At 60.9% G+C, this 115,343-nt stretch carries 89 protein-coding genes (2 of these 89 cut by a window edge); 32 read left to right on the top strand and 57 right to left on the bottom strand.

Annotated features, from left to right (window positions below; translation table 11 throughout):
- The 5 genes from LVD12_RS02040 to LVD12_RS02020 form a co-directional block, all read right to left on the bottom strand.
- Positions 1 to 1,137, bottom strand: the 5' portion of a protein-coding gene (locus tag LVD12_RS02040) for a BCCT family transporter (protein ID WP_237065269.1). 561 nt of this gene lie to the left of the window's left edge; the window shows 1,137 of its 1,698 coding nt (coding positions 1–1,137); the start codon lies at positions 1,135 to 1,137; the stop codon falls past the left edge of the window.
- 371 nt (positions 1,138 to 1,508) lie between these two features.
- A complete protein-coding gene (locus LVD12_RS02035; protein WP_237065267.1) occupies positions 1,509 to 3,014 on the bottom strand; it encodes a flavin-containing monooxygenase in 1,506 nt (501 codons plus the stop codon).
- A gap of 114 nt (positions 3,015 to 3,128) precedes the next feature.
- The gene (locus LVD12_RS02030; RefSeq protein ID WP_237065265.1) at positions 3,129 to 4,139 is read right to left on the bottom strand and encodes an AraC family transcriptional regulator; all 1,011 of its coding nucleotides are present in this window, start codon (positions 4,137 to 4,139) and stop codon (positions 3,129 to 3,131) included.
- A 148-nt stretch (positions 4,140 to 4,287) separates the two neighbouring features.
- Positions 4,288 to 5,292, bottom strand: coding sequence for an AraC family transcriptional regulator (locus tag LVD12_RS02025; RefSeq protein ID WP_237065263.1), 1,005 nt, complete (start codon positions 5,290 to 5,292; stop codon positions 4,288 to 4,290).
- A gap of 203 nt (positions 5,293 to 5,495) precedes the next feature.
- On the bottom strand, positions 5,496 to 7,883 hold the full coding sequence (locus LVD12_RS02020; protein WP_237065262.1) for a tetratricopeptide repeat protein: 2,388 nt from the start codon (positions 7,881 to 7,883) through the stop codon (positions 5,496 to 5,498).
- 258 nt (positions 7,884 to 8,141) lie between these two features.
- Here LVD12_RS02020 and LVD12_RS02015 point away from each other — a divergent pair, with 258 nt between their 5' ends.
- Both LVD12_RS02015 and LVD12_RS02010 read left to right on the top strand, forming a co-directional pair.
- Positions 8,142 to 9,146, top strand: coding sequence for an HAD family hydrolase (locus LVD12_RS02015; RefSeq protein WP_237065260.1), 1,005 nt, complete (start codon positions 8,142 to 8,144; stop codon positions 9,144 to 9,146).
- Between the two features lie 98 nt (positions 9,147 to 9,244).
- Positions 9,245 to 10,801 carry an arylsulfatase gene (locus LVD12_RS02010; RefSeq protein ID WP_439651318.1) on the top strand — a complete coding sequence of 519 codons (1,557 nt, stop codon included), beginning with the start codon at positions 9,245 to 9,247 and terminating at the stop codon, positions 10,799 to 10,801.
- Between the two features lie 111 nt (positions 10,802 to 10,912).
- Here LVD12_RS02010 and LVD12_RS02005 read toward each other — a convergent pair whose 3' ends face one another.
- On the bottom strand, positions 10,913 to 12,646 hold the full coding sequence (locus tag LVD12_RS02005; RefSeq protein WP_237065257.1) for an arylsulfatase: 1,734 nt from the start codon (positions 12,644 to 12,646) through the stop codon (positions 10,913 to 10,915).
- A gap of 144 nt (positions 12,647 to 12,790) precedes the next feature.
- Here LVD12_RS02005 and LVD12_RS02000 point away from each other — a divergent pair, with 144 nt between their 5' ends.
- A complete protein-coding gene (locus LVD12_RS02000) occupies positions 12,791 to 13,972 on the top strand; it encodes a cation diffusion facilitator family transporter (RefSeq protein ID WP_237065255.1) in 1,182 nt (393 codons plus the stop codon).
- A gap of 192 nt (positions 13,973 to 14,164) precedes the next feature.
- Positions 14,165 to 15,844, top strand: coding sequence for an NAD-dependent malic enzyme (locus tag LVD12_RS01995; protein WP_237065253.1), 1,680 nt, complete (start codon positions 14,165 to 14,167; stop codon positions 15,842 to 15,844).
- An 88-nt stretch (positions 15,845 to 15,932) separates the two neighbouring features.
- Here LVD12_RS01995 and LVD12_RS01990 read toward each other — a convergent pair whose 3' ends face one another.
- Entirely contained in the window at positions 15,933 to 18,140 is a 2,208-nt protein-coding gene (locus LVD12_RS01990; protein WP_237065251.1) for a M3 family metallopeptidase, read from the bottom strand.
- Between the two features lie 330 nt (positions 18,141 to 18,470).
- Between LVD12_RS01990 and LVD12_RS01985 the strand changes: the two genes are divergently transcribed.
- Positions 18,471 to 18,653: a hypothetical protein gene (locus LVD12_RS01985; RefSeq protein WP_237065249.1), complete on the top strand. Its 183-nt coding sequence runs from the start codon at positions 18,471 to 18,473 to the stop codon at positions 18,651 to 18,653.
- Positions 18,654 to 18,663: 10 nt separating this feature from the next.
- On the opposite strand, the gene LVD12_RS01980 is transcribed toward LVD12_RS01985, so the two are convergent.
- The 7 genes from LVD12_RS01980 to LVD12_RS01950 form a co-directional block, all read right to left on the bottom strand.
- Positions 18,664 to 19,515 (bottom strand): SDR family NAD(P)-dependent oxidoreductase, encoded by an 852-nt coding sequence (locus LVD12_RS01980; RefSeq protein WP_237065247.1) that lies wholly within the window; start codon positions 19,513 to 19,515, stop codon positions 18,664 to 18,666.
- 172 nt (positions 19,516 to 19,687) lie between these two features.
- Positions 19,688 to 20,896, bottom strand: a complete 1,209-nt coding sequence (locus LVD12_RS01975) for an efflux RND transporter periplasmic adaptor subunit (protein ID WP_237065245.1) — start codon at positions 20,894 to 20,896, stop codon at positions 19,688 to 19,690.
- Position 20,897: 1 nt separating this feature from the next.
- Positions 20,898 to 23,288, bottom strand: coding sequence for an ABC transporter permease (locus LVD12_RS01970; protein WP_237065243.1), 2,391 nt, complete (start codon positions 23,286 to 23,288; stop codon positions 20,898 to 20,900).
- Positions 23,289 to 23,365: 77 nt separating this feature from the next.
- The gene (locus LVD12_RS01965; protein ID WP_237065241.1) at positions 23,366 to 24,082 is read right to left on the bottom strand and encodes an ABC transporter ATP-binding protein; all 717 of its coding nucleotides are present in this window, start codon (positions 24,080 to 24,082) and stop codon (positions 23,366 to 23,368) included.
- Between the two features lie 69 nt (positions 24,083 to 24,151).
- A complete protein-coding gene (locus LVD12_RS01960) occupies positions 24,152 to 25,456 on the bottom strand; it encodes an MgtC/SapB family protein (protein ID WP_237065240.1) in 1,305 nt (434 codons plus the stop codon).
- A gap of 108 nt (positions 25,457 to 25,564) precedes the next feature.
- Positions 25,565 to 26,065 (bottom strand): transcription elongation factor GreB, encoded by a 501-nt coding sequence (gene greB, locus LVD12_RS01955; protein WP_237065239.1) that lies wholly within the window; start codon positions 26,063 to 26,065, stop codon positions 25,565 to 25,567.
- A 15-nt stretch (positions 26,066 to 26,080) separates the two neighbouring features.
- Positions 26,081 to 28,030 carry a S9 family peptidase gene (locus LVD12_RS01950; RefSeq protein WP_237065238.1) on the bottom strand — a complete coding sequence of 650 codons (1,950 nt, stop codon included), beginning with the start codon at positions 28,028 to 28,030 and terminating at the stop codon, positions 26,081 to 26,083.
- Positions 28,031 to 28,290: 260 nt separating this feature from the next.
- Between LVD12_RS01950 and LVD12_RS01945 the strand changes: the two genes are divergently transcribed.
- On the top strand, positions 28,291 to 29,145 hold the full coding sequence (locus LVD12_RS01945) for a beta-keto acid cleavage family enzyme (protein WP_237065237.1): 855 nt from the start codon (positions 28,291 to 28,293) through the stop codon (positions 29,143 to 29,145).
- Between the two features lie 126 nt (positions 29,146 to 29,271).
- On the top strand, positions 29,272 to 30,747 hold the full coding sequence (locus LVD12_RS01940; protein WP_237065236.1) for an alanine/glycine:cation symporter family protein: 1,476 nt from the start codon (positions 29,272 to 29,274) through the stop codon (positions 30,745 to 30,747).
- Positions 30,748 to 30,752: 5 nt separating this feature from the next.
- Here the strand turns inward: LVD12_RS01940 and LVD12_RS01935 are convergent, their stop codons facing one another.
- The 6 genes from LVD12_RS01935 to LVD12_RS01910 form a co-directional block, all read right to left on the bottom strand.
- A complete protein-coding gene (locus LVD12_RS01935) occupies positions 30,753 to 31,916 on the bottom strand; it encodes an acyl-CoA dehydrogenase family protein (RefSeq protein WP_237065235.1) in 1,164 nt (387 codons plus the stop codon).
- A gap of 8 nt (positions 31,917 to 31,924) precedes the next feature.
- Positions 31,925 to 34,000: an acetyl/propionyl/methylcrotonyl-CoA carboxylase subunit alpha gene (locus tag LVD12_RS01930; RefSeq protein ID WP_305080501.1), complete on the bottom strand. Its 2,076-nt coding sequence runs from the start codon at positions 33,998 to 34,000 to the stop codon at positions 31,925 to 31,927.
- Positions 33,997 to 34,800: an enoyl-CoA hydratase/isomerase family protein gene (locus LVD12_RS01925; protein WP_237065234.1), complete on the bottom strand. Its 804-nt coding sequence runs from the start codon at positions 34,798 to 34,800 to the stop codon at positions 33,997 to 33,999. Before LVD12_RS01925 ends, LVD12_RS01930 begins: the two co-directional genes overlap by 4 nt.
- Positions 34,801 to 34,866: 66 nt before the next feature.
- Positions 34,867 to 36,057 carry an acyl-CoA dehydrogenase family protein gene (locus LVD12_RS01920; protein WP_237065233.1) on the bottom strand — a complete coding sequence of 397 codons (1,191 nt, stop codon included), beginning with the start codon at positions 36,055 to 36,057 and terminating at the stop codon, positions 34,867 to 34,869.
- Positions 36,058 to 36,114: 57 nt separating this feature from the next.
- Positions 36,115 to 37,722: an acyl-CoA carboxylase subunit beta gene (locus tag LVD12_RS01915; protein ID WP_237065232.1), complete on the bottom strand. Its 1,608-nt coding sequence runs from the start codon at positions 37,720 to 37,722 to the stop codon at positions 36,115 to 36,117.
- Positions 37,722 to 38,615 carry an SDR family oxidoreductase gene (locus tag LVD12_RS01910; RefSeq protein ID WP_237065229.1) on the bottom strand — a complete coding sequence of 298 codons (894 nt, stop codon included), beginning with the start codon at positions 38,613 to 38,615 and terminating at the stop codon, positions 37,722 to 37,724. The genes LVD12_RS01915 and LVD12_RS01910 overlap by 1 nt, the downstream gene beginning before the upstream one ends.
- A gap of 204 nt (positions 38,616 to 38,819) precedes the next feature.
- On the opposite strand from LVD12_RS01910, the gene LVD12_RS01905 reads away from it, so the two are divergent.
- Positions 38,820 to 39,458, top strand: a complete 639-nt coding sequence (locus tag LVD12_RS01905) for a TetR/AcrR family transcriptional regulator (protein WP_237065228.1) — start codon at positions 38,820 to 38,822, stop codon at positions 39,456 to 39,458.
- Between the two features lie 246 nt (positions 39,459 to 39,704).
- Complete coding sequence (locus LVD12_RS01900; protein WP_237065227.1) at positions 39,705 to 42,221, top strand: M48 family metalloprotease; 2,517 nt, start codon at positions 39,705 to 39,707, stop codon at positions 42,219 to 42,221.
- 28 nt (positions 42,222 to 42,249) lie between these two features.
- Here LVD12_RS01900 and yciH read toward each other — a convergent pair whose 3' ends face one another.
- Positions 42,250 to 42,579, bottom strand: coding sequence for a stress response translation initiation inhibitor YciH (gene yciH / locus LVD12_RS01895; RefSeq protein WP_237065226.1), 330 nt, complete (start codon positions 42,577 to 42,579; stop codon positions 42,250 to 42,252).
- Positions 42,580 to 42,757: 178 nt separating this feature from the next.
- Here yciH and LVD12_RS01890 point away from each other — a divergent pair, with 178 nt between their 5' ends.
- Entirely contained in the window at positions 42,758 to 43,609 is an 852-nt protein-coding gene (locus LVD12_RS01890) for an ion transporter (RefSeq protein WP_237065225.1), read from the top strand.
- A 16-nt stretch (positions 43,610 to 43,625) separates the two neighbouring features.
- On the opposite strand, the gene LVD12_RS01885 is transcribed toward LVD12_RS01890, so the two are convergent.
- On the bottom strand, positions 43,626 to 44,090 hold the full coding sequence (locus tag LVD12_RS01885) for a PaaI family thioesterase (protein ID WP_237065224.1): 465 nt from the start codon (positions 44,088 to 44,090) through the stop codon (positions 43,626 to 43,628).
- Between the two features lie 97 nt (positions 44,091 to 44,187).
- Between LVD12_RS01885 and LVD12_RS01880 the strand changes: the two genes are divergently transcribed.
- The 7 genes from LVD12_RS01880 to LVD12_RS01850 all read left to right on the top strand — a co-directional run bounded on the left by LVD12_RS01880 (position 44,188) and on the right by LVD12_RS01850 (position 49,511).
- Entirely contained in the window at positions 44,188 to 45,333 is a 1,146-nt protein-coding gene (locus LVD12_RS01880) for a serine hydrolase domain-containing protein (RefSeq protein WP_237065223.1), read from the top strand.
- Positions 45,334 to 45,561 (top strand): SlyX family protein, encoded by a 228-nt coding sequence (locus LVD12_RS01875; RefSeq protein WP_237065222.1) that lies wholly within the window; start codon positions 45,334 to 45,336, stop codon positions 45,559 to 45,561.
- A 608-nt stretch (positions 45,562 to 46,169) separates the two neighbouring features.
- Positions 46,170 to 46,820, top strand: a complete 651-nt coding sequence (locus LVD12_RS01870; RefSeq protein ID WP_237065221.1) for a YiaD family glycine zipper/OmpA-like lipoprotein — start codon at positions 46,170 to 46,172, stop codon at positions 46,818 to 46,820.
- Positions 46,821 to 46,976: 156 nt separating this feature from the next.
- Positions 46,977 to 47,441 (top strand): hypothetical protein, encoded by a 465-nt coding sequence (locus LVD12_RS01865; RefSeq protein WP_237065220.1) that lies wholly within the window; start codon positions 46,977 to 46,979, stop codon positions 47,439 to 47,441.
- A 307-nt stretch (positions 47,442 to 47,748) separates the two neighbouring features.
- Positions 47,749 to 48,216 carry a hypothetical protein gene (locus LVD12_RS01860; protein WP_237065218.1) on the top strand — a complete coding sequence of 156 codons (468 nt, stop codon included), beginning with the start codon at positions 47,749 to 47,751 and terminating at the stop codon, positions 48,214 to 48,216.
- A gap of 45 nt (positions 48,217 to 48,261) precedes the next feature.
- Positions 48,262 to 48,669 carry a SpoIIAA family protein gene (locus LVD12_RS01855; RefSeq protein WP_237065216.1) on the top strand — a complete coding sequence of 136 codons (408 nt, stop codon included), beginning with the start codon at positions 48,262 to 48,264 and terminating at the stop codon, positions 48,667 to 48,669.
- 38 nt (positions 48,670 to 48,707) lie between these two features.
- The gene (locus tag LVD12_RS01850) at positions 48,708 to 49,511 is read left to right on the top strand and encodes a class I SAM-dependent methyltransferase (protein ID WP_237065215.1); all 804 of its coding nucleotides are present in this window, start codon (positions 48,708 to 48,710) and stop codon (positions 49,509 to 49,511) included.
- A gap of 38 nt (positions 49,512 to 49,549) precedes the next feature.
- On the opposite strand, the gene LVD12_RS01845 is transcribed toward LVD12_RS01850, so the two are convergent.
- The 4 genes from LVD12_RS01845 to LVD12_RS01830 form a co-directional block, all read right to left on the bottom strand.
- On the bottom strand, positions 49,550 to 50,935 hold the full coding sequence (locus LVD12_RS01845; protein ID WP_237065214.1) for an L-serine ammonia-lyase: 1,386 nt from the start codon (positions 50,933 to 50,935) through the stop codon (positions 49,550 to 49,552).
- 165 nt (positions 50,936 to 51,100) lie between these two features.
- A complete protein-coding gene (cmoB, locus tag LVD12_RS01840; protein WP_237065213.1) occupies positions 51,101 to 52,078 on the bottom strand; it encodes a tRNA 5-methoxyuridine(34)/uridine 5-oxyacetic acid(34) synthase CmoB in 978 nt (325 codons plus the stop codon).
- A gap of 35 nt (positions 52,079 to 52,113) precedes the next feature.
- Positions 52,114 to 52,857 carry a carboxy-S-adenosyl-L-methionine synthase CmoA gene (gene cmoA, locus LVD12_RS01835; protein WP_237065212.1) on the bottom strand — a complete coding sequence of 248 codons (744 nt, stop codon included), beginning with the start codon at positions 52,855 to 52,857 and terminating at the stop codon, positions 52,114 to 52,116.
- Positions 52,858 to 52,876: 19 nt separating this feature from the next.
- Positions 52,877 to 55,792 carry an insulinase family protein gene (locus LVD12_RS01830; protein ID WP_237065211.1) on the bottom strand — a complete coding sequence of 972 codons (2,916 nt, stop codon included), beginning with the start codon at positions 55,790 to 55,792 and terminating at the stop codon, positions 52,877 to 52,879.
- A 226-nt stretch (positions 55,793 to 56,018) separates the two neighbouring features.
- Here LVD12_RS01830 and LVD12_RS01825 point away from each other — a divergent pair, with 226 nt between their 5' ends.
- From LVD12_RS01825 to LVD12_RS01815, 3 genes are read left to right on the top strand one after another with little or no spacing between them, the layout of a single operon-like run.
- A complete protein-coding gene (locus tag LVD12_RS01825; RefSeq protein WP_237065210.1) occupies positions 56,019 to 56,732 on the top strand; it encodes a DUF599 domain-containing protein in 714 nt (237 codons plus the stop codon).
- Between the two features lies 1 nt (position 56,733).
- A complete protein-coding gene (locus LVD12_RS01820; RefSeq protein ID WP_237065209.1) occupies positions 56,734 to 57,072 on the top strand; it encodes a nucleotide pyrophosphohydrolase in 339 nt (112 codons plus the stop codon).
- Positions 57,050 to 57,850 (top strand): methyltransferase domain-containing protein, encoded by an 801-nt coding sequence (locus LVD12_RS01815; protein ID WP_237065207.1) that lies wholly within the window; start codon positions 57,050 to 57,052, stop codon positions 57,848 to 57,850. Before LVD12_RS01820 ends, LVD12_RS01815 begins: the two co-directional genes overlap by 23 nt.
- Positions 57,851 to 57,854: 4 nt before the next feature.
- On the opposite strand, the gene LVD12_RS01810 is transcribed toward LVD12_RS01815, so the two are convergent.
- Positions 57,855 to 58,373 (bottom strand): J domain-containing protein, encoded by a 519-nt coding sequence (locus LVD12_RS01810; protein ID WP_237065205.1) that lies wholly within the window; start codon positions 58,371 to 58,373, stop codon positions 57,855 to 57,857.
- Positions 58,374 to 58,414: 41 nt separating this feature from the next.
- Positions 58,415 to 59,701 (bottom strand): porin, encoded by a 1,287-nt coding sequence (locus LVD12_RS01805; protein WP_237065203.1) that lies wholly within the window; start codon positions 59,699 to 59,701, stop codon positions 58,415 to 58,417.
- Between the two features lie 169 nt (positions 59,702 to 59,870).
- On the opposite strand from LVD12_RS01805, the gene LVD12_RS01800 reads away from it, so the two are divergent.
- The gene (locus tag LVD12_RS01800) at positions 59,871 to 60,494 is read left to right on the top strand and encodes a class I SAM-dependent methyltransferase (protein WP_237065201.1); all 624 of its coding nucleotides are present in this window, start codon (positions 59,871 to 59,873) and stop codon (positions 60,492 to 60,494) included.
- A gap of 9 nt (positions 60,495 to 60,503) precedes the next feature.
- Entirely contained in the window at positions 60,504 to 61,133 is a 630-nt protein-coding gene (gene msrA, locus LVD12_RS01795) for a peptide-methionine (S)-S-oxide reductase MsrA (RefSeq protein WP_237065199.1), read from the top strand.
- A gap of 122 nt (positions 61,134 to 61,255) precedes the next feature.
- Here the strand turns inward: msrA and LVD12_RS01790 are convergent, their stop codons facing one another.
- The 6 genes from LVD12_RS01790 to LVD12_RS01765 form a co-directional block, all read right to left on the bottom strand.
- Entirely contained in the window at positions 61,256 to 62,155 is a 900-nt protein-coding gene (locus tag LVD12_RS01790; protein ID WP_237065197.1) for a sulfurtransferase, read from the bottom strand.
- 153 nt (positions 62,156 to 62,308) lie between these two features.
- On the bottom strand, positions 62,309 to 63,367 hold the full coding sequence (gene glsA, locus LVD12_RS01785) for a glutaminase A (protein ID WP_237065195.1): 1,059 nt from the start codon (positions 63,365 to 63,367) through the stop codon (positions 62,309 to 62,311).
- On the bottom strand, positions 63,360 to 64,646 hold the full coding sequence (locus LVD12_RS01780) for a DcaP family trimeric outer membrane transporter (protein WP_237065192.1): 1,287 nt from the start codon (positions 64,644 to 64,646) through the stop codon (positions 63,360 to 63,362). The genes glsA and LVD12_RS01780 overlap by 8 nt, the downstream gene beginning before the upstream one ends.
- 322 nt (positions 64,647 to 64,968) lie before the next feature.
- Positions 64,969 to 66,663, bottom strand: coding sequence for an alpha/beta fold hydrolase (locus tag LVD12_RS01775; RefSeq protein WP_237065191.1), 1,695 nt, complete (start codon positions 66,661 to 66,663; stop codon positions 64,969 to 64,971).
- 31 nt (positions 66,664 to 66,694) lie between these two features.
- Positions 66,695 to 67,318: a trimeric intracellular cation channel family protein gene (locus LVD12_RS01770; RefSeq protein ID WP_237065190.1), complete on the bottom strand. Its 624-nt coding sequence runs from the start codon at positions 67,316 to 67,318 to the stop codon at positions 66,695 to 66,697.
- A 139-nt stretch (positions 67,319 to 67,457) separates the two neighbouring features.
- Positions 67,458 to 68,642, bottom strand: coding sequence for an acyl-CoA dehydrogenase (locus LVD12_RS01765; protein ID WP_237065189.1), 1,185 nt, complete (start codon positions 68,640 to 68,642; stop codon positions 67,458 to 67,460).
- 358 nt (positions 68,643 to 69,000) lie between these two features.
- Here LVD12_RS01765 and LVD12_RS01760 point away from each other — a divergent pair, with 358 nt between their 5' ends.
- From LVD12_RS01760 to LVD12_RS01750, 3 genes are read left to right on the top strand one after another with little or no spacing between them, the layout of a single operon-like run.
- Complete coding sequence (locus LVD12_RS01760) at positions 69,001 to 70,446, top strand: efflux transporter outer membrane subunit (RefSeq protein WP_237065188.1); 1,446 nt, start codon at positions 69,001 to 69,003, stop codon at positions 70,444 to 70,446.
- On the top strand, positions 70,443 to 71,753 hold the full coding sequence (locus LVD12_RS01755) for an efflux RND transporter periplasmic adaptor subunit (RefSeq protein ID WP_237065187.1): 1,311 nt from the start codon (positions 70,443 to 70,445) through the stop codon (positions 71,751 to 71,753). Before LVD12_RS01760 ends, LVD12_RS01755 begins: the two co-directional genes overlap by 4 nt.
- Before the next feature lie 38 nt (positions 71,754 to 71,791).
- Complete coding sequence (locus LVD12_RS01750; protein WP_237065186.1) at positions 71,792 to 74,893, top strand: efflux RND transporter permease subunit; 3,102 nt, start codon at positions 71,792 to 71,794, stop codon at positions 74,891 to 74,893.
- A gap of 15 nt (positions 74,894 to 74,908) precedes the next feature.
- On the opposite strand, the gene LVD12_RS01745 is transcribed toward LVD12_RS01750, so the two are convergent.
- From LVD12_RS01745 to phhA, 4 genes are all read right to left on the bottom strand, one after another.
- The gene (locus LVD12_RS01745; protein ID WP_237065185.1) at positions 74,909 to 76,078 is read right to left on the bottom strand and encodes a cation:proton antiporter domain-containing protein; all 1,170 of its coding nucleotides are present in this window, start codon (positions 76,076 to 76,078) and stop codon (positions 74,909 to 74,911) included.
- Positions 76,079 to 76,184: 106 nt separating this feature from the next.
- The gene (locus tag LVD12_RS01740; protein WP_237065184.1) at positions 76,185 to 77,813 is read right to left on the bottom strand and encodes an aminotransferase class V-fold PLP-dependent enzyme; all 1,629 of its coding nucleotides are present in this window, start codon (positions 77,811 to 77,813) and stop codon (positions 76,185 to 76,187) included.
- A gap of 95 nt (positions 77,814 to 77,908) precedes the next feature.
- Positions 77,909 to 78,391, bottom strand: a complete 483-nt coding sequence (locus tag LVD12_RS01735; protein ID WP_237065182.1) for an Lrp/AsnC family transcriptional regulator — start codon at positions 78,389 to 78,391, stop codon at positions 77,909 to 77,911.
- Between the two features lie 247 nt (positions 78,392 to 78,638).
- Positions 78,639 to 79,454, bottom strand: a complete 816-nt coding sequence (gene phhA, locus LVD12_RS01730; RefSeq protein ID WP_237065180.1) for a phenylalanine 4-monooxygenase — start codon at positions 79,452 to 79,454, stop codon at positions 78,639 to 78,641.
- Positions 79,455 to 79,676: 222 nt separating this feature from the next.
- On the opposite strand from phhA, the gene LVD12_RS01725 reads away from it, so the two are divergent.
- Entirely contained in the window at positions 79,677 to 81,053 is a 1,377-nt protein-coding gene (locus LVD12_RS01725; protein ID WP_237065178.1) for a TyrR/PhhR family helix-turn-helix DNA-binding protein, read from the top strand.
- A 15-nt stretch (positions 81,054 to 81,068) separates the two neighbouring features.
- Here LVD12_RS01725 and LVD12_RS01720 read toward each other — a convergent pair whose 3' ends face one another.
- Positions 81,069 to 81,395, bottom strand: a complete 327-nt coding sequence (locus LVD12_RS01720) for an Mpo1-like protein (protein WP_237065176.1) — start codon at positions 81,393 to 81,395, stop codon at positions 81,069 to 81,071.
- Between the two features lie 169 nt (positions 81,396 to 81,564).
- On the opposite strand from LVD12_RS01720, the gene LVD12_RS01715 reads away from it, so the two are divergent.
- Positions 81,565 to 82,788 carry a CaiB/BaiF CoA transferase family protein gene (locus LVD12_RS01715; protein WP_237065174.1) on the top strand — a complete coding sequence of 408 codons (1,224 nt, stop codon included), beginning with the start codon at positions 81,565 to 81,567 and terminating at the stop codon, positions 82,786 to 82,788.
- A gap of 71 nt (positions 82,789 to 82,859) precedes the next feature.
- On the top strand, positions 82,860 to 83,450 hold the full coding sequence (locus tag LVD12_RS01710; protein WP_237065173.1) for a rod shape-determining protein: 591 nt from the start codon (positions 82,860 to 82,862) through the stop codon (positions 83,448 to 83,450).
- A gap of 40 nt (positions 83,451 to 83,490) precedes the next feature.
- On the opposite strand, the gene LVD12_RS01705 is transcribed toward LVD12_RS01710, so the two are convergent.
- From LVD12_RS01705 to metH, 8 genes are all read right to left on the bottom strand, one after another.
- Positions 83,491 to 85,506 carry a CocE/NonD family hydrolase gene (locus tag LVD12_RS01705; RefSeq protein ID WP_237065171.1) on the bottom strand — a complete coding sequence of 672 codons (2,016 nt, stop codon included), beginning with the start codon at positions 85,504 to 85,506 and terminating at the stop codon, positions 83,491 to 83,493.
- Positions 85,507 to 85,521: 15 nt separating this feature from the next.
- Positions 85,522 to 86,841 (bottom strand): ATP-grasp domain-containing protein, encoded by a 1,320-nt coding sequence (locus LVD12_RS01700; RefSeq protein ID WP_237065169.1) that lies wholly within the window; start codon positions 86,839 to 86,841, stop codon positions 85,522 to 85,524.
- Between the two features lie 150 nt (positions 86,842 to 86,991).
- A complete protein-coding gene (locus tag LVD12_RS01695) occupies positions 86,992 to 88,125 on the bottom strand; it encodes a mechanosensitive ion channel family protein (RefSeq protein WP_237065168.1) in 1,134 nt (377 codons plus the stop codon).
- An 85-nt stretch (positions 88,126 to 88,210) separates the two neighbouring features.
- Positions 88,211 to 89,611 (bottom strand): asparagine--tRNA ligase, encoded by a 1,401-nt coding sequence (gene asnS / locus LVD12_RS01690; protein ID WP_237065167.1) that lies wholly within the window; start codon positions 89,609 to 89,611, stop codon positions 88,211 to 88,213.
- A 193-nt stretch (positions 89,612 to 89,804) separates the two neighbouring features.
- Entirely contained in the window at positions 89,805 to 90,362 is a 558-nt protein-coding gene (locus LVD12_RS01685) for a DUF934 domain-containing protein (RefSeq protein WP_237065166.1), read from the bottom strand.
- The gene (locus LVD12_RS01680) at positions 90,346 to 92,007 is read right to left on the bottom strand and encodes a nitrite/sulfite reductase (protein ID WP_237065165.1); all 1,662 of its coding nucleotides are present in this window, start codon (positions 92,005 to 92,007) and stop codon (positions 90,346 to 90,348) included. Before LVD12_RS01680 ends, LVD12_RS01685 begins: the two co-directional genes overlap by 17 nt.
- A gap of 440 nt (positions 92,008 to 92,447) precedes the next feature.
- Positions 92,448 to 92,684 carry a DUF2970 domain-containing protein gene (locus tag LVD12_RS01675; protein ID WP_237065164.1) on the bottom strand — a complete coding sequence of 79 codons (237 nt, stop codon included), beginning with the start codon at positions 92,682 to 92,684 and terminating at the stop codon, positions 92,448 to 92,450.
- Positions 92,685 to 92,737: 53 nt separating this feature from the next.
- Entirely contained in the window at positions 92,738 to 96,433 is a 3,696-nt protein-coding gene (gene metH / locus LVD12_RS01670) for a methionine synthase (protein WP_237065163.1), read from the bottom strand.
- Between the two features lie 304 nt (positions 96,434 to 96,737).
- Here metH and nfuA point away from each other — a divergent pair, with 304 nt between their 5' ends.
- Positions 96,738 to 97,340: a Fe-S biogenesis protein NfuA gene (nfuA, locus tag LVD12_RS01665; protein ID WP_237065162.1), complete on the top strand. Its 603-nt coding sequence runs from the start codon at positions 96,738 to 96,740 to the stop codon at positions 97,338 to 97,340.
- 87 nt (positions 97,341 to 97,427) lie between these two features.
- Here nfuA and LVD12_RS01660 read toward each other — a convergent pair whose 3' ends face one another.
- The 10 genes from LVD12_RS01660 to murI form a co-directional block, all read right to left on the bottom strand.
- Positions 97,428 to 98,153, bottom strand: a complete 726-nt coding sequence (locus LVD12_RS01660) for a hypothetical protein (RefSeq protein ID WP_237065161.1) — start codon at positions 98,151 to 98,153, stop codon at positions 97,428 to 97,430.
- 140 nt (positions 98,154 to 98,293) lie between these two features.
- The gene (locus LVD12_RS01655) at positions 98,294 to 99,292 is read right to left on the bottom strand and encodes an endo alpha-1,4 polygalactosaminidase (protein WP_237065159.1); all 999 of its coding nucleotides are present in this window, start codon (positions 99,290 to 99,292) and stop codon (positions 98,294 to 98,296) included.
- Positions 99,293 to 99,384: 92 nt separating this feature from the next.
- Positions 99,385 to 101,940 carry an ATP-dependent helicase HrpB gene (gene hrpB, locus LVD12_RS01650; protein ID WP_237065158.1) on the bottom strand — a complete coding sequence of 852 codons (2,556 nt, stop codon included), beginning with the start codon at positions 101,938 to 101,940 and terminating at the stop codon, positions 99,385 to 99,387.
- A gap of 73 nt (positions 101,941 to 102,013) precedes the next feature.
- Positions 102,014 to 102,472 carry a thioredoxin TrxC gene (gene trxC, locus LVD12_RS01645; RefSeq protein ID WP_237065156.1) on the bottom strand — a complete coding sequence of 153 codons (459 nt, stop codon included), beginning with the start codon at positions 102,470 to 102,472 and terminating at the stop codon, positions 102,014 to 102,016.
- 69 nt (positions 102,473 to 102,541) lie between these two features.
- Positions 102,542 to 103,192: a thiopurine S-methyltransferase gene (gene tmpT, locus LVD12_RS01640; RefSeq protein WP_237065153.1), complete on the bottom strand. Its 651-nt coding sequence runs from the start codon at positions 103,190 to 103,192 to the stop codon at positions 102,542 to 102,544.
- 93 nt (positions 103,193 to 103,285) lie between these two features.
- Positions 103,286 to 103,984: a DUF805 domain-containing protein gene (locus LVD12_RS01635; protein WP_237065151.1), complete on the bottom strand. Its 699-nt coding sequence runs from the start codon at positions 103,982 to 103,984 to the stop codon at positions 103,286 to 103,288.
- A 402-nt stretch (positions 103,985 to 104,386) separates the two neighbouring features.
- Complete coding sequence (locus tag LVD12_RS01630; protein WP_237065149.1) at positions 104,387 to 105,460, bottom strand: 3-deoxy-7-phosphoheptulonate synthase; 1,074 nt, start codon at positions 105,458 to 105,460, stop codon at positions 104,387 to 104,389.
- A gap of 235 nt (positions 105,461 to 105,695) precedes the next feature.
- On the bottom strand, positions 105,696 to 109,154 hold the full coding sequence (locus LVD12_RS01625) for a UvrD-helicase domain-containing protein (RefSeq protein ID WP_237065147.1): 3,459 nt from the start codon (positions 109,152 to 109,154) through the stop codon (positions 105,696 to 105,698).
- Positions 109,151 to 111,886 carry a PD-(D/E)XK nuclease family protein gene (locus LVD12_RS01620; protein ID WP_237065145.1) on the bottom strand — a complete coding sequence of 912 codons (2,736 nt, stop codon included), beginning with the start codon at positions 111,884 to 111,886 and terminating at the stop codon, positions 109,151 to 109,153. Before LVD12_RS01620 ends, LVD12_RS01625 begins: the two co-directional genes overlap by 4 nt.
- Positions 111,887 to 111,917: 31 nt before the next feature.
- On the bottom strand, positions 111,918 to 112,715 hold the full coding sequence (murI, locus tag LVD12_RS01615) for a glutamate racemase (RefSeq protein ID WP_237065143.1): 798 nt from the start codon (positions 112,713 to 112,715) through the stop codon (positions 111,918 to 111,920).
- Positions 112,716 to 112,863: 148 nt separating this feature from the next.
- Between murI and LVD12_RS01610 the strand changes: the two genes are divergently transcribed.
- The 3 genes in view from LVD12_RS01610 to LVD12_RS01600 are tightly spaced (at most 12 nt apart) and all read left to right on the top strand, a layout consistent with a single transcriptional unit that may run on beyond the window.
- Positions 112,864 to 114,240 carry a DNA recombination protein RmuC gene (locus tag LVD12_RS01610; protein ID WP_237065141.1) on the top strand — a complete coding sequence of 459 codons (1,377 nt, stop codon included), beginning with the start codon at positions 112,864 to 112,866 and terminating at the stop codon, positions 114,238 to 114,240.
- Between the two features lie 6 nt (positions 114,241 to 114,246).
- The gene (locus tag LVD12_RS01605) at positions 114,247 to 115,176 is read left to right on the top strand and encodes an AEC family transporter (RefSeq protein ID WP_237065140.1); all 930 of its coding nucleotides are present in this window, start codon (positions 114,247 to 114,249) and stop codon (positions 115,174 to 115,176) included.
- Positions 115,177 to 115,188: 12 nt separating this feature from the next.
- Positions 115,189 to 115,343, top strand: the 5' portion of a protein-coding gene (locus LVD12_RS01600) for a DUF2489 domain-containing protein (protein ID WP_237065137.1). 310 nt of this gene lie beyond the right edge of the window; 155 of the gene's 465 nt are visible here — the first part of the coding sequence; the start codon lies at positions 115,189 to 115,191; the stop codon falls past the right edge of the window.

Below are 115,343 nucleotides of genomic sequence, written 5' to 3'. Positions count from 1 at the left end.
GATGCCATAATTGCCGAGGATCATGAAAAACAGGAAGCAACCCATACTACCGAAGAATATGGCCCCGCCCACCATTGCGCGGATAGTGCGACCACGGGAGATTCGGGCGATAAATAGGCCTACGCTCGGTGCAAATACCAGCCACCATGCCCAGTAGAAAATCGTCCAGTCCTGTGGGAATTGAGTGTCTGGAAACTGTTCAAACTGTGCGAAAGGCTCTGTCCAGGTCGCCATATGGAAGATGTTATCCATTACCCGCCCCATGGCGTCGAGACCGGTGTTGAGCAGGAATAGTGTCGGGCCGACAAGAAGGACGAAAGTCAGCAGGATGATCGCTAGCCACATATTGATGTTGGATAGCAGGCGGATGCCATTCTTCAAGCCCACATAGGCACTATATCCAAATAATGCCGTACAGATTGCCAGCACGATGATGCGCGTGGTGAGGTTGGTTGGTACACCGAGCAGCTCATGGGCGCCCTGGTTGATCAGCGGTGCTGCGAGCCCGAGTGTCGTGGCTCCGCCACCGAGCATGCCGAAGACGAAAAAAATATCGACCAGCTTGCCGATAGGACCGCGAGCCCGTTCTTCCCCGAGCACTGGCATCAGTGCCTCACTGATCTTGAGAACGCTGTGATTGCGCACATAGTAGAAGTAGGCAATCGGAAGGGCCGGAATCAGGTAGATTGCCCAAGCCATCGGTCCCCAGTGGAAGATGCCGTAGGCGGCGGCCCAGCGAACCGCCTCGGGAGTCCCCCCCTCTACCTGAAAAGGGGGCGTCTGATAGTAATATGCCCACTCAATCATTGACCAGTACAGGATCGAAGCTCCGATACCCGAGCAGAACAGCATCGCCGCCCAGGACATGGTAGAGAATTCCGGTGATTCCTCCGCTGTGCCGAGCTTGATATTTCCTATATCGCTGAAGACAATAAAAACTACAAAGAGCGTAGCGCCCACGCCGAGTGCGAGATACAGGACCCCGAGCTTGTCGGTGACGAAGTTTTTTGCACTGGCGACCCACGCTGCCCCAGCCTCAGGGAAAAACACCAGGGGGAGGGTGACTGCCAGCAGTAGAAATAGCGAGCCCAGAAAGGTCGGTTTGTCGATGATCTCGTCCCACTGGCCCTTGAGCATGGCGATACCTCCTGGCTGATCTCCTGTGTACAGGCCGATCGGATTTTGAAGCGCCTGAACTGGCCTGGGCTTCTATGGTCCTCTTGACAGCATAGCCAAGGAGAATGATTTTGCGCCATAGGGCGCAATGGAGGGCCAGCAGGCTCCGGGGACACTAGTCAGATGGCAAAGGCAGGGAGACTGGTCAGTTTTATTTCCGGTGGAACAGGTTCTGTTCGCCAACTCGGCGAGGGAACCGGACTGCTTCTTTATCGATCAGTCCGGGCAATTGATCGGGATGATGCGGCCAGTGTTTTGGAATAAAGAGCCCGGCATGAAAGTGCCGGGCCCTCAAGATGGTATCGGTGAAGTCGTCAGCGGTTCTGCATTTGTTAGCTACTGCAGGCCTGCGGGGTTTTTGAGTCAACAGCGGGAGATGGTGCGACGACGCTCTGGTAAAAATTGAGGACTCCGTCTTCGATTGGGGATTCCAGCAGTATTTTGGCGTCCTGCTCGTAATCATCCAGTACACGCCAGGGGTATTTGGATCCTTGGCGCGGCAGGAGGTGGTCAGCCCGCGCGATATAGCCTGACTTAAGGGCAGCCATCACTGATTCCTTCTCTGCACACCCCTCACGATCAATGGGCATAAAGATTCCTTTTCCGGAGGATTGCATATGGTTGAGCAGGCGGCAGATGTAGTCCGCTGAAAGGTCGGCCTTGAGGGTCCAGGCTGCATTACTGTAACCGAAGATCCAGGCCATATTGGGCACGCCCTCCATCAGGACCCCTTTGTAAACGAGACGCCGGTTGAGTGGAACGTCCTGGTTGTCGACCTTGAGCGCCATGCCACCAAGGACCTGGACCTTGAGTCCGGTAGCAGTGATGATGATATCGGCCTCCAGTTCCCGGCCTCCTTTGAGACGGACACCGTGCTCGGTGAACGTCTCGATCTCGTCGGTGACCACCGACGCTTTTCCCGCGTTGATGGCCTGGAACAGGTCACCATCCGGGACTGCGCAGAGACGCTGATCCCAGGGTTTGTAGTCTGGTGAGAAGTGGCGCAGGTCGAAGTTCTTGCCCAGCCCCTTGCGCACACCGCGGAGCATCATCCGTCGTGTAAACGCAGGCCAGCGTTTTGCCGCCTTGAAGATCCAGCGGTGTATTTTGATGTTGCGTTTGCGGGCCATCCGGTAGACCCATTTTTCCGGCAGCCACCGCTTCAGAAAGGCAGAGACTTTGTCCTCAGCAGGCACCGACAGGACGTAAGTGGGGGAGCGCTGCAACATGGTAACGTGGGCGGCGTCTTCTGCCATAGCCGGCACCAGTGTCACAGCCGTGGCACCACTGCCGATTACCACAATCTTCTTGTCTGCATAGTCCAGATCTTCCGGCCACTGTTGTGGGTGTATGGTTCGCCCCTGAAAGCGATCGATCCCAGCAAACTCGGGCAGATAACCCTGTCGATAATCGTAATAGCCGGTACATGAAATCAGGACATCACAGGTATAAATGACCGGCTTGCCGTCTTGCTTTCCACGCAGCGTCCAGTGGCCCCGGGAGCTATCCCAGTTTGCCTCCTGTAGATCCACTCCAAAGCGGATATGTTCAGTAACATCGAATTCTTTGGCGGTCTCGGCGATGTAATTTCGGATCGACTCGCCATCAGCCAGAACTTTCAATCCGTTCCAGGGGCGGAAGTTGAAGCCGAAACTGAACATGTCGGAGTCGGAACGGATACCGGGGTAGCGGAACAGATCCCAGGTACCCCCTATACGGTCCCGTCGTTCAAGGATTGCCAACTCCCTGTCCGGGCTCTTCTTGCGCAGGTGGCATGCAGTACCGATGCCTGACAGGCCGGCGCCGATAATCAGGACGTCGAAATGCTGTTCATTCATGGGTCATGGGGCTCCGCTTTATCTTGTTGTTATATGACGCGAATACCTTAATCGATCTTTGCAGTAGGGAATAGCGATCAGCGCAGAATGGATAAGCCTTCGCTGACTAATTAGTCACTCAGCAAGCTGCTTTCTCCGTTGTAGTGGTGTGCAGCCAAACCATCGTTTACAGGCGCGGCTGAACGTGCTCTGCTCGCTGTAGCCGAGTAGAGAAGCGATATCAACAAGAGGCATCTCCACCTCCTTCAGGTAGGTGTCTGCAAGCCGACGGCGAGTACTGTCCAGGATACTCTCAAATGAAAGTCCCTCCGCACACAGCTCCCGTTGTAGTGTCCGGGGGAGGTAACCCAGCTGGCCCGAGATCGTTTCCAGGTTGCAGTTGCCCGTAAGCAACAGGTTTTCTATGAGCAGTTCGACTTGCCTGCCGAGATGTAGCGGGTTGTCGGCGAGAATCTCCTTGGCATAGCGTCTCAATAGTAGGTGCAGTCTCTGGCTGGGTGGGTTGAGTGGCTGTTCCAGAATCTTGCTGTCCACCAGTAAGGCGTTCTGCTCCTGCCTGAAGAACACTGGCGCCTGAAAGAAGTCCACATAATGTTGTGCAGGTAACGGTGACTCAAAGCTGAAGTAGACAGCCTGCGGGCGGAAACGGGACCCCGCAAGACTCCGCATGATATTTCGCAGTACGCCAATCGAATGTTCCAGTGTCGTCCGGTAGCGGGGCAATGACGGATCTGGGTAGTAGAGGAGGAGAGACTGTCCGGGCTTGACCTCCCTTCGCATGCGCAGGTTCGCGGTCGGTGAAAACCAGTGCAGCCGATCAATAATCCTGTCGATGGCATCCCCCACGCTGGAAGCGGTCAGTGCCACAGCGGCAACCGGGCCAAGAATATACAGATCCTGCCCCTCTGCGAGCTTGAGGCCAAAGTCAGGGCAGCGTAGAGCCTGGGCAGCTTTTTCTACCGCATTGATCTCTGCCTTGTGAGAGATGACTCCATCGAGGTTGTGAACCGCCTGCGGGTTGAGGTGGCACTGACGCAGTATGGAGTCGGGGGAACCGCCAAGGCTCTGTACGAGCTGCCAATAGCCTGATAGCGAGCTTGTCTTGATAAGAGCATTGGTGGGCACAGTCAGGAGATCTCCGGCGAAACGTCAGTCAAGCCACAACTTATCAAGTTTAGCTGCCCTGGCAGCGTCTGGACCTCTGAGCGGGAGAGGGGGCATCAACGTTCACAGTCACATGCCTGCTATCCAGCGAGATGAAGTACCGGGTAGCTCAGTGCAACAGGGCCTTTCGACGTTGAAGTGGCGTACAGCCGTACCAGCGCCTGCAGGCACGGGTGAAGGTGCTTTGTTCGGAATAGCCCAGCAGTGCGGAGACCTGCACCAGGGGCATCTCATACTCTGCCAGATAGTCATCGGCCAGGGATCGGCGGGCCCTGTCCAGCATTTGTTCAAAGGACAGGCCCATGCTGGCCAGCTGTCGTTGCAGGGTGCGTGGGCTGAATCCAAGCTGTTGGGCGATGGTGCTCAGGCTGCAATTGTGCGTCGGCAGCAGGTTCTCGATCAGCTGCTCCACCTGGTAGCCGAGGTTGAAGGAATGATCGGTCAAGACCTCTTCAGTGAACTGATCCAGTAACTGATGAAGATCAGCACGGTCTGTGTCGATGGGGATGTAAAGGTCGCGGGTCTTCAGAAGCAGGCCGTCCACGGCCCTACTGAATTTCACCGGGCAGTGAAAAACCTCCCGATAGCGGCTCTGAGGCAGGGGGGATTGAAAACTGAAATGGGCCTCGACAGCGCGAAAATCCTCGCCGGCCAGATGGCACAAGATACGGTTGAGCACTGCAAGTGCCTGCTCATAATAGTGACGGTAGCGGGGAATGTTTGAGGTTACTTCAAAGCTGAGTAGCGATTGCTGGGGGGCGGTACAGCGCTGCAGTCGCATTGCTGTGCCGGGGGAAAACCAGTGCAGGTAGTCGATGATCTTTTCCATGGCTTCCCCGACCGAAGTGGTGGTGAGGGCAACGGCAGCCAGCGGGCCGAGAAGACTGGCATCCTGGGTTTCTGCCAGGCGCAGGCCAAAATCTTCGCACTGAAGGGCCTGCGCAGCTCTCTCGATTGCACAGACCTCTGAGCGATGAGAGATCACACCCTCGAGGGTCTCCACCTTCTTTGGTTCCAGGTGGCACTGGCGCAGTATCACAGCCGGATCCCCCCCCAGATCTGTCACCAGCTGGTAGTACCCCGCGAGTGCTGACGTTTTGATCAGTGTGCCCATGCTACATCCACTGCTCACCTCGCTCTCTGGTAAACCCCGAGCGATCAACATCTCAAGTGTATACCCGATATGACGGTATTGGTCACAAGGGGGCGCAAGGGAATGTTTCCGGCCTGAAGGTTGGCTTTTGATAACGGATGACGGCGCCGGGGCCAAGGGGGTTACCTAACCGTGGTTTACCGAAACAAGGCAAGCTCACGGCTTCACTGCACGGAGGCACTGGAATGCAATCGCTGCTGGTATTGCCTTGCTTTATCCGGATTCCCTGCCTCGCGGTACAGCGCGACCAGCGCAGACAGTATCTGCGGGTCATGGGGGTACTGCTGCAAACCCCGCTCAAGGGTCGCGAGTGCTGCGTTCACCTCCCCCGCAGAGTGCTGGCCGATGGCATACACATAAATAAAGTGGGCGGTGGTGTTCTCGCTTTCTGCAGCTCTGCGCAGGTACTCCAGCGCTTCGTCGTTACGCTGCTGCCGAACCAGTGAGAGCCCCAGCGAGTACAGCACCGGCGCCTTTTCATTGACCCGTTCCAGGGCACTCTGCAGCAGTTTTTCAGCGTCTTTCTCCCGGTTGGTCGAACGGTACAGCTCGGCTAGGTTGACGTAGGCGGGTGTGAAGTAAGGCGCGATCGACAGCGCGCGTCGATAAAAGCGCTCCGCCTGCTGCAGGTTACCCCTGTGGACATGCACCGCTGCCAGATTTGACAGGGACTCAGGCCGGTCGCTATTGAATTTTTCTGAAGTGAGGTATGCACTCACGGCGTCATTGAACTGGCCCCGCACCTGCTGGGGGAGACGGTCCATCGGGGTGTCCACCATGGCATTCGCTGCCAGTGCCTCTGTGACACGTTTCCCCTCATAAATGAGGGGGATGGCCAGGGCGAGCTGTATTTGTTCCGGGGCAAAATCCAGTGATTTCGCCAGCCCGAGATTCAGTAGCTGCTCGTCACCCTGGGCAATGACCTGAAGCAATTGTGCCGATTGCTGCGAAAGGTAACGCGGCAGCAGACTGACCGCAGTGGCACGAGCTATGGCTGGCTGGGAGTCGTCGGCGACCAGAGCCATCAACTGCGATTCGGCCCCGGGCAATCCGTGCCTCCCGGCATAGATAGCCTCACCAAAGTGAGGTTCGAGGGGTTCTCCAAACTTCTGCTGCAGCACCTGCGTCGCCCACTGATTGGGCTTGTCCGTATGGCAACCCGTACAGGCGTTCGGTGTCTGCAGGCGGTCTGAGAGGTCGGGGCGGGGAACGCGAAAGCTGTGGTCACGACGGGCGTCCACCTGCATATAGGTCTTCGCGGGCATATGACAGCTCACACACTGGGAACCGGCTGAGTCCTTCGGGTGGAAGTGGTGTTCCGCGGTATCGAACCTGGCGGGCATATGGCACTGGGCACATACGCCGTTGCCTTCTGCCCGCAATTCCAGCCTGTGGGGCTCATGGCAGTTGCTGCAGGTCACTCCGGCTGCATGCATCTTGCTCTGCAGAAAAGAACCGTAAACGAAAACCTCGTCATCAATCTGGCCGTCGGCATGGTAGAGGCCGGCGTCCAGCAGTGACAGGTTGAAGTGATCCAGTAATGCATCCCCGGCCCTGGCGCCGGGAAAGGCGGTCGAGCGCCTGGAATGACACTGGGCACAGGTTTCCAGCTCTGCCTGGGTTTCCGTTGCAAAAGCCAGTCGGGCAATACCTGTCTCATGGTCCATGACCCAGCTTGCCTTCTTGCGTCCGGAGTAGGACGCGGCGAACCCGCGGTTGCCGGTGTTTTCAGCGGTTTGGCTCAAGTCCGACTGTGCCCATTCCAGATGGTCTGAACCCGGTCCATGGCAGGCCTCACAGCCCACATCTATTTCCGACCAGCGTGTGTCATAGGTCTGGCTGCTGAGATCAAAACCTTTTTGCAGGTTGGTGGAGTGGCAGTCTGCACACATGAAGTTCCAGTTGTAATTCAATCCGGTCCAATGCAGCTCATCGCCGGCTTTGATGTGCTCGTCCGGGTTCAGGTGGAACCAGCGTTGTCCGCCTTCACTCTTGTCGCGGCTATCCCAGGCGATGCTCAACGCCTGCAGCCTTCCTCCCGGCAATTCCACCAGGTACTGCTGCAGCGGGTGGATGCCAAACGTATAGGCGATGGGAAAGTCTGCCAGTTGACCATCGGCGCCGTCAGTACGCACATAATGGCGGTCGCCCTTGGTGTAAAAGCGGGTGGTCGTACCGAAATAGTTGAACTCAGCATTGCCGAAATCACCCAGGATGGTTTTTTTGCTGGCCTCCTGCATGGCGAGGTCGTGGTGGGAGTCTTGCCAATGCTCAAACTCGGCCTGATGGCAGGTGGCACAGGTCTCAGAACCCACGAATCGCGGCTCGGCAGTCGCTTTCCCCCGGACTTCATCGTGACCGGTGGGCTCGACCTGGAGCGATGCCTTGGCTCCGGGTTGGGCTGTCGGATCTGTGGAGGATTGGCTGCTGCTGTCAGGCGGGGTGTCGTCGCAGCCGGCGATCAGGGCCATAGCGATCAGCAGGGGGAAAGTTCGCAGAGAGCTGGTCATGGGCTGGGACGCGTAGTTGACAGGCCCGGCAATCTCGGGCATCGATCCTGCCCCGGCCCGTTGATGATGGTTATTTTTTGCGAACCCTGAGTATAGATCCTGGCTCAGGCTTATTCCGGCTTGAATGGTGGGGGAGGCGGGAGAAGAGGGGAAATGCGCGCCAAATAGTGATTGTCTAAGCCTGTATAGGCTGTTGCTGGCCACCACGAAGTGGAGTAAACACGGAGTGCTAAAGTGAAAAGAGGGGCAACTTCGCGGCACCCCTGCGACCTTGCTGTACACCCTGACAGGGAACTTTCCATGAAGCCCAGGCACGTCCTCAAGTCTCTGTTTGTACTAATGCTATTCGTCGGTCTGGCCGGTAGTGGACTGGTGTTGGCCGCTGATCCGTTGCCTTCCTGGAATGACGGCGAGACGCGGCGTGCGCTGATCCAGTTTGTCGAGAAGTCGACAGAAGAAAATGGGGCCGGGTATATCCCTCCTGAGCAGCGCATTGCCACTTTCGATAACGATGGCAACCTGTGGGCGGAGAAGCCCATCTACTTCCAGTTGCTATACGCAATCGACAAGGTCAGAGATCAGGCACAAAAGCATCCCGAATGGAAAACCGAGGAGCCCTTTGCCTCTATCCTGAAAGGCGATAACAAGACAGCACTGGAAGGCGGCAAGTCTGCCCTGATGAAGCTTATTGCTGCGACCCATACCGGCATGACCGGCGAAGAGTTTCAGGCGAGTGTGCAGCAGTGGTTGGCGTCTGCACGCCACCCCGAGACCAATCGACTCTATACCGAAATGGTTTACCAGCCCATGCTGGAGCTGTTGACCTACCTCCGCGATAACGGCTTCAAGACATTTATCGTCTCAGGGGGTGGTATCGATTTTATTCGCGCCTACGCAGAGGCCGCATACGGTATCCCGCCCGAACAGGTTGTGGGTAGTTCACTCAAGGCCAGATATGAGATGCGGGACGGAAAGCCGGCCATTGTGAAATTGCCGGAAGTCAACCTGATCGATGACAAGGCCGGCAAACCGGTGGGCATCTATCAGCATATCGGCCGTCGACCGGTCTTCGCGTCCGGAAATTCCGATGGGGATTTTGAAATGCTGCAGTGGACCACTGCCGGTGATGGTCCCCGATTTGGCCTGCTGCTGCACCACACGGATGAAAAGCGGGAATGGGCCTATGACCGCGATTCTCCGGTGGGGCACTTGGACAAAGCCCTCGCCGCTGCCTCAAAACAGGGCTGGATCGTAGTTAATATGAAGGAAGACTGGAAACAGGTCTTTCCGTGGGGTAACCGCTAGCGTTGTTCTATTACCCTCAGAGTTCGATGATGCAGCGGAGAATGCCTGCACTCCCGTTGCAAACCTAACCAAAGCGGGCGGATATAACGGAGGAAATGATGTATCCATCCTCACTGCGCGGGCGACTGATGTTGCCACTGTTGCTATTGCTGCTTTTTTCCCAGAGCTCCGTCCAGGCACAGTCGAAGCCCAATATTCTTGTGATCTGGGGCGATGATATCGGGATCACCAATATTAGCTTCAACAGCCGCGGGCTGATGGGCTATAAGACGCCCAACATTGACCGGATCGCCAGGGAAGGGCTGTCATTTACGGACTATTACGGCCAGCAGTCCTGTACGGCCGGGCGAGCAGCCTTTCTCGGTGGCAATGTGCCGGTGAGAACCGGGATGACCAAGGTCGGGTTGCCCGGCGCCAAAGAGGGCTGGCAGGAATCGGACGTGACGATTGCCACGGTGATGAAGAGTCAGGGCTATGTCACCGGCCAGTTTGGCAAAAACCACCAGGGTGACCGGGATGAGCATCTGCCGACCAACCATGGCTTTGATGAGTTTTTCGGCAACCTTTACCACCTGAACGCCGAAGAGGAACCGGAGAACCGGGATTATCCGAAGAACCCCGAGTTTCGCAAGAAGTTTGGCCCCCGAGGTGTGATTCATTCGGTTGCCGGCGGAAAAATCGAGGATACCGGGCCGCTGACCAAAAAGCGGATGGAAACCATTGATGATGAGACAGTAGCGGCCGCGATCAACTTTATTGAGCGTGCCCACAAGGCCGGCAAGCCGTTCTTCGTCTGGTGGAACGCCACCCGTATGCACTTCCGCACACATGTGAAGGAGGAGCATAAAAATCTGGCCGGTCCATTCAGTGATGAATATCAGGATGGTATGGTCGAGCATGACCAGCATGTCGGGCAGCTACTGGAGCTGCTGGACAAGCTGAAGATCGCTGACAATACCATCGTCTTCTATTCCACTGACAACGGGCCGCACTTCAATACCTGGCCGGATGCCGGTAATACACCATTCCGCAGTGAAAAGAATTCAAACTGGGAGGGTGCCTATCGCGTGCCGGCGTTTGTCCGCTGGCCCGGAAAGTTCCCGGCGGGCAAGACCCTCAATGGTATTGTCTCTCATGAGGACTGGCTGCCCACCCTCGCTGCAGCCGCCGGTAACCCGGAAATCAAGCAACAGTTGCTGGATGGCGTAAGGCTCAACGGGCGCAAGTACCGGAATTACATCGACGGCTTCAACATGCTGCCATACTTTTCCGGCCAGACAGAGGAGTCCCCCCGCCGGGAATTTATCTACGTCAACGATGACGGCCAGATTGTGGCCATGCGTTACGATGCGTGGAAGGCTGTCTTCCTGGAGAACCGTGGGAAGGCTTTCGGGGTCTGGATGGAGCCCTTCACCGAGCTTCGGGTTCCACTGATCTTCAATTTGCGCCGCGATCCCTTCGAGCGCGCCCAACACAACGCCAACAGCTACTATGACTGGCTGCTCGAAAGGGCCTTCGTATTGGTGCCGTTGCAAAAATTGGCGGCCGATTTCCTGAAGACGATGCAAGACTATCCGCCGAGCCAGACTCCAGGTTCCTTTAACCTGAAGAAAATTGAGGAGCAATTGAGGGAAGGTGCCGGCGGTAGTAATTGATAGAAGCTATTGAATGGAAAGCCCTGCTGAGCAGGGCTTTTTTATATCATGCGGGGCTGATGTGCGTGACTATACGGATGACTAGATCTGCCATCATTCAAGCTGCCCTGCTTATTGTGGTGCTTTCTGGATGAACTCCTCAACGACATTGGACATGTCGAAGCTCTTGCCGCCCTGCACCGGGGGATACTCCTTCAGTGATTGCAGGTGCTGCTGCATCAATACGCCCATGGGCTGGATCAGCCAGGACACTTTCTGTAGCAGATGCCCGTAGGCATCAGTTGAGTCGTAGCTCTCATAGGGATCCATACGCAGGTTAAATACCAGTGGAACTGTGCGCGGTACCAGGTTTGCGTAGTAGTCTTCCTTGGTGGAGAAATGGAATTTCCATGGGCCCATGCGGATGGCGGTGAGCTTGCTCTCGTAGTAGTAGAAGATATGGTTGCGGGCAGACTGCTCCACTTCAGCCGTCCAGTAGGGGAGGTTGTTCACCCCGTCGATATACTGCTTCTTCTCTTTGAGCATCTGTTCCCGAACATCGTCGACACCGGCTGCGGTGGCGAGGGTGGTAAACAGATCCTGGTGACCCTGAATACCATTGAGCTCCCTCCCTGCTGGGATTTTACCGGGCCAGCGGGCCATCATCGGTACACGCACACCACCTTCATAGGTGCTCATTTTTTCACCCCGGAAGGGGGTCGTAGCCCCGTGGGGCCAGCTGGAGTGCTCTGGTCCGTTGTCGGTGCTGTAAACAACAATCGTACTGTCAGCCAACCCTTTCTTGTCGAGCCAGTCCAGGACAATGCCGATATCGTGGTCGTGCTGCAGCATGCCAGCGCCGTGGTAATCGGCTTCACTGGTGTACTTCTCGACCTCGCGCAGCCACTTGTCATCGATGCGGGTGTAAAGGTGCATGCGGCTGGTGTTGAGCCAGACGAAGAAGGGATCACCGGCCTCATTGGCCTGTTCCATGAACTTGAGAGCGAGGGGGATGACCTCTTCGCTGTCAAAGTTTTTCATCCGCTCACGGGTGAGGGGACCGGTATCCTCGATTTTCTGCTTGCCAACAACGCCAAAGCGGGGATCTTCGGTGGAGTCCATCTTGTCGGTGGCGAAAGAGTGGATGACGCCGCGGGTGCCAAATTTACCCTCATAGGTCTCAAGGTCCCCTGAGAAGGCCTTGCCGAAATTCTGGTAGTCCCGCTGCTCCGCTTCCTCCTGGGTGTTGAGGTGGTACAGGTTGCCGAAGAACTCATCGAAGCCATGCACGGTGGGCAGATGTTCGTTGCGATCACCCAGGTGGTTCTTGCCAAAATGCCCCGTACGATACCCCACTTTTTTCAGCACTCTTGCCAGGCTTGGCGATTCTTTTTGCAGACCCAGGCTGTCACCTGGCTGGCCGACCGTAGTCATGCCCGAGCGGATCGGGTACTGCCCGGTGATGAATGCCGCGCGACCCGCGGTGCAAGAGGGCTGGGCGTAGTGGTCGGTGAAAATTGCTCCCTCGTTGGCGATGCGATCGATATTGGGTGTACGGTAACCCATCACCCCCTGCTCATACGCCGAGAGATTGGTCCAGCCGATATCGTCGCCCCAGATCACCAGGATATTGGGCTTGCCGCCCTTTACCGGGTTTGCAGGCTTGGTCGGGCTGTCCTGTTGCCTTGCTCCTTCACGAGCCTGGCTGGCGTCTGCCAGCTGCGTAGCACTGCCTTCATTGGCCTGGTTTGATTGCGTGGCTGGTGCAGCTGTCGCATCGTTATTTACCTGTTGTTCTGCGTCGCCCTTTTCTGCGCAGCCGATCATGAACAGGCAGAAGATCAGGGTGAATCGTAAAACTCTCATCTGCTTGTCTCCCGGTAGCTGGAAGTCCATGGCAAGTTTGCCGTTATGGAATCATAGGTGGGGTAAAGGCAAGTGCTGGGGATCCTCGTGCTGCGCGGCAGTGTAATCGTCCCGTAAGTTGTTTTTTGCTCGACGACCGCGTGTATGTCCCTCGGTAGTGTGGATATTGCCTATGCTGCTAGTCGCGAACGGAGCAACTCAACAGTGGAAGTCATGGCTCAGGGTTCAAAGAAAGCGGTTCTCTACGCCATCTGCGTCAATGCAGCGGTCACCGTACTGAAGGGGCTGGCGGCACTTGCCACCCACTCGGCTGCGATGATGAATGAGGCGGTCCACAGCCTGATGGATACACTAAACCAGGTATTCCTCCTCGTCGGGCTGATCCGTGGTGGGCGCCCGGCAGATCAGACTTACGCCTTTGGCCACGGGCAGAAGAAATATCTATGGAACCTGTGGAGTGCCATCGGCCTTTTCTCCATCGGTTGTGGCCTGGGCCTCGCCCATGCCTGGCACGCCTGGCATCAGTTGGGTGTGGTGGAGAGACCAACGTCGGTATCGTTGCTGGGCTTCGAGGTCGCGCCGATCTGGATCTCTGCGGTAGTACTGTTCATCGCCCTGGTACTGGAAGCCTACGTACTCTACGTTGCCGCGCAGGAATTCCTCAGCCGCATGCGCGCAGCCGGGATGCGCAATCCCTTCCGCTATCTGCGTCAGGCGGATGATCCGACCCTCATTGCAGTGCTGCTGGAGGACAGCATCGCAGTCACCGGTGTGCTGCTTGCCGCCACCGGTATCACCATGACCCAGCTGACCGGTGACAAGAGTTGGGACATCGGCTTCTCCGTGATTATCGCGCTGATGCTCGGGGTTACCGCCATCTTCCTGGGCATGATCAACATGCGCTTCCTGACCAGTATCCGGGATGTGGCTGCCGAGCAGGCCTTTCAGGACATCTGCAAGGGTCACCCGGAGATTGAGCGCTTCCACGATGTGCGCTCCATCATCGTCGACGAGACCCATACCGTCGTCGTAGCCGAAGTGGAATTGAGGGAAGAGCGCCTGATCGGCGACATGCGCCAGCGCATTGAAGCCCACGAGGAGGCCCTCCTGTCCCGTGTGCCTGAAGAGCGACTCAACCACAAAGTGCGCGAGTACGTGGAAACCCGGGCGGTGATCCAGGCGACCCTGGAGCGCACCGAGCGGGTCATCGACGAGCTGGAGAAGGAGCTCAGGGAGCGCTGCCCACAGGTATTCCACCTGACAGTTGAAGTCGAGGGCATCGCGCAGTCTCCCGAGCTGGATGCCCCGGAAGAGTTGTTATCTTGAGCCGGCCCGTGTAGGCTGCGCTCGTGCGCAGACGAAGGGATTTCGCGCAACTTCGCGAGAGATAGCAACAGTTCGTGACTGCCTTGCGCCCTCTGTTCTCCGGGCCGCAAGAACCCCCGCACAGACTCCATCAAAAAGAATTTTATCCCGCCAGAATCCGGGTTCTGGCGCATTTTCTGTATATGTGAAGCGATGACCAACGAAGATAAACGCCCCCTCTATATTCCCCACGCCGGTCCCTCCCTGCTGGAGATGCCACTTCTGAACAAAGGCAGTGCCTTTACCCGCAAGGAGCGGCTCGAATTCAACCTGGTGGGGTTGCTGCCCAACAATGTCGAGACCATCGAGGAACAGGCGCGCCGGGCTTACCTTCAGTACCAGCAGTGCAAGACAGATCTGGACCGCCACATCTACCTGCGGGCCATTCAGGACGACAACGAGACACTGTTCTTCCGCCTGATCGAGGAGCATATCGAGGAGATGCTGCCGATCATCTATACCCCCACCGTGGGCAAGGCGTGTGAGGAATTCTCCAACATCTACCGCAACCACCGCGGTCTGTTCGTGTCCTACCCGGATCGCGAGCACATGGACGATATCCTGCGCAGCGCTACCAAGGACAACGTGAAGGTCATCGTGGTGACCGATGGTGAACGCATTCTGGGCCTGGGTGACCAGGGCATCGGCGGCATGGGGATCCCCATCGGCAAGCTGTCCCTGTATACCGCCTGCGGCGGCATCAGTCCCGCCTACACGCTGCCGGTGACCCTCGATGTGGGTACCAATAACCGCACCCTGCTGAATGACCCCATGTACATGGGCTGGCGTCACGAGCGCGTGTCCCAGGAAGAGTATGACGAGTTCGTGGCTGAGTTCCTCGCCGCAGTCAAGCGGCGCTGGCCCAGGGTGCTGGTGCAGTTCGAGGACTTTGCCCAGACCAATGCCATGCCCCTGCTGGAGAAGTACCGCGACGAACTCTGCTGCTTCAACGATGACATCCAGGGTACGGCGGCGGTTTGCCTGGGCACTGTGCTGGCGGCCTGCAAGGCCAAGGATGAGAAGCTCAGCGACCAGCGCGTGATGGTGGTCGGAGCCGGCTCCGCGGGCTGCGGTATTGCCGAACAGATCGTCATGGCCATGGTGGAAGAGGGGCTTTCAGATAAAGAAGCCCGCGAGCGCCTGCTGATGTTCGACCGCTACGGTCTGGTTACCAGTGACATGAAGGGCCTGCATAACTTCCAGGCCCGGCTGGCGCAGGATCCGGAGATGTATTCCGGTGTGAGCGAATGGGACCTGCTGCAGCTGGTGCAGAACACCAAGCCCACGATCATGATCGGCGTGTCGGGGCAGGGCGGTCTGTTCACCCAGGAAGTAATCGAGGCCCTGCATGCCGGATGCCCGCGCCCTCTGGTACTGCCGCTTTCCAACCCCACCTCACGCGCCGAGGCGACGCCCCAGGAGATTCTCACCTGGACCAACGGCGAAGCGCTGGTGGCCACCGGTAGTCCCTTTGCTCCGGTAGAGCTTGAGGGCAAGGTGTACCCGATTGCGCAATGTAACAACGTCTATATCTTCCCGGGCGTGGGGCTCGGTGTGATTGCCGCCGGAGCCAACCGGGTGACCGACAACATGTTGATGGCCGCCTCTAATGCCCTGGCCGAGCACGCGCCGGTGGTGAAGAAAGGGGAGGGCGCCATGCTGCCTGACCTCAGCAACATCCGCGAAATCACCAAGTACATCGCCCTCAGGGTTGGCCTGCAGGCGCAGGAGGACGGCGTGGCGCCCGGTGTGACCGAGGAGAAACTCAGCGCTTCCATCGAGCGCAACTTCTGGTACCCGGGCTACCGCAAGTACCGCCGCCGCTCCTTCTAAAAGGCTGGCGCAGCGCTCCCGCCGGCAGGATGGGGGAGCGCCGCGGCCCCCGGGGCACCGCCCATGGCCGCGCCCGGGAGCCAGCAGTTTACTTCTGCAGCAAACCCCTCCGAGCCAGCAGCGCATCAACTGTGGGCTCCTGTTCGCGGAACTCTACATACGCTTTCATCAGGTCCGTGCTGTGGCCCACCGACAGGATGGCATTGCGATAGCGGTCGCCGTTCTCTCGCTTCAGGCCGCCTTCTTCCTGCAGATAGGCAAAGGCATCAGCGGCGAAAACCTCGGTCCAGAGGTATGAGTAGTATCCCGCGTAGTAGCTGTTGGAGAAGATATGGCTGAAATAGGCGGACTTGTAGCGCGGCGGCACCACAGCCAGATCAATGCCGTGCTTGGCCAGGGCCTCCTTCTCAAACGCCTGGTAGTCCTCGATTTCCTTTCCCGGCGCAATACTGTGCCACTCCATGTCCAGCAGCGCTGCCGCCAGGTACTCCGTGGTATCGAACCCCTGGTTGAACTTGCGTGCCTTCAGCGCCTTCTCCAGTAATGCCTGGGGGATGGGCTCACCGGTCTCGTAGTGGCGGGCATAGTTGGCGATGACCTCTGGCTCGAAACTCCAGTCCTCATGGAACTGCGACGGGAACTCGACGAAGTCCCGTGGCGTGCTGGTCCCGGCCAGGCTCGGGTACTTCACGTCTGAGAAGAGCCCGTGGGCTGCGTGGCCCCACTCGTGGAACAGAGTGTTGACCTCCTTGAAGGTCAACAGGGTGGGCTGACCCTCGGCAGGCTTGGGGATATTGAGCACGTTGTAGACCACTGGCTTGCGATCCAGCAGGTGGCTCTGGGTGACCAGCTCGTTCATCCAGGCACCGCCATTTTTGCCTTCGCGTGCATAGGGATCCAGGTAAAAGAGTCCCACCGGCGTTTTGTCAGCATTGAAAACTTCATAGGCGGTGACATCCGGGTTCCACACCGGGAGGTCAGGGCGCGCTTTGAAGGTAATGCCGTAGAGTTTCTCCATGGCGAAGAAGAGGCCATCCTCGAGAACCCGCTCGAGCTCGAAGTAGGGCTTGATTTCGCTTTCGTCCAGATCGTATTTGGCGGCGCGGACTTTTTCCGCATAGTAGGCCCAGTCCCAGGGCTGCAAGGTGATGTCCTTGCCTTCCTGCTCGATCATCGCCTCGAGGGCAGTCGCTTCGGCCTTTACTTTCGCCACGGCTTTCGGGGCCAGGTCTCCCAGGATCTGGAAGACGGCGTCCGGAGTCTTCGCCATGCGTTCTGCAAGCACATAGGAGGCCCAGTTGGGGTAGCCAAGCAACTTGGCCTTGTCGGCGCGGAGCTCCGCCATCTGTGTGATCAGCTCACCGTTGGCGTCGCCGGCCCGGTTAGCCGAGGCCTCCCAGATTTTCTGGCGGAGAGCACGATTTTCCAGACTGCCGAGAAGTGGCTGGCGAGTGGTGTTGACCAGAGAGATCAGGTATCCCTCTTTACCGGCATCCGCAGCGGCCTTGGCCAGCGAGGCAATTTTCTCTTCCGAGAGGCCGCTGAGCTCTGACTTGTCCTCGACCAGGATCGACTCACCCTTCATCGCATTGAGGACATTGTTGGAAAACTTGGTGGAGAGCTCGGCCAGTTCGCTGTTCAGGGCGCGGACCTGCGACTGCTTCTCGTCCGACAGCCGGGCGCCGGCACGTACGAAGGCATCGTAGTACTGGTCCACGAGCTGCTGTTCCTCGGCGCCCAGCTCGCTCTTTTGCGCGTGCACTTTTTCCACCCGCGCGAACAGTTTCGGGTCGAGGTAGATATTGTCATTGTGCTCCGAGAGACGCGGTGCGATTTCAGCCCGGATTTCCTGCACCTTGTCGCTGGCCCGGAAACTGGTGTAATCGAAGAAGATACCGGAAACCCGGTCCAGCAGGTCTCCGCTTTTTTCCAGGGCAATAATGGTGTTTTCGAAAGTGGCCGGCGCCGGGTTGTCGGCAATCGCCTGAATCTCGGCGGTATGGGCTGCCAGACCGGCGTCGAATCCGGGCATAAAGTGCTCATCCCTGATCTTGTCGAACTGCGGGGTCTGGTAGGGGAGCGGGCTGGGTTCGAGCAACGGGTTGCCTGCCCCCGCAGCAATTGCCTCGACCGGACTGGCTTCCCCTGTCGCGGCATTACCGGCAGCGACTGCTGCCTCCATGGCAGCGGAGTCGGTATTTGCATCGGCAGAGGATTGGTTTTCATTATTGTTTTTCGAGCAGGCACCCAATGCCAGGCTGACGCCGATGGCTGTGGCGATCAGGGATTTACGCATGTTGGCTCCGTTATTATTGGTTGGTTGGGAGAATGTTGGTAGGGCAGTCACACATTGCGGATCAGGCCTGTTCTACCGTTATCCGCTGGCGCTGGGTCCGGGCCGGCGCATTTCTGCTGGCGGTACCGGTGATCGCGAAATGAGAACAATGATGCATCGTTATCGTGCGGCGGATTTTGCAAAAGTTTTGCACAGGGCCATCGCACTGGCAACCAGCAGCCATCCTTTGCGATGTGACCTGCCGATAAGTTGACATCCTGCAGGCCGTAAAAACTGTGATTGTCACGATTACCGGCCATTTTCAGGTGGTTTGGAAGGCAGAGGGGCATATTGCGCAGCTTCACCGACTTCTGCGGGGTCCTCAGGTACATGGCCCGCAGGGTGAGCCTGCAGGCCCCGGCAGAAGGCGGAGCGCCCGGGATGACCGGGGAGAAACCCAGCCCTTCCATCGAGCGCAGTTTCCGCTATCCCGGTGACCGCAAGCACCGCCGCTGCTCCTTCCGGAAACTGTAATGTATCCGAATCAACGCCCGCTTTCTGCGGGCGTTTTCTTTATAACTTCCGCAGAGGAGTCAAGGTGTTTGAGGGAGCGCTGCAACAACAGTGAGCAGATCCGGAAGAAAGTACCGGGCAAAAGGCGGTTGAACAGAGCCACCAGCCGCGCCCGCCGGCTGGGGATGATCAGCCACTTGCCGGCATCCAGTCCGTTCAGTATCCGCTCACAGGCGGTATCAGGATCCAGTGAACCGGCTACCTTGCGCAGTTCCAGCGAAATCGGATGGGCGTCCAGCTTTTCCTTCTCCACCATCGGGGTCCGGACCTCTGCCGGGCAGATACAGCTGACATTGATTTCCAGTGGTAGAAGTTCGAACCTCAACGTGGTCGCCAGCCCGACGACACCAAACTTGGAGGCCCCGTAGGCGGCGTAACCGTAATTACTGGTGAGCCCGGCGAGAGAGGCGACCAGAGCGAGGCGTGCACCCGGTTGCAGATGTGGCAAGACAGCGTGGGCGAAATGGAAGCTGCCGTTGAGATTGACATCGATTACCCGCCGGAAGTCGTCCGGAACCAGTTCGACAAAAGCCCTGTTGACCAGAATACCGGCGCAATTCAGGGCCAGGCCCGGCGAGCCAAAATGCTCCACCGCAGCCGAGACAGAGTTCTCAACCTGCTCGGGCCGGGTGACATCCGCCTCGAAATACTGCCAGCGGGTCTGCCCGGCTTTAGCCGCGCTGTCCAGTTGCCTGCGGCGTTCCGGGGCCAGCTCAAGGTCCAGAATTGAGACCCTGGTGCCCCGTTGCAGCAATCGCAGCGCAATACCAAGACCGAGGCCGCTGCCCGCCCCGGTAATCAGCGCGTGTTGCCAGTTGTTCATTTGGCCTCCGTGGCTAGCTGCCAACCTGGTAAAAGCTGGAATGTCCTGTTTCTTTTACCTGATGGTATCGAAATAGGGACGCCGGGCCAGCGAAATCTGTTCCAGAATGGGCGAGTTTTGGCGGGGCAGGGCGTGAGCGTGGGGCAGGGTTTCGCTAGGGTGACAGCGGGAGTTATTGCCGGCGTTCTTCGATCAGCACGCCTTCCGAAATGCGCTCACTGGGGTGCAGAACCAATGTCTCACCCTCCTGCAGACCTTCCAGAACCTCTGCCTGCAGGCCATTGTTCTGGCCCAGTTTGACGACGACCCGTTCGGCCCGATCACCGCGGAGCCGGAAAACGGCCCATTCCCCCCGGTGTCGAAACAGTGCGCCGGTAGGCACCTGCAGGACATCCTCGCCCCGCCAGATACGGATAGCGGCATCCACCCGATAACCGTGGCCGAGGCGGGACCAGCGCTGGCGCGGCTCGGTGAAGTCGATGATGACGTTGACCCGCTGCTCTTCGATGCCGAGGGCAGATATCTTGGTAAACCCGAAGGGCTCCACCAGCCGTACCCTTCCGGTCAGTGGCTTGTCGCCGCCCCAGCTGGTGAATTCCGCCGGCGCGCCGGGTTCCACCTGCACTGCATCCCGGGAGAGCAGGTCGACTACCACTTCCAGTTCGGCGGCATTACCGATTTCCACCAGTGGTGTGCCGGCAATCACGACGCGCTCGCTTTCCTGTTGCAGTCGCAGCACCCGCCCACTGACCGGCGCCGTGACGGGCACGATATCCTCCGGGTCGGCGCTGCCGTCCGGCTCTGGTGCAATCAGTTGGGCCCGGGCACTGTCGACCTCACCGGCGCGGGCGCGCTCGGCGGCCTTGGCGGTATCGACCGATGCTTCGGCGCTGTCCAGGGCCAGCTCGGTCCGTTCCAGTTCCGATTGGGAGACGTAATTCTTTTTGGCCAGTGTGCGGATGCGGCGAGCGTCTGCGAGAGCAAAAGCCAGGCGGGCTTCGGCATCGCGGCGTTCGGCCCGAGCCAGATTGAGGGCTGCCTCGGCACTCTGGATGGCGGCCAGGGCCTGGGTCCGTCCGCGCTTGTCGAGAAAGCCCGGACTGGTGGGCAGGAGCTGTGCGATCAGCGTCTTGTTGGCCTCCACGGTGTCACCGACATCGCGGTCAATGCGCAGCAGGTAGCCGGTGACGGGTGCGGATACCACGTAAACATCGTGCACACGGGTGTAGCCTTCATCGCGGACATAGACCTCCAGCGGGCCGCGGGAGACCTTGGCCAGATCCACCGGTACCGGTTTTGGCAGGTAGGCGTAGACGAAGAAAGCCATCAGCACCCCGAGCAGGGCGCCGGCTACGATCCTTCGCAACAGCTTTCTATGCATATCACTCCCGTGTTTTCAGTACCGCTATCAGATCGAGATGATCGATTCGCCGACGAACCAGGAGACCGGAGCCGATCGCCGACAGCACCACCACCAGGGCGGCATAGCCGTAGGTAGAATCGCTGATCACCAGCGGGATCCGGAACAGCTCGGTGTCGAACGAATGGACCAGCAGGGCGGCCAGCAAATACCCTAGCAAGGCCCCAAGGGGCAGGGCGATCAGGGTGAGCAGTGCCAGCTCTCCCAGCAGAATATAGGAAACCTCGCCGCGGGTAAGTCCCAGCACGCGCAGGCTGGCCAGTTCCCGTCCACGCTCCGACAGGGAAATCCGTGCATTGTTGTACACCACGCCAACTGCAATCAGGCCGGCGAAAAGTGTGTTGAAGAAAACGAAGGTGCCGAGACTGTCCTGCAGCGTCTCGTAAAACGCATTCTGGGCCTGCTCCTGCAGGCTGACGCCTGCGACGACCGGGGTGTTTTTCAGGGATTCGTAGAGCGCATCGGTCTTATCAGGGTCGACGAGTAGATAAGCTCCAGAGATGGCACTGTCTTCCTTCAGTAACCGGTTCAGTGCATCCAGGTGCATATAAGCGGTGGTACCCATGTAGGTTTTGACGATGCCGCTCACCATCAGGTCCACTTCAGGCCGTCGCCCGGTGCGCACCTCTACCCGCAACAGGTCACCGGTGCCGATCTCCAGCAGTTCGGCCAGCTTGTCCGAAAGGATCAGCCCCTGCTCCGGCAGCGGCACCGGACGGAATTCTGTATCGACAATGCGGCCCAGGTCGGGTTCTGCTTCCAGGCCAAGAATTGCCTCGCGTCTCACATTCGGGCCGTTGCGGAGGACAACGGGGATGGCGCGGAAAGGTTCTGCGGTCATCACACCGGGGGCATGCAGGACATCCTGGATCGCGCGCTTGTTGCGGGGTTCGACAAAATTGACCGTCACATCCTGGCGATCGATGACGTTGAAGCTGATATCCACCATGAACATCATTGCGTCCATGGAAAAACTGGCGCCAATCAGTAGTCCCATGGACATGCCGATACCGAGAACGGTCATGGCGGCGCGCTTTGGCCAGCGGTAGATATGCCGCAGGATCATACGGCTGGGCTGGTCGACCCAGGGGGCTATGCGCTCCAGCCAGCGGGCTGCGCGGCTGTAATCCGGTGGTGGCGGTGGCACCATGGCGATAGCTGGTTCCAGCTGCATGACGCGGCGTACCGAGGAAGCGGTCCCCACTCCGGCCACCAGCAGACTGAAACCGATAGAGACGAGGTACACATCGGGCGGGGGGCGGAACAGCAGGAAGGGGAATTTGAAGAAGTCCTGATACATGTTGGCCAAGCCCCGGCCCAGCCACAATCCGAGCAGGATGCCGATGACTACCCCGACGAGGGTGATGACCCCGATCATCTTCAGGTAATGCGTGGCCACGGCAGCATTGCTGTACCCGAAGGCCTTGAGGAGCCCGATCTGCTCGCGCTCGGTGTCGATCAGCCGCCCCACCACCACATTGAGCAAAAACGCGGCCACCAGCAGGAAAATGGGAGGCAGGATCCGTCCGATGGTCTCCAGCTGATTGATTTCATTGGTCAGGAACTGGTCCGAGATCTGCTGGTCGCGACCGTAGGCACCCGTGGCACCGTAACGTTTCAGTAGATTGTCCAACCGCTGTATCAGCGCATCCTCGTCAGTGCCGGCGGAGGTGAGGATGACCGCCTCATTGAAAGCGCCATCCAGGTCGAAGGCGTGTGCCAGGCCATCCCGGTTCATCCACAACACACCAAAGCGTTTTTTGTCCGGTACGATCTCCCCGGGAGAAATCGCGTACACATATTCCGGTGACAGTACGATGCCGGTGATGGTCAGTCGCTTCTTGGTGCCATTGAGGATGGCGTAGAGATGGTCGCCTGGCTCCAGCTGGTGGGCTTCGGCAAAGGCATCCAGGACCAGCACCTCCTCCTCATGCTGGGGGTCGAAGTAGCGACCGCTGTGCAGCACGATGTCGTTGATATGGGGCTGGGGAAACGGTGGCAGGGACTGGATCTCCCCGGTAATGGGGGCGGCGGCACCGGCCACATCGAGTATCACCCCCGCGCGGATGCGGGTCTCCGCCCGGCGTACCCCGGGGAGTGCGGTAATTTCATCAAGCAGGGCGTTGGGAGCCCGTTTGACCGGTGCGACGATATTGGCAAAGCGGTAGCGCTCGTAATAGGCATTGCGGGTCTCTGCCAGCGACACCAGCATGCCCTTGGACATCACATACATGCCGATACCGCAGCCGATGACCACCGCGATCGCCAGCGCCTGGCCCTTGATCGACCACAGGTCCCGCACCAGCTTGCGGTCGAGAGGCCGCAACCAGTCAATCCACATGGCGCGACTCATCTGCCCCTGGTGGCGGACCGGTGACTGTGGGCAGGCGGGATCTTACCGGACTTGTGCTGATCATCATTCAATGCCACCTACCAGCTCAGCGCTGAGGGCTCGCAGGGCGTTTCGTTCACCCGGCTTTCCTGGATCTGGCCATCGGCCATCTGCAAGACCCGGTCGGCCATCTCCGCGATCCCGGCATTGTGGGTGATGACCATGGTGGTGGTGTTGAGTTCGCGGTTGACCCGTGCGATCGCTTCCAGCACCACGATACCGGTTTTGCTGTCGAGAGCGCCGGTGGGTTCGTCACAGAAGAGCACGTTGGGTTGCTTGGCGATGGCGCGCGCGATGGCGACCCGCTGCTGCTCACCGCCGGAGAGCTGCGCCGGAAAATGGTGGATCCTCTTTTCGAGGCCGACCAGCTCCAGGGCCTGCTCCGGCGACATGGGATTACTGGCGATCTCTGTCACCAGGGCCACGTTCTCGAGTGCGGTCAGGCTCGGAATCAGATTGTAGAACTGGAAGACGAACCCCACGTGTTCACGCCGGAAACGTGTCAGGTGCTGGTCATCGAAGGCGGTCAGTTCCTGGTGATCGAAATAGACATGCCCTTCGGTGGGCGAGTCCAGCCCGCCGAGAATATTGAGCAGTGTGGATTTGCCGCTACCGGAGGGGCCGAGCAGCACCACCATCTCGCCACGGGGAACTTCCAGATCCACGCCCCGTAACGCATAGACCCGGGTATCGCCGCTGCCATAGATTTTGGTCAGTCCTTCCGCACGGAAAGCCGGATAGTCTTGGTCTTCCATCGGGATATCGACAGAGCTCCCTGTGAATATTCGCCCCTCTCCGCCGGGATGCGTCCAGCCATATGGTGCTTACGGAGTGACGGGCCAGAAAAAAATGACCCCGAGGCCGGCAATGAAGGGTAAAGCAAACAGCAGCAAGACCCGGGAGAACAGCCGGCTACCGCCGAGCATACCGGCAGCGCCGGCTTTAAACACCATATTGGCGAGCGTAGCGATGATCATGGCACGCCATGCCGTATCGATATGGAGCGAGCCCTGGTTGGCCAGGTTGGCAGTGGATAGTGTAATGGCATCGACATCGGTAAAACCGGAAATCAATGCCACAACATAAATCCCCTGGTTGCCGAAGTAATCTTTGGCTGCCGCAATTGCCATCAGTACCAGAGCGTAGAGGCCGCCGAAGATTAACGCCGGCGTCAGCTCCGCCGGGTTGCCATGCTCCGGCATCTGATACTCCTGTTGGCCGACGAAGCGATAGCCGAGGGCGCAAACCACCAGGCTCACCAACAGCAGTGTCGCCAGCGGGGGCACGAATTCGAGCACGATACGGGGGGCCACCACGGCAATTTCGACAAACATACGGACGAAGATGGTGGTGGAAGCGATCAGGATGACCAGCGCCGCCAGGTCCACGATACCAGGGTTTTCCCGTGCGCGACGGGCATAGCTGACTGTGGTGGCAGTCGATGAAATGAGTCCGCCGATCACGCCGCTCAACAGTGTGCCCGCCCGGGCGCCGACCAGTTTGTAGGCGCCATAGCCGCCCAGACCGATACCGACAATCAGCACCACAAGCAGCCAGATCTTGAATGGATTCAGTACATCATAGGGGCCAAAGGTCTGATTGGGGAGCACCGGCAGAATGATGAGGGAGATCAGTGCGAACTGCATGATCGCCCGCAGGTCCTTCTCCGGGAGCTTTTGGGCAAATTGATGCATGCTGGGTTTGAGGTGCAGCAAGACAGCGATTGTACCGCCCAGGGCGACTGCGATGGCTTTCTCGCCGATCACGAGAAAAACGCCGAGCAGATACATCATCAGCGCGGAAATTTCTGTGGTGACACCAGTGCTTTCCTTTTCTCCGCGCAGTCGCTCCAGATTGCCGAGGAGAATCAGTACGGTCATGCAGAGAATGCCAACTGCGAGTATCCACGGAGACTGGTAGATTTGCGTCAGGCGGCCAGTCAGCGCACCAAAAAGCGCGATAAGTGGGAAGGTCCGTATGCCGCCAAGCCGGTCCGTGCTGCGCTCTCGTTGCAATCCGATCAGTAATCCCAGCCCCAGTGCAATGCCAAAGGCAATCAGGGTCTCGGGATCGACAAAATCCTGCAGGGGAGCGGGGGCATACTGCTTGGCAGGACTTTCTTCACTCATGTGGGAGATGGCCGGGCTGCGCGTCTTTGTTACTTTTATGGGTTCCTTCTAACAAAGTAGTCAATAAAACGCCCGGCCCGCCCGGGTGAGGGGATACAGGGTCGGGACTCAGCCCTCGTATTGGATGTCCACCACGTAATAGGTGATCCACTCCTCGCCGGTTTTCAGGTCGACTTCATCGTCCAGGCGCCGCCCCAGCAGCCGTCTGGCCACTGGCGAGTCCATGGATATCAGCCCCTGTTTCACGTCAAATTCATCGGGGCCGACGATGCGGTAGGTGAGGGTATTACCGTCATCATCCTCCAGACTCACCCAGGCGCCAAAGTAGACTTTTTCGCGGTCCTCCGGAATCCGGTCGACCACCGTTACTTCCTCCAGCCGCTTGGTCAGGAAGCGCACCCGGCTGTCGATCTCCCGCAACCGTTTTTTGCCGTAGATATAGTCGGCATTCTCTGAGCGGTCGCCGAGCTTTGCTGCCTCGCTGACGGCATTGGTCACACGGGGCCGCTCCTCTTCCCACAGTTGCTTTACCTCGGCGCGCATGCGGCGGGCGCCCTCCGGGGTGATATAGCGGGAGCCGCGCGGGCGCGGTGGGCGGTATCTGCCCATGCCTCTTCCCATAACTCAGGTATCCAGGTTGTCGATGGTGATGCCGGGGCCCGCTTCTGCCAGTGGGAACGCGAACACGCGGCTGTAAAACTCCAGCTCTCCTTCCAGTGCCATTTTGATACTGTCGGCACCACGGAAGCCGTGCCCCTCGTCGGGGAAAGTAATATACGCCACCGGAATGGCCCGCTGACGCAGTGCCTCCACCATGGCCTCGGCCTGATTGGGTGGCACCACCTTGTCCTCAAGGCCCTGGAAGAAAATCACCGGGCAATCCAGTTCTGCCACATGGTTGATCGGCGAGCGCTGGCGGTAGATTTCCTCGGCCTCCGGCCACTGGCCCACCAACCGGTCGAGATAGCGCGATTCAAACTTGTGGGTGTCCCGGGCGAGGGTGGTCAGGTCGCCGATACCATAGTGGCTGGCACCTGCCTTGAAGGTGCGGTGAAAGGTCAGTGCCGCCAGGACCGTGTAGCCGCCCGCGCTGCCGCCTTTGATCAGCAGGCGTTCCGGATCTGCGAGTCCCTTCGCAACCAGGTACTCGGCTCCGGCGCAGACGTCTTCCACGTCCATGACGCCCCAGTTATCCCGGAGCCGATCCCGGTAGGCGCGGCCGTAGCCGGTGCTGCCGGAATAATTCACATCGAGAATGGCGAAGCCGCGGCTGGTCCAGAACTGGATCTTCAGGTTGAGCCCGGCGCTGGTGGCGCCGGTGGGGCCACCGTGGCTGAGCACGATCAGCGGTGGCAGGTCGTTTTCCGGTGCCCGGAACCCGGGGTTGTGCGGCGGATAGTAGAAGGCGTGCACCGTGCGCTCCCCGGCGGGGAATTCGATCGCCTGGGCTACCGAGAATACGTCCTGGGGCAGGTCACAACTGCTACTGCTGGCCACCTGCCGGAACTGGCCGCTGTGGTCGTCATAGGTGACCACGGCGGGAAAACGTTCGCTTCCGGCGGCGATCATCACGGCCCTGTGGCTTTCGCAGCGAAGGCTTTCCAGGTCGCAATAGGGCTGGTCAATGACTTTATGGCTGCCACTGGCGAGGTCGATCATGCCCAGTTTCCAGCGCCCGTCTTCAGTAAAAGTACACAGGATCTGGTCGGAGGTCATGAAACCGTAGGTAGACATGCCGAAGACCCACTGGGGTGTGGCGAACTCGGCCTCCCGTTGCCAAAGGGGCTGGTCGTCCCCGAGTCGGTAGAGGTTCCACCAGTTGTTGCGGTCGGAAACGTAAAACAGTTCACCTGCGGGCGACCACTGCGGCTGGAACACGGATTCCCCGTCGCCGCCCACCACCACTTCCACCGCCGACGGTGTGCCGGCTGCATTCAGTTCTGCGAGACAGAGTTGGGTGGCATCCCAGGGCATATCGGGATGGAACCAGCGCAGGAAGGAGAGCTGTTTGCCGTCCGGACTCAGGGTGGGGTTGGAGTAAAAGTCCGCACCCTCGACCAGTACCCTGGGTGTTTCCGCTGTGCCAGCAGACAGGTCGATGGCGACAATTCGCGCCTGGGCCTCTCCACCGCCGGCGCATGGGGAGTAATCCTCCTGAACACAGAGCAGGCGGTTGCGCCGGCGGTCGAGAAACAAGTCGGCATGGCGGAACGGTCCCTCGGGGGTCAGGGCTTCCGGTGTCTGGTCGTGAAGCCCCATGCGATAGATGCGCTGGTCGTCGGCCAGCACAAAGTACACGGTGCCGTCGCTGACCAGGTAGCTGGCACCGCCATATTCATGGGCCTTCGAGCGCACGCTGAGCGGGGCAGGGGTGACATCCCGGAGTTCACCTCCAGCGCAGGATTCCACCAGCACGGAACGGCCCTTTTCTGCCGGGCGGGATTCCAGCCAGTACAGACAGCCATCGGCCACGGTGGTCTCGCCCAGTCGCACGCTGCCAGCCACCAGGTGGTCGGCGCTGATCGCTGAGTGCCAGCTGCCGTAGGGAGCTTCACTGACTGCGGAATCGGGCATTAGGAACATCTCCATCCGTGAATGTGCGGGGCATTTTGCCGATGCCGGAGAGCCGAGACAAGCCGAGCGGGGTGCCTGTCTGGTTGGCTCTGCGCCCGGCTGCGCGGGCGCTATGCACAGGCTTCTGTCCCCGGGGCCAGTATGGTACTTTCACCGAAGTCTCACCAAGCACGCGCTTGGTTATGCGGTCGCTTTCGATGCAGTCTCGATTGAAGGCAATAGAAGGGGCGGTACCTGCCGCCGCGCGAGAGGATCCCGCCATGTCCGATGAAGTCGTCATTACCTGTGCCCTGACCGGGGTACTGACCAACCCGAGCCAGCATCCGGTACCGGTGACCCCCGAAGAAATGGCGCGCTCTGCGCGGGAAGCCTTCGATGCGGGCGCTTCGGTGATGCATGTGCACTTTCGCGCGCAGGAGCCGGGTATGGGGCATCTGCCCAGTTGGGACCCACAGGTGGCGACGGCGATTGCCGAGGCGATCCGATCTGCCTGCCCGGATGTCATCCTCAATTTCACCACCGGTACCATCGGTCGCGATCAGGCCGGTGCGTTGGCGTGTATCCGTGCAGGCCGCCCGGAAATTGCCGCCTGTAATGCCGGCAGCCTCAACTACCTCAAGGCCCGCTCCAACGGCACCTGGGCCTGGCCGCCCATGCTGTTTGAAAACCCGGTGGAAAAAGTTGAGGAACTACTGGCGGTGTGTTCGGAAACCGGTACCCGCCCGGAGTTTGAATGTTTTGATGTGGGTATCGTGCGTTCTGTGGGCATGTTTGCCGACGTTGGCATGGTGGAGAGACCCAATTACAACCTGGTGATGGGCGTGGCCTCGGGGATGCCGGCGGACAGCGAACTGCTGGGGCTGTTACCGCGCTACATGAAACCCGGCGCCCTGTGGCAGACCACCCTGATTGGCCGGGAGGAAATCTGGCCGGTGCACCGGCGTACGGCGGAGCTCGGCGGGCACCTGCGTACCGGCGTGGAAGATACGTTCTACCTTCCCGGCGGGGAGCGCACCGGCGGCAACGGCCAGCTGATCGAGGCTCTGGTACAGGTTGCCGAGCAGGCGGGGCGCAAGGTGGTATCCCCGCAGCGGGCACGGGAAATCTTTCTGTAGGCATCCGCAACGCTGAGCACGTCGTAATTCGTCTATTCTTGTCAGATTAGTCGTATTGCGCGCCAGCGTTCCCCCTAGCTTTCTCAGTCAGCGGGGAATGGGGCTCGAATCGCTCGGGAGTATCTCATGCAAGCCTTCCTCGATGGCCTCGCGGGTCTTGTCGGCTGGGGAAATGCCATCACCTGGGGCGGAATCGGTGGTTTCTGGTGGCTGGGGATTCTCGTCGCCGGTCTGCTGCCCACGGGGATCTACTTTACCTGGCACAGCCGCTTTATCCAGTTCCGCCACTTCGGTCACATGCTGTCAGTGATGCGGCACAGCTTCCGCCACGAGCACAGCGGGTCGGTTTCCTCGTTCGAAGCATTTGCCACCAGCGCGGCAGCGCGGGTAGGCACCGGCAACATTGCTGGTGTGGCCGTCGCCATCACCGCCGGTGGGCCCGGCGCAGTCTTCTGGATGTGGATGGTGGGCCTGCTGGGCATGGCCACCAGTTTTATCGAGAATACCCTGGCCCAGACCTACAAGGAGCGGGGCGAGGAGCATGGCACTTTCCGCGGCGGCCCGGCCTATTACATCGAGAAGGGGCTTGGCAAACGCTGGAAATGGCTCTCGGTTCTGTTCTCCATTTTCCTGATCCTGAGTTTTGGTTTCTTCTTCAATGCCGTGCAGTCCAATGCCATGGCAGCGGCAGTGAATGGTGCCTGGGGGGTAAACCCGCTGCTGGTGGGAGTCTGCATTGCATTACTGGCGGGCGTGATCGTCTTTGGCGGTATTCACAGCATCGGTCGTTTTGCCAGTATCGTGGTGCCGTTTATGGCACTGGCCTACCTGGCCATCGCCATCGCGGTGATTTTCATGAACCTGGGGGAGTTGCCACGTGTAATTGGGACAATTATCGGCAATGCCTTCGGTTTCCAGGAGGCGGGCGCCGGGGCGCTGGGGGCGGTGATTGCCAATGGCATCAAGCGGGGACTCTTTTCCAACGAAGCCGGCATGGGTTCGTCACCGAACGTGGGTGCCGCGGCGGACGTCAAGCACCCGGCGGTGCAGGGCTATGTGCAGATGGCTTCGGTGTTCCTCGATACGCTGTTGATCTGCACAGCCACGGCTTCGATCATCCTGCTGGCCGATGTGCATATGGTTGGCAATATGGAGGGGGTGACACTCACCCAGGATGCATTGGCCAGTGAGGTGGGGGCCTGGGGCGGTAGTTTTGTGGCGTTCGCGCTGATCTTCTTTGCCTTTACTTCCATCATTGCCAATTACTACTACGCAGAGACCAACATCTTCTATCTCTGGCACACGCGCACTTCGATTTTCTGTTACCGGGCGCTATATATTCTTTTCATCCTGTTCGGTGCCTGGGTGGCTTACAGCGGAAGCTCGGATAACTTTGCCCTGCTGTGGAACATGGCGGATATGTCCATGGGCTTTATGGCGACGGCCAACCTGCTGGCGATCCTTCTGCTCTCCGGGGTCGCCTTCCGCGTGCTGGCAGACTATGAGGCGCAGCGCGCGCAGGGCGTGCGAGAACCCGTCTTCGATGCGCGCAAGCACGATATACCCGGTGTGGAGCATGATGTCTGGGACGGAAACCGCTAGCCGCGTTAAATCCCCATCTGGCGCGAAGCGAGATCCCGCAGGATTTCCTCGGAGCCTCCGCCAATGGCATTAACCCGAACCTCACGATAGATGCGCTCGGTGCGGCTGCCGCGCATGTAGCTCGCGCCGCCGATCACCTGCATGGCTTCCCGGGCACAGTATTCGAGGGTTTCCGTTGCCTGCACCTTGAGTAGTGCCAAGTCGGCGACTTTCAGTTGGCCCTGCTGCTCGGCCCAGGCACACAGGTCGAGGTAGGCCTGGGTCGCGTTGATGCGCTGCAACATCTGCGCAAACTTGTGCCGGATGACCTGGTGGTTGGCGAGGCGTTTACCGAACGTCTCCCGCTGCTGTGCCCATTCGATGGCCTCTTGCAGGCACACGCGGCTGGATTCGACACAGGACGCGGCAATGCCGAGGCGCTCCTGGTTGAAGTTGTGCACGATGGGGAGGAAACCCTGGTTTTCACTGCCGACGAGATGGCTTGCAGGGACGCGCACGGAATCGAAGAAAATGCTGGCGGTATCCGAACACCACCAGCCCTGTTTCCTGGTCAGCGCCTGCCGCGTAACCCCCGGGGTATTGGCGGGAATCAGCAGCAGGGATATCCCACCAAAACCCTCGCCTCCGGTGCGTACCGCGGTGGTAAACCAGTCCGCCCGCATACCGCCGGTGATAAAGGTTTTCTCGCCACTGACAATAAAGTCGCTTCCGTCACGCTTCGCCCAGCATCTGAGGTTGGCCACATCAGAACCCCCAGAGGGCTCTGTAATGGCCAGGGAAATATGTTTTTCACCCCGTAGCACCGGGGGGATGATCTCGTCTTTGAGTTCAGGCGAACCATAGTGCAGCAGCGGTGGCAGGGCGATCCCGTGTACCATCAGGCTTGCGTAGACACCACCGGCACCGCAGCGGGCCAGCTCTTCGGCTGCCACGATCAAATGGAAGATATCACCGGGCACACCGCCGTATTGCTCGGGATACCCCAGCTGCAAAAGCCCCACACTGGCGGCGCGTGGCCAGAGTCCGTCAGGCAGCGTGCACGCCTCGTCCCAGTCATTCACATAGGGCGAGATCTCCCGCTCGACAAAGCGCCGCAACTGTTGCCGCCACTGCTGGTGCTCGTCGCAAAAAAATGGGCTTGGTAGTCGGGTGCTGTCGATATCAAACACGGCAGTTCTCAGTGGGCAGGCTCTGCCGGAGCAGACACGCCGGTTTCGCTCTCAGCCTGGACTTCAACCAGTAACTGGCCCCCACGGACCTGGTCACCGGGACTGGCAACCAACCTGGTGACCACACCATCACAGGCCGCCCTTAATGGAAGTTCCATTTTCATGGCCTCCATGACCGCGAGTGTGGCGCCCCGAGTGACACACGCCCCCGCGCTGGTATTGACCTCGATGATGCGGCCATCCATTGGCGCCAGTATCTGACCGGAGTCGGCGCTTTCGCCCTGGCTGGCCGGGGCCTGGGTGATATCGCTGAATTTCCACTGGTGTCCGCCATCGAGCAGGTACAGCACCTCTCCGTCATGCACGTAACTGAATGCATGATGGAGTGAGCCGACAGTGAGCTCGGCACGCTGCAGGTCGCCGTGGCAACCGACGTTCAACAACCGAATCGACAGGGTCTCGTTGTCGCACTGGACACGGTAGTTGCCGTCGTGGTGTGGCCATAGCAGAGACTCTTTAACCTGGCCTGCGAGCGCGAGCCGGTAGGTATACGGAGTGTTGTCGCTGGCCGTGCGCCAGTTGGCGCGCCGTGCGCGACGGTCGCGGGCACTGAGCCCATGCTCGTGGATGAGGACTGCCGCCACTGCAATGTTAAGCGGCGCAGGTTGCGGCGCCCGCAGGGAAAGGTCGCCGCGATCGAGGAGGTCCGTGGTGATCGCCCCTGCACTGAATTCGGCGGAGCTCAGCAGGTCGATCAGAAACGGAAAATTGTTGGCCGGGCCCACCAGTGCTGGCGTCTGCAGGGCCTGAACAAGGCGCAGCCGCGCCTGCTCCCGGTTCTCGCCCCAGGCAATCAGCTTGCCGAGCATGGGATCGTAGTAAGAAGTGATTTCCTGCCCCGCGCGAATGCCGGCATCGACACGGATACCGGTGCCGCCGGGCGCTAGCCATGCCTGTATCTTGCCAGTCTGGGGGAGGAAGCCCCGGGCGGGATCCTCGGCGTAAAGGCGGGCCTCGATGGCGTGTCCCCCGCGTGCGAGTTTCCGGTCGATCTCGTCCTGGCTCACCGGCAGCGGCTCACCGCGGGCAACTTGCAGCTGCCACGCCACCAGGTCGAAGCCACTGACCATTTCCGTTACCGGGTGCTCCACTTGCAACCGGGTGTTCATCTCGAGGAAATAGAAATTACCATCCCCGTCGAGGATAAACTCTACGGTGCCGGCGCCGACATAGTCACACGCAGCCGCGACCGCTCTTGCGGCCTCGCCAAGGCGGGAGCGCAGGGCCGTGTCGACGGCTGGGGAGGGACTTTCCTCGATGATTTTCTGGTGGCGCCTCTGCAGTGAACAGTCCCGCTCGCCCAGGTGCACGATATTGCCGTGGCTATCGCCGAATACCTGTATTTCGATATGTCGGCCAGAAAAGATGGCCTTCTCCAGGATTACCTCATCACTGCCGAAGGCGGCCCTGCCCTCGGAGCGAGCCGAGCGCAATTCTGCGGCAAAGCGCTCCGGCGCCCGGACAAGCCGCATACCGCGCCCGCCACCGCCATCCGCCGCTTTGATCATCACCGGGAAGCCTATCTCGTGCGCGGCTTCCAGCAGCGCTGCGTCCTCCTGACTGCCACTGTATCCGGGAACGCCTGCGACGCCGGCGGATTCCGCCAACGCTTTGGCACGGCGCTTGTTGGCCATCAGTTCGATAGTGTCGGCGGCGGGCCCGACAAAGACCAGGTCGCGATCAATGCAGGCGCGGGCAAAAGCGGGGTTTTCCGACAGGAAACCGTAGCCTGGGTGCACCAGCCCGGCACCGCCCTCGTTGGCAGCGGCAAGCACGCGCTCGATATCCAGGTAGGATTCCGCAGGAGTCCGGCCACCAATGGCCACGGCCAGATCGGCCAGCTGCACATGGGGGCTGTCGGCGTCGGCGTCGCTATAGATGGCGATGGTGCGATATCCGTGTGCCCGGGCCGTGCGGACGATCCGTGCGGCAATTTCCCCGCGGTTGGCGATCAGCAGGGTGGGGTGGTCGCAATTGTTTTCGGCTTGTTGGAGTATTTTTGCCGGCATCTCTATGGGACTCATGATTTCGCCCAGTAGGGTTGGCGCTTTTCCAGGAAAGCCAGAGCGCCTTCCCGCCCCTCGTCACCGAGCAAGGCGGCTGAGAAAGCGGCGGCACCCGCGTCGAGCACCGGGTCCTGTGCGTCCGCAGGCGCACGGGCCGCGTTGCGAACCAGGGCCTTGGTGGTGGCGAGCGCATTGGGCGCGCTGCGCTGTAGATTGGCGAGGAAGCGGTTGATCTCGTGGTCCAGCTCCTCACTACTGACCGCCAGGCGATGGACCAGTCCGATATGCAATGCCTCGGCGGCATCCAGGGTCTCACCACCGAGGACCAGTCGCCGCGTCTGGCCGGGGCCGATACGGCTGATCAGGAAAGGGGCGATCTGTGCCGGCAGCAGGCCGAGGCGGGTCTCCGGCAGAGAGAACCGGGACCCCGGTGCGGCAACGGCAATATCACTGGCGCAGACCAGACCGCAGCCGCCCCCCATGGCCACCCCCTCGACTGCGCTCAGGATCACCAGCCGGCTGCGCTCCAACGTCTGCAAGAACCTGCCGAAGCGGCGGCTCAGTTCCACAAAGGCTTTCTGGTCGCCATTGCGGAAAGACTGCTGTGCTTCGAGCATATCGGCCAGGTCACCACCGGCACAGAAATGGCCCCCGGCGCCGCGAATCACCAGGGCCCGCAGCCCCGGATCACTCTCGGCTGCCGCCAGCACCGTCTCCAGTTCCTCGATGGAGGCACGGTTGAGGGCATTGCGCAGCTCGGGGCGGTTCAGCGTCACTACCATCGCGCAGCCTCGCTGTTCAGTGATCAGCGCAGTCATGCCATCTTCTCCTTTGCAGTAGGTCTTGCACGTGCTGCCATTTCCACACGGTGGGCGACCGGATCCCTATTCGGTGACACTCTGGTTTTCCGGGGTAGTCTGGCGTCGCCGGCGGGGCAGAATACCCATCAGCTTGCAGATGATGCCGAGCATCACCTCATCGGCTCCGCCGCCGATCGGCGTCAGGCGACAGTCACGATAGGCGCGGTTGATGAGTGTCTCCTCCATAAAACCCATGCCGCCCCAGAATTGCAGACACTGATCAGGGATACTGCGACAAAGGCGGCCCGCCTTCAGTTTTGCCATCGAGGCCAGGGTGGTCACATCCTCGCCGGCCACGAATGCCTCTACCGCACGCCAGGTGAGGGAGCGGAAGCACTCCACTTCGGTCTGCATTTCCGCGAGGGCGAAGTGAATGGCCTGGTTGTCGAGCAGTGGTCTGCCGAAAACCCGACGCTCGCGCACATGGTCGATGGTGTGGGTAATGCAGTTTTCCAGACCGCGGATGGTGAGCGCCGCCCCGGCCAGGCGCTCTTCCTGGAACTGGAGCATCTGCAGCAGGAAGCCAGCGCCCTCATCACCAATTCTGTAGCGCTTTGGCACCCGCACGTCTTCGAAAGCCACTGGTGCGGTCTCCGATGAGCGCATGCCCATTTTGTGCAGCCGCTTGCCCACGGTGACACCGGGCATATCCGCCGGAATGACCAGCAGGGATTTATTCTGGTGGGGCTTGCCATCACCGGTATTGACCAGAGTGCAGAAAAAGTCCGCGACGGGTGCGTTGGTGATCCACATTTTTTCGCCGCTGACGATGTAATCCTCCCCATCACTGCGCGCATGGGTTTTGATCGCCGCAACATCGGAACCGGCGCCCGGTTCGGAGACAGCAATGGATGCGACCGCCTCACCGCGGATCGCCGGCGCCAGGAATTCGGCTTTCAGTTCATCGCTGGCGAAATTCGCCAGCGCCGGGGTGGCCATGGAGGTCTGCACTGCGATGGACAGGGGCACGCCACCGCAGTGGGCCGCGCCCAGCTCCTCGAGAAAAACTGCCTCGTAGCTGAAGTCCAGACCCAGCCCGCCCCAGGACTCTGGCTTGCTGATACCAAGCAGACCGAGTTTGCCCAGTTCCAGAAAAAGATCGTGTACCGGGAAGGCGCCAGCGCGCTCCCACTCGTCCACGCAGGGGTTGATCTCCTGCTGGACGAAATTCCTTACGGTTCGCTGAAGTTCTCGGTGTTCGTCGGTCAGGATCATGGCTCCTCCCGGAATCCTTGGGGTCTGGTGGCCGGGGCGCGGAAGGGCGGCCCCGGGTTAAAAACGCGCGACACCGAAAGTATTTGTCGCGACCGGTGTCCTGTTGGCTTCCGCACAGGTTTCCAGCAGGAAACCCAGCAGTCGGCGGGTGTCCCGGGGATCGATGATGCCGTCGTCCCAGACGCGGGCGCTGCAGGAAATGGCATCCGAACCGGCATCCAAGAACGCCGCAGTATCCGCCTCCAGTTTGTCCAGCATGGCCTCGTCAACGGCCCCGCTGCGCTGCATTTTCTGCTCGCTGACGATCCGCATCACCTTGCCTGCCTGGGCGGCCCCCATCACTGCTGTGCGGGCATTGGGCCAGGCGAAAATAAATCGGGGATCAAATCCGCGACCGCACATGGCGTAATTGCCCGCACCGTAGGAGCCACCGACCACGATGCTGATTTTCGGCATCCGGGCGTTGGCGACTGCCTGGATCATCTTGGAGCCGTGCTTGATGATGCCCTGGTGTTCCACCGCAGTACCGACCATGAAGCCGGTGGTGTTGTGAAGAAACAGCAGCGGGGTCGCGCTCTGGTCACAGAGCTGGATGAACTGCGCAGCCTTGTTGGCCCCAGCAGGGGTGATGGGGCCGTTATTGCCAATGGCGCCGACCGTTTTCCCCTCGATACGGATATGGGCACAGACCGTCTGAGTGTCAAATTCCGGCTTGAAATCCAGCAGGGCAGAAGCGTCGGCAATGCGGGCCAGAAGTTCACGGACATCATAGGGCTTGCGGCTGTCGGCCGGGACGATGCCCAGCAGCTCCTCGGCCGGGTAGAGCGGCTCCTGCCAGTCCAGGTCCTGTGAGGATGGCTCTGTCATCGGCAGGGTGGCGACGATTTCCCGCGCAAGGCGAATGCCATCAGCATCGTCTTCTGCGAGATAGTCCCCGCTACCCGCTTCGCGGCAATGCATCTCGGCACCGCCCAGGCTTTCCTCGTCAGCGATTTCCCCAGTGGCGGCCTTGAGCAGGGGTGGGCCGGCCAGATACATGCCGGTCTGGCCGCGGATCATCACGACGTAGTCAGAAAGGCCAGGCTGGTAGGCACCGCCGGCAGTGGCGCCGCCGTGAACCACCGTGACCTGGGGAATACCCATGGCCGACATACGGGCCTGGTTGGCAAAACCGCGGCCGCCGGGAGCAAACGTTTCAGTGGCATAGACCAGGTTGGCTCCGCCGCTCTGCGCGAGGGTCACGACAGGCAACCGGTTTTCCATGGCCACCTGTTGCATACGCAGTGCCTTGTCCATCCCGGCCGGGGAAATGGTCCCACCTTTCACCGCAAAGTTGTCCACCCGGATGACGCAGCGGCGTCCGCTGACAAACCCGATACCACAGATGGCACCGCCACCGGCACCGCTGCCGTCGGAATCGTCATAGAGTTTGTAACCGGCAAGGGGGCATAGCTCCACAAAGGGGGCCCCCGGGTCCAGCAGGCGGTTGAGACGTTCTCTCGGTAACAGCCAGCCCCGCTCGCGATAGCGTTGTGCGCGCGCCTCGGCTGCCAACTGGGGTTGTCTTTCGGCAGTGCGAAATTGTTCCACCGCGGCGAGCATCGCTTCGCGGTTGCGAATGAAGTCCTCCGAGCCGGGGTCGACTGACGAATCGAAGGGTTGCATCAGAGTTTGCCCTCGGCCTCGAGCTCCTCGACCACTTTGGGCCGGTTGCTTCTGTGAAAACCGTTGAACGCCTTGCGATTTTTCGCAGAGGACGGGCGCCAGAGCGGCGAGTGATGCTTGAGGCTGCCACCGCCATCGATGCGAACCACCTGGCCGGTGATATAGCGCGCGGCATCGGACAGCAGGAAACAGACAGTGGCGCTGACCTCGGCTTCTTCACCGAGGCGGTCGAGGGGAATGGATTCGCGGAAACCCGGCAACAGCTGGCGAAGAAATTCCGGGTCGTAGGTGTCGAAGCCGCTGGACAGGATATAGCCCGGTGCCACTGCATTGACACGCACACTGCTTGATGCCCATTCCACCGCTGCGGTCTGGGTGAGATTCTCCATGCCTGCGCGGGCGGCACCGGAGTGGCCCATCATCGGCATGCCGCCGACATTGTCCGCAGTGATGTTGACGATGCTGCCGCCATGTTCCGCCATACTCTGGTTGAAGACTTCCCGTGACATCAGGAAGCCGCCCACCAGATTGCTGCGCACCACCGCCTCGAAACCTTTCCGCTTGATCTGGGCCAGCAGTCCCGGAAACTGGCCGCCGGCGTTGTTGACGAGACCATGGATTTGCCCCCGTTCGGCAACGATCTCCTGCACGGTCTCCACCACTGCATCCTCCTCGCGGATATCGAGGCTGTGGTAGCTACAGGCTCCACCGTCGGTGTGGATTTCGTCGGCGACCGCGGCAAGTTTTTCTTCGCTGCGACCGATCAGCACGGTGTGCCCACCGAGACTTGCCACCTCGTGGGCGATGCAGCGACCGATACCGCTGCCGCCGCCAGTGACAATGATCGTCTGCTTACTGAAACTTTGCGGGCGCAGCTGGCTCTCGTAGGGCATGCCTGTTCTCCTTCTTGTCGAATGCCGGGCTTGCATGGTCGCCGTCGTGGGCGGACAATCACAGAAACTACCAAGCACTTGCTTGGTTCGCAATCATCCATCGCGCCGGACTGCTCTCAGGGTGGCTTTCGGTGCCAGAAAATGGAGAGGCGGGATTGTGGTGAGGACAGGTTGGTGGTGAGGAGCGAGGCTGGCAAAAAACAAGTGGCAGTCCGTGGGGCAGGGCAGGACGGTGTGTATGAGGACCGCACGCTGATCGATCAGCTGGTGGCTGACGGGGAACTGTCGGACCCGGCGTCGACCCGCGGGCGACTGCTCAACTGTGGCGCGCGGCTGTTCCAGCAGAAAGGGTTTGCCCGCACTACCGTGCGTGATATCGGTGCCGAAGTGGGGATTCTGTCGGGCAGTATCTTTCATCACTTCAGCAGCAAGGAAGAGATCCTCCGTTGCGTGATGGAAGAGGTCATCCGTTTTGCCCGGGCCCGCATGGCTGCAGCTGTGGCTGCTGAGGAAGATCCGCGGGATCAGCTGCGCGCCTGTATTCGCTGCGAGCTGGAGGCCGTGCACGGTCACTCTGTACCGGGTTTCTCCATCCTGGTGCTGGAGTGGCGCAGCCTGTCCAGCGAGAGCCAGGCCAGCGTTCTGCGACTGCGCGACAGCTATGAACAGATCTGGCGCGAGGTCTTCACCAGGCTGGGGCGTCCGCTGGACGACCCGGCATTGAGCCGCCGGCTGATCCAGGGCGCAATTGCACACACCCACAACTGGTTCAGGCCGGAAGGCAAAACCCTCTCCCTGGAGGGGCTTTCAGGCCAGATCCTCGCGGTTTTCGCCCCTGAATAGAGCCGCTCGTGGTGCGGCTCCGGACAAAACCGCAATCGCATTTGGTGACACCAATCCCTTCTCCCTCTCAGGGCATCCGTGATCTGCATCGCAAAATCCTTGCGATAGACCCCGTTGCCCTGTCAGTTGAGAACCAGTCCCCACTCAGGATCGGCCAGATCTTTTAGTCTCCGGGTTCTTTCCCGAATCTTTTTCAATTCCCGCGCCGCCTCCTTTCCCGGTTCGGCGGGGACTCCGGAGTGACTGATGTCTGGCCAGGAACTGTTCCAGATCGTTTCCACAGGAAAAACCCTGCGCAGCAGGCCTGCAGAGGAAGTCGTCGAGGCCGCGGCCCACCTGTTCAAGATACCGGTGCCCCAGGCCCAGCGGCTGATGCTGAAGGGCTGGGTGATCAAGGACCGGCTGACTCGCGCGAGCGTGGTCAATTATCAGACCCGGCTGCACCAGCTTGGTCTCAAGATCGCCGTGTGCCCGGCCGGGAAATACGATAACCGGGCCCTGGTCGCCAGGATTCAGGCGGCAAGTCAGCGCCGCAACCGCCGCAAGGCAGGGAACGCGGAGGAGCCGGCTGCCCCCGCGACGAAAGCGAACGCCGCAGAGCGCCGCCCGGCGACGAGCGGCGGCGACAAGGTCGCCAGCAATGTCAGCAACAATGAAGGTGAGCGTCGTGCACTCGAGGGCTTGGGAGCGCTCTTTGCCACCGATCATCGCCCGCGCCAGCCGGCAAGCGACTGGCTGGCCCTGTTGCCGGGTGTGATAGGGGCGGCCATTGTACCGGCGGCATTTGCCCTTGGCGCCGCTGCGCTACTGATAACAGCCATCGGCGCACTGTGGGAAATTCCTGCATCGCTGATTGCCGGGGAGTTCAGTCCCTCGGTGGTCATTGGGGTGCTGGCCAGTCTGCTGCTGTCCGCGTTTGCAGCAGCGTTCACGGTCGTGCCTTTTTTTCTGGCGGATCCGGACCTGGATGAAACCCTCCCCGGTGAGCGTCGCTCTCTCCAGCGGGCGGAGGCGCCACAGCTGTTCCTGCTGCTGCAGGCGCTGTCGGAGCGTGCCGGCTTGCCGATGCCCGGGGAGATCCGGGTAAGCCGTGGCGGTGATGTGACGGCCGGGGCAAACCTGAAGCAGTGCTGGCGGCAGCAACCGGCCCTGAGTGTCGGACTTTCAGCGGTCAGGGCCTATTCCGGTGGCGAGCTTCTCGGTCTGTTGTCTCGCGCGCTGGGGCTTTACGCCGGCCGGGGCTGGGCACTCGTTACCTGGTTGGTATTGGGGACTGCCCGCAGGCTGCAGTTCTTGCAGGCAGCTTTTGAGGACGGCCGGGTATTCCCGGCAGCAGAGCAGGGTTCTTTGCTGCAGCGGATAGATCGAATCCTGGGTTATGGCGCGCGCCCGTTGGCGCCGGTAGTCGATCGCCTGCTTGCGCTGCACCAGCGCCTCGGGCAGCAGGCTGCGCGGCGGCTGCAGCGCCGGGCGGATCGCTGGTGCGCCGCCATGATTGGCAGCGAGGCATTCAGCGGTTTTGCCGACAAGTGGCAGCAGGTGGTTCACTCGGCGTTGATTGCCTCGGAAGCCAACCGTGAGGCGGCAATCATTGATCAGCGCCTGGAAGATTTCCCGGCCGCAGTGGTGTGGCTTCGTGAGCAGCTGGACGATGAGACCCGGGACAACCTGGAACTGGCAATGACCCATGCCTCGGATCCCTGGGATGCCGCCGCACCTGCCGATATCAATCGGATTGCTGATGTTGAGGCGGCCCACGCGGAGCCCATGCTGCGGGGCAGCTTCTCGCCGGAAAAACTGCTCCCGGCAATGCTGCAGCTTTGCCGGGATGTCAGCGCTCTGGGCGAGGTTGGAGCCTCCCCGGTAGGGCACCTGCAGTTGCTGGCCGCGAGCCGGGAGGCCGAGGAGTCGATGCAGGTGCTGCAGGAATATTTCAACCGGATCGTGCCGCTGCGGGTACTTTCACTCGCACTACCCCAGGGTGATGAGTCTGCCGTTATGGACCTGCAGGAGTGCATCGACTGGCTCCGCGGCAAGCTGGTGGAGTTGCGGGAATACCAGGAGCGGCTGGCTGAGCTGGAGGAGCGTGGTGCCTTGATGCAGCTGGGCAGGATTCTGGTCCGGGCGCAGCTACCGATCGAGGCTGGAAATTACCGGCTGTGCGGTACAACCCTGTCTGCGGCCGATGAGAGCATCAGCGATAATCGCGCCCGTCGCCGCGATCTGGAACAGCAGATCCGCGTCATTCACTCCGTGTTTGCCCTGCGTATCGAGCGGGCCCGCGAGCTGATGGCCGAAGGCGAGTCCGCAGCGGTTGGCCAGCGGTTTGGTGTGCTGCATGAGCTCGAGTCACTCGCGCCCAGGATGGCAAGTCTCGACCTGCTGGCAAAAAGCCTCGGGTTGGCTCTCGAGCGGCTCGACGGCAAGCGGGACATGCGTGCGGTGAACGAGCGCCTGGCTGACCTCGCCCGTGGCGAGTGGCAAGCCTTGCGGGCAGAGATAGGCAAGGGCAGACACCTGCAGGGCGGGGATCTCCTTTCGCGCCTGGATCAGCGTGTTGGTGAAGTCAGTCAAGAGGCGCTGCCTGGGGATCGGCCTGGACAGGAGGCGGTACTGCGACAGCTTCAGTCACAATTGAAAACCGCCTCCGCACTGATCCTGGAATACTACCGAATTCAGCTGGCGGCGGTGCTGTCACCCTGTCTTGCCCTGGAGCGAAGCAACAAAATGCGGCCGCTGCGGCTGATTGCTGTATCGGCATGATGCTGCGGGGCGGCTGGCGGCGGTTTCTTCAGCCGCCGGCCAGCTTGACCTTGAATCCCTTGCCCTCGAGAAGCGCCAGCACTTCAGACTGCTTGTCACCCTGTATTTCGATGACGCCGTCCTTCAGGGCACCGCCACAGCCGCAGCGCTTCTTCAGCTCTGCCAGCAAAATTTTCAGCTCGCCATCCGTGCCGGGTAGACCCCGTACACAGGTGACGCCTTTACCCTTGCGACCCTTGGTCTCGCGTTGTATGCGCACGACGCCATCGCCTTGCGGGCGACGCTCTGGTTCAGCCTCCTCTTTGATCCGACCCCGGTCGGTGGAATAAACCAGTCGGCTGTTTTTGTCCTTGCTCATGTCAAAACTTCTGTTCTTGGCGCTCTTTCAGAGCCCTGCGGCCCTGCTCAGGTTGGCGGGGATGGTACGTCCTGCTTGCGGTGCTGTCGAGCCGCGGCAAGCCCCGGCCTGACCCGGCAGCCACGATTCTGGCGGCCGGTCGAGTAGAGCGCTATAGTGCACCTTTCCAGGAGGGACTATGGCTCTGACCGGCAAGCGCAAATGGCTCAATGAGGTGATATTCGGGACGGATACTCCCGCGGGAAAGAATTTCGATGTTTTCCTGATCTGGGCCATTCTGATCAGTGTGCTGTTGGTGTTGCTGGTCTCCGTCAAAAGTATCGAGGCGCGCTACGGCCAAGAGCTTTTCATCCTCGAGTGGGTTTTTACAGCGCTGTTCACGGTGGAGTATTTTCTCCGCATCTACTGCGCGGTGGACCGCCGGCGTTATATTTCCAGTTTCTACGGCATAGTGGACCTGCTGGCGATCCTGCCCAGTTACCTGGCGCTGGTCTTCGCCGGGGCGGGCTACCTGCTGGTGATCCGCCTGCTGCGTGTGTTGCGCATCTTCCGGGTACTGAAGCTGGTGCGCTACCTGCGTGATGCCAACCTGCTGATGCGGGCCCTGTGGCAGTCGCGCCGAAAGATCCTGGTTTTCTATTCCGGCATGTTGGTGATAGCCACCCTGTTCGGTGCACTCATGTTCGTGGTGGAGGGACCGGGTAACGGCTTTACCAGCATCCCCAAGAGTATCTACTGGGCAATCGTCACCGTCACCACGGTCGGTTATGGCGATATCAGCCCTCACACGACCCTGGGCCAGGCGATTGCATCGCTGACCATGCTGATCGGTTACTCCATCATTGCTGTGCCCACCGGCATCGTTACCGCTGAGCTCGCTTCCGAGCTCGGGCGTGAGCGCAGCCTGAGCCGCTGTGACAACTGCAGTCGTGCCGGCCACGATATGGATGCCGAGTATTGCAAGTTCTGTGGCTACAAGCTCGCGGAAGTGGAGGCGCTCGATGAGGACGAGTGGAGCCGGGGTGGCTGAATAACCGCAGCCGGCACTACCAGTTATCGGGCACCCGAACAGCAATCACATCAGCTGTGGCGCAAACCTGCCCTCCGCTTTTCAATTCACAGCTCAGACGGGTCTTGCGCTCGCTTCGCTCGAGGATCTTCGCGGTCAGCTCCACCGGTTCGTCGATGCTTGCCGGGGCCCGGTACTGCACATCCAGTCTGCCGGTCGCATACCAGATCTTGTCCCCGGTCCCGGTTTCCCGGCCAGCCTGCCGATAGCCGTCTGCTATGGCGGTACAGATGGTATGGCAGTCCATCACCGTGGCAATGATGCCGCCGTTCAGATACTGGGTCGGCCCCGCGCAGTGGTGTGGGGCCGGGCTGAATTCACAGATGCTCTCGTCTTCGCCGGTCCAGTAACTCTTGATCTGCAGCCCGCGATCGTTTTCCGGTCCGCAACCATAGCAGTGGTTGTCTGGAATCTGGTCCTGGATGGCTGGCCGTTCACGCATGTTCTCTCTCCTTATAATTGAGGCGTGATGCTAACCATTTGCGCTGATGGAGTGAAGAAATTACCCTTGCGGCCCAATTTTGCGGTGGAACGAATCAATGGAAGTCTCTGGTTACTGTGCCCCGGGTTTTGAGTCCATTTACCGGGCATTTGCCGATAATTTTCGCGAGCGGGGCGATACCGGCGCTGCGCTGGCCGTGCGGCAGTACGGTGAGACCATCATCTCGCTCTGGGCCGGCAGTGCCGACCGCCAGGACAGGACTCCGTATACCGAAGACACCATAGCCAACGTGTTTTCTTCCTCCAAGGGCGTGCTCGCCCTGTTGGCCCTGCAGCAAGTGGCCGAGGGCAAGCTGGAGCTGGATCGGCCAGTGGCCGATTACTGGCCGGAGTTCGCGCAGGGCGGCAAGGGGCAGGTGACACTGCGGCAGCTGCTGAGCCACCGCGCCGGGGTGGTGGCTTTTCAGGATAAGGTCGCCGATGAGCTGATTTACGACTGGGACGCGGCCTGTGTCCAGGTGGCCGCCAGTGAACCCTGGTGGGCCCCGGGTAGCCGGCAGGGTTATGCGCCGTTCCTGTATGGGTGGACTGTCGGCGGTTTGCTGGAGCGTGCGACCTCCACCTCCATCGGAGATCTCTACCATCAGTTCCTGGCGGATCCGCTGGGATTGCATGGCGGATTCGGGGCGGTGGGCCACCAATCAGCCCGAATTGCCGATGTCGCTCCGCTGAAAAAACCATTGCCGGAGTTGCGGGAAAATGCCATCAGCCGGGCGATCAAGGCCGATCGTTCCAGCGCGGTTGCCATGGCATTCAGCAATCCGGTAAGCCTGGTGATGGGCACCAACAGCCGGGAGTGGCGGGAGGCCGTGATCCCTGCCGCCAATGGGCACTTCAGCGCCCTGGACCTGGCAGCGGTCTATGGCGAGCTGGCGCGTGAGGATGCCAGCATCCTGCCGCGAGAGCTGATCGAGGAGGCCACCAGTGAGCAGAGTCATGGCCACGACGCGGTGCTCCAGGCCGAGGTGAGCTTCGGTTGCGGCTTTATCCGCAGTGGCGCAGCAGCTGATCTTCGCTTCGGCGGTCCCCGCGGCTTCGGTCACCCCGGCGCTGGCGGCAGTGTTGGATTTGCCGATCCAGAGCGAGAAGTCGGCTTTGGTTACGTGACTACGCGACTCGGCCAGAGCCTGTTCATGGATCGACGCGCCGTCGGCTTGTTGGAACAACTCTACGGGATGCTCTAAATGAGTGCAGAAATCGACGACCTCAAGCGGCGCGTGGAAGAGCTCGAAACCCGGCTGGCATTCCAGGAGGATACCCTGGCCCAGCTCAACGATGTCATCGCCAAGCAGGACACCAGCATCCGCTGGTTGGTCGGGCGACTGAAGGAGTTGGGGGACAAGTACCAGGATCTCTCCTATGAGGTACAGGGTGGTCAGAAACCGGGGGAAGAAAAGCCGCCTCATTACTGAGGCGGCCTGGCCGGGGAGGCACGGATGTCCTTATTGAGGGCAGTGAGTTGTACTGCCGTCCAGTAATGCGTTTCCGTTATTTGAAATTGTCATGGCAAGATCAAATTATTCTTAAAAATTTCCATCTCCTTCCCAAGTCAAGAGTTGACAAAATCTTTTCCACATGAGATTCGCCTGTTGAGGCGGTACCTTGCGGTGGCTTAATAATTGGTACGCAATGCCGTGGAAATTCCATAACTTACTGTTTTCTAAGGAAAAACTGTTCACGACTAAAAATTGCGCAAACTGCTGGGAATCAGGAATCGCGCCGTCTGGCATCGCCTTTTCCCGATTCTTGCACAGAGTTATCCACAGAAGTTGTGGAAAGAGAGTACCCTCGTGGCCCTGGCCGCGTTTTCGCCTCGTCTGATTCCAATGAGTGAGATAAACAGGATTTTGCGCACTGGGCGCTAGACGAATATTCGCTTTCCGCCTAGGCTTCCTCCCCTGAATCGGGGGGGCGATTCAGCTTCGAGTCAGGTGAAACCGGGATACTTCCGGCATCTTTCGGGGCAAGCATCTCCCTGAACGAGACCCGTTCATCCAAATAAGCGTTAGGAGAACCTTACATGAAAAAATGGGTAGCAATTCTCGCACTGGGCTCACTGGTCGGTTGTAGCACCCTCGATCCGTACACCGGCGAGAGCAAGACCAGCAATGCCGCAAAAGGGGCAGGTGCCGGTGCTGTTGCGGGAGCCATCATCGGTGCGGCTACCGCCAGTGACAAGGACCGCAAGAAAGGTGCCATTACCGGTGCCGTGGGCGGTGCAGCCATCGGCGGCGGAATCGGCTACTACATGGACCGCCAGGAGATGGCCCTGCGCCAGCGCCTGGAAGGTACCGGTGTGCGAGTCCAGCGCGAGGGCGACAACATCCGCCTGATCATGCCTGGCAACATTACCTTTGCCACTGACCGTGCCGATATCCGCACTGACTTTTACGACACACTGGACTCTGTGGTGATCGTGCTCAAGGAGTTCGACCAGACCGCGATTCGTGTAAGCGGCCATACAGACAGCACGGGTTCTGATGTCTACAACCAGACCCTGAGCGAGCGTCGCGCCAACTCCGTGGCCAACTTCTTTACCGGTCGCGGCGTTGCCAGCGGTCGTGTTCAGGCCGTCGGTTACGGCGAGCGGTACCCGCTGGCGAGCAATGACAGTGACGCTGGCCGCCAGGCCAACCGCCGCGTGGAACTGGAGTTGCTGCCGCTCAAGTAATATGAGACAAAACGGGCAGGACCCGTTGTCTTGTGACTTGGCAAAGGGCACCTCGGTGCCCTTTGTTGTATCTGTGTCGCGGGTGGGCCCGATGTGGTGCCCGACCGGGCAATGCCCAGTGAGGGAAACCCCGTAAAAGGAAGAGGGGAGTTGGCAATGAATTTTCAAATACATCAGTGGCTGCATGCGGCACTGGCGGCGATCCCGCTGCTATGGCTTTCCCCGGTTTTCGCCGCGAGTGAGCAGGGCGGGCAGGCATTGCCAGGCGAGGGTCTGGAGAGCCGTTACCAGCAGGCCTCCCTGGTGGCCCGGGTCCAGATCTCCGGCATTCACCGCGATGTGGACAACGCTCTCTCCGAGCCCGGCATGGTTGCGGTTCGTGGCTATGTCTATTCGGCAGTCTCACGACGTCTCTGGAAGGGGGAGGCGACACAGCTGCTGGCTTTCCGTCTTGGGCTGGAGGCTTGCCAGACCAAGCTGCGCGAGGGAGAGCATTACATCATCTTTGCGGCACCGGACACGTACGGACGCCTCCAGCTCGACAGTTGTGAGGCCGCGGTGCCAGAGACCGAGGCTGCCGGGCTGCTGGCCCAACTGGATCAGATTGCCAGACAGGGCTGACCCCAAGAGCACCCCATCCACTTGCGCTGCGTGGGCCCTGAGCACTGGCCCGCGCGCCCCCGTTAAAACCCATCCGAATAAGCACTAGAACGCTTACAGCAATCCAAACTTTCCTGTTGGAACATTGTTCCTTGAAGAAAGAGAATGCCGGGTTATTCTTATCAATATTGGCGTGAGCTTCTTCCACTGCGTTTTGAGTGTCGAACTGCTCCCGCGCCATTGGTCTGGAACCGGCTGAAGGGCAGCCGCCACATGACGGTCTCCAGTGTCGCGATCACGCAACAGCCAGGGGTCACAAGGTGGGTTTATGAGAAAACTACTGCTTCCTTTGATAATTTTGCTGCTGATAATCGGCTATTTCATGTCTCGCGGCGGCGATGACACCGCCAGGGATGCTTATGACTCGATGGAGTCTCCTTCCGGTGAAACCATTCAGGACGAAAGTCCCCAGGGTGACACCATGGATACCCCGCCGGATGGTATGGGTACTCCGGACTCCACCACACCACCGGACGCCGACCAGCCGGATACCGTGCCACCGGGCACTCAGGACATGACTCCGCAGGACAAGAGCGTGGGTCAGGAAGCCGAAGAGGCCCTCGAGGCAACCGGTGAGGCGATCGACCGCGCTGCAGAGGAGACCGGTGAGGCGCTCAGGGAAGCCGGTGAAGCCACAGAGCGCGCAGTCGAGGAGACCGAGGAGGCCGCGAAGGGGGCTATGGACAAGCTGCGCGGCGACGAAAACAAGTCCGGTGATGAGCCTCAGGGCAACTGAGGCGGACACGGGGCTGCCGTATCCCGGCAGCCTGGGTGACAGCCGGTGCCGCGCTCCCTGCGCGGCACCGGCTATTATCTTTTCATGATCGAGCATCGCTGGCACCAGGATCACGGTATCCTGGAAGTTGAACCCCACGGCCCTCTGCAGGCATCCGACTTTTCCCTGCTCGCCGAGCAGGTCGATCCTGTGCTGCGGGAGCGAGAACTTCTCAGTGGGTTGCTGATCAACGGCAGTGACTTTTCGGGTTGGGAAGACTTCAGCGCCTTGCTCTCCCACTTCCGCTTTGTGCGGGAACACCATCGCCACATCCACAAAGTGGCGGTGCTGTCGGATCACTCTTTGCTGCGACTGATGCCGGCGCTGGTCAGTCATTTTGTCAGTGCGGAAGCGCGGCCCTTTTCCCTCAGGGAGAGGCGGGAAGCGCTGGAGTGGCTGGCTGCACCGGGTTAGCATCCGGGCCTACCGAATAATCCAGAGCCCCGAACGCCGTGAGTGAAGTCCTGGCCGTCGTCGCTGCTGACGAAAGTTGTGCAGAGTCTGCCCAATCCCTTGCCTCAGCGCTTTCCCTCCCCTACCTGGGGGTCTTGTTGCCCACCGAAGTAGAGAATTTTCTCCAAGTCCTGCTTGCCGGGGATGCCCTGCAGCTCTGCGCCACGGGCCGCAAGGCGCCCGGCCCGGTCTGGGTGGATTTCGTGGGTGGTGCCGTTGCCCACCGTCGCAAGTTCGGCGGCGGCAAGGGACAGCAAATCGCCAAGGCCGTGGGCGTGCGCAGCGGATTTTATCCCCGGGTCGTTGATGCTACCGCCGGGCTCGGGCGTGACGCCTTCGTATTGGCATCACTCGGCTGCGAGGTTGTCATGTTGGAGCGCAATCCGGTGGTCAGGGCGTTGCTCGACGACGGGTTGCGCCGGCTGCGGGAGGCGGCCGAGACTGACGGAGAGCTGACCCCGATTGCGGCACGGCTGACGCTCGATGACTCCGGGCGCTCTGCAACTGAATGGCTGGGTGAACAGCCAGCGGAATCGATCCCGGTGGTGTACCTGGACCCGATGTTTCCGCAACGGGATAAGAGTGCGAAGGTTAAAAAAGAAATGGTGGCTTTTCACCAGTTGGTGGGTAGCGATGAAGACGCCGACGCACTGCTGGAGCCGGCCTATGCTGCGTGCTACTACCGCACGGTGGTCAAGCGGCCACGGCTTGCCCCCTTTCTGGCGGGGCGCAAGCCGTCGCTCTCACTGGAGGGCAAGTCGGGTCGCTTTGATGTGTATACCAGGCACGGACTGCCCCGCTGAAAAGAGTATCCAGACTGGCGGGGCAGGGGAGAGTTACGTCAGCAGTTGACCGCATTGACGGCCAGACCGCCGAGCGATGTCTCCTTGTACTTGCTCTGCATATCGATCCCCGTCTGGCGCATGGTCTCAATGACGCTGTCCAGCGGCACGATATGCGCCCCGTCACCCCGCAGGGCGAGGCGGGCACCATTGATGGCCTTCACTGCGCCCATGGTGTTGCGTTCGATACAGGGCACCTGTACCAGTCCGCCAATGGGGTCGCAGGTGAGGCCCAGGTTGTGTTCCATGCCGATCTCGGCGGCATTCTCGATCTGCTGGTTGCTTCCCCCCTGGACGGCCGCGAGACCGGCCGCAGCCATGGAACAGGCGACACCGATCTCTCCCTGGCAGCCGACTTCCGCAGCGGAGATGGAGGCATTACGCTTGAACAGCATGCCGATGGCGCCGGCAGTCAGCAGGAACTCGACCACCTGTTCGCGAAGGTCACCATGTTCCGCCGGGTCGTGGACGAAGTTCACGTAGTAGGCGATGACCGCCGGTATGACACCGGCCGCACCGTTGGTAGGGGCGGTGACGATGCGGCCCCGAGCGGCGTTTTCCTCATTAACCGCGAGGGCGTAGAGGCTGACCCAGTCCAGGATCGCCAGGCCTTTCCGGCGCTCCTCATCGGATTGCTTACTGAGTTCCCGGTACATCTCCGCGGCGCGCCGACGCACTTTCAGGCCGCCGGGTAGCAGGCCCTGCTGGTGACAGCCGCGCTCAATCGAGGCTTCCATCACCTTCCAGATATTCCACAGCTGGGCTTTCACCTCTTCCTCACCGCGGAACGCCTTTTCGTTGGCCATGGCAAGCTCCGCAATGGACCAGCCGTGGCGTTCACACAGATCCATCAGTTGTTGCCCGCTGGCAAACTCAAACGGCAGCACGGTGGCGATCTGGTCTTTGTGCGCGAAGTCGTCCTCGGACAGCACAAAGCCGCCGCCGATGGAGAAATAGCTGCGCTCGAACAGCATGTCGTCGCCGGCGAAGGCCCGGCAGGTCATGCCGTTGGCATGCTGGGGCAGGAACTCTTCCTTGTGAAACAGCAGGTCACGGTCGCGCTCGAAAGGGATTTCATGGGTACCGGCGAGATTGAGCCGCTGCCCTTCTTCGATGGTCCGCTGCTTGGTCTCGATGGTGTCGACGTCGATCGTGTCAGGCGCTTCGCCCAGCAGGCCCATGAGCACAGCCATATCCGTGCCGTGGCCGATACCGGTGAGCGCCAGGGAGCCATACAGGTGCACCTCGACGCGGGTCGTCTGCGCCAGCTGCTCGCGGGTTTGCAGGTCCTGCACAAACTGGCGCGCTGCCACCATTGGCCCCACGGTGTGGGAGCTGGATGGTCCAACGCCGATCTTGAACAGCTCGAATACGCTGATGCTCATAGGCTGGTGTGCTCCGCTGATCTGGCAGCTTGGTAGTCATTCATGCGGGCAAATTCGCTGATGCGAAGCGCGCAATCAAGGGGCTGGCCCCCATTCCATAGAATATTCTACCGGTGCGACATTTGGCGGAGTTTGTGTGGATGGATATCCGGCTGCCCGGACAAACTATTGCGCGTTTGCGACCAGAACCGCCCTTTTGGGCGCGGGGTGCCCCTCGATGGTGCGTGTGGGATCCCCGGGGTCGAGAAAGTCTGCCAGGGACTCGTAGCGCATCCAGTCGGTGCGCCGCTGCTCCCTGAGGCTGGTGGTGTCCACGTCCACGGTGCGCGGGTCCTCAAAGCCGCACTTGCGCAGCCAGCTCTCCAGGGTTTCGCAGGTGGGCAGGAACCAGACGTTGCGCATCTTGGCGTAGCGGCCTTCCGGGACCAGGCATTCTCCGGGTTCACCGTCGATGACCAGAGTTTCCAGTACCAGCTGGCCTCCCGGCCTGAGGGTTTCGCGGAGCTCCCGCAGGTGGTCCATGGGTGAGCGCCGGTGGTAGAGCACGCCCATGGAGAGCGTGGTATCGAATGCGCGCAGGTTCTCCGGCAGCGCTTCGATGCCCAGCGGAAGCAGGTCAACCCGCTGCTCACTGCCGAGGTATTTCTTCATGGCATAGAACTGGGCGACATATTTTGCCGACGGATCGATGCCGATGACCTGCCGTGCGCCCGCGCCGAGCAACCGCCAGCAGTGATAGCCATTGCCGCAGCCCACATCGAGCACAAGGCGGTTCTGTAATGGCGCCAGGTGCGGTGCGATACGGTCCCACTTCCAGTCGGAGCGCCACTCGGTATCGATATGCAGGCCGAATAACTGCCAGGGACCCTTGCGCCACGGATGCAGGGCCCGCAGCGCGGCTTCCAGCTGCTGCTGCTGTTCCCGGCTGATCTCTTCCACCGCCCCCGCGCTGACTTCCTTTTCCAGCTCTACCTGACCGGGTGTGATATCGGGGAGTGCCTCCAAGGCAGCCCGCCAGTCCGGCAGGTCGCCCCAACGGTGCGGACTCAACCCGGCAGCTACCTGGGCGGGCAGTTTGGCCAGCCAGGAGTGCAGGGCAGGGATGTGTTGGAGATCCCCGTACAGCCGGGTGTAGTCGATCATCGGTTTCCGTTCTTGTGTGAGGCGTTTCGGTGCGGTCAGTCCGCAGCGCGTGCCTTGATCGCGATCATGGAGGCGAAATTGAAGCACTGGAACCAGACATCGACACTGCTGAAGCCCACGCCCTTCAGGCGTTCACGGTGGCGGTCGAGGGTTTCCGGAATCAGCACATTTTCCAGCGCCGTGCGTTTCTGGGCGATCTCCATTTCGCTGTAACCATTGGCGCGCTTGAACGAGTGGTGCAGGTCGATCATCAGCTGCTCGTGGTCCGGATCACTGAACGCGACTTTTTCAGAGAGGATCAGTACACCACCAGGGCGCAATCCCTGATAGATCCTGCGGAGGATCGTCTCCCGCTCCTCCACCGGAATAAACTGCAGGGTGAAATTGAGTACCACGACGGAGGCATCCTCGATGGCCACGTCCTGCAGGTTGCCGCAGATCAGCTGTACCGGAATCTGGCCGCTGTCCGCGTCCAGAACCGCACGGGCGCGTTCTGTCATCGCCGGGGAATTGTCCACGGCGATGATTTCGCAGCCTGCCGCGGGGATGCGGTGGCGCATGGCCAGGGTGGCTGCACACAGGGAGCTGCCCAGATCGTAACAGCGGCTGCCGGCCTGGGCATAGCGCTCGGCCAGGGTGCCGATCATCGCCACGATGGTGGTGTAGCCGGGCACCGAGCGCTGGATCATGTCCGGAAAAACTTCGACCACGGACTGATCGAAGCGGAAGCCGGTCACATCCCCCAGTGGGTTGGCGTAGATGTTGTCTCTTTTCGTCATCGTGAGAATCGCCGGTTTTTTACTGCAGCTTTTCTTCCTCGAGACCCAGCTCGAGGCCTGCCTCAAGCCCCTGGGAACCCGTAACAACAGCAGTGCTGGCCAGATCTGGCTTCAGGTACGTTGAGCCAACGCGCTGCAGGTCTGCCAGCGTTACTTCGGTGACGCGGCGGCGGAATTTTTCGCGGATCTCATGTGTGCGTCCGTACAACTCGGAGTGGAAGGCCTTCTTGGCTTCGCCCGCGGGGGAGCCGGGCTTGTCGAGGCCTCCCACGACGCCGAGGATCGCCTCCTCCACCTGCGACTCCTGGTGTTTGCCGTCCTGCAGCCACTCCAATGAAGCATCGAAGTCCCTGAGCGTCTCTTCCATACGCGGATCGCGATAGGAGTAAAAACGGAATACCCCCAGGTTGCTGTCGTGACTGGCCCCACCGCCGTAGGCACCTCCCTGCTCGCGGATAGTGCGGTGCAGGAAACCGTTGCGGAGGAACCCGCCCAGCACCGCCAGCGGCGCAGCATCTGCGTGCACCATGGGTACGGTGGCATAGGCTTTGGCGCAGAAGTTGACCTGACTGTTGGTCAGCCAGACCTGGTGGATACGGTGCGGATCGAAGGGAGCGTTGGACATGGGGGAATGTCCCTCGGCTGCGGTGACCAGCGGCATCATCGCCTGGCTGAACTCCGGCAGCTTGTCTTCCTCGCCGATCAACAGGAAGCGGCGTTCGGCGCTGCGGATTTTGTCGTGAATCGCCTGAAGTTTCCCGGCCAGTTTTTCCAGCGCGTGCGGGTTGTCAAAACTGCGGGCCATGGCCTTCAGCTGGCGCAGGCCGAGCAGGCCACCGGTAGCGTGGCTCTCGTGTGCCGCGCGGTTGTAGCCGGCGCTGGCTGCCGCCATGGCGAGTGCATGTCCATTGCCGACCACACCCTGCTCGCGGCGGGCGAGGGTCTGTAGCAGTAACTCTTTGATGCGCGGCAGTTCGTCGAAACGCACTTCCTCGATCGTGGCCTGCATCAGTTCGGTCAGTGCCGACTGGTTCGGAGCCAGCGCCTTGCCGGAGAGCACAAAATGGCCGCTGAGTTTGTGCAGGTCATCGATGTCGGTGCGGCTGCTGCTGAAGCCGTGCAGGGCGCCGGCAACACGGGTCTGCCACTGCTGCACCTCGAGGTAGTCGCGGTCCCCCAGACCCAGTTCACTCAGGACCTGGCAGTAGTAGGGCAGCAGCTGTTTTTCCTCTTCGGTCAGGTCGGGTAGGGCGCACACCAGTTGCTGGTAGACAAGGCCATTGGTGCCAGCGCTGTAACGGGTAAGTTTCTGCCCGCCCAGTTCGACCGTTTCACCATCCACCCTGGGCATGTCCGGCGGAATATCCTCGACGCCGACCTTCGGCAGGATGGTGGGGTCGTCCTCGCGCTGCTGGCGATCCAGCAGGGCCTTTGCTGTCTCGACGATGCGTTGCTTTTCCTCGTCGCTCAGCCGGGATTTGATTTCTGACAGTCGCGCCTTTTCCGCCACAGAGCGGCGGTCGGCGAGGTCTTCATCCGGTGAAAGCACCAGACGCACCCGGTGGTGGTTTTCCAGCAGCAGCTTGCGCGCAGTGTCTGCAATGAAACGCGGGTCCTTGATCTGCTCGCGCAGCTTTTCCAGTGTGGCATCGATGTTCAACAGGCCGATGGCGTCACCGCGGTGGGTTGCACCGGTGAGGGCGGTCAGGATCAGCTGTAAACCAAACGGGAAACCGTCGCCGGTGATCTCGCGCTGCTGCAGCTCGAGCTGGTGCAGGCTGGCGGCCACCTGCTCATACGGGATGCCGTTCTTCGCCACGTCCTCGAGTACTTCGATCACCTGCTTTTCAAACTCGTCGGCGCGGTCGCGCTCGCTGCCCTCGATACCACAGACGAAGACCAACTCGCGCTGGGAATCATCCAGGCCCACCAGGGGAGAAGGGGCGGTGCCAAGGTCCGTGGTCTCCAGCAGCTTCATCAGCGGCGAGGCGCTGTTGTCCAGCAGCACCCCGGCCAGCAGGTGCGCCGTCAGGGCTTCCTCGAGATCTGTGACATCCCCCAGCAGCCAGCCGAGCACGATGTGGGTCTTCTCTTTCAGGCCCTCGTCATCACTCAGCGGGTAGTGCTCCTCGACCGCAATGGGAGACAGGTAACGCTTCTCACGGCCCACGGCGATTGTCTTGTCCAGCGGATCGAACTTGTGCAGCGCCTGCTCTTCGAAGGCCGCCTGGTGTTCCGCCGCCGGGATATCACCGTAGGTCATGAAAATGGCGTTACTGGGGTGGTAATGGGTGCGGTAGAAACTCTGCAGCTGCTGATAGGTAAGCTCGGGGATGTCCGCCGGCTCACCGCCGGAGTTGTAGTGGTAGGTGGTTGTCGGGAACAGATATTTGCTCAGGGTCTGCCACAGCTGTGAGCTCACCGAGCTCATGGCGCCTTTCATTTCGTTGTAAACAACGCCCTTGTAGACCAGTTCGCTGTCCGGATTACCGGGTTCCGCGAATTCCAGCCGGTGACCTTCCTGGGCGAAATCGAGCGGGTCGAGCTTGGCAAAAAACACCGCGTCGAGGTAGACGTCCAGCAGGTTGGCAAAGTCCTTGCGGTTCTGGCTGGCAAAGGGATAAGCGGTCCAGTCGGAGCTGGTGAAGGCATTCATGAAAGTGTTGAGCGAACGCCGTATCATCATGAAGAACGGATCGCGCACCGGATACTTGTCGCTGCCACACAGGGCAGTGTGTTCCAGGATATGTGCCACGCCGGTGGAATCCTGCGGCACTGTGCGCAGCGCCACCAGAAAGACATTCTCTGCATTGTCGGCGGCGATATGCAGGTGCTGGGCACCGGTCTTGCGATGACGGTACTCGAATACCTCCACGCCGAGGGACTCGATTTTCGCGCTGGTGACTCGTTCGAAGGCGGGATGTTCGTTACTCAAGAGACAGCTCCGTGTGACTTTTTTCTACCGGCCGGCGCGTGGGAAGTCGCCGCCGAGCCCGGTCGGGTGCTTGATTCGGTGCCCGGGTAACCCCGAGAAGCCCTTTGCGTGGGCACTATTCTACCTTCGGGGGACAGCGCAAAAACAGTGTTGACAAGGGGCTCGATGGGGCGAAAACTGCGTCGCCTGTCGGCAGCATAAATGTAGACGAACACGGAGAGAGAGGTTGACCTGGTTGGATCTCGCCAGCTTGACTGGTTTTTTGGTGACCTGGGCCGGGTACACGGTCTTTGCGCGTAAGCGGGCCAAGGTTGCCTGGTGCCTCGCTTCATCCCTGCAATGGTATCGGGTGGAGTGGATGCTGCGTATGCTGGAGCGCGATATGCGCATGCCGGATACGGCGATCATCGGCAACCTGGAGCGGGTGATCGGTTTCTTCGCCTCCACCAGCATCCTGATCCTCGCGGGTCTCGTCACTGCCCTGACAGCCAACAAAGCGGCGATCGAGGTACTGAGTACCTTGCCCTTCGCTGAGCCCACCTCGGTTGCGCTGTTTGAGCTGAAAGTTCTGCTGCTGATCTTTATCTTTATCTTTGCTTTCTTTAATTTCACCTGGTCGCTGCGCCAGTATTCCTTCGCCAATGTCCTGATAGGTGCCGCGCCCGCGCCGGATTCGGAGGATATGGATGCGGATGAGCGGCGCCGCTTCGCCATCAGTACTGCCAAGGTCATCGACCAGGCCGGCCACAGTTACAACTACGGCCTGCGCTCCTACTACTTCGCCATGGCGGTGATGGGCTGGTTCATTCATCCGCTGCTCTTCATCGCCAGTTATGTCACCGTGGTCGTTGTCCTCTATCGGCGGGAATTCCGTTCCCGTACCCTGCAGTCCATCCTTGCTGCAGAGGGAAAGACCCTGCACCCGGCCCGGGACAGATAATATGGAAAGCCAGCAGATTCTCGATGCCTTCGATGAGGTCGCCACGCGGCGTGGCTGGAGCCACCACCATACGCCCAAGAATCTCTGCATGGCCCTCTCCGTGGAGGTGGCCGAGCTGACGAGGCATTTCCAGTGGCGCTCGGATGATGAAATCAAGGCCTTGCTCCGGTCGGAGGAGGGCGGGGCCGTTGCGACAGAGCTGGCGGATATCCAGATGTACCTGCTGAAACTGGCCGCGACCCTGGGAGTGGACCTGGAGGCGGCGGTCGCGTCTAAAATCGCCGAGAACCGCCGCCGCTGTGAGGTGGTTGAAGGTAGTGACGACCGGGGCCCTGACTGACATGCAGGACCGCAACTTTGACGATCTGGCGCACCGGTTCAGGAGCCGGATCTACGGCGGCCTGAAGGGCGAAGTCCGCCTGGCCGTGCTGAACCGGGATCTGGCGCCGTTCCTCGGCGAGGCGCCGGGAGCACTGCGGGTACTCGATGCCGGAGGCGGCCAGGGGCAGTTTGCGCTGGACCTCGCGGAGGCGGGGCATCAGGTGACGATTGCCGATATCTCTGCCGCCATGCTGGAGCAGGCGCGGGAACATGCCCGCGATCGTGGGCTGGAGGGGCAGGTGGAGTTCCTGAATTGCCCGTTACAGGAATTGCCTGACTCTGCGGCACATTGTGATCGTGACCTGGTGCTCTGCCATGCCGTCCTCGAATGGCTGGCGGAACCGCACTCGGCCGTGGCCGCGTTGCGCCGGCTACTCAGGCCCGGCGGTTACCTTTCACTGACTTTCTACAATCGCCGTGCGCTGGAGTTCCGGTTGCTGCAGCGGGGCAGCTTCCGCCAGCTGGACCGTAATATCGACACCGGCTTCTGGGGCGGCCACCCGGGCAGCCTGACGCCACAGAATCCCCTTCGGCTCGAATGGGTGGAAGACTGGCTCGCCCAGCACGGGCTCCAGATCATCAGCCACAGCGGCATCCGCTGTTTCCACGATTACATGACACCTTCGATTCGTGAAAAGCTCCCGGCCGCCGCGATCGTGGAGAAAGAGCTGGAGTACAGCAGGGTGGACCCCTACCGGCAATTGGCGCGCTACGTGCACTTGCTGTGCCGCTGCTGAGCGATCAGAGATTTTTCAGCAGCAGTTCCTTGGCAGTATTGATGCGGGCGGCCAGGTAGTCGTTACCGCCTCGATCCGGATGGAGCTTCTGGATCAGTCGGCGGTGGGCAGCGATGATCTCGTCCCGGGTTGCCTGCGGCCCTACGTCCAGTACCTGGCGGGCCTCCTCTGGCGTCATCGGCGGCCCCTGACGTTGCTGTCCGTTGTCGCCTTCAGCGCCTTCCTGTTGCTGTTTTTCTCTTTGCCGGGCCTGGGCCCGCTGGGCGATCAGTGGTGCGATCCAGGGCAGGTGGCGACCAAGCCAGCGCAGAGTGGTACCGAGGATGGGCAGCACCAGCGCCACGGCGGCGCCCACCCAGTGCAGCCGGCCGGTAATGGCCAGCAGCACGGCCAGCAGGGCCACAGCAATGAGGGACCATTGCAGGAGGAGCTTGCGCCGTTGATGGGGCGGTGTCGCTTCGAACTTGCGCCAGGCAACCAGGGCGAAAATGCCCAGGGCGATCAGCAGGATAATTCTGGCCACAGGGTTGGCTTCCCTCTTTTGAAACCCGGGCGGCTAGATTATCAGATGTCGATGCGGAAACCGACGGCAATGACATCGTCGGCAAAGATGCGGCCGATTTCGTTGCTGTCGTCGATGGTGTTCTCTGTATAGAGGGTGATGCGTTCATTCCATTTGTAGTGGAAACCCAGGTAGTACTTGCGCAGCCGGAAGGAGTTCGCATCGATCAGTGCTTCCTCAAATTCCGGGTCGTCAGAGCGCAGGTAGTTGTGGCCTGCATAGACGGAGTAGCAGTCCCGTGCCCCCCAGGTATAAGTAAAGAGCGACTCTGAGCCCCTCGCATCAAAAAAATTGGCAATTGAGTCCACAGTCCCCTCTGGGGCCAGCTCGTTGTTCTGTGAGTGCTGATAGACGACGGCCCCATAGAATCCCTGTTGGTAGGGCCCCTTGCCGTAATTGATGCCCGCGATCCAGGCCCAGATATCCTCGCTGGCATTGAAGTTGTAGCTACTGGTGACGAGGACCGGTTCCAGGGGATCACTGATATCAAACACGCGGCCGCGTGTACTTTGCACGTCCACTCTCATGCGGTTGTATGCACTTCCGAATTCCAGTCCATCGCCAATATCCGCGCGATAGGTGAGAGAAACGGCATGGCCCAACTCGAACTCACAGTCACCCGGGGGGCACACCAGCTCGGTGTTTTCCGGTTCCAGCCCTTCGATATCCAGATCCAGACCGATCACATCCAGTTCCAGGCCCTGTGTATGCGCCTGGTACTGGAGGCCCAGCTGAAACTCACCACCAAACAGGTCCCAGCGCTTGCGCCAGGTAAGGGCGCTGTCGGCACGACCGGTACCGGTAACGCCGCCATCGGTACCCAGTGAATAGGCGCCGCTGCCCAGTCCACCAGAAATTTCATACCAGTCGGTCCATTCAGCGACGTCGTAGTAAATGCCCCACTGTTTTCCTACAGTGAAGTCACCCCAGCAGTCATGCTTGGCAAACCCGTGTCCCTGGCGCAGGAACAGGGAAAGATCCCGGTCTCCGAATGAGGCTTGCTGGTTACCCTGGATCAACAGGGGCGAAGCAGAGGAGATGGCCCTGACACCCCACTCCAGGTTGAATCCGGTATCCCAGTTTCTGTAAGCGGGCACATTGAGCCCGATGCGGATGCGGGAGGCGCCGTCCCGCATTTCTGTGTCGCCTTGAGCGTTGACCTGGTTCGCACTGAAATAGCCGGACATGTAAAGCGTGACTTCACCCGACTGGTAGATGGGCACTGCCTGAAGGTGCATGGATCCGGCGGCCATAAGACCGGTGAGACAGAGGCCAAATCTTGCGCGCATTCCCTTACCCGCTAAAACTTTTGTGCACTTACAGAGCACAACTTTCGCAAATGGTTTATGGCAATAAAGGTAGACCAAAGGACTGGAAAACGTCTTCGCAGGCGATACACTTGCGCCACTTGGCATTGGAACCTGAACCGAGCAGCCTGAGGAGACGTAAGGAAGCATCATGCCCGACTCGAATCATACCCGGCGCCTCTTTGGCCTGACCGTGCGCCAGAATGCTCACCCTGACATGCGTCGGCTGCGCCGGGAGGCGGGTGAACCCAGCCTGCACGGCAACAAGTTCTGGAAAAGTTCTTGTCTGACGATGGATTACCTGAAACGACACCCGCTGAAGCCCGGTGCGCGGGTGCTGGACCTGGGCTGTGGCTGGGGGCTGGGCGGAATCTTCTGTGCTAAACAGTTTGCCGCCAGGGTGACCGGACTGGATGCGGACCCCAGTGTCTTTCCGTTCGTGCACTACCATGCCGAGCTGAACGGCGTGACGGTGCAGACCTGGCGCTGTCGTTACGAGCGGGTCACTGGCGATGATCTGGCACGGTACGATGCCATTATCGGCACGGATATCTGTTTCTGGGACAAGCTGGAGGCGCCACTCTACAATTTGACACGCCGTGCCCTCAAAGCGGGGGTGGGGTGTGTGGTGCTGGCGGATCCCGGCCGTAGCCCTTTCCGTCGCCTTGCCGAGCGAGCGGAAGACAAACTGGGCGCTGAGTACCGGGAATGGACAGTCAAGCAGCCCATGAAAGCCACCGGATGTCTGATGATTGCCGGCCAAGCCGGCGGTTGAGGTTTACTGATGCAATACGACAAGTTCAAGATGCCCTGTGCAGACCAGATTCTGCCCGGTCGCCCCGAGCCCATGGAAATTACCAATGAGCACTTCGTCAATGGCCATCCGCTCAAGGAGCCGTTTCCGGAAGGCATGCAAGCGGCCATTTTCGGTATGGGGTGTTTCTGGGGGGTTGAACGATTGTTCTGGGAGATGGACGGGGTTTACACCACGGCCGCCGGGTATTCCGACGGCTGTACCGAAAACCCCAACTACGACGAGGTGTGCAGCGGCCGGACCGGCCACGCGGAAGTTGTGCTGGTGGTCTACGATCCGGAGAAAATCAGCTACGGTGACCTCCTGCAGGCATTCTGGGAAAACCACGACCCGACCCAGGGGATGCGCCAGGGCAATGACTTGGGTACGCAGTACCGCTCCTGTATTTTCTGTTTCGATGAGGAACAGCTTGAGCAGGCCCGCAAGAGCAAAGAGGCATTCCAGCAGGCACTGGCGGACAAGGGGCTCGGCGAGATTACGACTGAAATCGCCATGGCCAACCCGTTCTACTACGCCGAGGATTACCACCAGCAATACCTGGCGAAAAATCCCGAAGGTTATTGCGGCCTGGCGGGAACCGGTGCCTGCCTGATCCGCTGACCCGGCAGGAGCACAAGCCCCAGCAGCCCCTGCTGTGGAAAACAAAAAGCGCGCAGCTGTTGCCAGGCTGCGCGCTTTTTTGTTCATGACTTCTCAGTGGGACTGCTGCCGCGAAGTCCGCTTCAGGCCAGGTCACCGGATACAGCCGGTTCGGCGGGGGCATCCTGCTCGCCATACGGATAGAGAATATGGGCGCACCAGTCGCTCCAGCTGCCGGGATAGAGCAGCCCGTCCTTGCGGCCGATGCGATGCTGTACGAACAGATTGACACAGGCAGTGACGCCGGAGCCGCAGTAATGCACCAGCGGCTCCTCGCTGGGAAGGTCCCGCCACAGGTGCTTCAGTTCCTCGCTGGTCTTCAGGCTACCGTCCTCGTTGGTGGCAGATTGCCACGGTTTGTTGACGGCACCGGGAATGTGTCCCGCGACCGGGTCGATCGGTTCCCGGTGTCCGGCAAATCGTGCCTCCTCCCGCGCGTCTACAAGTCGCCAGGGGGGGCTGGTGACGTGTTCCAGCACTGCTTCATAGTGAACGGTGGGCATTGCTCCCGGTCGTGCGGAGAAATCACCCTCAGCACGCGGTGAAGCCGCTGAGCCGGACTCCAGCGGTTGTCCCGCACGCTCCCAGGCAGAGAGGCCGCCGTCCAGTACTGCAACCGACTCATGGCCGAAAAAGCGCAGTAACCACCAGGCCCGGGCAGCGAAAGCGAGCCGCTGGTCGTCATAGACCACTACCCGGGTGTTGCTGCCAATACCGGCCCGACGGGCAAAAGCCTGGAAACGCTCCGCTGAGGGCAGGGGGTGGCGGCCACCATAGCGCTGCACGGGATCCGACAGGTCCTCGTCGAGGCTGGCATAGACAGCCCCGGGGATATGCCCTGCGGCAAACCGGCGCCTGCCGGATTCCGGGTCTGCCAGATCGAAGCGGCAGTCCAATATCACCAGGTTACGGGCTTTATCTGTTGAGGGCGCACTGAGGGCTCTGGCAAGGTCTGGTACTGAAACCACTGAATCTTTCGTCATGGCACGCTGGGTTTCCGTCGCTGTTTTTTTTGGTCGTTATGGCGCCCAAATTAAGGGGATTCGGTGTCGGTGTCCAGCGCAGATCGGTGAGGGGAATCGCCCCGACAGCAGCCGGGGCGGGGGATGGCGGCCGGCAACCCGGCCGGGGTGATGCTAGTTCTTGATCGGCATAACGGCGTAAGGATTGCCGCCCAGCGCGTTGGAAATGTCCGCGATGGCCTTCTGCGCCCGGACACTGTTACCCGCTGCATCCAGCGGCGGCGAAATGACTGCGATGCCGAACTTGCCGGGGGACACGGCGATGATACCGCCACCGACACCGCTCTTGCCGGGCAGGCCGGTCCGCCACAGCCATTTGCCGGAGTCGTCGTAGAGTCCTGCAGTAGCCATTACCGCCAGCAGCTTGGGCACATTGTCGGGCTTCATGACTGCCTTCTGCGACACGGGGTTGACCCCACCGTTGGCCAGCGTGCCGGCCATGGTGGCAAGGTCCTTGGCGTTGACGCTGACCGAGCACTGCTCGGTATAGATGTCGGTGGCCTGCTGGGGATTGTCCTTGATGTAGCCATAGGCATACATCAGCATGCCTATGGCCTGGTTGCGCTGGTTGGTGTCTGACTCGGACTTGAACACCTCTTCATTGACCGAGAGCTTCCGTCCCGCAAAGTCGGAGTAAAAGGACAGGATGCTGTCAAAGATGTTGTCGCGACTGCTGCCTTTGACCATGCTGGTGGCGGCAATGGCGCCGGGGTTGACCAGGGGATTCATCTCTGGGCCACCGAATTCCTGCTTGGACATCTCGATGGAAACGATGGAGTTGAAGCGCATGCCGGTAGCGTCGACGCCGATGGTGCCGAAGATCTTATCGGGGCCCGACTCCTCCATCACCTTGGCGGCGGTGAATACCTTGGAAATGGACTGGATCGAAACCTCAGATTTCACGTCACCGGCGGTATACACCTTGCCATCCGGTGTCACCAGGGCAATACCGTAAATGTTCGAGTCGACTTCGGCGAGTACCGGAATGTAGTCCGCGTTGGCACCCTCCTTGAGGCCCTTGTACTTCTCGTAGGCCCGATCCAGCGCTGCCTGGATCTGTTTGGGCTCCATGGCCAGCGCCGGTGCGCAGATCACCGCTGCCAGCAGCAATGTCAATAGTTGCAGCCGGAGTAATCCGTGCAGCCACGAGTGCGAATATCGTGGGTCAATCATTGCGATCTCCTCTCAGGGTCATATCAAACATGTACTTGATGGAAAACTGGACACGGAAGTCGTGAGAGCGGAAGCCGTCGCGAGCGTTTTCCCGCTCTGCATACTGGAGTTCTGGCCCGAGGAAGACTTTGTCAGTCGGGTGATAGAGAAGATTGACCGACGCATATTCTCCCTTTTCATAGGCCCAATCCAACTGGCCGTCGGTGGTGTTGATATCGAGACTGGAATAGCCGATGGACGAGGTCCACTGCTTGTTCCAGTTCACATCCAGGTAAGCGATCAACCCCAGCATCGGCAGGGCTTCACCTGTGATGGGGGTCACGGGGTTATCGGGTTGCAGGACTGCGCCGATATCCGCCGGAGCATCGTTCATGTAGTTCTGCACACCTTCGCCATACACGGCGCCAAGCTTCAGCACCGTGTAACCCATTTTGATGTTTGAGGTAACGTTGACGCCCCAGCCGGTCTCGTCGCCACTCAAGTCAAACTCGTCGTCGAGAATGTCCTCCCATTCAATACGGCGGACGATGCCTGCGACCTGCAGGTAACCCCAGTCGGTGCCGGCCCGGTAGTGAGCCGCGATATCCGGCCAACGGAGGTGTGGGCGGATATTCTGCAGCTCGATGCGATCCTCATAGGGCGTTTGATCACGGCTTGCCCCCGGACGCTCGAGAGAGACGGCAAAGCTTGAGTCGCCGTCCCGCCAGGGTGTCCACCGCAACTGCACGTTGCGGAAGAACACCATCCCGCTGGGGCCCCAGTACTCGATGGTATTGGGAAATACGTCCGGATCCATGAATACGCTCCAGGTCTGCCCGGCCCCTACCTGGCAGAATTCACCCCAGGCGTGGCGGAGTCGGAAGGTCGTCTGGCCCGCGTCGGCGCCAACACCAAACAGTTCGTATTCGAAATGGGTCTTCACCTCTCCGCAGGGTGTCTGGGAAGTGCCCTTGAAGCCCATGCGGCTCTGGCGCACGCTCTGGAACCACTTGCCATCCGGTTCGTACTCTTCCTCGAAAGCCGGGAGGCGGGTCGGGCGAACCACGTCGAACCAGTCCGGGTTGTTGGTGTATTTCTGGTAACCCGTGTCCAGCATGATGTTGGTGTAAAGGTTCAGCTCCGGGGGGCTGAAGAAATCCGGATAACCGGCATCGCCGGCCTCAGCCGTCCCGATACCGGTGATCCCTGCGGCTAGTGCGGCAACGGCGATGGAACCCCTGAGAGAGGGCTTGGTAGCGCCGGAGTGAGGTTCCGGCGCGTTAGAGGATCTCGCGAGCATGTGTGACCATCCCTGTCATCTTGCGATTACTGGCTGGGACCCAAATCCCTGTCGGTCCCGGCACCTGGTGAAGTGAAAGTGCTCAATTAACGAGCAAAGTCTAGGAGTTCAGGTGGTACTTTTGTGCTAGCTGAGCCACTTTGGCGTGGGCTTATTGGCTCTAGCATCAAAGGGGAGGAAACCGGTGTCGGCGGGTTGGCATGGGAGTGGTCAGGAACAACAGCCTGGATCGGGGGGCAGGGGATACACTGATTGCAACACCGAGATGGGGCGCCTCATTGTGAGCGCCCCGGTTTCATCGGGCATCAGAGAACAGAGACGGCTATGGCGCAGGAGTCGAGGCTTTGCTGTCCTCGTTTTCCTCGCTTTCGGCCTTTTCGGCTTCCTGTTTAGCGCTCTCCCCGTCGTTGCCGCCTTTGATCACCGGTGGTGGTGAGTGGCGGGGACTATCCGCCGGCTGTTGCGACTGCTCGGCGGCCTGGACGGCGATCTCGTCCTTCCTGCACACGAGCGCCTGTTCCACCACCGGCTGGCTGGGGTCATTGAGAAATTCTGCCGCGGCGCCCTCTGCGCAGTTGCTGGCAGAGATGACATCGTGTGCCAGCTGGGGAAACAGTAGCCACTGGTGGTTGGGCATTGCCTTGCGGGCACGACCGGCATCTTCCGCATCCAGCACCGGGTCCAGTGCGCCGTGCAGGATCAGGGTCGGTGCCTGCGCGGCAATGGCTTCTGCCTCCACCGGGCCAGCCGGAGGAATGGCCCAGATGCGACATTGCAGCTGCATCAGTGCCAGGTCCGAGCGCACCGCTCCGCCAAGGATTCCCGTGGTGTCGGCTTTCTTGCGCGCCTCACGGAAGTCAACAAAGGGCGCTTCCTCGAAACAGAAGTGGCTGATGCCAGCGGCGTCGCCGAAGTAGGGGTCAAGGATAATGGCCATGAACTGGCTGACTGCCTCGCGGGCCGGGCCGGGATCGTCTTTCTCCAGTCCTTCGATCACTGCGGGAAACTCCGGATAAAACCCCTCGTCGTAGAGGGCCTGGAACAGGACGCGCAACAGGCGCTGGCCAGTCATGACAAACGGGAACTCGCCGTCGGCATACGGGTGCTCGATCGGTACTGTCAAGGGTGACTCGTCCAGCTCTTCCACCAGTGCTTCCAGCCGCTGCTGCAGGTTTGGATAGCGACTGGCACACAGCTTGTCAGCGCCGCAGAAGTCGAGGCCCCGCTGGTAAGCTGCCAGGGAGTCCTCGGCCAGTTGCTGGATGTAGGGAATGTCGGGAAATACGGCGCTATTCAGGATCAGTGTGCGCACTGACTGCGGAAACTCCCTGGCCAGTGTCAGCGCATAGCGGGACGCATAGGAGACTCCGTAAAGGTTGAGCTTCTCGACGCCGAGCGCTGCGCGCAGCGCCTCGACATCCCGGGCGACCGCCATGCTGTTGAACTGGGCGAGGTCCGCTTTTTTACTGAGGCGGCTGTAACAGCGCTCGAGGCTGTAGCTGAATACGCGGGCCTCTTCATCGGCGGTCAGCGGGCGCTGGAATGCGGTGGTGGCATCCTCGATGAATTCTGTGCAAGACAGCCGGGGTTCGGCCATGCCGGTGCCGCGGGGATCGATCACGATCAGGTCGCGGCCGTTTTCCACGGTCATGGCCGCGTAGTTGATCCACAGCCATTCACTGGCGTTCTCCGGCTCCAGGCCCATGCTGGCACCGGGACCACCGGCACCCAGGTGCAGCAGCGGGAACTTGTCCGGATCCTGTTCGCTGGCTACAAAGCGAACCACCGGGAAGCGGATGGTGCGCCCCTCGGGTTTCTCATGATTTTCCGGCACTTCCATCATGAAGCACTGGGTAACCGGCCAGCTGTCATCCACCTGGAACCAGCAGGGTCTGGCCTGCAGTTGCGCTGCCGCTGCGCTCTCTTGCGCCTGGGCCGGCTCATTGCGCTCGCATGCAGCGAGCACTGCCAGGGTGATAATGACGAGCAGGGTTTTCAGTGCAGTCGGGTGAGTCACAGCGGGATTCCGTGTCCGGCGCGGTTGCGCGTTATTGACCTGGGTTGCCAAAGCGGGCGATTGGGGCCGAGAGATTCCATCGCAGCGCGGCCAGGCGGATGGAGAGCGTCACAAGGACGCCAATACCGACCACAACCTCTCCCGGCAGTGTACCGCTCGAATCCAGTAATACCAGCACGGCCGCGCCGCTCAGGGCTGCGGTGGCGTAGATTTCCCGTCGCAGCAGCAGCGGAATATCACCGGCGAGGATATCCCGGATCAGGCCACCGAAGGTGCCGGTCATCACCCCCATTACGATGGCGATCGCGGGGGAGTGGCCGAGGCCCAGGACTTTCTGCGTGCCGATCACCACAAAGACCGCCAGCCCCATGGCGTCCGCAATCTTCAGCAGGCGCATGGGAACCGCCAGGTAACGGATCAGATAGAAACTGACGATGCCGGTGGCCGTGGCAAGCCAGAGGTAGTAGCTGTCCTGAAGCCAGAATACCGGCACGTTGAGGATGATATCGCGCAGGGTGCCGCCACCGGTGGCGGTCACGCAGGCAAGGACCACGGCACCAAAGAGATCCATCTGCTTGTGACCCGCGGCGAGAACGCCGGAGAAGGCGAATACCACGATGCCGATCAGGTCGCACCAGAAAAGCAGTTGTTCCATAGGAATGTCAGGGGTCGTGAGTCGAGGGAGAAATTGACCCGCAGATGGTAGAGGGGTAGCCGGCGCCTGTCACCACTTACGGGGCGGCGCAGGCCGGGCGGCGCGGACCGGACCGGGTTGGCCGGCCCGCGCTACTGGTTTAGAAAAATGCCTGCAGGCCGGTCTGGGCACGGCCCAGAATCAGGGCGTGCACGTCATGGGTGCCCTCGTAGGTGTTGACCGCTTCCAAGTTCATCACATGACGGATGACATGGAATTCGTCGGCAATGCCATTGCCACCGTGCATGTCGCGGGAAACGCGGGCGATATCCAGTGCCTTGCCGCAGTTATTGCGCTTGACCAGGGAGATCATGGTGGGATCGAAATCCTTGTTCTCGTCCATCAGGCGGCCGACACGCAGGGAAGCCTGCAGACCGAGGGTGATTTCGGTTTGCATGTCCGCCAGCTTTTTCTGGAATAACTGCGTTTGCGCCAGCGGGCGATCAAACTGCTTGCGGTCCAGTCCGTACTGGCGCGCTGCGTGCCAGCAGAACTCCGCCGCCCCCATGGCGCCCCAGGAGATACCGTAGCGGGCGCGGTTCAGGCAGCCGAACGGGCCGCGCAGGCCGCCGATGTCGGGGAACTTGTTCTCTTCCGGCACGAAGACGTTGTCCATCACGATTTCACCGGTAATGGAAGCGCGCAGGGAGAACTTGCCTTCGATCTTGGGCGCACTCAGTCCTTCCATGCCTTTATCGAGGATGAAGCCGCGGATGATGCCCTCGTCGTCCTTCGCCCAGACCACGAAGACATCAGCGATCGGGCTGTTGGTGATCCACATCTTGGCGCCGCTGATGCGATAGCCACCGTCGACTTTCTTGGCGCGGGTTTTCATACCGGCCGGGTCCGAGCCCGCGTCCGGTTCGGTCAGGCCGAAGCAGCCAACCCATTCACCGGTCGCCAGCTTGGGCAGGTATTTCTCTTTCTGGGCTTCGCTGCCGTAGGCGGAAATGGGGTACATCACCAGGCTGGACTGCACACTCATGGCGGAGCGATAGCCGGAGTCGACGCGCTCGACTTCCCGGGCCACCAGGCCGTAGGAAACGTAATTCAGCCCAGCGCAGCCGTAGCCTTCGATGGTGGAGCCCAGCAGCCCCAGCTCGCCCATTTCGCTCATGATCTCACGGTGAAACACCTCGTGGCGGTTCGCTTCGAGGATGCGCGGCATTAGCTGCGACTGACAGTACTCGCGCGCAGTGTCACGGACCATGCGCTCTTCGTCGCTGAGCTGCTGGTCCAGCAGCAGGATGTCTTCCCAGTGGGCGAGTGGTTGATGCTTGCTCATTATTTGTCTCGTCTACCTTTGCTGTCAGTGGCAACCGGGGTCTTGAACCCGGGCAATGCATGGTAATCAGTTCCGCGGCGGGGCCAAAGGCAGCCGACCTGGCCGGGTTTACCGCGATGCGGGCCCGTTGGGCTGCCGTGACACTGATAGCGACCGCTCGAATTTGTGATCACTATTTGCCGGCGCCGCCATGATACCGGAGTCAGGCCCCAAGAGCACTCCCTCTGTGCGGAATAGAAAAATGTCCTCTCTGGCTGGCTCAGGGAGCACCAACCTGGCCAGTGGCTGAGCCCGGCGCCACCACTTTTGGACGATAATTTCTTTATTTGTGCCTGAAACGATCAACGCGGTGGTGTTCTTGTCTGTCTCGCGAACCCTGGTCATCGTCCTGCCGCTGCTGGCCAGTTGTGCTGCACAGCCACTGCCGCCGGGGTTACCGCAATCGGCACTGGGGCTGCCGGACCATTTCTCCCTGTCCGGTGCTGAAGCGCCGCCGCAACTCTGGTGGCGGAGCTTTCACGATCCGCAGATGGACGCCCTGGTACAGCAGGCGCTGACCGGTAGTCCGGACCTGCGCGCGGCACTGTGGCGGCTGGAGCAGGCCGCTGCAGTGGCCAGGGGCGCCCGCGCCGGTCTGTGGCCGCAGCTGACCGGCGGGCTCGAGCACACTGAGCAGCGACGGTCGGAGGACAGCGACTTTGATTTTTCCGGTGGCGAAAACGAGGGCGGCAGTTGGAGTGGGCGCCTCGCAGCCAGTTACGAAGTCGACCTGTGGGGCCGGGTCCGCTTCGCAGCCCGGGCGGCGGAAGCGGCCCGGTTAGCCAGTGAAGAGAGCCTGCAGGCGGCCGCGCTCAGTCTCGCCTCCGAGGTGGCCACCACCTGGTTGCAATTGCGCGAACAGTGGGGGCAGCGCGACCTGCTGCGCCAGCAGCTCGATACCAATCGCAAGACCCTGCGTGTACTGGAGCTCCGCTTTGGCGGTGGCATCAGCGCGGCCGCGGATGTCTTGCAGCAGCGCCAGCTCGTCGAGCAGTCCCAGCAGGAGCTGACGGAGACCGAATTCAACATCGAGGTGCTGAGGGTACAGCTGGCCACCCTGGTGGGGACCACGCCGGGGCATTTTGGATCCATGGTAGAGCCGGTGATCGGGCTACCGGCACTGCCGAAGCTCCCGGATACAGGAGTGCCTGCGCAGCTCTTGCTCCGTCGGCCCGACGTGATGGAGGCCCAGCGCAACCTGCTGGAGGGCCACTATCTTGCCCGGCAGGCGTGGGCGGAGCGCCTGCCAGTGATCAGCCTGTCCGCTCTCTACAGTGGCGGTGGTCCATCGATCAGTGACATCACCAGGGACTGGCTGCTGACGCTGACCGCCGCAGCGGAGGGCGTGATTTCTGATGGCGCTCGACTGTCATCGGAACAGCGCCGCCAGGAAGCACTGGAACAGGAACGCTGGGCGCTGCTGGAAAATACGGTGCTGAACGCCCTGTCCGAGGTGGAGCGGGCGCTGATCCAGGAGCAGGCCGTGCGTGAGCGATTGGATTTCCTCCAGGAGCGGGCCCGGCTGTCGGACCTGATCGTGCAACGCCAGCGGCGCGCCTACAGCCGGGGCACAGTGGATTTTCTCAATGTACTCACCGCCACCAACGAGCAGCAGGCTCTCGAAAGGCAACTCCTCAGTGCACAGCGCGAGCTGATCGAAAACCGCGTCGTACTCTATCGTGCCCTCTCGGGCGGCCTTCCCGGAGAAAACCTTCCAACACCGCAACCGGTGGAGCTGGAAATCTACCGGCAGGGGGGCACTTGATACTGGAGCGCCTGAACTGGAATTTCGTCTTCCCTGTGGGCGTGCTGGTAACAGCCGTGCTGGTAGCGAGCTGGTTTCTGCGCGAGAAACCCACCATGGGCCGTGCTGAGCGACCTGCGCCCGCGCCGCTGGTTGAAGTGGTCGAGGCTCAGCGCGGTCTCTACCCGGTGACTGTGGAAGCGCTGGGGCGGGTGCGCCCGCGGGAGACTGTGGACCTGGAGCCCCAGGTGGAGGGGCGGGTGGAGTGGCTCGATTACGATCTCGGCCAGGGATCCACGGTACCGGCTGGGCGGCTGCTCGCACGTATCGAGCGTGAGCCCTACGAGCTGGCCCTGCAGACGGCGCGCAGTACCCTGGCAGAGCGTCGTGCAGAACTGCAGCAGGAACGCGGCCAGCAGGCAGTGGCGAAGGAAGAATATGAATTACTGGGCAGTTCGCTTCCCGAGGCGGATCGTGCCCTGGTCTTGCGCGAGCCCCAGCTGGCAGCTGCCGAGGCGCGGGTACAGGCTGCCGAGGCGGCGGTGCGCCTTGCGCAACGGGACCTGCGCCTTACCGAGATCCGCGCTCCGTTCAACGCGCTGGTGGTCGATCGCAGCGTCGACATCGGTGACAGGGTGGGGCCGGGGAGCGTGCTTTACCAGCTGGCGGGTGCAGACCTGTTCCAGGTGGAGGTGGAGATTCCGGCGGTGCAGCTCGCCCGACTGCGGCGCGAGGGGGCGGAGGTGCGTATTCGCGGTAGCCAGTGGCCAGTGGAAACCTATCGCCGGGGCAGTTTCGTGCGCCTGATCCCGGTGCTGGAGGAGCAGGGCCGTCTGGCCCGCGTTCTGGTGGAGCTGGAGGATCCACTGTCCCGCGGCGAAGCTGCCACACCAAAGCTGCTTCTCAACGACCTGGCGCGGGTGTCCATCGTCAGTCCGGCGGAACGTGAACGCGTGCGACTGCCGCTGGCGGCTCTGCAGGACGGCGGCCGCGTCTGGGTGGTGCGGGACGGACGCATTCAGGTCCAGCCCGTGGAAGTCGCCTACCTGAGTGGTGACTTCGCCGTGTTGGAACAGGGGCTCAACGGCGGTGAGCTACTGGTGACGACGCGACTCACCGCCGTGACCGAAGGCATGCAGGTGCGGGTCAGCGGCGCGCCGGGAGAGGCAGAGCAGGGGAATCGGGGCCAGCGGCCAGCCGGCTCGCAGAATCCGGCCGGGGACGGACAGCAGGAGCCAGACAGCAACGGTCAGAAAGGGCCGGAGGGGCCGAACCGGAAACGGGCTGGCAAAGCTGGTTCCCCTGTCAGGCATGGAGGGCGCGGGTGAGCGGACTGCAGTCAAATCCCCCTCCAAGGCGAGAGCCGGTGGAACTCCATGGCGGTGCCATCGCCTGGATGGCCCACAACCACGTGACGGCCAACCTGCTGATGCTGGTATTGATTCTCGGCGGGCTGGTCTTCGCGACACTGGTCAAAAAAGAGGTATTTCCGGATTTCAGCCTGGGCATGGTCACCGTGCAGATCAGCTATCCCGGCGCCAGTCCTGAAGAGGTTGAGCGCGGTGTGCTGGTTGCGGCCGAGCAGGCAGTACAGGGTATTGGGGGTATTCATGAGATGCGCGGCTCCGCCAGCGAGGGCAGTGCCACCCTCAGTCTGGAGCTGGATGAAGATGCCGACGGCAGCAAGGTTTACCAGGATATCCAGCAGGCGATCGATCGCGTCACCACCTTCCCCAGTGATATCGAGCGGCCACAGGTCAGTCTCGCCGACCACCAGCGCGACGTTCTGGATCTGGTGGTTCACGGTGATATCGATATTCACGCCCTGCGCAATATCACCATGCAGCTGTATGAGCAGCTGGAGGCCCACCCCGATATCACCATGCTGGAGGCTTACGGTGTTCGCGATATCGAGGTGGCGGTGGAAATCCGCCGCGAGGACCTGCGCCGCTACGGGCTCTCGTTGCCGCAGGTGGCGCAGCTGCTCCGTGACGCTGCGGTGGATGTGCCGGCAGGGGGGGTGAAGACCGGCGCCGGTGAAGTGCTCGTGCGGGTCACCGAGCGACGGGACTGGGCGCGGGAGTTCGGCGAGGTGGTGGTGGTGCAGGGCACTGGTGGCGGAACCGTGCGCCTGCGGGATATCGCCACTGTCCGCGACGCCCTGGTGGACGAGCCGCGCAATATGGAATTCAACGGCCAGCCGGCCATGGGCATCGACGTATTCCGCATCGGCGACCAGACACCCATGAGCGTGAGTGAGGCCACCCGCGCGGTGCTGGCAGAAGTGACGCCGACGTTACCGGACGGTGTCCAGGTGAGTATTCGCGATGATGATTCGGAGATTTTCCGCGAGCGCCTGTCGCTGTTGCTGAAAAACGGCTTTATCGGCCTGATGCTGGTGTTCCTCGTTCTAGGCGCCTTTCTCGAGTTGCGGCTCGCTTTCTGGGTCACGCTCGGAATTCCCACCAGCTTCCTCGGTGCCTTGCTGTTCCTCCCGGCGATGGACATTTCCATCAATATGGTGAGCATGTTCGCCTTCATCATCGCCCTCGGTATCGTGGTGGATGATGCGATCATCGCCGGTGAAAACATCTATGAATGGCGGCGGCTCGGCTACAGCAACCTGGAGGCAGCCATCGCCGGGGCCCGGCAGGTGGCGGTGCCCCTGACCTTTGCCATCCTCACCAATATCGTCGCCTTCGTTCCGTTGATGCACCTGCCCGGCTTTATGGGCAAGATTTTCGGCATCATTCCCCTGGTAGTCGGCTCGGTTTTCGTCATCAGTTGGGTCGAGGCACTGTTTATCCTGCCAGCGCACCTGGCGTATTCCCACCGCGGCTATCGCAACCGCCGCGCACGCCGCTTTGCCGCGCGTCAGAAAATGGTGGCGCGAAGCCTCGACCGTTTCGTTGAGAGGCGCTTCAGGCCGTTTCTCGATGTGTGTATTCGTCACCGCTACAGCACCATCGCAGTGGCGCTTGCCACGCTGCTGGTGGTCTCGGGTTACGCTGCCAGCGGGCGCATGGGCTTCACCTTGCTGCCGCGGGTGGAGCGGGACTCGGGCCGCGTACAGGTGACGTTTCCCGCGGGTACCGCGGAGCAGCAGCTGGAGCGGGCCCGCCGGCAGATTTCCGCCGCCGGAGAACGGGTCCTCGGGCAGAAGCGGGGAGAGGAGGCTTTCCTGGGGATGCGTGGACTGATCCGCGATAACACCGTGCAGGTCGATGTCTACCTGGTGCCGGCCGACCAGCGTTCCTTCACTACCGGGGAGTTTGTGCGGGACTGGCGGCGCGAGGTGGGCCCGATACCGGGCGCGCTGAGTTCCAGCTTTGCTGCCGATCGCGGCGGGCCGGGTGCCGGCCCGGCCCTGACTGTCGAACTGCGCCACAGTGACACCAGAACACTGGAGGAAGTTGCACTGCGCCTGGCCAGAGCTCTGCAGGACTTCCCACGGGTGAGTGATATCGACCCCGGTATTTCGCTCGGCAAGCAGCAGCTGGACCTCACCCTTACCGAAACGGCCAAGAGCCTGGGGCTGACTGCGGAGGAAATCGGGCGCCAGCTGCGGGCGTCCATCTATGGTGCCGAGGCCATGCGCCAGCAGCGCGGCAGGGACCAGGTCAAAGTCATGGCCCGTTTGCCGGAGGAGCAGCGAGGCTCGCTGGAGGATATCTCCAGCATCATGATCCAGGCCGCGGGCAATGTCTGGTTACCGCTGCCGGACCTGGTTGAAATCGAACAGGGACGAGCCTATGCAGGTATCAATCGCCGAGAGGGGCGCCGGGTGATGACGGTAACCGCCAACGTCGAGCCCGCAGACCAGGCCGCTCTGGTAATCAACGAACTGGAACAGAGCATCGTGCCGCAGCTGAAAGCGGAGGTTGCCGGCCTCGGGATCTCCTATGAGGGTCGCCAGGCCGAGGAGCGCGAGGGGCTGAGCTCCCTCGGGCTGACCTTCTCGCTCACCATGGCCGCCCTGTATCTGTTGCTGGCAATCCCGTTGAAGAGCTACATACAGCCACTGACGGTCATGGTGGCGATCCCCTTTGGGGTCATCGGGGCCCTGATGGGACACCTGATCATGGGCTATGGCCTGAGCATGATCAGCCTGCTGGGCATGGTCGCGCTGGCGGGGGTGGTGGTCAACGATACCCTGGTGATGATCGAGTACGGCAACCGCCTGCGGGAGCAGGGTGTGGAGGTGACAGATGCGATCAAGCGCGCGGCTGCGCGCCGCTTCCGGCCGATCATCCTCACCACGGTGACCACCTTCTGCGGTCTGATGCCGATGATTTTCGAAACCTCGGTGCAGGCCCGGTTCCTGATTCCGATGGCCATCTCCCTTGGTTACGGCATTCTCGCCGCCACCACCATCTCGCTGCTCCTGGTGCCCTGTCTCTACCTGATGTTTGCCCGCGATATTCCACGGCTGTTTGGCTTGCGCAGCCGTGGCCTGGCCGCCAGGTAGTGGTCCCGGTGGGTCTCAATCCCGGCGCAGTTCATCCTTGATCGCGATGGGGTTCGGGAAGTTCATCACCACGATGTACGAGGACACCAGGAAAGTGAGAATCGCAGTGGCCTGTATCAGGTGGGAGGCCCCGCTGCCGATCAGCTGCTGGCTGGCAGCAAGGAAGGCGATGAGCAGGGAGAATTCACTGATCTGCCCCAGGCGAAAACCGATATCCCAGGCCAGCACCTTCTGACCACTCTGGCTGCCGAGGAGCAGGCGGAATATCAGCGGCTTGACGGCCAGCACGGCGGCCGCGGTAATCAGGGCGGGCAGGGCAATTTCCGGCACCATGGAGAGCTTGAACTGGGCGCCGATGCTGAAGAAAAACAGGATCAGGAAAAAGTCCCGCAGGGGCTTCAGGCTGAGGGCGATGTACTGGGAAATCCGGCTCGTTGCCATGGTGATACCGGCGATGAAAGCGCCGATTTCCCGCGACAGGCCGAGAATTTCCGCAAGCTCCGCTACTCCCATGCACCAGCCAAGGGCGAGCAGGAAGATATATTCGTGAAAGCGGTCGAAGCGGGTGAAGAGCGGCAGCAGCACGTATTTGACCGCCGCCCAGGCCACCAGCACCAGCAGGGGCAGGGCTGCGAAGGAGATACCAAGCTGGGCAAAATCCACCTGGCCAGTGCTGCCGCTCAGCAGGATCATCAGGCAGGCAATGGCGACAAAATCCTGGAACAGCAGCAGGCCGACCATCAATTCGCCCAGATGCTTGTGATGCAGCACGGTGGTGGGTAACAGTTTGATGCCGATGATGGTACTGGAGAACATCATCGCCATGCCGATCACCCAGGACTCCACGGTGGTGAAGCCAAACAACCTGCCCAGCCCGTAGCCGAGGCCGAGGAATACGGCACAGCTGACAAGCCCGACAAAAGTCGCCTTGCGGATCACCGACACCAGGGCCTGCGGTTGCATGTCGAGGCCGAGCAGGAACAGCAGGAAGATGATGCCCACCGTGGACATGTCGGCCAGCAGCTGGACATTGTTGACCACGCCAAGCACAGACGGCCCGAGCAGGACCCCGAGCGCAATATACGCCACCAGCAGTGGCTGTCGGCCATAGAGCGCCAGCGTGGCCAGCAGGGCCGCGCCGCTGAAAATCAGGAAGAATGATTGAAAGAGGGAGGTCTCCGCCACTGCACGTCCTTGCTTATCGGCTTTCCTGCATTATCCATGGATGATGCCATGGCTGGAACCACCGCAGTGGATGCGATGGTTCCTTTGCCACTGGCCAAAGCTGCAGTCAGAGATTGAACCAGCGCAGGTTCTCTGCCCGCGGGGAAAGAATCGGCTGTGCGCAGATCTCGCCCCTCGGCTCGGAGAGGATGGCACGTGCCTGCTCGATGAATTCTGCCAGTGGCGCATCGACGCGATCAGGCGCAGGCGCCAGGCCACCGTCGAGGGACAGCGGCAACGGCGGTTCACCATGTGCACCCTGGTAGCGCCAGACTCCGGCATCCGCATCGTACTGGTAATAGGGCAGCAACCGGTAACCCTGGTCAGCGATCAGGTCGATCGCGTCAATCAGGTAATCCACGGTTTCGGTATCGAGGAAATAGTTGAAGTTCAATCGCACCCAGCCCGGCTTGAGCAGGCTCTCGCCGCCGGCGACCACGCTTTCCAGGGCCTCACTCTGTTCCGGGGTCAGGTGCAGCAGGGCGTGTCCGTAGGGGCCGGCGCAGGAACAGCCGCCGCGGACCTGGATGCCGAACAGGTCGTTGAGCAGCGCGACCACAAAACCGTGGTGCAGGGGCTTGCCCTCCCGCAGGATGTGCAGGGAGACGATGCTGACCCGCTCTGCTTGCATGCCGCCGAGAATGTCGATATTGGGATTATCTGCCCAGCGTGCGAAGGCCCGTTGCAGCCACTCCGCTTCACGCCGTTCGATTTCCTCTGCGCCGACGGCATCCTTGAGCTGGAAGGCGAGACCGGCACGGACGGATTCCACAATTGCCGGGGTTCCGGCTTCTTCGCGGCGCTCACCCGGTGGCAGGTAGGTGTGTTTCTCCGGGCCAACCCAGGACACGGTACCGCCGCCGGGCACTGCCGGCTGCTTGGCGGGCAGCAGCCCGCGATCGATGACGAGCACGCCGGGTGTTCCCGGGCCGCCGACAAATTTGTGCGGGGAAATGAACAGTGCATCGATGCGCGTGCGATCACCGTCGCCCGCGGCATCGACGCGGACGTAGGGGCCGGCAGCGGCGTAATCCCAGCAGGACAGCGCACCGTGGTGATGCAGCAGCGCTGTAACCGCGGCGACGTCGGTGCGGATGCCGGTGACGTTCGAAGCGGCGGAAAAACTGCCGACCTTGAGCGGACGGTCCCGGTAGCGGAGCAGGGCTGCCTCCAGTGCCGCCAGGTCCACGCCGCCTTTCGCGCACTGCGGGATGGTTACCACCTGGGCCAGGGACTCGCGCCAGGGCAGGTCATTGGAGTGGTGCTCGTACGGGCCGATAAAGACCACCGGACGCAGGTGTTCCGGCAGTTGCTCCTCGTTGCCCGAAGCGTATTCGACCGCCGGTTGGCGCAGGCCGAGGCTGTCAACCAGGCGGTTGATGGCGGCGGTCGCGCCGGAACCGCAGAAAATCACGGCGTGCTCATCATCGGCATTGACCGAGCGGCGCACGGCAGCACGGGCCTGTTCGCGGAAGGCGGTAGTCTGGCGACCGGTAGCCGAAGTCTCGGTATGAGTGTTGGCGTACCAGGGCAGCACCTGGTTGCGGATGGTGTCCTCGATAAAGGTCAACCCGCGCCCGGATGCCGTGTAATCGGCATAGATCAGGGGGCGTGTGCCGAAAGGGGTGGAAAGCGGCATCCGCTCGCCGATCACGGCTTCACGGATACGGGCCAGAAGTGCGTCGCAGGCGGCCATCGTTACCTCAAAAAACTACTGTGACCGCTGTGCGGGAGCGCGCGGCCGATTATTGTGCAGCGGGCGCGCTCACGGTACCGAGGCGCGCCGCCGGTTTATTCTTTCTCTTTGTCGCCAGAAGGAATTGGCAGCTCCGTGGTGCTCTTGATCTGCTCCATGGCGAAATTCGACACGATATCGCTGATGCCGACGTGGCGGATCAGCTCCTTGTAGAAGCGGTCGTAGGCCGCGATATCGCTGACGACGATGCGCAGGAGGTAGTCGTAGTCGCCGGCCATGCGGTAGCAGTCCACCACTTCCGGGAGGGTGGCGATGTGCGCCGCGAAAGCGTCCGCCCACTCTGCCGTGTGCTGGTCGGTTTTGACCTGGGCAAAGACCGAGACCGGCAGGCCGAGAATCTCGGCGTTGAGCAGGGCCACCTTGCGGCGGATGATGCCGCTTTTCTCCAGCTTCTGCACCCGGCGCCAGCAGGGGGTCTTGGTCAGCCCGACCCGCTCCGCCAGTTCCTCGATGGAGAGGCTAACATCTGATTGCAATATGGCAAGAAGTTGTCTGTCGATCGCATCAAGTGAGGACATAATGCTAAAAGCCTCCCGTTTGGGCGGGGGAATATCTCCCTCGGCGATGCTTTTGCAGCCGGCAGTGGTACAAAATACTCCGGCCCATTTACGCGCCTTGCTGTCATCCGACCCTAACAGGGCGACCCGTCGGGAATCGGTTGGCTAACGCGCCACCAGATGCCGTAACGATAGTCTCCAAAAAATGCTGCTGGTAGTTGAATTTTTCGCCGGCTCGGGGGTGCCCCAAGCCGGCAAAAAGTGCGCCTCAGGCGGCGTCTTTAGGCGGGAAGCGGGGCTCAAACAATCCCAGCTCGATGGCCTCGCGGACTTTGGCCATGAGGTCGATCTCGGTCAGCTGTTGGAGCTGCTGCAGGTCATTCAGCATGTAGTAGATCGGCTGCACGATATCGATGCGGTAGGGGGTGCGCAGGGCATCCAGCACATCGAAGTCATAGCGCGCGGGCTCATTACTGAGTGCGTAGAGTGTCTCTTTCGGTGAGGACAGGATGCCGCCACCGTAGATACGCAAGCCGTCGCTGGTCTGCAGCAGGCCAAATTCCACGGTGAACCAGTACAGGCGGGCCAGGTAGGCCCGTTCCTTGGGGGATGCGGCGAGGCCCTGTTCACCGTACTTCTGGGTGAAATTGGCAAACGCGGGATTGGTGAGCATGGCGCAGTGGCCGAAGATCTCGTGGAAGATGTCCGGTTCCTGCAGGTAATCGAATTCTTCGGGCGTGCGAATGAAAGTGGCCACCGGAAACTTGCGGTCCGCCAACAGCCCGAAAAAGGTCTCGAATCCGATCAGTGCCGGCACCCGGGCGACTTCCCAGCCGGTTTCGCGCCGCAGCACGTCACTGACTTCATGCAGTTGGGGAATGCGGTCAGTAGGAAGGTCGAGAAGCTCCAAACCGTGCAGGTATTCATCACAGGCCCGTCCCGGGATGATCTTGCGCTGGCGCTCGATCAGTCGCCGCCAGGTGTCATGCTCCACGTCGGAATAGTGGATGATGCCGTCGGCATCCGGCTCCCGGGCAACGTACTTGGTGCCTTTCTTGCCGCTGCTTTTGCTGTCACTTTTCATTCGGCTGCTCCTCTGTGAGACCCGCTCGCGGGTTACCTCAACTCTTCTTATTAGGTTGGACACCTATTCTTAGGCTCCGATGCAGCCGGTGGGGAGGACGGGATCGGTCGGATTGTCCTGTTGCGGGCTTCAGCGCTACACTTCTTGTAAACAAAAGTTTACAGGTGCACGGTGAGGATCGAGATAACTTGCGCTAATCGCGTGGGGATTCTGCAGGAGATAATGCACATTTTCACCGATTTTCGGGTCAATGTGGTCTCCGGAGAACTGGGTGGGGACAGCGGTGACAAGGTCTATCTCCATGTCCCCGGACTGCTGGTGACCCAGTACCGGGCCATTGAAAAGGCTCTGGAACGAGTGCCGGGCATCCGCCGGGTGCGCCGGATCAGCCTGATTCCTTCAGAGCGACGGCACTTCGAGCTGGATACGCTGCTGCGCCACGTGTCGGAGCCGGTGCTCTCGGTGGACCGGGAGGGACACATCGTGGCCGCCAACCTGGCTGCGGCACGCGCTTTCGGTGTGAGTCTCGACCGGGTGCCGGGGCTGCAGTTACAGCGGTTTTTCCCGGACCTGCGACTTGACGAGCTGCTGCGGGACCTGACGGCGCCGCGCTTTGGGGTGCCGGTAACCGTCCGCGGGCGCGCTTTCCAGCTGGAGTGGACGCCGATTCCCGTTCAGGACAGTCCCGCCACCATCGACTCCCTGGCCGGTGCGGTGATTACCCTGAGCCCTGATCCTGCCAATGCGACCGTCGACGAGGCCGGCGATCTGGCGATTCTCTGGGACTATGGGCACCGCCGGGAATCCTGTCTGCAACTACAGGACATGGCTGCGCTGGGCTCGCCGGTGTTGATCTGTGGGGAGCCGGGCACCGGGAAATCCACGTTTGCCGGCGCGTTCCATTTCCTGTCGCCACTTGCCGCTGGCGGTCGCTGCCTGCGCTGGCGCTGTGGAGCGGGGTTGCCCCGCGACAGCGGTCGCCTGCCCGACCGGGGGACACTGATTCTGGACGACCTGGACCAGCTCTCCGCCAGCGAGGCCGCCCAGCTGGTTCGCCGGCTCCGCCAGTGCCCCGGGGAGTTGCGGTTAGTGGCGACCTGTCGCGATCCCGGTGCGCTGCTGCCGGCTCTGGGACAGCTGTTTTCCAGTCTCACGTTACACCTCCCTCCGCTGCGCCAGATGCGCGGAGAACTGGAGCGGTTCGCCCGTGCCTTGCCGGAGGATTGTGGTTCCGCGTCCCTGAGCGAGGCGTGCATTGCACAGCTGCGGGGACACGACTGGCCGGGTAACTTTACTGAACTGCGAGATCACCTGGCGGAGGCCTGGAGCCGTTGTCGCCGGCGGGGTGCTGAGGAGCTGCAAGAGACTGACCTGCCGGCGCTGCAGCCGGTGTCACTGACACCCTGGGAGGATTGGGGCGAGGGGATGACATTCCGGGAGATCATGCGCAGCGTTGAGAAACAGCTGTTACAGGAGATGCTGGCGCGCTACCCCAGCAGCAGGGAGCTGGGTGCGCGGCTGAAGCTCTCCCACACTGCGGTGGCCAACAAGCTGCGGGAGCACGGGCTCGGCAGCCGGGGCCCACGCAAGCGGGAGTAACGCGGTATCCCGGGCTCAGCGGTCAATGCGGCCGATCAGCATGTCCTTGAACATGACGAAGTCGCCCCACAGGCTGTAAAACGGGTGCTTGAAGGTGGCCGGGCGGTTGTGCTCGAAGAAGAAATGACCTACCCAGGCAAAACCGTAGCCCGTGAAGGGTACCGCAATCAGCCACGCCAGGTTGCCACTGGTGATGGCGGTGATGACCAGGCCGATCACCAGCGCCGTACCGGCGAAATGCAGCCGGCGGCAGGTCAGGTTGCGGTGTTCGTTCAGGTAAAAGGGGTAAAACTCCCGGAAGGAGGAAAATCTTTTCTCACTGGTCTCGCTGTTGGCAGCCATGTCGCCGCTCCCGTTGTTGTTTTCGCAATCGCCACCAGTTTACGGCCATTCGTGTTCCTGTCCACTTTTCTGCTGGGCGCTGGTCACGGGAGTGAACAGTGCACGGAGGAATCTGGTAGGCTGCGGGCCACAAAAATTTGCATAAGAAATGCCACACAGTGAGGAGTTTATGTCCGGCCCCCTTTCCCACCTGAAAGTTCTGGATCTCAGCCGCATTCTCGCCGGCCCCTGGGCGGGCCAGGTCTTTGCCGATTTCGGTGCCGAAGTCATCAAGGTCGAGCGACCGGAAAAGGGCGATGACACCCGTCACTGGGGCCCCCCCTACCTGAAGGATCAGCAGGGGGCGGATACTGCCGATGCCGCCTATTACCTCAGTGCCAATCGCGGCAAGAAGTCGATTACGGTGGATATTACCCGCGAAGGGGGCCAGGAAATCATCCGTGCGCTGGCAGCGGAGAGCGACATCCTGCTGGAAAATTACAAGGTTGGCGGGCTCGCGAAGTACGGACTCGATTACGAGTCCATCAAGGCCATCAATCCCGGCATCATCTACTGCTCCATCACCGGCTTCGGGCAGACCGGGCCCTACCGCAACCGGGCCGGTTACGATGCCATGATCCAGGGCATGGGCGGCCTGATGAGTATTACCGGTGTGCCGGAGGGCCAGCCGGGGGCCGGACCACAGAAAGTCGGCGTGGCGGTGGCCGATCTGATGACCGGAATGTATGCCGTGTCTTCCGTGCTGGCGGCGGTGGTGCACCGGCAGCACACCGGTGTCGGACAGCATATCGACCTGGCTCTGCTCGATACCCAGGTGGCCTGGCTTGCCAACCAGGCGCAGAACTACCTGACTTCGGGCAAAGCTCCGCAGCGCCAGGGTACCGGTCACCCGAATATCGTGCCCTACCAGGCGGTGCCGTCGAAGGACGGATACTTCATGCTGGCGGTTGGTAACGACGAACAATTCAAGCGCTTCTGCAATATCGCCGGTCTCGACGACTTGCCCGGGCAAGCCGCGTACGCCACCAATTCCGCGCGGGTTCTGGCCCGCGAGCAGTTGGTGCCGCTGATCGAGGCCGCCACCCGGGAACGGGAATCGGGCTGGTGGCTGGAAAAACTGAGTGAGGCCCATGTTCCCTGCGGCCCCATCAATACCCTTGACGAGGTATTTGCCGACCCACAGGTGCAGGCCCGAGGCATGGTGATCGAGCAGGAGCACCCGGTGGCCGGTAAAGTGCGCACGGTACGCAACCCGGCGCTGTTTTCCGAGTCGCCACTCGAGTATGACCAGGCGCCGCCTGTGCTCGGCGAGCATACCAACGCGGTTTTGCGCGACCTGCTGGGGAAATCCGACGATGAAATAGCCGCGCTACGGGACGGCGGGGTCCTCTAGCGAGCACAATCGCTGCGGCGCCGGGCTTCTAGAATAGTGAAGATACGCCTGTTCATCGCGGAGCCCGGAAGATGAAAGACCTGATCAAAGGCAGTGACAGCACGCTGTACATGCAGCTGTGGGAGAAGCGTATCCGGGTGACCGATATCGACTCCGGGCGGATCTTTGATGAGGCGCCGCTGGTTGCCATCCGCAAGGGCAAGCGCCGTGGTAAACGGGTGGCGCTGGGTAACCGGGCTTCGTCGGCCTCCAGCGCTGAAGTGGAGGTGATCAACCCTTTTTCCCATCCCCGCAGCCTGCTGGCGCATTTCAAGGCGGCCGAACTGCTGCTGGAGGGGATTTTCGAGAAGCTGGGTGCAGAGCGGGTCTTCTCATCGCCGGCCAACCTGGTCCTGCAGCCGATGGAGAAAAACCAGGGTGGACTGACAGAGGTGGAGGTCCGAGCCTTTCAGGAGCTGGGGCTGGGGGCCGGGGCGCGACGCGTTTATGTGTACCAGGGGCCGGAGCTCACGCGCCATACCCTCGACCTGTCGAAAGTGCGCGAAGCCAGTGCGCCGGTGGCTGCTTCCGGTGCCGGTGAACCGCGCAGCTGGACCCAGTGGATCTGGATTGCCATCTGGTTCATTCTCATTGCGGTGATGACCGTTTTTCAGCAGTTCTGAGCTTTTTCCCCGGCAACCCTGAATACAAGAGTGGCGTTCACTAGAGGAATTGCCGCGGAATCGTGCGTTCCCACAGCTGCGTGTACACCCGGTACTCCCCCTCCCAGGCATCCAGCTCGGCGTGGATATAAAAATTGTCGGCGTCGGCCGTCAGCACGGTGCGGGTCGTTGTGCGTACGTTCCAGTCTTTCCGGGCAAAGGTGCGCTCGGTGCGGGTTTCCGCTCTCAGTGAATTGAAATCATTTTCCTGAAACGTGTACCAGTTCCAGGTGCGGCTGGCGAATTCCAGGTCGATTTCGTCGATGCGGATCAGACCATCATCCTTGATCACTTCCAGTGTCGAGATATCCTCGGCAAGGTCCTGATGTACCAGCCAGTTATTGTGGGGAGGCTGAACATATTCCTGATTGAGTGGCTCTGCCATCTTCACCGGGGCAAAGTGGATTTCCTGATCCTCCGGGCGGGCCCTGCGCAGGGGCAATACCAGGTTGCTGGTATCACAATAAATTTCCAGTTTGACCGGCCGTGGTGGCGGCCAGGCGAGCGCCCAGTAGGAGGTGGAGACGCTGATGCGCAACCGGTGGCCGCGGGGAAACTTCTGCGCAACATAGTTCATATCGACCCGGAAGCGGTACTTACGCCCCGGCACCAGCTCTTCCGGCTTGTCGTGGCCGTGGCGGTGGGTCAGGTTGAAAAGACCGTAGGTCACCCGGGTTGCTGCGCCATCGGTGCCGACATCCGAGAGACGCACCGCGATCATGGCGACTGGTCGGTTCGCAGTGAGCTCCACCTCCAGACGCGGGGAACCCAGGATCTCGAGGTCGTCATCCAGCGGCGCGCTCTGGAACACCAGTGCGCCGCCGTCTTCCTGACGCTGGTCGTGGGGCAGGTCGGGTGCGGCAGTGTAGGAACACCACTTGCCCGCAAACAGGCCCACACTCAGCGGAGACCGTACCGATAGCACATTTTCCATCACGCAGGGCGGTTCATTGCCGAACAGGATGCGATAGGCGGAGAGCTCGTAGACACGCTCGACGACATTGTCGGAGGGCCAGCTGTCTTCACCAATCCAGCGACCCGGACGCTGGTGATAGTATGTGGTGGGCGGCACGCTGTCCTGCATCCATGCACGCAACATGGGCTCACTCATGATGCCGGTGTCACGATCTTTCAGCCAGTGATCCCACCAACGCAGGGATTCCTGCAGAAAACCGATCGCCGGGCCGGGGATGCCCTGATGGGGATATTTGTGGCCCCAGGGGCCGATCAGGGCCAGCCGCGGTACCCGGAGGTGCTGTAACAGCCGGAAAATCGCATTGGTGTAGCCGTCAGCCCAGCCGCCCACCAGCATCGCCGGGCAGCGGATGGACTCGTACTGCTCACTGACAGATCCGTGTTCCCAGTAGCTGTCCCTGTACTGGTGTCGAAGCCAGATATCGAGCCAGAGCCCGCTCTCCCGCAACCGCTCGAGCCACATGGAACGCCATTTTTCCCCCACCAGCTGCGGATCCGGCGGGCAGGTATTGATGGAAAACATGGTGGTCGCTTCGGACAGGTTGTCCGTGAGCAGGCAGCCACCCATGTAGTGCATGTTGTCCTTGTACAGGTCATCGGTGGAGCAGCAGGAGATGATTGCCTTGAGCTCCTCCGGTGCCCGCGCAGCCACCTGCAGGGCATTGAAACCGCCCCACGAGATACCCTGCATGCCGACACTGCCGTTACACCAGCGCTGCCGGGCAATCCAGCGGATGGCCTCGACACCGTCGCTGAGTTCCTGTTCCCGGTACTGGTCTGTCATGATGCCGCTGGATTCACCGCTGCCACGCAGGTCGACGCGGACGCAGGCGTAGCCGTTCCCTGCCAGGTAGGGATGCATCAGGGCATCCCTGTAGCGGGTCTTGTCCCGCTTGCGATAGGGAATGTATTCCATGATCGCTGGTACCGGGTTGCTCGACGCATCCTCGGGCATCCAGATCCGCGCGGCGAGCCAGCCCCCGTCCGGTAAGGGAATCTCGATGTGTTCAATTGTGGTCAGCCGGTGGGGCAGGTCGCTCATCTTTCCAATGCCCTGTCAGTAGCGCACATTCTCGAACTGGAAAGGCTCAAAGCCCCGCCCGTCGGAAAATTCAAACCGCAGCGCAGCGGCCACTTCCCGGTACTGCTCCAGCATATCCGCCTGATCCTGGCCGCCGAGGCAGATGTTGGCTACCTCGAAGCTGTAACTGTCCTGGCTGGCCAGGTCCGAGATCCGCATGCCCTCATCCACCAGGATGGCAATCTTGCACCCGGGCACCCGGCTCTCCAATGCCTCGATCTCCGCTGCAGTCGGGATTCGGGTCACTGTGGTGTCTGCGTAGCGTCGCAACATGAACTTGGCCGCACAGCGGAAGTCACCGGTCATCGCGGAAAAGTCCGTATGGCGCTCGAGGGGGATGTCCAGTGCGGCTTCATGGTTGGATACCCCGTGTACTTTGATGAACTGGTCGCTGTGGGATTGTGAAATCCGCGTGTTGATTTCCAGAACCCGGAATTCGTCGGTCTCCTCGTCCCAGAAAAATTCGATACCGAAGGCAGAATTGTCGAAGCCGATCTGCCGCAACAGTATCTCGCCCGCCTCGCAGATTTTTTGCTGCGCGTAATCGGGCCATACCGACGGATACTCGTAGCGGGTGAAACTGAGGTTGTGGCTGTCCTTGACGGTGTCGACGATACCGTGGACATGGTAGCGCCCGTTCACGACAGTGCCCTCGATACCGCACTGCTTGCCTTTCAGGAGCGCTTCGGCAATGCACCAGTTGCCATCCACCGGACCCAGTTCCTCTGGCAGAGGCACGCGGGCAAGGGCGGTATTCAGCAATTCCCCCAGCCGCCTGACATCCGCGCGGATGACCTTGAGGGCCTGTAAAAGTTCGTGCTCGTCCTCGATACGAAACCCCAGTTGTGATGAGTGGCTGACCACCGGCTTCAGCCAGAAGGGAAAGTCGATGGTGAGTTGTGCCAAAGGATCCTTGGCAAAGGGGTCGATGGGGCAGAAATCCGGAATCCAGTCGGGCAGGGCCTTGCGTTGCTCCAGTCGGCTCCAGTACTTGTGCTCGCACTTGAGTACTGCTTCCGGATTGGCCGAGCGTAGCCCAAACTGCCGGCAGAGGAAGGGATGGAGGGCACTGGAGGGAAAGTCCCAGTGATTGATGATGCCGGCCAGGTCACCATTGCACCCGGCAACGGTCTCTTCTGCCAGGGAAAGGAGTTCTTTCATCGGCCGGTCCGGGAACCAGACGATTTCGTCGTCCGAGAAGAGTTTACGCCACTGGTACTGCTCGGCACCCCGCACCGCGTTCAGGTACTCGTGGTGCAGGGGCGCAAGCCCGAATACATAGAATTGCCTCGTCATGCGTAACTTCCCGGACGTGCTTTTGGGTGGGCTCTTCAAGCAGTCTAGCAGTGAGGCACTTTTCGCAAGGCGCAGCTGGGGTGAGGGCAGCGGATAAGAAAAACAGCCGCTATAGCGATAGGAGATATGGAAATGATGGGGCGCAGTTTGTTACTGACTGCCCCCGCTCGCGGGGTTCAGGGATGGCAGTTCCTTGATGTAGATATCCGACTTGGTATAGGGGATTTCCACCTGGTGTGCTGCCAGGGCCTTGTAAATTCCCAGCAGCAGTTCATGACGGATACGGCCGCGTTCCTCTGGCAGGTTGATCCAGACCAGCAGCTCAAAATCGAGACTCGAGGCCCCGAAGCCGCGCATGCGCACCCGCGGCTCCGGTGTCTGTGCCAGCTCCGCGTGCTGTTGGGCAACGCCCAGCAGGATTTCGCAAACCTGGTCGGCGTCAGAGCCGTAAGCCACGCCGACGGGAATGGTGACGCGGATCGAGGAACTGGGGCCTCCGCTCTCATTGACGATCTTGCCGCTGGCGATGAGGGAGTTCGGCAGGGTGATCTCCACATCGTCGCGGGTCATGATACGGGTACTGCGCAGGCCGATCTGGGTGACCCGCCCGCGTTCGCCGCTGTCCAGGTTGACGTAGTCACCCACCTTGTACGGGGCGTCGGCGAGAATAAAAAAACCGGAGAACAGGTTGGCCAGAGTGTCCTTGGCCGCGAAGCCTACGGCAATGCCGATGACGCCGGCGGAGGCCAGCCAGCCCAGAGGATTGATCCCCCAGATCAGCAACAGCGCGTAGCTTCCGAACAGGATGACCAGCAACTTGCAGGAGAGATCGAGCAGGGGGATCGCCCGCTGGTCGATCAGTGAAAAACGGGCGGATTTCGCACTGATCACCTGTAGCAATGTTCCGCACTGGAAGAACAGCATCCGCACCCAGCTGACCAGAATGATGGTCGACAGCAGACTGGCAACAGGCCCGCCACCGGTACCGCCGGTCAGGAGCCGGTGCGCGGCGATCAGGCCGAGACAGAGGATCGTGGTGAAGACAGGACGCTGCAGTTGTACCAGCAGTGTCGCGCCGGGGCCGGTGCGATCGGAAGGTAACCAGCGCCTTAGCTGGCGAAAGACGACAAACCGGCAGATCAGGGCGATGATGAGCGCGATAGCAAGGACCATCGCAGCGCCCAGCAGCGGGTACTGCTGGAGTAAATCCGCGATCAGATGCAGGCGCTCCGCGAGAAACGACTGCACACCTTTGGTGGGGGCTTCCACGTTGTCGCTGTTCATCGGATGGCGAAATTCCTTTTCGGTTTAGAGCACAGACGGTACACGAGGGCAGGGCAGGAGACCCGGCCTGCCCTCTCGGCTGGCTCTAGAATGCCACGTTTTTCGGTGTGCGCGGGAAGGGAATCACATCGCGGATATTGCCCATGCCGGTGACGTAGGACACGATGCGATCAAAGCCCAGCCCGAAGCCCGCATGGGGCACGGTGCCGTAACGGCGCAGGTCGCGATACCAGTCCAGGTGTTCCTTGGGGATATCCATCTCATCCATGCGTGTATCCAGCTTGTCCAGACGCTCTTCACGCTGGGAGCCTCCGATGATCTCGCCAATGCCCGGGGCCAGTACATCCATGGCGGCAACGGTTTTGCCGTCGTCGTTCATGCGCATATAGAAGGCCTTGATGTCCTTCGGGTAGTTCATGACGATGACCGGTTTCTTGAAATGCTTCTCGGCCAGGTAGCGTTCGTGCTCGGAGGCGAGGTCGATGCCCCAGGACACCGGGAACTCGAACTTCTCCTTGCACTTCTCGAGGATTTCGATGGCATCGGAGTAATTGATGCGGGCGAAATCGTTCTCGATGATGTTCTCGAGACGGCTGATGGCCTCCTTGTCGATGCGCTGGGCAAAGAAGGCCATGTCGTCCGGGCGCTCTTCCAGCACTGCCTTGAAGACGTACTTCAGCATCTTCTCGGACAGGTCGGCGACGTCCGCTAGGTCGGCGAAGGCGATCTCGGGCTCCACCATCCAGAATTCTGCCAGGTGGCGAGTGGTGTTGGAGTTCTCGGCACGGAAGGTCGGGCCGAAGGTGTAGACCTTGGACAGGGCCAGGCAGTAGCTCTCGACGTTCAACTGCCCCGATACGGTGAGGAAGGTCTCCTCGCCGAAGAAGTCTTTGCCAAAGTCGATGGCGCCCTTGTCCGTGCGCGGCAGGTTTTCCAGGTCCAGGGTGCTGACGCGGAACATTTCACCGGCGCCCTCACAGTCGGAGGCGGTGATGATCGGCGTGTGCACGTACAGGAAACCGTTCTCGTGGAAGAACCGGTGAATGGCCTGCGCGATGCAGTTGCGCACCCGGGCGACTGCGCCGCTGACGTTGGTACGCGGGCGCAGGTGGGCGTGCTCCCGCAGGTGCTCCATGGTGTGGCGCTTGGGCGACATGGGGTAGGTGTCCGGGTCCTCGACCCAGCCCACCACGTGGACTTCACTGGCCAGCAGCTCGATGGCCTGGCCCTTGCCCTCGGAGGCCTTCAGGGTACCGGTGATGTCCACGGCACAGCCGGTGGTCAGGCGCAGCACCTCTGTCTCGTAATTGCCGATGTTGGCCTCGACGACCACCTGAATCGGGTCGAAGCAGCTGCCGTCGTGTACGGCGAGAAAGGACAGGCCCGCCTTGGAGTCGCGGCGGGTACGGATCCAGCCCTGGATACGGGCCTCGGTGCCTTCGCGGCCGGTGGATTTCAAAAGGGAATCTACGGATTCAACGTGCATTGTTCTCGCTTACCTGAATTCACGGCGGATTGCTCAGTTTATACGCAAGCCGCAGTCGGTGAATGACGGCGGGCATATTGACGTTTTGGGCAGCGGAAATCCAGCCCCGGCGGGCCGCTGATTCAGGGCCAGGGGCTGTCCAGAGGCGGTGATGGGAAAGGAGGATCCGGCCGTGAACCGGCAGGATCAGTGGTCAGGCCAGGCCGCGCCGCCGGAAGAGGGGCCGGGGTTGGTCTGCGGCGGCCTGGTAGCTGTCGCTGAAGTCGTGCAGGGAGCCGAGCAGCGCCTCGGGGGCCTGTTCGCCCTGAAAGGCAAAGCTGTTGAAGCCGCAGCGGCGCAGGTAGGTCAGCTGGTCGCGCATGAAGTTGCCCACTGCGCGCAACTCACCGGTGAAACCATAGCGCTCCCGCAACAGGCGCCCGGTGGTGAAGCCGCGGCCATCGGCGAAGGCTGGGAAATGCACGGCGACCAGGGGCAGGGTGCGGGCATCTTCACCCAACTGGTCGGCGGTTTCATCGCTGTCGAGCCAGACGCCGACTTCGTGCCGGCGCTCCTCCAGCTGGTCCTTTACCTGCTGCCATACCGGTAGGGGCAGGACCAGCCGGCCGGGGGGAAGGTCGGCAGCGGCCAGAGCAGCAGTTTCCTCGTCCAGCGGTAGCAGTTGCCACTCGTTGGTTTTCACGGCACCGTCCACGATCACCTGGGCCGGGTTGCCCGGCGGCGGTGTGTTTCCCTTAGCTGGCTTTGGCATAGACTTTTTCCTTGAACGGCTGCAGGCCGATGCGGTGATAGGTGTCCAGGAACAGCTCATCGGGACGGCGCTGTTCCACATACAGATCGAGGATGCGGCCGATGACTTCCGGCACTTCGGCACGGGAGAAGCTGGGCCCGAGCACTTTGGCCAGGCTCGCGCTCTCGGAGGAGCTGCCGCCCAGCTGGATCTGGTAAAACTCCTCACCTTTCTTGTCCACCCCGAGAATGCCGATATGCCCCACATGGTGATGGCCGCAGGCATTCATGCACCCGGAAATGTTCAGGTTGAGGTCGCCCAAGTCATACAGGTAATCCATGTCGTCGAAGCGCCGCTGGATAGCCTCCGCCACGGGAATGGACTTGGCGTTGGCCAGTGAACAGTAATCACCGCCGGGGCAGCAGATCATGTCGGTCAGCGTGCCGATATTGGGCGTGGCAAAGCCGTGTTTGCGGGCCGCCAGCCACAGCGCCTTGAGATTGGCCTGCTCCACGTCCGCCAGTACCGCATTCTGGTCGTGGGTGATGCGCGCTTCTCCGAAGCTGAATTCGTCGGCGAGCTCGGCGATGGCCTCCAGCTGCCGGTCAGTGACATCCCCCGGGGGAACGCCGGTGGGCTTGGTCGACAGTTTGACGGCGCGGTAGCCGGGTACGCGGTGGGGGAAGGTGTTTCTCTCCAGCCAGCGGGCAAACGCCCGGTCTGCGACAACCTCTGTTTCCAGTGCTGCATCGCTCTCTGCATCATTGAGCTGCTTGTAGTCCGGGGCGGTAAAGAACGATTTCGCCCAGGACAGCGCCTCTGGTGTCAGCTTGTCGACACCGTCCCTGATGTGTTCCCACTCGCGCTCGACACGGGCTGCGAACTCCTCGGCACCCAGTGCCTTCACCAGGATCTTGATGCGCGCCTTGTATTTGTTGTCCCGCCGGCCCAGCTGGTTATAGACGCGGACGATGGCTTCCAGGTAGGAAAGCAGATCCTCCTCGGGCAGGAAGTCCCGAATGGGCTCGGCAATCACCGGCGTGCGGCCTTGGCCGCCACCCACGTAAACAGCAAAACCGGTTTCACCGTTACGCTCGACGATCTGTATCCCGATGTCGTGCACTCGGATTGCAGCGCGGTCCGCCGTGGCACCGTTGACCGCGATCTTGAATTTGCGCGGCAGGAACGCAAACTCCGGATGGAAGGTGGACCACTGACGGATCAGCTCGCAGTAGGGACGGGGATCGGCGATCTCGTCGCGGGCAACCCCGGCGTAGGGGTCGGAGGTGGTGTTGCGGATGCAGTTGCCGCTGGTCTGGACTGCGTGCATTTCCACTTCCGCCAGCTCGGCGAGAATATCCGGCACATCTTCGAGCTGGGGCCAGTTGAACTGCAGGTTCTGGCGGGTGGTGAAATGCGCGTAGCCCTTGTCATAGTCGCGGCTGATCCGGGCGAGGCGGCGCAGCTGGTTACTGTTCAACAGTCCGTAGGGAATCGCGACCCGCAGCATCGGTGCCAGGCGCTGGATATAGAGGCCGTTCTGCAGGCGCAGCGGCAGAAATTCTTCCTCGCTCAGCTCGCCGGCCAGGTAGCGCTCCGTCTGGTCACGGAACTGGGCAACCCGCTCGCCGATGATGGCGTGATCCCGATCGTCATATCGATACATAACAGCTTGATTCCATTGCCTTTTCGCGCGGGTCCGCAGGAGTTGCAGGGCAGCCTGCGGACTCTCCAATGGCGCCTAACATACCAGTGGGCTTATGCAAAAAATAACAATATTTTTTGCTATGTTAAAAACCAATGGTTATATGCAATGTGAAGGGTTGTGGCGGGGCCGCTTGCGCGGATTTCGGGGATTTGCTCTACTTGATTGACCGTCGACAGACGGCCAACTACACAACATAAGAATAATCGGCAATCGGAGTCTTTCGATGAATGAGAAGGTAGTTGTATCCACTGAAAGTGATAACGCGGCGGACGCCATTGCCGCGGTGGCCCTGGTGGCCATTTTCGTCGTCACCTGTGTCTATTGGGTAGCCAGCCAGTAAACCAGTCCGGCGCCCGGAGCAGAGCCGTCCCGGGCGAAGCCGATCTGCTTGTTTACCCTCAGCCCATCCTCTCGAGCACCGTCCGTACAACCAGCACCAGTGTCAGGACGAACAGTGCCGTAAAGATAATCCCGGCAGCGACATAGGTCTTGATACTGCCACTCCTGAAATCCCGCTCCCGGTTCCGGTTACTCTGCACCCCGATGGCTGCGGCCAGGGTACTGAGCACCACGTGAAAAAAGCCGGGTTGGTTATCCTGGCTTCGCTGCCCGTTTTCGTTGTCGTTATTGTTCATGCTCGCTTCCCTCTGCGCCGGTCGGCCAGATCCGACCGGCGGACGTCAAATTCCTAGTCCTCCAGGTTGGGGCGCAGCCAGCGCTCCAGCTCGGAGACCTCCATACCTTTGCGCCCGGCCAGGCTTTCCAGCTGATCACGGCCAATCTTGCCGACGTTGAAATAGCGCGCTTCCGGATGGGCAAAGTACCAGCCGCTGACCGACGCCGCCGGCGTCATGGCAAAGTGTGAAGTCAGGCTCATTCCCGCGTTCTCCTCAGCACCCAGCAGCTTGAACAGGGTGGCCTTCTCCGTGTGGTCGGGGCAGGCCGGATAGCCGGGGGCAGGGCGGATACCGCGGTACTTTTCCCGGATCAGGTCTTCATTGGTGAGGCTCTCGTCGGGGGCATAACCCCAATAGCTGGTGCGGACCTGGCGGTGCAGGTATTCGGCGAAGGACTCTGCCAGTCGATCCGCCAGAGCCTTCACCATAATCGCGTTATAGTCATCGTGCGCGGCCTCATACTTAGCCGCCAGTTCGTCAGCCCCGATACCGGTGGTTACCGCAAAGCCGCCCACATAATCGCCGATGCCCGAGTGTGCTGGCGCTACGAAGTCTGCCAGGGAGCGGCAGAGACCGTCTCCACCATGCTTCTGCACCTGCTGGCGCATCTGGTGCAGTCGGGCCAGTTCTTCGCTGCGACTCTCGTCGGTGTAGACAACGATATCGTCGCCCTCGCTGTTAGCTGGCCACAGGCCGATGACGGCGCGGGCCGTCAGCAGTTTCTTGTCGACGATCTCCGCCAGCATCAGCTGGGCGTTCCTGAACAGGTCGGTAGCGGCTTCACCCACGACCTCATCGTTGAGGATGGCCGGGTACTTGCCAGCCAGGTCCCAGGAAATGAAGAAGGGCGTCCAGTCGATGGTATCCACCAGCCTCTCCAGCGGGAAATCATCGATGACAGTCACCCCGGCCTTGCGCGGGATGGACGGCTGGTATTGTTGCCAGTCGAATTGCGGTGCTGCGGCGAAGGCCTCTTCATAGCTGAGTCGCTTGTCGTTGCGCCTGCGGTTGGCGGTCCGCTGGCGGACCTTCTCGTACTCTTCCTGGACGCTGGCCACGAACCCGGGTCGGTGGGTCTCGGAAAGCAGGTTGCTGGCGACGCCCACTGCCCGGGAGGCGTCCGCTACGTAGACGACCTGGTTGCGTCTGTATTCCGGGTCGATCTTTACGGCGGTGTGGGCCTTCGACGTGGTGGCACCACCGATCAGCAGTGGGATATCAAATCCCTGGCGCTCCATTTCGGCGGCTACGTGTACCATCTCGTCCAGGGATGGGGTGATCAGGCCGGACAGGCCGATGATGTCGCAGTTCTTCTCCCTGGCGGTCTGCAGGATGGTTTCTGCCGGCACCATGACACCGAGGTCGATGACTTCGAAATTATTACAGGCCAGCACGACACCGACGATGTTCTTGCCGATATCGTGCACGTCGCCCTTGACGGTGGCCATCAGGATGCGGCCGTTGGGCTTGCTGTCGACGGTTTTCTCCGCCTCGATATAGGGCTGCAGGTAGGCGACCGCCTGCTTCATCACCCGGGCGGACTTCACCACCTGGGGCAGGAACATCTTGCCCTCCCCGAACAGGTCACCGACTACGTTCATGCCGTCCATCAGTGGGCCCTCGATCACGTCCAGCGGGCGCGCGGCGGCCTCCCGGGCCAGCTCCGTATCCTCGGTGATATAAGTGGTGATGCCCTTGACCAGTGCGTGCGCGAGGCGCTTGTTGACCGGCCACTCGCGCCAGCTCAGGTCCTCTTTGCGCACCTGGCCTGCGCCATCGCCGCGGTACTTCTCGGCGATATCCAGCAGCCGCTCGGTGCCGTCCAGGCGCTTGTTGAGGATCACGTCTTCGACCCGCGCGCGAAGCTCTTCCGGCAGTTCATCGTACACTGCCAGCTGGCCGGCGTTGACGATGCCCATGTTCAGCCCCGCCTTGATGGCGTGGTACAGGAAGACGGAGTGGATGGCCTCGCGCACCGGATTGTTACCGCGGAACGAGAATGACACGTTTGAGACGCCGCCGCTGACCTGTGCGCCGGGCAGATTCTGCCGGATCCAGCGGGTGGCCTCGATGAAGTCCACCGCGTAATTGTTGTGCTCGTCGATACCGGTGGCGACCGCAAAGATGTTCGGATCGAAGATGATGTCGCTGGGATTGAAGCCGACTTTGTCCACGAGGATGCGGTAACTGCGTTCACAGATTTCCCGTTTGCGGGCGAAGGTGTCGGCCTGGCCGTCTTCGTCGAAGGCCATTACCACCACGGCGGCGCCGTAGCGCAGGCACAGGCGGGCCTTCTCGACAAAGTCCTGCTCCCCCTCCTTGAGGCTGATGGAGTTCACGATCGGCTTGCCCTGGATACACTGCAGTCCGGCCTCGATCACCTCCCACTTGGAGGAGTCCACCATGAACGGCACCCTGGCGATCTCCGGCTCGGTGGCGGCGAGATTGAGGAAGCGGCGCATGGCGGCGACGGAGTCCAGCATCGCCTCGTCCATGTTGAAGTCGATTATCTGTGCACCGTCCTCCACCTGCTGGGCGGCCACTTCCAGGGCGGTGTCATAGTCCTCGTCGAGGATGAGGCGCTTGAAGCGGGCGGAGCCGGTGACGTTGCAGCGCTCGCCCACGTTGACGAACAGCGAGTGCTCATCGGCCACGAACGGCTCCAGCCCGGACAGGCGCAGGGCTGGCTTCAGCTCGGGCTTCTGCCGCGGTGCTACGTCGGCGACGGCACGGGCAATAGCGGCAATGTGCTCCGGCGTGGTGCCGCAGCAGCCACCGAGGATATTGATGAACCCGCTGCGGGCAAACTCGGCTACGATGGCCGCGGTCTGTTCCGGTGTCTCGTCGTACTCCCCGAATTCATTGGGCAGGCCCGCGTTGGGGTGGGCCGAGACATGCCCGGCGCAGACGCCGGAGAGGGCCTCGATATAGGGGCGCAGCTCGGTGGCGCCGAGGGCGCAATTGAGACCGACGCTCAGGGGTTTGGCATGGGCGACGGAGTAGTAGAAGGCTTCGGTGGTCTGGCCGGAAAGCGTGCGCCCGGAGGCGTCGGTGATGGTGCCGGAGATCATGATCGGCAGTTCGAAGCCCAGCTCCTCGAACAGCTGCTGCAACGCGTAAATGGCCGCCTTGGCATTGAGGGTGTCGAAGATGGTCTCGATCAGGATCAGGTCGCAGCCGCCCTCGACGAGGGCACGGCCCGCCTCGACATAGTTCTCCACCAGTTGCTGGAAGGTGACGTTGCGTGCCCCCGGATCGTTGACGTCCGGGGAGATACTGGCGGTGCGGGAGGTGGGCCCGACGACGCCGGCAACCCAGCGGGGCCTGTCCGGAGTCGAGGCCGCATCCGCAGCGCGCCGTGCCACCTGAGCAGCTGCCCGGTTCAGCTCAGGAACAAGGTCTTCCAGGTCATAATCTGCCTGGGAGAGACGGGTGGCGTTGAAGGTGTTGGTCTCGATGATGTCGGCCCCGGCATCCAGGTATTCCCGGTGCAGTCGCTCGATCAGCGCCGGCTGGGTAATGCTCAGCAGGTCGTTGTTGCCCTTCAGGTCTCCGGCATGGTCTGCAAAGCGCTCGCCGCGATAATCGGCTTCCTGCAGTTTCTGCCGCTGGATCATGGTTCCCATGGCGCCGTCCAGGATCAGGATGCGGTCGGCAAGGGCGGCGTGAAGCTGCTGGAGGCGGTCGCTGCGGGACTGCTGGGACATGGGCGATTCCTTAAGCCTTTTATTGGTGGTCAGGGGTTTGCAAAGGGCGGCTATCTTATCACTCTCGGGCGCCTGCGTCGGCACGGTGAGGTCTGGCCGCTCGATCTCAGTAAAACAACAATACTGGTTTCTGAGTGCCCATTTCAGCGAATTTGCGTCCCAAAAAGCGCCGAAAGCGGAAAAGCATGCCTTTATTGGTGCAGAGTCTGCTGCGGGGAATCCGGGGCGGCGAACGGGTGGTTTAACTTGGCTGCCAGTCGGAGTAAAATACCCGACAAAGAAACTCGGTTATTTGAGAAGCGATATGTCTGAACAGTCTTCCGAACTGAACGTCACCATCACCGAATCCGCGCAGGAGTACCTGCGTGAGCTGCTGGAGAAGCAGGATTGCGAAGGGATCGCCATCCGCATGTTTGTCTCCAGCCCGGGTACCCCCAACGCCGAGACCTGCATTGCCTATTGTCGGCCCGGCGAGGAGCAAGAGGGCGACGTTGAAATGGAGCTGAATGGTTTCAAGGCCTACTTTGAGGGGCGGTCCGTGCCGTACCTGGACGAGGCGCGCGTCGACTACTCCTCGGACAAGATGGGCGGCCAGCTGACCATCCGTGCACCCAATTCCCGGATGCCCAAAATCACCGACGACAGCCCGGTCGAGGATCGCATCAACTACGTCCTGTACAACGACATCAACCCGGGGCTCGCCGCCCATGGTGGTCAGGTCAGCCTGGTGGAATTCACCGATGACAACTACGCGATTCTGAAATTCGGCGGTGGCTGCCAGGGCTGTGGCATGGTGGACATGACCCTGAAAGAAGGGGTCGAGAAAACCCTGAAAGAAAAGGTGCCGGAAGTGGCCGGGGTGAAGGACATCACCGACCACACGGACAAATCCCAGGCGTACTATTGATCTGAAAACCCGGTAGCCGTGGATAGACTTTCTACTGGTGCAAACGGGCGCCCCTGATGTTGCCCGTTTGCATTCCTTCTCAACAGATCATTTTTCCTGACTGACATCGGGTGAAGCTTCGACTCGTGCTCCCGCTGCACTCATCGTTTTCTCCATTGCATCGGTAAACGCGTGGAGAAGCGTGTATTCATCATCCAGGTCGAAGCTGTAGACAGTCCTGAAGCTGTATTCCTGAGCGTTAACCTCGAAGTCGAGCCAGGTGACAAAGACTTGACTGCCCCCTGTCAGCCGGGATGAGTAGTATTCCCCCTCTCCACGACCATCACAGCCTACCGCGTTTTCCTTCAGCTGTTTCGGATAATCTTCCGGTAGGCTATCGATTAAAAAGTTTTTCGCCGCAGGTGTGTCGATTGCGCCAAGGGAAGCTTCCGTGAGCACTTGGCCAAGGCCTCCACCTAATTGCTGCCCGCCAATGGCCAGCGCTTGAAGGCGGTTATTATAGAACACGTCGAACCGCGTGAGGGTTACCTCAGTCTGCATCAGGTCCGGGCGGTTGCGGGCCAGTAATTCACCGAAGATATCGGCTCTTGACGGCATCAGCTCTTTGCCTGATTTGTAAGAGATTCCATAGCGGCAACTATAGATATTACTTGTCGACGCCAGTTGCGAGGGATAGTCCAGGTCCCGCGTCTCATCTTTGATCGTGGCTTTGGTTCCCCCATCTAACCCCATTACTGCCACAGGGAACTCGATCGAAGCGCAGCTGGATACAGTTATGGCGAGGGTCAGGATCAATAATGTTCGAAGCTTCATGGGATGAGCGGCGCTCTTGTAGTTTTGAAGTTATTCTTGGTTTAGGGTCCATGCGGTTCCAGAGCGCTGAATAATACCAAGGTCGATATCATTTCCAAGTGCAAGTCGGTGGAAGTCGGGCAGGTTGTCTCCCAACAAAATTACTGAGCCTCGAAATACTGATACTCGTCGAGATGGTCAAGGTAGGCGCCATCGAATCCCGCATCGATGATCCTGTCTACGTAGTCCCCGGGTTCACCGAAAAGGATGTTTTTCCAGGGCTGCAGCCAGTAGCGCACTTGGTAATTGCCCGGTGACCCGGCGACCTCCTCCCGCAGCCAGCTCGGGGGGTTGGACGACCAGAAGTTCTGCCAGTAAAAGCGATTACTTTCAGCCTGGCCGATACTCAGGTAGGCCAGTAACAGGCGCCGGCCGCCGTTGGCCTTGAAGCGGAGTTGTCGGATTTGCTCGGCAGTGAAAGATTCTCCATTAAAGAAGAAATCCAGTATCACCACGTCATAGTCGGTGTTCGCCAGCGCATCGACCAGTTCCTGAGAAGAAGAAAACAGCTGTGGATTGGTGAGGTGCAGGAAGTTGCGGGCGAAATTCAGGTCTTCGATATCAGCCCGGTTGCTGCCGGGAATCGGGTTGGGGTAATCGGGAATCGTATCCAGCTCGCTGCGAGGGGCAGCGAAACCCAGATAGCCGGCGTCGTCATTGAGCAGGATCGATTGGTCCACATTGCGCTCACTGAAGGCGAAATCTGTCACCAGGGCAGAGACGTTCCCGCGCTCCCGGGCGATATCGAGAAAGTCACGCAGACGCGCTGATTCCGCGGCAGGGGTCGGCTGATCCGGCACTTCCAGACCGAAAAAAACACCTTCCTGGGCAATGCCGTCGATTGCCGAGAGATAATCGATTTCCACGGTAGCGGTGACGCGCCCGGAGGTGGTGACCAGCTCCACGCCATTCTGGGGGATGATGATGAAGTCCCTGTCGCGGCCCCTGGCATAGCGGCTGATGTCCTGCACCAGCTCTCGCATCTCCTGTCGATAGTTGGTAACCGTGGACTCCGGCACGAAGCTGGGGACGTCATCGAAGTCACAGGCCAGCAACAGCAGTGGCGCAAAGAATGCGATAGCACGTCGAATCAACATCATTTCCTCAACTCTCCCTGTGGTTGCCCCGATAGCCTAGCGGGTTCGGTCCCCGCGGTCATCATAAGACGCGCGCTTGATTCAGAACCCTCGGACTATTTTGCCTGCATGCGCTTCTTGGTCGTGCTGGTCGCCTGGGCGGTTGCCGGGTCGTCGGGCCAGAAGTGCTTCTGGTATTTGATTCGCAGCTCCTTGCGCACCTCCTGATAGGTGTTAGCCCAGAAGCTACCCAGATCGCGGGTGACCTGTACTGGCCGACGGGCAGGGGAGAGCAGGTGAATCATCAGCGGGTAGCGGCCGCCGAGAATCGCCGGTGTCTGTGCCTGGCCGAACATTTCCTGCAGTCGCACGGGCAGCACCGGGATCTCCTGTGAGTAGTCGATGGCCACCCGGGAGCCGCTGGGCACAGTCACGTGGCTCGGGGCAAGGGCATCCAGTTGCTGTTGCACAGGCCATGCGAGCTGCCCCTGCAGGATGCGGTAGAGATCCAGCTGCCTCAACTGCTCGAGTTTATGCATACCTGCGAGGTGGGGCAGGAGCCACTGTTCCAGACTCTCGGTAAGCACCTCGTCATTCCAGTCGGGCAGGGACAGGCCGCCGAGCAAGTCCGGATGGTCGCTTGCCGCGCGTTGGAGAAACAGCACCCGCTCCCTTAACGCCCCTGCCTCCTGACTCCAGGGAAGTGCCGAAAGCCCCCGCTGCCGGACTGCGTCGAGGAGTGCCTGGCTCAGTAATTCCGGTGAAATGTGGGAGGCGGGGCGCTCCTCCAGTACCAGCCGCCCAAGCAGGGTGCGTGTGCCGGCGACCGCGCGCCCACTGCTATCGTCCCAGCGCACGGTGGTTTCTTCGGACAGCAATTCCGGAAAAGCCCGCCGTATAGCGGGCTCGGAAATCTGTGCGGCCAGTTGGATTTGTGCATCACGTCCCTGGCCGTCTAGATCGGCTACCACCAGGTAGTCCGACAGGGCGAGTTCATCATCGTGGCTGAAGTGGGCACCGCGCCCCCCGGATAGCAGGAAGCGGCGCTCCCGGTCGTGGCGGTTCCTGGCAATTCGGTCGGGGTAGGCCAGACCGAGCAACACACCAACCCGGTCACAGCTATCGAAAGGCTCGTCGTGGCCGGTCTCGCCACTGGCTTTTCTGTCCAGCTGGCGCTGCCAGGTTTTCGCTTGCTGCCGAATACGTTGTAAGGACGCGGGGTCGGCATGGGCGGTAAGTGTCCGGCCCTGCAGCAGGTCGATGCGTTTCTGGATATCCCGGTCCCGGCGGGATGACCCGCGGAATATGTCGCGCTCGGAGAGCAGGGCTGCAAGCAGGCAGGCCTCCTCCGTCATGCCCCAGTCAAGGCTGCGGATCATCATATGTGCAAGCCGCGGGTGCGTCCCGAGTTCCAGCATGGCAGTGCCATGGTGGGTAATCCGGTGCTCGCTGTCGATTGCCCCAAGTTGCTGCAGTAAGGCCTGTGCCTGGGAAGCGGCCCCGGGAGGGGGCAGGTCAAGCCAGCGTAATTCCCCCGGATCCGTCACCCCCCATTGCGCGAGCTCAAGCATCAATGGAGAGAGGTCACTGAGGAGAATTTCCGCGGTGTTTTTGCGGGCCAGGGTGTCCTGTTGAGACTCGGTCCACAGGCGGACACTGACACCTTCGCAAAGACGGCCCGCTCGCCCACTGCGCTGCGTCGCCGAGGCGCGTGAGATCCTGGTCGTCACCAGCCGGTTCATGCCCGTGTTGGGGTCGAAGCGGGACTCCCGCATCAACCCTGAATCCACGACAATGCGGATACCCTCGATGGTCAGGCTGGTCTCTGCCACGTTCGTGGCCAGTACCACCTTGCGCTGGCCCGCGGGCGCCGGTGCGATAGCCGTATCCTGCTGCTGCCTGGTGAGATTCCCATAGAGGGGTGCGACGGTGATGTCTGCACGATCTGCCAGCTGCTCTCTCAGCAGGCCCTCTACCTTACGGATCTCCCAGACGCCGGGCAGGAACGCCAGCAGGCTACCGGTTTCCCGTTTCAACCACTCGACGATCTGCCGCGTCATCAGCGCGGGCATCTGCCGGGAATCCTGTGGCAGCTGATGATGGGGAAGGTAATGAATATGCACCGGATAGCTGCGTCCCTCGCTGCTGACAACTGGCGCTCCGCCCAGCAGATCGGCCACGGATTCGGTGTCCAGTGTGGCGGACATCACCAGCAGCTTGAGATCTTCGCGCAGGTATTCCTGGGATTGCAGGCACAAGGCCAGGGATAGATCGCCCTGTAGGTTGCGCTCATGGAATTCGTCAAAGATGACGAGGGCAGTGCCAGCCAGCTCCGGGTCGGACTGCAGCAGGCGGGTGAGGATACCTTCGGTGACGACGAGAATACGTGTGTTCGCGCCCGCCTTGCGCTCAGCGCGGATCTGGTAGCCTACTGTCTGGCCCACCGGCTCCCCCAGAAGCGATGCCATCCGTGCCGCTGCAGTCCGGGCCGCCAGCCGGCGGGGCTCCAGCATGATGATCTTCCGTCCCTCCAGCCATTCGCAATCCAGCAACGCCAGCGGGACTGCGGTGGTCTTGCCCGCACCGGGGGGCGCCTGCAGCACCACATTGCTCTGCTGGCTCAGTGCGTCGAGCAGATCGGGAAGGGCGGCGTGGATGGGTAACTCAGACATGGCCGGTATTATACCGCGTCACTCATGAGAAGCAGTCGGGCCATTGCAGCCCTCCTCCAAGAGGCTGTGTGCTCTAGTTGGTACGCAAGGCAGGGAGGTTTTGTTGTAGCCACTGCTGGAATTGGGGCTTCGGCAAGGCCCCGGAAAGGCGGGTGATTTCCCGGCCGCGGTGGAACACCATCAGTGTAGGGATAGACCGGATCTGGAAGCGCGCGGCCGTCTGTTGGTTGCCTTGTGTATCCAGCTTGACGAACTGTGCCCGGGTCGCCATTTCTCCGGCGACCTGGCTGAAAACTGGTGCAAACTGCTGGCAGGGACCGCACCAGGGTGCCCAGAAGTCGACGACCAGCGGTAAACCTGACTTTTCGATCAGGCGCCCAAAGGTCTGGTCGGTGGCATTGATCGGCTGGCCGGCCAGCAGCGCGCTGCGGCACTTTCCGCACACTGGGCGCTCATCCAGGCGGTCAGAGGGCACACGGTTTACGGCGCCGCAGGCAGGGCAGACGATCTGGAGGGTGGCGTTCTCGGTCATGGACGGGTACCAGGCTCAGTTTTGTGGGAGGTATCGGTGCTGCGCGGGGGAATCAGAGCCCCGAGGACCCTAGTTCGCGCCGGTTGGCGGGCCGAGTAACCAGACGTGTTGTTCTGCCGGTACCAGTCCCTTGAGACCACCGGGTACGGCTTTGCTTTCCAGGTGCCTGAGGCCATAGTGATCCCCGTAGTAGCGCTCCACGAGATCATCGGGAACTGAGAATGGTGGGCCGGGCATCAGTGCCTGATCATAAACGAACGTCACCAGCAGCTGTGGGGCACGGCCAGTGATTGTCATCAAATGGGTGACATACTGCGCGCGCATGGGTTCCGGCAGTGCCACCAGGGCGGCGCGATCAAAGATGGCATCCACCGGTCCGAGGGATTCCTCAGTGAGATCGAAGATATCGCCACAGAAGATATCGAGGTTCGGGGCCCGGTAGCGTTTCAGTTGTCCCCCGGGACTGATCTCCGGCTCGACCCCAAGCTCGTCGAACAGTTGCTCCACAGCCATTTCACTCAGCTCTGCGCCCGCCACGGCAAAGCCCTTCGAGAGAAGCCAGCCGATGTCCAGCGTTTTGCCACAGAGCGGCAAAAAGAAACGGCGGCCTTTGTGCAATCCCAGTATCTCGAGGTTGCGAACCAGTGCGGGATTCGCCTTTGGCTCGTGAAAGCCAATTTCATTGTCCCGCCAGCGCTGGTGCCAGAATTCCGGTTCCATCAAAGTCTACCAAAGCCTGAAAATCGATCGTATGAAATCTGCGCTTCCAATACCGGACTTACCAATTCCTGAAGAAGCAGGGATTTCTTCTCATCAGTTTGACGAAGAGATTTCTGTGCGCTGGGCAAAGTTCTCCTCACGATTGCCTGCCGGTTTTGTGGCGGGAGGGATCAATGCCATGCCGAGCCAGATAAATATGCCAATGAGTGGGATTAAAAATGTCAGGGCGTAAAAACCAGATCTTCCTATATCGTGAAACCGTTTGACGGCCGGGGAGATCACTAACAGTGGCGGTATGACTTTTGTGAGTGTCAGTGCGCCCTGAGCAAAATATACCTTGCCGTCGCCCGTAGCAAACTGGGCGTTAAAGAGCACGTAAGAGAGAAGATACAGGGTTACCAGCAGTGGTATCAGAATCCCAAAGACCAGGTAATCTGATCGCGACATGCGACCCGGCATCCAGAAGTAAATCACCAACAGCTTGATGGCGGTTCCTCTGAATGATTTCGCCTCGTTAATGCTTTCATAGGGAGAGGAGCCAGAGGCTATCCTTCGATAATTGATAATGTAACCAGATGCCAGCCTCGCTTGATGCAGTGCCAGCAGGTTGAGAAAAAACAGGGCAGTGGCGATGGAGAATGCTTCAACATGTTTGCCACTGTTTGCAAAGATAGCCTGCACTGACTGGATGCTGGTCATTCCGCTGAGAAGCAGCGCATCATAACTGAATACAGCTGTTGGTATGATCGAGAACAGAAGTGCTGCCAGTAAATATTGTTGTTTGACATCCATGAGAGGGTTTCCTTTTTTCTTGTTTCCCTATTTAGATCTCGGTCTTTGGCGTGTCTTTCTTTTATCTCAAGCTGCTGACCTGCTGACCTGCTGACCTGCTGACCTGCTGACTGACATCAATATGAGCTGAGAAGTCTATAGCAAGATCGAATGGCCGCAAGAGAGTGAGCCTCTCTCAAGGGGTTGCACTTGCGTCTCTATTGACCTGAGGGTTGAATTGAATGCCACAGTTGCCAGGTCAGTATCAGGACGTTTATCCAACTGGCCAGGGCCGGCTTTCAGGGGGTAGGTTCTTCGAAGTGGTTGCGAGGGCTGAGGGGGCTGATAAGAGGTTGGCAGTTCATGCAACATGGAATGGGGCTGGAAAGCCAGCCCCATATCCAAGAGAAATCGGCGGCAATACTAACTTTTGCGATTTTTCAGGGCATCCCGCAGCTGCTCTGCCATTCCCAGCAGCATCTTCTCGGTGGTTTCCCAGTCGATGCACTTGTCGGTGACGGATACGCCGTATTCCATCTGGCTGTGGCCGTCCAGGATTTTCTGATTGCCGGCCTTGAGGTTGCTCTCCACCATGATGCCGATAATGGACTCATTGCCATCGAGGATCTGGTGCGTGACGTTGTCCACGACCAGTGGCTGCAGTTCATGGTTTTTGTTGGAGTTCGCATGGCTGCAGTCGACCATGATGTTCGGCGTCAGGCCCGCTTTACGCAGCTCCTGCTCGCACACGGCGACGCTGACAGAATCGTAGTTGGGCTTGTCGTTGCCGCCACGCAGGACCACGTGGCCGTATGGATTGCCGGCGGTGTGGATGATCGCCACCTGACCTTCCTTGTTGATACCGAGGAAGCGGTGCGGGTTGGCGGTGGACTGCAGGGCATTGATGGCCACATCCAGGCTGCCATCGGTACCGTTCTTGAAGCCCACGGCAGAGGAAAGCCCGCTGGCCATTTCCCGGTGTGTCTGGGACTCGGTAGTACGGGCGCCAATCGCAGACCAGGAAATCAGGTCCTGCAGGTACTGGGGGGAAATGGGGTCCAGCGCCTCGGTGGCCGTCGGCAGGCCTAGCTCGGCGATATCTCGCAGCAGTTTGCGGCCGATATGCAGGCCATCCCGGATCTTGAAGGAATCGTTCAGGTAGGGGTCGTTGATCAGACCCTTCCAGCCCACGGTGGTGCGCGGCTTTTCGAAATAGACACGCATGACAATCAGCAGGGTATCGGAAACCTGGTCCGCGACTTGCTTCAGCCGGCGGGCATAATCCATGGCCGCATCGACATCGTGCACGGAACAGGGACCAATCACCACCATCAGGCGGTGATCCTTGCGGTCGAGTATCTCGCGCACAGCCGTTCGGCCGGCTGCCACCGTGTTTTCCGCCGCTTCGCTGACGGGAACTTCGGCCTTGAGTTCTTTGGGGCTGATCAGTACTTCCTGGGAGACGACATTCAGGTCGTCGAACTGCTGCTTGGTCATTTCTCTGTCTTTCTGTTGCGCCTCAAAGACGGTAAGTCAATGAATTGGAAGGACTATCCTACTGCTCCCGGTCTGTCCGGGCGAGAGTTTCATTTGAAACCATACGGCAGTTGCAGCAAGCAGCGGCTGGCGGCAAACAGACTTCCAACAGCACCGGATTTTTAGGAGCCGGATTGCCCCGGCCCGTGGTCACGCCATGGGGCAAAACCGGGGCCGGGTGACATGGGCACCGGCCCTAGCGGAGCTCTGCCAGGACCTGGAGAAGCGGAAAGTAGAGAGCGCGACGGATTTTTTTCTCGCCGCGCTCGATGAACAGGCGGCTATAGGTTTCGAGCTGGCCCCGGTAGCTTTCCAGCTGTTCGCTGATAAACGTCTCCGGGTCCTGACCATCGGCCGGCTCCGCCGTTTTGTAATCCACGATCCAGCGCTCCCCTTGCTCATCAATGAAGGTGCGGTCGATGATGGAGCGCTTCAGATGCCGGCCACCACTGTGGACTTCCAGCTCGCAGGCAGATTCCCGGTGCCTGTTGTCCAGTAGCCAGCGGCCCTCCTGGCAGCCAATGGTGCTGAGAATGGCCTGCTGAACCTTGTCTGCGGCGGCCTCGAGAGAGGCGCCCGACAACCCCAGCTGTTTGAGTCTTGCCTGCCACAGGGGCCGCTGACTTGAAACCCGCTCTGCATCCCAGCCCTCGATTCCGGTTTCGGTGATGGCGGCCAGGGTTTCATGGGCAACGGTACCGGCATGACGCAGCCAGCGCTGGCCGACCTTGCCAATCTCCGGCAGGTTGGGTTCCTCAGCCTCATCTGGCCGGTAGTCCGGCATCCGGTAGAGTGCCAGCCACTCGAGCGCCGGCAATTCCGGTGCGCGCCAGTCGTCGTGGAGGTGCAGGAAATAATCCCGGTCGGGTGCATCCGTTGCGGCGTTCTTGCTTGTGTCCTCGTGTTCCGGGTCCAGCCAATGAGACCACTCCGGCTGTCCTGCAATGGAGTCCCAGATGCCCGCGAGAAGGGACGCGGAGCCAGGTGCCTTGAAGCCCGGCTTTTTCTCCTCCGTTTCCACGCAGGCGAGCAGGTGCAGCGAGTGGATGGCACGGGTACAACCCACGTACAGCAAGCGGGTACCCTCGAGTCGCTCCCGTTCGTTATTGTCGTACTTCAGGAAGTCGAACAGCGGATCCCGATCGCCGCGGGCACTTTTGGGTGCCAGCAGGAAACGGCTGTCGCCCTCCCGGTTCAGCCACTCCGCCCAGCGCAGCAGCTGGTCACCACCGGGCTTGCCGCCCTGGTCGAGTCCGGGTATCAACACGTGCTCGAACTCGAGCCCCTTGGACTTGTGGATCGTCATGACCTGGACTTTCGCGTCGTTACCGGGACGGGCGAACAGCTGTTCGAGGGCGAGCTGGAATTCCCGCCAGTCCGGGATACTGCCGCCGCGGTCATAGCGTTCGAGCAGGCGGAAGTAATCCGCAGCGTTGGCCACTTCGTCGGAACCCGCGCAGGCCGGCCCGCCAAGGGCCAGCCACAGGCCCTCGATCCAGACCCGCAGGGGCTTGCGGCTGCGCTCCCTCCAGGCGCTGGACAGCAACGGCGCGACACGCCCCAGGCGCCGGCGACCATCCTCGCTGAGCCCTTGAATTGCGTCCGGGTTATCCAGAGCCTGCAGCAACGGCCGCACTGCGGCATCCGCGCCATGCAGCGTGCCGTTGTCGAGGTTTGCCAGGCAGTGGAGATCGGCCCATGAAAGTCCGCACCAGGGGGCGCGCAGTATGGCCAACCAGCTGAGGCGATCGCTGGGGTCGAGCAGGGCGCGGGTGAGACTGAGCAGGTCGATGATGGCCATCTTACTGGCCAGGGGAGCCAGCTCCGGCGCCTGGTAGGTGATCCCGGCCGCATCCAGAGCCGGAAGAATCTGCTCCAGATGGCGCTTCTTGCGCACAAGGATGGCGATACGGCTTTCGGGTTCCCTGTCCCGCAATTGCTGTACGAGGGTTGTCACCTGGTGGGCTTCCCGCCGACGTTCGGGATCTTCGATACAACCGTAGAATTGCACCGCAGGCGTCGGTCGGCTGCCACCGTCCCGGAAGGCGACCGAGTCCAGGTAGCGCACAGCACCGCGGCCAATGTTGTCCCGGGCGGGAAATGCCCGGCAGAAGACTCGATTGACCCAGTCCACCACCGCGCGGTCAGAGCGAAAGTTCACCTGGAGATCCAGCGGGGTCAGGGAGACTTCGCCGATACCCCGGGCGCGGGCATCGAGAAAAATGCCCACGTTCGCATTGCGGAACCCGTAGCAGGACTGCATGCCGTCACCAACGATAAACAGGGTGCGTCCGTCCCCTGGTTGCCAACCGGCGGTGAGTTTCTCCAGTAGCTGCAACTGCAGCTGCGAGGTGTCCTGGAACTCGTCCACCAGGATATGTCGTATCTGCAGGTCGAGTTTCAATGCCAGGTCAGTGGGGGCGTCGCTGTTCCCGAGGGCAATCAGCGCGGCCTGGGCGACTTCGGTGTAATCGGTTGCGCCGAGCTGCTGGAAGACGAGTTTGAGCTGTGCCACCAGACGAGGAAGCACTTCGGCCATGGCCTGCAGCAGCTGCCACTGGCTCTCCGGCAGGGCGGTGGGCAGTTGCCGCACTTCGTTAATGGCGGCGAGCAGGTCAGGGCTCTCGGCCATGCCTTCGAGCAGGGCCTTCATGCGCGCCTTGTATTCCTGCGCTCGCTCATGCTCGGGATCCTTTTTGGCCGGGGACACAAAGCCCAGTTTTTTATTCAGCCCGCCGGCTTTGCGCAGCTCCCCCTTAGCGGTCACCAACAGTTCCGTCAGTGCCAGCCAGTCCGGCAGGCTGCCGGGATCAGTGCCTGGCATGCCATCGAGGTCCGCCCAGCGGCACAAGGGGTGCGCGGAATTTTCTTGCAGCAGGTTCCGCCCGGCGTAATGGGCGATTTCTGCCAGTTCACCGGCCAGGCTCCCCAATGCTTCGTCGAAGGCTGCGAGATTGTCTTCCACCAATTCGTCGATCACATGATGGAAGTAGGCCCGGGCATCCGCGGAGCCGACACCCAGCAACTGGGCCAGCCACTGGTCGCGTTTTTCCAGCAGGGTCTGCAGCAGCTTGTTCAGCTGCCCCAGGTCATTGTCCAGATGTAACAGGAGTTGCGACAGAGCGCCGTCCGGCTCATCCGCGTCGAGGCCCTCCAGAAGCCTGGTCACGGTCAGTTCGAACGCGATACCCGGCTGCTCCAGTGGCTCGCCGGGTGCGCCGAGGCCACTGTCAATCGGCAACTGGCTGGCGAGGCTTCGGCACAGACCGTCGATTGTCTGGAAACGCAGTCGCTGTGGTGCCGCCAGCAGTTGCCAGTGATGGCGCTCGTCCTGCTCCAGCAGCGCCCGCGCCAGATCCCAGGTCACTGCATCGTGGGGGTTGTCCGGGCGGGGTTCATCCCGGGCCTGCAGCAGTGCGTGAAGCAGGCGTTCGCGCATCTCTCCGGCGGCCTTGCGGGTGAAGGTAATGGCCAGAACGTCCTCGGGCTGCTCGCAGTGCGCAAGTAATTTCAGTACCCGCTGGGTCAACAGGCCGGTCTTGCCGGAACCTGCCGGGGCTGATACGGCAAAACTGCGGGAGATATCCAGCGCTGCAGCGCGGGCCGCGGCGTCGACGGGTTGATGGCTCTGCTCCACGATGACCTCATCACTCATTTGCCACGCTCCCTCTCCGGCCAGCGGTTAAGGGGCCACAGGTCGCGATTGTTGTCGGCAGGTCGGTCGAACTGCAGGCTGGCAAAACCATTGCGGTATTCTTCCGCGAGTTGCGCCAGGCCCTTTTCCCAGTGATCTGTCAGATCCTCCCAGCTGCCGAAAGGGCCATCCTTCTGCAGCTCAGCCACTGCTTTGATGCCCTCGATGGGCTGCTTCAGATCGCCGGACCCTTTCCACTTGCAGTCCCCCCAGCGGACCTGAGCGAAGGCCACCGCGCGCGACTCCGGCAGGGTCAACGCATAGAGTGGCAGCTGTGGTTCGCGTACCCGTGCCTGCAGCCAGTCGCTGACTGTGGTCTGGCCGGTCTTGTAGTCGATGACCAAGAGGGAATCATCCCCAAGTCGGTCAAGCCGGTCGAGGCGTAATTGCAACTGCAGCCCGCCGATCTCCGCCTGCCGGTCCCACTCCACTTCTTCCACCAGAAATGCCGGACGGGACACTTCCAGTTCCAGCCATTGAGCCAGAAGGCGAGCCAGGCGCTGCTGCTCAAGCAGCCAGAACCCTCGCGGCAGGTGGCGGTGGTGGCGCCGCAGGCGGTCAATGGCGGTTGCTGCGGCGCTGTCGATCTGCCCGGATCGCGTTACGTCATCCAGCGCGGCCAGCGCGCCGGAATCACCGCATTGCCGCCAGAATAGTGCCAGCGCTTCATGCACCAGCTTGCCCCGTTCGGCCGGATTCAGTCCCAGGGTCGGCTCGTTGAAGCGGCTGGCCCCCAGGCGGTAGTGCAGCTGGGCGTTGAGGGGGCACAGGGCCTGGGCCTTGAGTGCGCCCGAGCCACCGCGCACGGGTCTGCATTCCGCGGGCTCGAGGGGTGGGAAGCTGCTGTCGGCCCGGCGTTCCAGCGGGGAGCCTTGCTGCAGGTTTTGCTGATACTCCTGCAGTGGGTCAGAACTGAACTCCGTCCCCGGGCCGGCATCTGGGAACAGGCTGCTCAGCGCCTGCGTCACACCATCCGCTTCGCGGGCATAACTCACCACGACATTGCCACTGGCTTCCAGCAGGTCGCGCGTCAGCTGGCGGGCCAGCTCGAGTTCACGTTCGGCACTGGCCCTCGGCATCTGCCAGTGCTTTTGCCACTGAATGGGCAGCAGGGGATTGGGAGCCGGTGCCGGTGGCCAGTGCTGCTGGCCGAAGCCGACCAGTCGGAGGTGGTCAAAGGAGAGGCCGGCTGCTTCCAGTACCCCGAGGATCTGCACCGGTCCGTCGCGCGTCTCGGCCTGGAACGGTGTGCGACTGGCAATGCGGCGCAGGTGCTGCAGCGCCTGCATTAATGTGAGTGTGCCAGCAAAGGGGGTCAGCGCAGCAAAGTCCTCGAGAGCCTGCTCCCAGAGTTTGAGTTGCTGGTACTCCTGGCTGTCGGGGTTTCGCGGCCCGGGCCAGCCCAAGGCCGCCAGGGTCTGCGAGAACCGCTGGGCCCAGACTTCTGCTGGTGCCTGTCGCCAGCGGCGAGCACGATCACCGATCAGCTCCAGTTGCCGGGGAAGTTGCGGAGATTCGAAGCCGATCCGTGTGGCGACCTTCTCGGCAGCGCTTCTCAGGACATCGCCGCGTACAGTACCCAGCTCGCGTTTTTCCAGGGTTCGGAACAGGGCGCTGCGCAGCCAGAGTTCATCATCGTTGCTCGTGGCCTGATCAGAGGCCCCGGTGGTCATCGTGCCCCAGAACGGGCTGAACAGGAGGCTGCGCAGTGCCGGGTATTCCCATTCATCCTTCAAAATCTCCAGCAATTGCAGGGCGCCCGCACCCACAGCGGTCTGGGCCAGAGGCGTGCCGGCAGAAAAGTTGAAGGGCAGGGTATAACGGGGTCGCCGTGGGTCCATGGCCTGGGGTTCCAGAACCCGTGTAAAGATGGTTTCCACCTCATCCCGGCACTGGCCCAGATTGTTCACGACAATTCCGATACTGGTATGGGGGTCATCGCGCAGTAGTTCTGCACTCCAGCGGGCGGCCTGGGTGATCTCGCTTTCCAGGTCACTGCAACCAGCAACATTGAGGCTGCCCGCCCTCGATACCGCCTCATGCTCGATCACGGTCCCGGCGGCAAGCTCGATGATGTGGCGGGCAAGGGGCGGGATCTGTGCAAAGCCCGCCAGGTGGATTTCCGCCAGCAGCGGCGCAGCATTGGTGCGGAAGGCCTGCGCAATCAACAGGTCGCGCTGATCGGGGGTGATTGCGTCCTGGATATCCAGTTCCCGGGCAAAAGCTTCGATCAGGTCGAAGAGGGGATACTCGGGACGGGACAGGGCAAATTGCTCCAGCGGTGCGGCGAGGACAGCATCGAGGCTTCGTAGGTCTCCTGGATCCGGTAACAGGCGGGATTGAAACAGCTGCGACAGTGCGGCGTCTGCATCCCGGCACAACTGCTGGCTGTTGAGTAGCTGCCGCTCGAGGGTCTGGTCGAGGGCGCGCTGCCAGAGCAGCTGCCGCTGCTCGGCATTGAGGACCGGTTTCCAGGCGGGTTGCCAGCCGGACTGTTGTAGCCGTGCCCAGACCGAGTCCAGCCATCCCCTCAGGGATTCCACCGGCGGTGGGGCCCAGTTGCCCCGCTCGCCATGATGGTAGGCGTAAACCTGCTGGCAGCGGTTGCGCAGCCGGTTGTTGGGCGTCAGCAGCAAACTGTTGTCGGGCAGCCGGGCCAGTATCTCGAGGGCGGCAAATGCTGGTTGCAGCATGGGGGCTCCTGAGGCGCTCTGATGTTGATTATTAGTCTTTGCCCGCGGGGCTCACCACTTCCGGGTTGTTCTCGAATGCGAACTCGCGGAATGCAGTCCTGAGTCGCTCGTGTCCGTCAGCAGAAGTGCACATCAGTTTGCCGGGGCCGGGGAGGTCCGGGAGGACCAGCTGCAGTTCCTGAAGCCACCACTGCACCCGCCGGGCAATGGCCGCGCCGGAATCCAGCCACTCGACTGGACGGGGAGCGCAGCGGGCCAGCTCCTCGCGGAGCAGGGGGAAGTGCGTGCAGGCGAGTACGGCGGTGTCCACCCGCTGGCCGCCGGGAACATCGAAAATGCGCGCAATGACGGGGGCCAGCTGGCTCTCTGTGACCGGCTCGCCGCGCAATTTGGCCTCGGCCAGGCGGACCAGTTCCGGGGCGGGTACGTTGATGACATTGGCGCCGTTGGCAAACTCGGCAATCAGGTCGCGGGTGTAATGGCGGTTGACCGTTCCCTCTGTGGCGATCAGGGCGATGGTGCCGGTGCGGCTGGCAGCCGCGGCAGGCTTCACCGCAGGGACCACGCCAACCACGGGCTGCTGGAGTCGCTCCCGCAGGGCGGGCAGCGCAAGGGTGCTGGCGGTATTGCAGCCGACCACCAGGATGTCCGCCCTGCACCGCGCCATCATCGCGGTAGCACAGGTGACGATGCGCGGGCGCAGTTCCTGCTCGCTTTTGTCACCGTACGGGAAGAAGCCATTGTCTACCCCGAAGTGCAGGGTCAGGCCGGGCAGTAGCTGGCGGATCTCGCGGGCGATGCTGATGGCACCAACGCCGGAGTCAAACACCAGTGCGCTTGGGGCCGGCTTCCGGCCCTTGTTAGAATGCCCGCTTGTCAAACTTACCACCCGCAGTTGATCTGCGGAAAGCATATCAAAATCCCGTCCGCTTGAGGCCGTTCTGAGGTGCGCGGAGGGATTGCATAAGAGAGAGTTTATGGAGTACTTCCCCCTGCAGATCACCCTCGAGATGGCCCTGATAGGAGCACTATTGGTGGTTTGCCTGCTGGTAGCAACGGTGGCGCTGGCCAGGCTTGGCCCTGCCCGTCGGCTGGACGAGTGTCGCGCCGAACTGGGTGTGAGCCTGGCGCGTCTGGAGAGTAGCCGCGAGCGAGAGATGGCGGTTTCCGCGGAACTGCAGGGGGTGCGGGCAGAGCTGGCGGACAAGGTACAGAGGCTGACCCGAAGTGAGGTTTTGGTCGAGAAAAGTGAGGCGGCACTGGCAGAGCAGCGCCAGCTTCTGGAGCAGACGCGCAAGTCGATGGCCGAGCAGTTCGAGAACCTGGCCAACCGGATCTTCGAGGAAAAACAGCAGGCATTCGCCCGGCGGAGCGAGGACAGCCTGCGCAAGAGTCTGGACCCCCTGGAACGGCAGCTGGGTGACTTCCGCAAGCGGGTTGAGCACGTCTACGACCGCGAAAACGCCGAGCGCAACAGCCTGATGGGCCAGATCAGGGCGCTGCGCGAGCAGACCCAGCGTATCAGCGATGAGGCGATCAATCTGACCTCCGCCCTCAAGGGTGACCGCAAGGTGCAGGGCAACTGGGGCGAGGTGGTACTGGAGCGCCTGCTGGAGGAATCCGGCCTGCAGCGTGGCCGGGAGTACGATACCCAGGTGAGCTTTTCCAGCGATGGTCGCCGCCGCCAGCCCGACGTGATCGTGCGGCTGCCGGAGAACAAGGACCTGATCATCGACTCCAAGGTCTCGCTGGTGGATTACGAGCGGTACTGCTCGGCGGAAAATGATGAAGGGCGGGAGCAGGCCCTCAAGCAGCATGTCCAGTCACTGCGCAGCCACATTGCCGGCCTGAACAAAAAGGCCTACGAGCAGCTTGAAGGAGTACGGACCCTCGACTTCGTCTTCATCTTCGTGCCAATCGAAGCGGCGTACATGCTGGCGATGCAGGCAGACCCGGGCCTGTTTCGGGATGCCTACGACAAACATATCGTGCTGGTCAGCCCGACAACGCTGATGGCCACGTTGCGCACGGTGGAAAACATCTGGCGCTATGAAAAACAGAACAAGAATGCGGAAAAAATCGCCGCTGAGGCGGGCAAGCTGCACGACCAGTTTGCCATGGTGCTGGAGTCACTGGACGAGCTGGGCAACCGCATCAGGCAGGCGGAAGATGCCTACGAGCAGACTTACAAGCGGCTTGCTACCGGGCGCGGCAACGCGGTCAAACGCATCGACAGTCTGCGCAAGCTCGGTGCCAAGACCCGTAGGCAGCTGGATACGGACCTGCGGGAAAAGGCCAGTGAAAATCACAAGGCGGCGCTGCCCGAGCTAGAACCCGCAGTGGAGAGCGACTAAAATCCAGTGGAGACATTTGCCTTTGCGCTCTCCGTTACCGGCCCGATCTTCCTGACCCTGCTAATCGGATACGGGCTGGGTCGCGCCCGGCTGCTCAGTGACTCCTTCGTCGACGACGCCTCGCGGCTGGTTTTCCTGATTACGCTGCCGGTGCTGCTGTTCATCAATATTTTCTCGGCAGAGTCGGCCCTCGCAGAAGAGGGGCCGCTGCTGTTGGCCGCAGCTCTGGGAACCCTGGTCTCCATGCCCCTGGCCTGGCTGTCGGCTCGACCGCTGGAGTACGGTGACCGTAGTGCATTCATCCAGGGTGCGTTCCGCGGGAATTTGGGCATCATCGGTCTGGCCTGGGCGGCAAAGGCCTACGGCAGCAATGGTCTGGCCCAGGCTGCATTGCTCATGGCTGTGGTGACCATGCTGTACAACCTTGCTGCCGTCTCCCTGTTTGCCGTATACAGCCAGCACTCCCGTTTCAGTTGGCGTCGGCTGCTGAGGGACATTGCCCAGAACCCGCTGATCATTGCCATCGTCCTGGCGTTGCTCGCCAGGCAATTTGAGTTGCGCTTCCCGGTGATGTTGCTGCAGACGGGAGAATATCTCGCCTCGATCACTTTGCCGCTGGCACTCCTCTGTATTGGTGCCAGCCTGGATTTCAGTCTCCTGCGGCGCAGTTCCCTTGCTGCCGTCGGTGCGTCCGTCTTCAAGCTGGTCATGGTGCCACTTGTATTACTGGTGTTCGGTTGGCTTTTCGGCTTGCCCTCCCAGTCCATGGGGGTACTCTTCCTCATGGCCGCTGCGCCCACGGCCACGGTTTCGTTTATCATGGCGCGCGCCATGGGAGGTAACAGCCAGCTGGCTGCGAATATCGTGGCCCTGAGCACCTTACTGTCCGTTGTCACTGCCAGTATTGGTCTGGCCTTGTTGAAGTCTTTTTTTTAAGTAGGTTCTGCTATGTCGCAATTCCCCCTTTGGTTGCTGGTGCTGGCTGGGTTGGTGATTTTTACTCTCGCCATCGTCGCAGGCTTTTACCTGCGTAAATTGCAGGTGCAACAGCGGGAGCAGGCACGGCAGCTGGCAGAGCTGGAGCAGGCGGCCGAAGCCCAGCG

The organism is Microbulbifer guangxiensis, from assembly GCF_021729075.1.
GTDB classification, from domain to species: Bacteria; Pseudomonadota; Gammaproteobacteria; order Pseudomonadales; family Cellvibrionaceae; genus Microbulbifer; species Microbulbifer guangxiensis.
Note: the sequence above shows the minus strand (reverse complement) of the source record. Positions and strands in the feature narration are given on the sequence as shown.

Excerpts from the sequence above, each read along its gene's own strand:
- LVD12_RS01695 (WP_237065168.1), bottom strand. The coding sequence starts at position 88,125 with ATGAACAGCGACAACGTGGAAGCCCCCACCAAAGGTGTGCAGTCGTTT.
- LVD12_RS01970 (WP_237065243.1), bottom strand. The coding sequence starts at position 23,288 with ATGAGTCGCGCCATGTGGATTGACTGGTTGCGGCCTCTCGACCGCAAG.
- tmpT (WP_237065153.1), bottom strand. The coding sequence starts at position 103,192 with ATGGAACCGGAATTCTGGCACCAGCGCTGGCGGGACAATGAAATTGGC.
- yciH (WP_237065226.1), bottom strand. The coding sequence starts at position 42,579 with ATGAGCAAGGACAAAAACAGCCGACTGGTTTATTCCACCGACCGGGGT.
- LVD12_RS02000 (WP_237065255.1), top strand. The coding sequence starts at position 12,791 with ATGTCCCTCGGTAGTGTGGATATTGCCTATGCTGCTAGTCGCGAACGG.
- hrpB (WP_237065158.1), bottom strand. The coding sequence starts at position 101,940 with ATGTCTGAGTTACCCATCCACGCCGCCCTTCCCGATCTGCTCGACGCA.
- LVD12_RS01620 (WP_237065145.1), bottom strand. The coding sequence starts at position 111,886 with ATGCTGCAACCAGCATTTGCCGCCCTCGAGATACTGGCCCGGCTGCCC.
- LVD12_RS01930 (WP_305080501.1), bottom strand. The coding sequence starts at position 34,000 with ATGAGTCCCATAGAGATGCCGGCAAAAATACTCCAACAAGCCGAAAAC.
- LVD12_RS01870 (WP_237065221.1), top strand. The coding sequence starts at position 46,170 with ATGAAAAAATGGGTAGCAATTCTCGCACTGGGCTCACTGGTCGGTTGT.
- LVD12_RS01960 (WP_237065240.1), bottom strand. The coding sequence starts at position 25,456 with ATGAGTGAAGAAAGTCCTGCCAAGCAGTATGCCCCCGCTCCCCTGCAG.
- LVD12_RS01805 (WP_237065203.1), bottom strand. The coding sequence starts at position 59,701 with ATGCGCGCAAGATTTGGCCTCTGTCTCACCGGTCTTATGGCCGCCGGA.
- LVD12_RS01770 (WP_237065190.1), bottom strand. The coding sequence starts at position 67,318 with ATGGAACAACTGCTTTTCTGGTGCGACCTGATCGGCATCGTGGTATTC.
- LVD12_RS01865 (WP_237065220.1), top strand. The coding sequence starts at position 46,977 with ATGAATTTTCAAATACATCAGTGGCTGCATGCGGCACTGGCGGCGATC.
- LVD12_RS02035 (WP_237065267.1), bottom strand. The coding sequence starts at position 3,014 with ATGAATGAACAGCATTTCGACGTCCTGATTATCGGCGCCGGCCTGTCA.
- LVD12_RS01880 (WP_237065223.1), top strand. The coding sequence starts at position 44,188 with ATGGAAGTCTCTGGTTACTGTGCCCCGGGTTTTGAGTCCATTTACCGG.
- LVD12_RS01625 (WP_237065147.1), bottom strand. The coding sequence starts at position 109,154 with ATGAGTGATGAGGTCATCGTGGAGCAGAGCCATCAACCCGTCGACGCC.
- LVD12_RS01800 (WP_237065201.1), top strand. The coding sequence starts at position 59,871 with ATGCCCGACTCGAATCATACCCGGCGCCTCTTTGGCCTGACCGTGCGC.
- LVD12_RS01845 (WP_237065214.1), bottom strand. The coding sequence starts at position 50,935 with ATGAGCATCAGCGTATTCGAGCTGTTCAAGATCGGCGTTGGACCATCC.
- LVD12_RS01610 (WP_237065141.1), top strand. The coding sequence starts at position 112,864 with ATGGAGTACTTCCCCCTGCAGATCACCCTCGAGATGGCCCTGATAGGA.
- LVD12_RS01725 (WP_237065178.1), top strand. The coding sequence starts at position 79,677 with ATGCACATTTTCACCGATTTTCGGGTCAATGTGGTCTCCGGAGAACTG.
- nfuA (WP_237065162.1), top strand. The coding sequence starts at position 96,738 with ATGTCTGAACAGTCTTCCGAACTGAACGTCACCATCACCGAATCCGCG.
- LVD12_RS01860 (WP_237065218.1), top strand. The coding sequence starts at position 47,749 with ATGAGAAAACTACTGCTTCCTTTGATAATTTTGCTGCTGATAATCGGC.
- LVD12_RS01685 (WP_237065166.1), bottom strand. The coding sequence starts at position 90,362 with ATGCCAAAGCCAGCTAAGGGAAACACACCGCCGCCGGGCAACCCGGCC.
- LVD12_RS01790 (WP_237065197.1), bottom strand. The coding sequence starts at position 62,155 with ATGACGAAAGATTCAGTGGTTTCAGTACCAGACCTTGCCAGAGCCCTC.
- LVD12_RS01635 (WP_237065151.1), bottom strand. The coding sequence starts at position 103,984 with ATGGATGTCAAACAACAATATTTACTGGCAGCACTTCTGTTCTCGATC.
- LVD12_RS02005 (WP_237065257.1), bottom strand. The coding sequence starts at position 12,646 with ATGAGAGTTTTACGATTCACCCTGATCTTCTGCCTGTTCATGATCGGC.
- cmoB (WP_237065213.1), bottom strand. The coding sequence starts at position 52,078 with ATGATCGACTACACCCGGCTGTACGGGGATCTCCAACACATCCCTGCC.
- msrA (WP_237065199.1), top strand. The coding sequence starts at position 60,504 with ATGCAATACGACAAGTTCAAGATGCCCTGTGCAGACCAGATTCTGCCC.
- LVD12_RS02010 (WP_439651318.1), top strand. The coding sequence starts at position 9,245 with ATGTATCCATCCTCACTGCGCGGGCGACTGATGTTGCCACTGTTGCTA.
- LVD12_RS01920 (WP_237065233.1), bottom strand. The coding sequence starts at position 36,057 with ATGATCCTGACCGACGAACACCGAGAACTTCAGCGAACCGTAAGGAAT.
- LVD12_RS01720 (WP_237065176.1), bottom strand. The coding sequence starts at position 81,395 with ATGGCTGCCAACAGCGAGACCAGTGAGAAAAGATTTTCCTCCTTCCGG.
- LVD12_RS01915 (WP_237065232.1), bottom strand. The coding sequence starts at position 37,722 with ATGCAACCCTTCGATTCGTCAGTCGACCCCGGCTCGGAGGACTTCATT.
- LVD12_RS01950 (WP_237065238.1), bottom strand. The coding sequence starts at position 28,030 with ATGCCCGATTCCGCAGTCAGTGAAGCTCCCTACGGCAGCTGGCACTCA.
- LVD12_RS01765 (WP_237065189.1), bottom strand. The coding sequence starts at position 68,642 with ATGAGCAAGCATCAACCACTCGCCCACTGGGAAGACATCCTGCTGCTG.
- LVD12_RS01890 (WP_237065225.1), top strand. The coding sequence starts at position 42,758 with ATGGCTCTGACCGGCAAGCGCAAATGGCTCAATGAGGTGATATTCGGG.
- LVD12_RS01965 (WP_237065241.1), bottom strand. The coding sequence starts at position 24,082 with ATGGAAGACCAAGACTATCCGGCTTTCCGTGCGGAAGGACTGACCAAA.
- LVD12_RS02025 (WP_237065263.1), bottom strand. The coding sequence starts at position 5,292 with ATGGGCACACTGATCAAAACGTCAGCACTCGCGGGGTACTACCAGCTG.
- LVD12_RS01875 (WP_237065222.1), top strand. The coding sequence starts at position 45,334 with ATGAGTGCAGAAATCGACGACCTCAAGCGGCGCGTGGAAGAGCTCGAA.
- LVD12_RS01735 (WP_237065182.1), bottom strand. The coding sequence starts at position 78,391 with ATGTCCTCACTTGATGCGATCGACAGACAACTTCTTGCCATATTGCAA.
- cmoA (WP_237065212.1), bottom strand. The coding sequence starts at position 52,857 with ATGACGAAAAGAGACAACATCTACGCCAACCCACTGGGGGATGTGACC.
- LVD12_RS01740 (WP_237065184.1), bottom strand. The coding sequence starts at position 77,813 with ATGGCCGCCTGCGACGCACTTCTGGCCCGTATCCGTGAAGCCGTGATC.
- LVD12_RS01660 (WP_237065161.1), bottom strand. The coding sequence starts at position 98,153 with ATGAAGCTTCGAACATTATTGATCCTGACCCTCGCCATAACTGTATCC.
- LVD12_RS01995 (WP_237065253.1), top strand. The coding sequence starts at position 14,165 with ATGACCAACGAAGATAAACGCCCCCTCTATATTCCCCACGCCGGTCCC.
- LVD12_RS01980 (WP_237065247.1), bottom strand. The coding sequence starts at position 19,515 with ATGAACAACTGGCAACACGCGCTGATTACCGGGGCGGGCAGCGGCCTC.
- glsA (WP_237065195.1), bottom strand. The coding sequence starts at position 63,367 with ATGATTGACCCACGATATTCGCACTCGTGGCTGCACGGATTACTCCGG.
- LVD12_RS02015 (WP_237065260.1), top strand. The coding sequence starts at position 8,142 with ATGAAGCCCAGGCACGTCCTCAAGTCTCTGTTTGTACTAATGCTATTC.
- LVD12_RS01885 (WP_237065224.1), bottom strand. The coding sequence starts at position 44,090 with ATGCGTGAACGGCCAGCCATCCAGGACCAGATTCCAGACAACCACTGC.
- LVD12_RS02020 (WP_237065262.1), bottom strand. The coding sequence starts at position 7,883 with ATGCCCGAGATTGCCGGGCCTGTCAACTACGCGTCCCAGCCCATGACC.
- LVD12_RS01820 (WP_237065209.1), top strand. The coding sequence starts at position 56,734 with ATGGAAAGCCAGCAGATTCTCGATGCCTTCGATGAGGTCGCCACGCGG.
- LVD12_RS01655 (WP_237065159.1), bottom strand. The coding sequence starts at position 99,292 with ATGATGTTGATTCGACGTGCTATCGCATTCTTTGCGCCACTGCTGTTG.
- LVD12_RS01780 (WP_237065192.1), bottom strand. The coding sequence starts at position 64,646 with ATGCTCGCGAGATCCTCTAACGCGCCGGAACCTCACTCCGGCGCTACC.
- LVD12_RS01910 (WP_237065229.1), bottom strand. The coding sequence starts at position 38,615 with ATGCCCTACGAGAGCCAGCTGCGCCCGCAAAGTTTCAGTAAGCAGACG.
- LVD12_RS01680 (WP_237065165.1), bottom strand. The coding sequence starts at position 92,007 with ATGTATCGATATGACGATCGGGATCACGCCATCATCGGCGAGCGGGTT.
- LVD12_RS01900 (WP_237065227.1), top strand. The coding sequence starts at position 39,705 with ATGTCTGGCCAGGAACTGTTCCAGATCGTTTCCACAGGAAAAACCCTG.
- metH (WP_237065163.1), bottom strand. The coding sequence starts at position 96,433 with ATGTCCCAGCAGTCCCGCAGCGACCGCCTCCAGCAGCTTCACGCCGCC.
- LVD12_RS01700 (WP_237065169.1), bottom strand. The coding sequence starts at position 86,841 with ATGACGAGGCAATTCTATGTATTCGGGCTTGCGCCCCTGCACCACGAG.
- LVD12_RS01630 (WP_237065149.1), bottom strand. The coding sequence starts at position 105,460 with ATGACCAAGCAGCAGTTCGACGACCTGAATGTCGTCTCCCAGGAAGTA.
- LVD12_RS01705 (WP_237065171.1), bottom strand. The coding sequence starts at position 85,506 with ATGAGCGACCTGCCCCACCGGCTGACCACAATTGAACACATCGAGATT.
- trxC (WP_237065156.1), bottom strand. The coding sequence starts at position 102,472 with ATGACCGAGAACGCCACCCTCCAGATCGTCTGCCCTGCCTGCGGCGCC.
- LVD12_RS01975 (WP_237065245.1), bottom strand. The coding sequence starts at position 20,896 with ATGCATAGAAAGCTGTTGCGAAGGATCGTAGCCGGCGCCCTGCTCGGG.
- LVD12_RS01675 (WP_237065164.1), bottom strand. The coding sequence starts at position 92,684 with ATGAACAATAACGACAACGAAAACGGGCAGCGAAGCCAGGATAACCAA.
- asnS (WP_237065167.1), bottom strand. The coding sequence starts at position 89,611 with ATGCACGTTGAATCCGTAGATTCCCTTTTGAAATCCACCGGCCGCGAA.
- LVD12_RS01990 (WP_237065251.1), bottom strand. The coding sequence starts at position 18,140 with ATGCGTAAATCCCTGATCGCCACAGCCATCGGCGTCAGCCTGGCATTG.
- LVD12_RS01940 (WP_237065236.1), top strand. The coding sequence starts at position 29,272 with ATGCAAGCCTTCCTCGATGGCCTCGCGGGTCTTGTCGGCTGGGGAAAT.
- LVD12_RS01945 (WP_237065237.1), top strand. The coding sequence starts at position 28,291 with ATGTCCGATGAAGTCGTCATTACCTGTGCCCTGACCGGGGTACTGACC.
- phhA (WP_237065180.1), bottom strand. The coding sequence starts at position 79,454 with ATGAAAAGTGACAGCAAAAGCAGCGGCAAGAAAGGCACCAAGTACGTT.
- LVD12_RS01715 (WP_237065174.1), top strand. The coding sequence starts at position 81,565 with ATGTCCGGCCCCCTTTCCCACCTGAAAGTTCTGGATCTCAGCCGCATT.
- greB (WP_237065239.1), bottom strand. The coding sequence starts at position 26,065 with ATGGGCAGATACCGCCCACCGCGCCCGCGCGGCTCCCGCTATATCACC.
- LVD12_RS01925 (WP_237065234.1), bottom strand. The coding sequence starts at position 34,800 with ATGACTGCGCTGATCACTGAACAGCGAGGCTGCGCGATGGTAGTGACG.
- LVD12_RS01710 (WP_237065173.1), top strand. The coding sequence starts at position 82,860 with ATGAAAGACCTGATCAAAGGCAGTGACAGCACGCTGTACATGCAGCTG.